Origin of the sequence: Streptomyces sp. SCSIO ZS0520 (assembly GCF_025643355.1) — a bacterium.
Taxonomy (GTDB): Bacteria; Actinomycetota; Actinomycetes; order Streptomycetales; family Streptomycetaceae; genus Streptomyces; species Streptomyces physcomitrii.
The window spans coordinates 1948232-2063574 of the sequence record NZ_CP092644.1 but is presented as its reverse complement, the minus strand read 5'-3'; the positions used below and the strand labels follow the sequence as shown (position 1 = coordinate 2063574).

Annotated in this window: 88 protein-coding genes, 1 pseudogene and 1 riboswitch (1 of these 90 cut by a window edge); of the genes and pseudogenes, 44 read left to right on the top strand and 45 right to left on the bottom strand. The window is 72.9% G+C overall.

Going from position 1 to position 115343, the window contains the following annotated elements:
- Window positions 1–1286, top strand: the 3' portion of a protein-coding gene (locus MID12_RS07370; RefSeq protein WP_263165534.1) for an AMP-binding protein. The gene continues 589 nt to the left of window position 1, outside the view; only the last 1286 of its 1875 coding nucleotides appear in the window; its start codon lies beyond the left edge, outside the window; its stop codon occupies window positions 1284–1286.
- On the opposite strand, the gene MID12_RS07365 is transcribed toward MID12_RS07370, so the two are convergent.
- The 6 genes from MID12_RS07365 to MID12_RS07340 form a co-directional block, all read right to left on the bottom strand.
- Entirely contained in the window at window positions 1273–3057 is a 1785-nt protein-coding gene (locus MID12_RS07365; protein ID WP_263165533.1) for a GNAT family N-acetyltransferase, read from the bottom strand. The genes MID12_RS07370 and MID12_RS07365 overlap by 14 nt on opposite strands.
- 38 nt (window positions 3058–3095) lie before the next feature.
- Window positions 3096–3878 carry a carbohydrate ABC transporter permease gene (locus MID12_RS07360; protein WP_263172948.1) on the bottom strand — a complete coding sequence of 261 codons (783 nt, stop codon included), beginning with the start codon at window positions 3876–3878 and terminating at the stop codon, window positions 3096–3098.
- Between the two features lie 146 nt (window positions 3879–4024).
- On the bottom strand, window positions 4025–4948 hold the full coding sequence (locus MID12_RS07355) for a carbohydrate ABC transporter permease (RefSeq protein WP_263165532.1): 924 nt from the start codon (window positions 4946–4948) through the stop codon (window positions 4025–4027).
- Window positions 4949–4960: 12 nt separating this feature from the next.
- Window positions 4961–6313, bottom strand: a complete 1353-nt coding sequence (locus MID12_RS07350) for an extracellular solute-binding protein (protein ID WP_040248151.1) — start codon at window positions 6311–6313, stop codon at window positions 4961–4963.
- A gap of 171 nt (window positions 6314–6484) precedes the next feature.
- Complete coding sequence (locus MID12_RS07345) at window positions 6485–7174, bottom strand: response regulator (RefSeq protein ID WP_263165530.1); 690 nt, start codon at window positions 7172–7174, stop codon at window positions 6485–6487.
- Window positions 7171–8787, bottom strand: coding sequence for a sensor histidine kinase (locus tag MID12_RS07340; protein WP_263165529.1), 1617 nt, complete (start codon window positions 8785–8787; stop codon window positions 7171–7173). Before MID12_RS07340 ends, MID12_RS07345 begins: the two co-directional genes overlap by 4 nt.
- Before the next feature lie 325 nt (window positions 8788–9112).
- On the opposite strand from MID12_RS07340, the gene MID12_RS07335 reads away from it, so the two are divergent.
- The 3 genes from MID12_RS07335 (at window position 9113) to MID12_RS07325 (ending at window position 14002) form a co-directional block, all read left to right on the top strand.
- Window positions 9113–10552, top strand: coding sequence for a cation:dicarboxylate symporter family transporter (locus MID12_RS07335; RefSeq protein WP_411576917.1), 1440 nt, complete (start codon window positions 9113–9115; stop codon window positions 10550–10552).
- 198 nt (window positions 10553–10750) lie between these two features.
- A complete protein-coding gene (locus tag MID12_RS07330; RefSeq protein WP_263165528.1) occupies window positions 10751–11536 on the top strand; it encodes a VOC family protein in 786 nt (261 codons plus the stop codon).
- 210 nt (window positions 11537–11746) lie between these two features.
- Window positions 11747–14002: a HelD family protein gene (locus MID12_RS07325; protein WP_263172942.1), complete on the top strand. Its 2256-nt coding sequence runs from the start codon at window positions 11747–11749 to the stop codon at window positions 14000–14002.
- On the opposite strand, the gene MID12_RS07320 is transcribed toward MID12_RS07325, so the two are convergent.
- Window positions 13986–15200: an FAD-dependent monooxygenase gene (locus tag MID12_RS07320; protein WP_040248137.1), complete on the bottom strand. Its 1215-nt coding sequence runs from the start codon at window positions 15198–15200 to the stop codon at window positions 13986–13988. The two genes, MID12_RS07325 and MID12_RS07320, sit on opposite strands and share 17 nt — an antisense overlap.
- The gene (locus tag MID12_RS07315; RefSeq protein ID WP_263165526.1) at window positions 15197–16594 is read right to left on the bottom strand and encodes an MFS transporter; all 1398 of its coding nucleotides are present in this window, start codon (window positions 16592–16594) and stop codon (window positions 15197–15199) included. The genes MID12_RS07320 and MID12_RS07315 overlap by 4 nt, the downstream gene beginning before the upstream one ends.
- Before the next feature lie 183 nt (window positions 16595–16777).
- On the opposite strand from MID12_RS07315, the gene MID12_RS07310 reads away from it, so the two are divergent.
- Window positions 16778–17425, top strand: coding sequence for a TetR/AcrR family transcriptional regulator (locus MID12_RS07310; RefSeq protein ID WP_263165525.1), 648 nt, complete (start codon window positions 16778–16780; stop codon window positions 17423–17425).
- Window positions 17426–17583: 158 nt separating this feature from the next.
- On the opposite strand, the gene glgB is transcribed toward MID12_RS07310, so the two are convergent.
- From glgB to MID12_RS07290, 4 genes are all read right to left on the bottom strand, one after another.
- On the bottom strand, window positions 17584–20226 hold the full coding sequence (gene glgB / locus MID12_RS07305; protein WP_263165524.1) for a 1,4-alpha-glucan branching enzyme: 2643 nt from the start codon (window positions 20224–20226) through the stop codon (window positions 17584–17586).
- A gap of 29 nt (window positions 20227–20255) precedes the next feature.
- Window positions 20256–21782: a maltokinase N-terminal cap-like domain-containing protein gene (locus MID12_RS07300; RefSeq protein WP_040248131.1), complete on the bottom strand. Its 1527-nt coding sequence runs from the start codon at window positions 21780–21782 to the stop codon at window positions 20256–20258.
- Between the two features lie 335 nt (window positions 21783–22117).
- On the bottom strand, window positions 22118–23839 hold the full coding sequence (gene treS, locus MID12_RS07295) for a maltose alpha-D-glucosyltransferase (RefSeq protein ID WP_040248129.1): 1722 nt from the start codon (window positions 23837–23839) through the stop codon (window positions 22118–22120).
- Window positions 23836–25890: an alpha-1,4-glucan--maltose-1-phosphate maltosyltransferase gene (locus tag MID12_RS07290; protein WP_263165522.1), complete on the bottom strand. Its 2055-nt coding sequence runs from the start codon at window positions 25888–25890 to the stop codon at window positions 23836–23838. The genes treS and MID12_RS07290 overlap by 4 nt, the downstream gene beginning before the upstream one ends.
- Window positions 25891–26358: 468 nt before the next feature.
- On the opposite strand from MID12_RS07290, the gene glgP reads away from it, so the two are divergent.
- On the top strand, window positions 26359–28989 hold the full coding sequence (glgP, locus tag MID12_RS07285) for an alpha-glucan family phosphorylase (protein WP_263165520.1): 2631 nt from the start codon (window positions 26359–26361) through the stop codon (window positions 28987–28989).
- 76 nt (window positions 28990–29065) lie between these two features.
- Here glgP and MID12_RS07280 read toward each other — a convergent pair whose 3' ends face one another.
- The 13 genes from MID12_RS07280 to glgX all read right to left on the bottom strand — a co-directional run bounded on the left by MID12_RS07280 (window position 29066) and on the right by glgX (window position 52667).
- Window positions 29066–29731, bottom strand: a complete 666-nt coding sequence (locus MID12_RS07280; RefSeq protein WP_263165518.1) for an N-acetylmuramoyl-L-alanine amidase — start codon at window positions 29729–29731, stop codon at window positions 29066–29068.
- 220 nt (window positions 29732–29951) lie between these two features.
- A complete protein-coding gene (locus MID12_RS07275; RefSeq protein ID WP_411576916.1) occupies window positions 29952–31550 on the bottom strand; it encodes a M4 family metallopeptidase in 1599 nt (532 codons plus the stop codon).
- A gap of 296 nt (window positions 31551–31846) precedes the next feature.
- Window positions 31847–33886, bottom strand: a complete 2040-nt coding sequence (locus MID12_RS07270) for a M4 family metallopeptidase (RefSeq protein ID WP_263165517.1) — start codon at window positions 33884–33886, stop codon at window positions 31847–31849.
- Between the two features lie 918 nt (window positions 33887–34804).
- Window positions 34805–36604 (bottom strand): allophanate hydrolase, encoded by a 1800-nt coding sequence (gene atzF / locus MID12_RS07265; RefSeq protein ID WP_263165515.1) that lies wholly within the window; start codon window positions 36602–36604, stop codon window positions 34805–34807.
- Window positions 36601–40197: an urea carboxylase gene (gene uca / locus MID12_RS07260; protein WP_263165514.1), complete on the bottom strand. Its 3597-nt coding sequence runs from the start codon at window positions 40195–40197 to the stop codon at window positions 36601–36603. The genes atzF and uca overlap by 4 nt, the downstream gene beginning before the upstream one ends.
- A 140-nt stretch (window positions 40198–40337) precedes the next feature.
- The gene (locus MID12_RS07255; protein ID WP_263165513.1) at window positions 40338–42041 is read right to left on the bottom strand and encodes a purine-cytosine permease family protein; all 1704 of its coding nucleotides are present in this window, start codon (window positions 42039–42041) and stop codon (window positions 40338–40340) included.
- Between the two features lie 247 nt (window positions 42042–42288).
- Window positions 42289–43035: a GntR family transcriptional regulator gene (locus MID12_RS07250; protein WP_040248114.1), complete on the bottom strand. Its 747-nt coding sequence runs from the start codon at window positions 43033–43035 to the stop codon at window positions 42289–42291.
- A 112-nt stretch (window positions 43036–43147) separates the two neighbouring features.
- Window positions 43148–43282: a hypothetical protein gene (locus tag MID12_RS07245; RefSeq protein WP_257786917.1), complete on the bottom strand. Its 135-nt coding sequence runs from the start codon at window positions 43280–43282 to the stop codon at window positions 43148–43150.
- Between the two features lie 52 nt (window positions 43283–43334).
- Window positions 43335–43892 carry a GNAT family N-acetyltransferase gene (locus tag MID12_RS07240; protein WP_263165512.1) on the bottom strand — a complete coding sequence of 186 codons (558 nt, stop codon included), beginning with the start codon at window positions 43890–43892 and terminating at the stop codon, window positions 43335–43337.
- 150 nt (window positions 43893–44042) lie between these two features.
- Complete coding sequence (locus tag MID12_RS07235; RefSeq protein WP_263165510.1) at window positions 44043–46061, bottom strand: ABC transporter ATP-binding protein; 2019 nt, start codon at window positions 46059–46061, stop codon at window positions 44043–44045.
- Complete coding sequence (locus MID12_RS07230) at window positions 46058–48100, bottom strand: ABC transporter ATP-binding protein (protein ID WP_263165509.1); 2043 nt, start codon at window positions 48098–48100, stop codon at window positions 46058–46060. Before MID12_RS07230 ends, MID12_RS07235 begins: the two co-directional genes overlap by 4 nt.
- Before the next feature lie 461 nt (window positions 48101–48561).
- On the bottom strand, window positions 48562–49980 hold the full coding sequence (locus MID12_RS07225; protein ID WP_263165508.1) for a hypothetical protein: 1419 nt from the start codon (window positions 49978–49980) through the stop codon (window positions 48562–48564).
- A 416-nt stretch (window positions 49981–50396) separates the two neighbouring features.
- On the bottom strand, window positions 50397–52667 hold the full coding sequence (gene glgX, locus MID12_RS07220; protein ID WP_263165506.1) for a glycogen debranching protein GlgX: 2271 nt from the start codon (window positions 52665–52667) through the stop codon (window positions 50397–50399).
- Window positions 52668–53024: 357 nt separating this feature from the next.
- On the opposite strand from glgX, the gene MID12_RS07215 reads away from it, so the two are divergent.
- The 7 genes from MID12_RS07215 (at window position 53025) to MID12_RS07185 (ending at window position 59670) form a co-directional block, all read left to right on the top strand.
- Entirely contained in the window at window positions 53025–54272 is a 1248-nt protein-coding gene (locus MID12_RS07215; protein ID WP_397915674.1) for an Ig-like domain-containing protein, read from the top strand.
- Window positions 54273–54457: 185 nt separating this feature from the next.
- Window positions 54458–55225, top strand: coding sequence for an enoyl-CoA hydratase/isomerase family protein (locus MID12_RS07210; protein ID WP_040248104.1), 768 nt, complete (start codon window positions 54458–54460; stop codon window positions 55223–55225).
- A gap of 349 nt (window positions 55226–55574) precedes the next feature.
- Entirely contained in the window at window positions 55575–56066 is a 492-nt protein-coding gene (locus MID12_RS07205; protein ID WP_040248102.1) for an ATP-binding protein, read from the top strand.
- A 423-nt stretch (window positions 56067–56489) separates the two neighbouring features.
- Entirely contained in the window at window positions 56490–57317 is an 828-nt protein-coding gene (locus MID12_RS07200; protein ID WP_263165505.1) for a polysaccharide deacetylase family protein, read from the top strand.
- Window positions 57317–58525, top strand: coding sequence for a YncE family protein (locus tag MID12_RS07195; RefSeq protein WP_263165504.1), 1209 nt, complete (start codon window positions 57317–57319; stop codon window positions 58523–58525). The genes MID12_RS07200 and MID12_RS07195 overlap by 1 nt, the downstream gene beginning before the upstream one ends.
- A 183-nt stretch (window positions 58526–58708) precedes the next feature.
- Window positions 58709–59302, top strand: a complete 594-nt coding sequence (locus MID12_RS07190) for an ADP-ribosyltransferase (protein WP_263165503.1) — start codon at window positions 58709–58711, stop codon at window positions 59300–59302.
- A gap of 152 nt (window positions 59303–59454) precedes the next feature.
- Window positions 59455–59670 carry an EF-hand domain-containing protein gene (locus MID12_RS07185; protein WP_107071284.1) on the top strand — a complete coding sequence of 72 codons (216 nt, stop codon included), beginning with the start codon at window positions 59455–59457 and terminating at the stop codon, window positions 59668–59670.
- Between the two features lie 129 nt (window positions 59671–59799).
- Here the strand turns inward: MID12_RS07185 and MID12_RS07180 are convergent, their stop codons facing one another.
- Window positions 59800–60354 carry a GH25 family lysozyme gene (locus tag MID12_RS07180; protein WP_040248094.1) on the bottom strand — a complete coding sequence of 185 codons (555 nt, stop codon included), beginning with the start codon at window positions 60352–60354 and terminating at the stop codon, window positions 59800–59802.
- A 327-nt stretch (window positions 60355–60681) separates the two neighbouring features.
- Here MID12_RS07180 and MID12_RS07175 point away from each other — a divergent pair, with 327 nt between their 5' ends.
- A complete protein-coding gene (locus MID12_RS07175) occupies window positions 60682–60984 on the top strand; it encodes a hypothetical protein (protein ID WP_263165501.1) in 303 nt (100 codons plus the stop codon).
- Window positions 60985–61224: 240 nt separating this feature from the next.
- On the top strand, window positions 61225–62700 hold the full coding sequence (locus MID12_RS07170; protein WP_263165500.1) for an aminopeptidase P family protein: 1476 nt from the start codon (window positions 61225–61227) through the stop codon (window positions 62698–62700).
- Between the two features lie 55 nt (window positions 62701–62755).
- Here MID12_RS07170 and MID12_RS07165 read toward each other — a convergent pair whose 3' ends face one another.
- The 4 genes from MID12_RS07165 to MID12_RS07150 all read right to left on the bottom strand — a co-directional run bounded on the left by MID12_RS07165 (window position 62756) and on the right by MID12_RS07150 (window position 69562).
- The gene (locus tag MID12_RS07165; RefSeq protein ID WP_040248085.1) at window positions 62756–63448 is read right to left on the bottom strand and encodes a GntR family transcriptional regulator; all 693 of its coding nucleotides are present in this window, start codon (window positions 63446–63448) and stop codon (window positions 62756–62758) included.
- Between the two features lie 303 nt (window positions 63449–63751).
- The gene (locus tag MID12_RS07160) at window positions 63752–66001 is read right to left on the bottom strand and encodes an RICIN domain-containing protein (RefSeq protein ID WP_263165499.1); all 2250 of its coding nucleotides are present in this window, start codon (window positions 65999–66001) and stop codon (window positions 63752–63754) included.
- Window positions 66002–66273: 272 nt separating this feature from the next.
- On the bottom strand, window positions 66274–67560 hold the full coding sequence (locus tag MID12_RS07155; RefSeq protein ID WP_263165498.1) for a low temperature requirement protein A: 1287 nt from the start codon (window positions 67558–67560) through the stop codon (window positions 66274–66276).
- Window positions 67561–67660: 100 nt separating this feature from the next.
- Window positions 67661–69562: a serine/threonine-protein kinase gene (locus MID12_RS07150; protein ID WP_263165497.1), complete on the bottom strand. Its 1902-nt coding sequence runs from the start codon at window positions 69560–69562 to the stop codon at window positions 67661–67663.
- A 345-nt stretch (window positions 69563–69907) separates the two neighbouring features.
- Between MID12_RS07150 and MID12_RS07145 the strand changes: the two genes are divergently transcribed.
- The 3 genes from MID12_RS07145 (at window position 69908) to MID12_RS07135 (ending at window position 73039) form a co-directional block, all read left to right on the top strand.
- The gene (locus MID12_RS07145; RefSeq protein WP_040248080.1) at window positions 69908–70693 is read left to right on the top strand and encodes an FHA domain-containing protein; all 786 of its coding nucleotides are present in this window, start codon (window positions 69908–69910) and stop codon (window positions 70691–70693) included.
- Window positions 70694–70839: 146 nt separating this feature from the next.
- A complete protein-coding gene (locus MID12_RS07140; RefSeq protein ID WP_237282685.1) occupies window positions 70840–71655 on the top strand; it encodes a polysaccharide lyase family 7 protein in 816 nt (271 codons plus the stop codon).
- A 319-nt stretch (window positions 71656–71974) separates the two neighbouring features.
- On the top strand, window positions 71975–73039 hold the full coding sequence (locus tag MID12_RS07135; protein WP_078844797.1) for a YihY/virulence factor BrkB family protein: 1065 nt from the start codon (window positions 71975–71977) through the stop codon (window positions 73037–73039).
- A 519-nt stretch (window positions 73040–73558) separates the two neighbouring features.
- On the opposite strand, the gene MID12_RS07130 is transcribed toward MID12_RS07135, so the two are convergent.
- A complete protein-coding gene (locus MID12_RS07130; RefSeq protein WP_263165495.1) occupies window positions 73559–74524 on the bottom strand; it encodes a zinc-binding dehydrogenase in 966 nt (321 codons plus the stop codon).
- A 144-nt stretch (window positions 74525–74668) separates the two neighbouring features.
- Here MID12_RS07130 and MID12_RS07125 point away from each other — a divergent pair, with 144 nt between their 5' ends.
- Window positions 74669–75301 carry a TetR/AcrR family transcriptional regulator gene (locus MID12_RS07125; protein ID WP_263165493.1) on the top strand — a complete coding sequence of 211 codons (633 nt, stop codon included), beginning with the start codon at window positions 74669–74671 and terminating at the stop codon, window positions 75299–75301.
- Between the two features lie 51 nt (window positions 75302–75352).
- On the opposite strand, the gene MID12_RS07120 is transcribed toward MID12_RS07125, so the two are convergent.
- Window positions 75353–76768, bottom strand: coding sequence for an FG-GAP repeat domain-containing protein (locus MID12_RS07120; RefSeq protein ID WP_263165491.1), 1416 nt, complete (start codon window positions 76766–76768; stop codon window positions 75353–75355).
- A 300-nt stretch (window positions 76769–77068) separates the two neighbouring features.
- Here MID12_RS07120 and MID12_RS07115 point away from each other — a divergent pair, with 300 nt between their 5' ends.
- Complete coding sequence (locus MID12_RS07115) at window positions 77069–77545, top strand: molybdopterin-dependent oxidoreductase (protein WP_263165490.1); 477 nt, start codon at window positions 77069–77071, stop codon at window positions 77543–77545.
- Between the two features lie 70 nt (window positions 77546–77615).
- Here the strand turns inward: MID12_RS07115 and eno are convergent, their stop codons facing one another.
- The gene (eno, locus tag MID12_RS07110) at window positions 77616–78899 is read right to left on the bottom strand and encodes a phosphopyruvate hydratase (protein WP_263165488.1); all 1284 of its coding nucleotides are present in this window, start codon (window positions 78897–78899) and stop codon (window positions 77616–77618) included.
- A 93-nt stretch (window positions 78900–78992) separates the two neighbouring features.
- Between eno and MID12_RS07105 the strand changes: the two genes are divergently transcribed.
- On the top strand, window positions 78993–79862 hold the full coding sequence (locus MID12_RS07105; RefSeq protein WP_263165487.1) for a winged helix-turn-helix transcriptional regulator: 870 nt from the start codon (window positions 78993–78995) through the stop codon (window positions 79860–79862).
- A 95-nt stretch (window positions 79863–79957) separates the two neighbouring features.
- Window positions 79958–80686 carry a pyridoxal 5'-phosphate synthase gene (locus tag MID12_RS07100; RefSeq protein WP_263165486.1) on the top strand — a complete coding sequence of 243 codons (729 nt, stop codon included), beginning with the start codon at window positions 79958–79960 and terminating at the stop codon, window positions 80684–80686.
- A gap of 41 nt (window positions 80687–80727) precedes the next feature.
- Here MID12_RS07100 and MID12_RS07095 read toward each other — a convergent pair whose 3' ends face one another.
- The 7 genes from MID12_RS07095 to gcvT all read right to left on the bottom strand — a co-directional run bounded on the left by MID12_RS07095 (window position 80728) and on the right by gcvT (window position 87992).
- Entirely contained in the window at window positions 80728–82221 is a 1494-nt protein-coding gene (locus tag MID12_RS07095; protein ID WP_263165485.1) for a carboxylesterase/lipase family protein, read from the bottom strand.
- Window positions 82218–82580 carry a hypothetical protein gene (locus MID12_RS07090; protein WP_263165484.1) on the bottom strand — a complete coding sequence of 121 codons (363 nt, stop codon included), beginning with the start codon at window positions 82578–82580 and terminating at the stop codon, window positions 82218–82220. Before MID12_RS07090 ends, MID12_RS07095 begins: the two co-directional genes overlap by 4 nt.
- A complete protein-coding gene (locus MID12_RS07085) occupies window positions 82580–83194 on the bottom strand; it encodes a hypothetical protein (RefSeq protein ID WP_263165483.1) in 615 nt (204 codons plus the stop codon). The genes MID12_RS07090 and MID12_RS07085 overlap by 1 nt, the downstream gene beginning before the upstream one ends.
- Before the next feature lie 252 nt (window positions 83195–83446).
- On the bottom strand, window positions 83447–84814 hold the full coding sequence (locus MID12_RS07080; RefSeq protein ID WP_263165482.1) for an L-serine ammonia-lyase: 1368 nt from the start codon (window positions 84812–84814) through the stop codon (window positions 83447–83449).
- A 221-nt stretch (window positions 84815–85035) separates the two neighbouring features.
- On the bottom strand, window positions 85036–86298 hold the full coding sequence (gene glyA, locus MID12_RS07075) for a serine hydroxymethyltransferase (protein ID WP_168543086.1): 1263 nt from the start codon (window positions 86296–86298) through the stop codon (window positions 85036–85038).
- Window positions 86299–86320: 22 nt separating this feature from the next.
- Window positions 86321–86707, bottom strand: coding sequence for a glycine cleavage system protein GcvH (gene gcvH / locus MID12_RS07070; protein ID WP_040248050.1), 387 nt, complete (start codon window positions 86705–86707; stop codon window positions 86321–86323).
- A gap of 148 nt (window positions 86708–86855) precedes the next feature.
- Window positions 86856–87992: a glycine cleavage system aminomethyltransferase GcvT gene (gene gcvT / locus MID12_RS07065; protein ID WP_263165479.1), complete on the bottom strand. Its 1137-nt coding sequence runs from the start codon at window positions 87990–87992 to the stop codon at window positions 86856–86858.
- Between the two features lie 163 nt (window positions 87993–88155).
- Window positions 88156–88252: riboswitch (glycine riboswitch) on the bottom strand.
- Between the two features lie 162 nt (window positions 88253–88414).
- On the opposite strand from gcvT, the gene MID12_RS07060 reads away from it, so the two are divergent.
- The 13 genes from MID12_RS07060 (at window position 88415) to MID12_RS07000 (ending at window position 102757) form a co-directional block, all read left to right on the top strand.
- Window positions 88415–89098 carry a TGBp1 family protein gene (locus MID12_RS07060; RefSeq protein ID WP_263165478.1) on the top strand — a complete coding sequence of 228 codons (684 nt, stop codon included), beginning with the start codon at window positions 88415–88417 and terminating at the stop codon, window positions 89096–89098.
- 186 nt (window positions 89099–89284) lie between these two features.
- A complete protein-coding gene (locus tag MID12_RS07055) occupies window positions 89285–90052 on the top strand; it encodes an enhanced serine sensitivity protein SseB (protein WP_040248043.1) in 768 nt (255 codons plus the stop codon).
- A gap of 121 nt (window positions 90053–90173) precedes the next feature.
- Window positions 90174–90974: an enhanced serine sensitivity protein SseB C-terminal domain-containing protein gene (locus tag MID12_RS07050; protein WP_040248040.1), complete on the top strand. Its 801-nt coding sequence runs from the start codon at window positions 90174–90176 to the stop codon at window positions 90972–90974.
- Window positions 90975–91427: 453 nt separating this feature from the next.
- Window positions 91428–92432, top strand: a complete 1005-nt coding sequence (locus MID12_RS07045) for an ABC transporter permease (RefSeq protein ID WP_040248038.1) — start codon at window positions 91428–91430, stop codon at window positions 92430–92432.
- 94 nt (window positions 92433–92526) lie between these two features.
- Window positions 92527–94290 carry an ABC transporter substrate-binding protein gene (locus MID12_RS07040; protein ID WP_040248035.1) on the top strand — a complete coding sequence of 588 codons (1764 nt, stop codon included), beginning with the start codon at window positions 92527–92529 and terminating at the stop codon, window positions 94288–94290.
- A 112-nt stretch (window positions 94291–94402) separates the two neighbouring features.
- Window positions 94403–95404, top strand: a complete 1002-nt coding sequence (locus MID12_RS07035) for an ABC transporter permease (protein WP_040256500.1) — start codon at window positions 94403–94405, stop codon at window positions 95402–95404.
- Window positions 95401–96501: an ABC transporter ATP-binding protein gene (locus MID12_RS07030; RefSeq protein WP_263165476.1), complete on the top strand. Its 1101-nt coding sequence runs from the start codon at window positions 95401–95403 to the stop codon at window positions 96499–96501. The genes MID12_RS07035 and MID12_RS07030 overlap by 4 nt, the downstream gene beginning before the upstream one ends.
- A 14-nt stretch (window positions 96502–96515) precedes the next feature.
- The gene (locus MID12_RS07025; protein ID WP_263165475.1) at window positions 96516–97868 is read left to right on the top strand and encodes an ABC transporter ATP-binding protein; all 1353 of its coding nucleotides are present in this window, start codon (window positions 96516–96518) and stop codon (window positions 97866–97868) included.
- A gap of 163 nt (window positions 97869–98031) precedes the next feature.
- Window positions 98032–98697 (top strand): trimeric intracellular cation channel family protein, encoded by a 666-nt coding sequence (locus tag MID12_RS07020; protein WP_040248029.1) that lies wholly within the window; start codon window positions 98032–98034, stop codon window positions 98695–98697.
- A gap of 75 nt (window positions 98698–98772) precedes the next feature.
- The gene (locus MID12_RS07015) at window positions 98773–99636 is read left to right on the top strand and encodes a thioesterase family protein (RefSeq protein WP_263165473.1); all 864 of its coding nucleotides are present in this window, start codon (window positions 98773–98775) and stop codon (window positions 99634–99636) included.
- A 50-nt stretch (window positions 99637–99686) separates the two neighbouring features.
- Window positions 99687–100643: a helix-turn-helix transcriptional regulator gene (locus MID12_RS07010; RefSeq protein ID WP_263165472.1), complete on the top strand. Its 957-nt coding sequence runs from the start codon at window positions 99687–99689 to the stop codon at window positions 100641–100643.
- Between the two features lie 244 nt (window positions 100644–100887).
- Window positions 100888–101547 carry a TOPRIM nucleotidyl transferase/hydrolase domain-containing protein gene (locus MID12_RS07005; protein ID WP_397915659.1) on the top strand — a complete coding sequence of 220 codons (660 nt, stop codon included), beginning with the start codon at window positions 100888–100890 and terminating at the stop codon, window positions 101545–101547.
- Window positions 101548–101851: 304 nt separating this feature from the next.
- Entirely contained in the window at window positions 101852–102757 is a 906-nt protein-coding gene (locus tag MID12_RS07000; RefSeq protein ID WP_263165471.1) for a glycoside hydrolase family 16 protein, read from the top strand.
- Between the two features lie 129 nt (window positions 102758–102886).
- Here the strand turns inward: MID12_RS07000 and MID12_RS06995 are convergent, their stop codons facing one another.
- Window positions 102887–103750 (bottom strand): alpha/beta fold hydrolase, encoded by an 864-nt coding sequence (locus tag MID12_RS06995; RefSeq protein ID WP_263165469.1) that lies wholly within the window; start codon window positions 103748–103750, stop codon window positions 102887–102889.
- Between the two features lie 76 nt (window positions 103751–103826).
- Window positions 103827–104453 carry a TetR family transcriptional regulator gene (locus MID12_RS06990; RefSeq protein ID WP_263165468.1) on the bottom strand — a complete coding sequence of 209 codons (627 nt, stop codon included), beginning with the start codon at window positions 104451–104453 and terminating at the stop codon, window positions 103827–103829.
- Window positions 104454–104570: 117 nt separating this feature from the next.
- Between MID12_RS06990 and MID12_RS06985 the strand changes: the two genes are divergently transcribed.
- From MID12_RS06985 to MID12_RS06965, 5 genes are all read left to right on the top strand, one after another.
- Entirely contained in the window at window positions 104571–104771 is a 201-nt protein-coding gene (locus MID12_RS06985; protein WP_263165467.1) for a hypothetical protein, read from the top strand.
- Window positions 104772–104856: 85 nt separating this feature from the next.
- Window positions 104857–105132 carry a hypothetical protein gene (locus MID12_RS06980; RefSeq protein WP_040256494.1) on the top strand — a complete coding sequence of 92 codons (276 nt, stop codon included), beginning with the start codon at window positions 104857–104859 and terminating at the stop codon, window positions 105130–105132.
- 110 nt (window positions 105133–105242) lie between these two features.
- On the top strand, window positions 105243–106406 hold the full coding sequence (locus tag MID12_RS06975) for a cysteine desulfurase family protein (protein WP_040248013.1): 1164 nt from the start codon (window positions 105243–105245) through the stop codon (window positions 106404–106406).
- A gap of 107 nt (window positions 106407–106513) precedes the next feature.
- Entirely contained in the window at window positions 106514–107323 is an 810-nt protein-coding gene (locus MID12_RS06970; RefSeq protein WP_263165466.1) for an alpha/beta fold hydrolase, read from the top strand.
- Between the two features lie 273 nt (window positions 107324–107596).
- Window positions 107597–108388 carry a hypothetical protein gene (locus tag MID12_RS06965; RefSeq protein WP_040248010.1) on the top strand — a complete coding sequence of 264 codons (792 nt, stop codon included), beginning with the start codon at window positions 107597–107599 and terminating at the stop codon, window positions 108386–108388.
- A gap of 254 nt (window positions 108389–108642) precedes the next feature.
- Here MID12_RS06965 and MID12_RS06960 read toward each other — a convergent pair whose 3' ends face one another.
- The gene (locus MID12_RS06960) at window positions 108643–109392 is read right to left on the bottom strand and encodes an N-acetylmuramoyl-L-alanine amidase (RefSeq protein WP_263165465.1); all 750 of its coding nucleotides are present in this window, start codon (window positions 109390–109392) and stop codon (window positions 108643–108645) included.
- 116 nt (window positions 109393–109508) lie between these two features.
- Here MID12_RS06960 and mnmA point away from each other — a divergent pair, with 116 nt between their 5' ends.
- Complete coding sequence (mnmA, locus tag MID12_RS06955; RefSeq protein WP_040248008.1) at window positions 109509–110636, top strand: tRNA 2-thiouridine(34) synthase MnmA; 1128 nt, start codon at window positions 109509–109511, stop codon at window positions 110634–110636.
- Between the two features lie 204 nt (window positions 110637–110840).
- Window positions 110841–111737: an arginase family protein gene (locus tag MID12_RS06950; protein ID WP_040256491.1), complete on the top strand. Its 897-nt coding sequence runs from the start codon at window positions 110841–110843 to the stop codon at window positions 111735–111737.
- Between the two features lie 127 nt (window positions 111738–111864).
- On the opposite strand, the gene MID12_RS06945 is transcribed toward MID12_RS06950, so the two are convergent.
- Window positions 111865–113454 (bottom strand): M4 family metallopeptidase, encoded by a 1590-nt coding sequence (locus tag MID12_RS06945; RefSeq protein ID WP_263165463.1) that lies wholly within the window; start codon window positions 113452–113454, stop codon window positions 111865–111867.
- 625 nt (window positions 113455–114079) lie between these two features.
- Window positions 114080–114577 (bottom strand): helix-turn-helix transcriptional regulator, encoded by a 498-nt coding sequence (locus tag MID12_RS06940; protein ID WP_263165462.1) that lies wholly within the window; start codon window positions 114575–114577, stop codon window positions 114080–114082.
- A gap of 215 nt (window positions 114578–114792) precedes the next feature.
- On the opposite strand from MID12_RS06940, the pseudogene MID12_RS32385 reads away from it, so the two are divergent.
- Window positions 114793–114966 (top strand): annotated as a pseudogene (locus tag MID12_RS32385) (helix-turn-helix domain-containing protein); the annotation flags it as partial.
- A 30-nt stretch (window positions 114967–114996) separates the two neighbouring features.
- Window positions 114997–115251 (top strand): hypothetical protein, encoded by a 255-nt coding sequence (locus tag MID12_RS06935; protein WP_263165461.1) that lies wholly within the window; start codon window positions 114997–114999, stop codon window positions 115249–115251.
- Window positions 115252–115343: the final 92 nt, after the last annotated feature.

Below are 115343 nucleotides of genomic sequence, written 5' to 3'. Positions count from 1 at the left end.
CGCCGCCGCAGAGCACCGAGTTCAGCGGCGGCTGGATCCGGGCCCTCGGCACCGGCGCGGTGCTCCAGCTGTCGCGGCGCTGGGAGGCCGCGGCCGAGGCGACGGTCGCGGAGTGCGATCCGGCCGCCGCCCGGCTGCTGCTCGCCGAGGAGCGGCCCCGGCTGCGGCTCGTCCTGGTCGCCGGGGAACCCCTCTCCCTGGCGGAGCACCGGCGCCTGGGGGAGCGGCTGAGCGCACCGGGGGCGCGGCTGCTGAGCGTGTACGGGCCCGCCCAAGTCGCCGGATGCGGCACCTGGTTCGAGCCGGAGCAGCTGACGGTGCCGGTGGCGCGGCCCGAGGGCACCGTCTACCTCGGCAGACCCTTCCCCGGTTGCGCGGCGGAGCTGGCGTACGGGCACATCCGGCTCACCGGACCGGGCGGCGGCGTGCCCGTACGCACCGGCGACCTCGGGCGCCGGGACCGGGACGGCCTGCTGGAGTTCCAGGGGCGGGCCGCGGACCGGGTCAGCGTCCTCGGCCGGATGGTCGACACCTACCGCATCGAATCGCACCTCGCCGCCGACCAGGACATCAAGGAGGTCGTGGTCACCGGGGACGGCGGCGCCAAGGGCACCGGGCTGCTCGCCTTCGTGGTGCTGCACCCGGGAGGCCTGGTGGACACCGACATCCTGCGGGTACGGCTCCAGGGCCTGGTCCCCGGCAAGGACATCCCCCGGGCCGTGGTCCCGCTCACCGCCCTGCCGAGGACCGCCGCCGGGAAGGTGGACCGGCGCGCGCTGCCGCTGCCGCCGGTCCGGGGCGCGGTGAGCAGCGGCGGGAAGGGCTGGGGCACCCTGAGCGAGGGCTCGGAGGCGGGCGCGATCGGGGGCGCGGTCGGCTTCTGCGCCGCGGTCCTCTCGCTCTCCCTCACCGGCGTCGTCTTCCCGGGTGCCACCGATCTGACCGGGGTGCCCGGCCCCTGGAGCGGCCTCTTCGTCCTGCTCTACCTGTGCGAGAGCCTGGCCTTCGGAGTGGGCATGGCCTTCCTCGCGGTGGGCCGGGGGCCGATGGCGCGGCGCAGCGAGCGCCCGGTGCTCACCACCTTCGCGCATCTGGCGCTGGTCTGGCTGCTGGTCTCCTGGTGGCCGCAGGACAACCTCTACCGCCTCGCCGCCAAGACCGACTGGGCACGGCAGGCCACCCTCGTCTACGTCTTCAATGTGCCCCTGATGATCGCCGCCCTGGTGGTCGCGGTCTGGGCGGCGACCAGTTCGTCCACCATCAGCAAGTCGGTCAGGGGGAGTTGAACAGCTCCCCGAGATCCCGCGCCGCCTCCCGCAGCAGGGCCTCCGCCGCGTCGAGGAGGTCCACGTCGCGGGCGGCGATCAGCACGCCGAGGTACGGGGCCGCCGCATAGGCCGCCGTCGGCACCGAGGGCAGGAGCACGGCGCCGACGCGTGCGCAGCGGGCGGTCAACTGCGTGAGCCAGGGCAGGAGTTGGGCGTCCGGCAGCCGGGCGCCGAGTGGGAGGTGGTCCAGGGCGCGTACGCAGTGCCGGCCGCCGCGGACCTCGTCGAGCCGGGCGGCGGTGACGAAGGCCGCCGAGGGGCCGGTGAGCCGCTGGTTGATCTCGGTCGGCGCCAGGCGTCCGCCCGGGGCGCGTACGAAGTCCACGTCGAACCAGCCGCGGTGGCCGGTCGCCGCCAGTTCGCGGCCCACGGCGAGGCCGAAGCGGACCGCGATCCGGTCCAGTTCCGCGGGGACCACGCCCGGGCCCACGGTGACGCCCTGGTAGGCGGTGCCCCGCACCGCCATCACCCCGGTGCCCACGGCGTGCACCGCGCCCTCGGCGTCCACGACCCCGTCGAAGGTGAGATCGCGCGGACCGCCCGCCCCGCCCCTCACGTACTCCTCCACCAGGAGCGGGCCGCGCGGTACGGAGCGCAGGGCGGGCAGCAGCCCCCGGTAGGAGGTGAGCAGGTGGGTGCCGTAACCGCCCACGCCCTGCTCGGACTTGAGGACGGCGCCGGGCCCCGTGCGCAGGCTCGCGGCGAGCAGCCGGGCGGCCTCGCGGCGGGTGGCGGCGATCCGCTGCCGCGGCACGAGGATGCCGGGGCAGTGCGGGGCGAGCCGGTGGAAGAGGGCGTTGGCCGCCCGCTTGGACTCGTGCCGCAGCGCACCCGGCGCCAGCGGCTCCCCGGTCAGCTCGGCGGTGGCGGGGGTGCGGCCCCAGGGGAGTACGGGAAGGTCCAGGGTGCGCAGGCGGGCGGTGAGCGCGGGGCGGGCCAGGACCTCGGCGGTCAGGCCCCGGACGGTCGGGCTCGGGGCCGTCCGGCCCGATGCGGTCCGGCTCCCGGTGGTCGGGTCCCCGGCGCCGCCGCCGGAGCCGAGGCCGTCGTAGAGCTCCGGGTCGCTCCAGCCCAGTGCCCGGGCGAGCAGCGCGGTCCAGCCCGGGGGCACGGTCGCGGGCAGGACGAGGGCGGCCGGGCTCGGGCTGGTCAGCGCCGCCAGGCAGGAGTAGTGGGCGCTCGCCTCCCGGGCGGCGGCCGTCAGCGGGCTGAACTGCCCCTGGAATTCGGCCACATTGCCCAGCTGCACGGTGCGGCGGGCCCGGGTCCAGGCCCGCGCCCAGGGGGCCCGCGCGGGGACGGCCACCGTCAGCCGGGGCAGCGGTCCGGGGCCGGGGACGGGCTGTGCGCCCAGCCGCCGGTAGAAGTCCACCGCGTGCGGATCGGCGTCCACGGTCAGTGAGGCGAAGCCCAACTCCCGTGCCCGGTCCAGGACATGGGCGTACAGGGTGCGGCCGACGCCGGTGCGGACCCGCTCCGGCTCGACGAAGAGCAGCCCCAGCGCGCCCCGGGGCGCGGTGCCCTCCAGGGAGGCGAGGCCGAGCAGTTCCCCGGTGCGCTCCTCCTCGGCCACCACCACCCGGCGCTTCGCCAACTCGGCCGCGTCGAGGGTGAGTTCCTCCGCGATCGCGTCCAGGAAGGCCGCCTCGTAGCCCCAGTGCGCCTTGGAGCGCCGCAGCAGGGCGCTCAGCTCGGGTGCTTCTGCGGGGCGGGCGTCACGTATGCGCACGGGGTGACTGTAGCCGCGGGCCGGGACCGCCCCCGCGCTCAGCCCTTGACCGCCGCCCCCAGCGCGAAGCCGCCGCCGAGGCGCCGGGCGACCAGGATGTAGAGCAGCACCACGGGGGTGGAGTACAGCATCGAGAAGGCCGCCAACTGCCCGTAGACGACGGTCCCGTAGTTGCCGAAGAGGCCGTAGACCGAGACGGAGGCGGGGAGTTGGTCGGGGGAGAGGAGGAGCATGAAGGGGACGAAGAAATTGCCCCACATCATGACGAAGGAGTAGACCGTCACCACGGCTACGCCGGGGCCCATCAGTGGCAGCACGATCCGGATCAGGGATTGGAGACCGGAGGCGCCGTCGGTCCAGGCGGCCTCCTCCAGGACGACCGGGACGCCGTCCATGAAGTTCTTCATCAGCCAGATGGCGAAGGGGAGTTGGGTCGCCGCGAGGAAGAGCGCGGTGCCGTACATGGTGTCGACCAGGTTGACCTGGACGAAGAGTCCGTAGACCGGGACCATGATCGCGGTGATCGGCAGGCTGGTGCTGAAGATGATGGTGAGCAGGTAGGGGCGGGTCAGCCGGGAGCGCAGGCGGGAGAGCGGATAGGCCGCGAGCGCCGCGCAGGCCACGGTGAGCAGGGTGGCGCTCCCGCACAGCAGCAGGCTGTTGAGCATCGGGGTGAAGGTGATCTCCTCGTTCCACACCGCCGAGAAGTTCTCGCCCGTCACCGAGTCCGGGACCCGGGTGCGCAGGGTGGCGCCGCGGTCCACCGAGGAGAGCACCAGCCAGGCGAGCGGCAGCGCGAAGGCGGCGGCGAGGACGAGCAGCGCGGCGTTGGCGGCGAGCTTCTGGCGTGCGGGGCGGCCGAGTCGACGGCGGGCGCGGCGTGGCGGATCCGCGCCCGGCGGCCCCGCGGTCTTCTCCGTGCCCTGCCCGGCGGCTTCCTGGGGGGCTTCGCGTAGCGACACGCTCCTCACACCTCATCCCGGATCAGACGCAGATACACGGCCGAGAACAGCGCGCCGACCAGCAGGAGCAGCAGGGCGACCGCGGTGCCGTAGCCGATCAGCGTCTTGGTGAAGGCCTGGTCGTACATGAAGATCGGCAGGGTGGTGGAGCGGTCGCCCGGGCCGCCCTTGGTCATCGCCCAGATGAGGCCGAAGACGGAGAGGGTCTGGAGGGTGTTGAGCATCAGATTGGTGGCGATGGAGCGGCGGATCAGCGGCAGCGTCACGTACACCAGGCGCCGCCAGCCGCGTGCCCCGTCCATCTCGGCGGCCTCGGTCAGCTCCTTGGGGATCTCGGCGAGCGCGGCGGAGTAGACCAGCATCGAGAAGGCGGTGCCGCGCCAGACGTTGGCGAAGGAGACCGCGAGGATCGGCAGCGTGAACAGCCAGTTCTGGCCGGGGAGATGGAGCAGGTCGAGGACCGCGTTGAGGGTGCCCTCGCGGCGGAAGAAGGCGTAGAGCAGGAAGGCGGCCACGATCTCCGGGAGCACCCAGGCGCCGATGACCACCGCCCCGGTCAGGGTGCGCACCGGGCGGGAGGCGCGGCGCATCAGCGCGGCGAGCGCGAGGCCCAGGGTGTTCTGGCCGACCAGCGAGGACAGGAAGGTGAACACCAGCGTCAGCCATACGGCGTTGCGGAAGTGCTCGTCCTCGAAGGCGCGGCGGAAGTTGTCCAGACCGACGAAGTGGGTCTCGGCGGCGCCGCTCAACTGCATGTCGGTGAAGGCGATCCAGACGCAGTAGGCGATCGGCCCGGCGAGGAAGAGGAGCAGCAGGACGGTCGCGGGCGCCAGCGGCAGCCAGCGCAGCGGCCGGGGCCCGCGCCGGGCCGAACGGGCGCCCGGCGCAGGCGACTTGAGAGTGCCCGCCGTCGACTTGAGGGTGCTCATCGGCCGCCCCCGCTACCTGTTCACCACCGCGCCGCCGACGAGGTCCCCGAGCCCGCCGTCGTACTCCTTCGCCGCTCCGGCCGGTGAGGCGTCGCCGGTGGTCACCGCCTCCATCGCCTCACCGATGGCGGTGGAGACCTGCGGGTAGACCGGGAGCGCGGGGCGGTAGTGGGTGCGGTCGACCAGCGAGGTGAAGAACTTGATGCCCGGCATCGAGTTCAGGTACTTCGGATCGGCGGCGACGTCCTCGCGGACGGCGATCTGGGCGTCGGCGACGTCCCAGCGCACCGCGTTCTCCTTCTTCTGCAGGGTCTTGACGAACTCGAAGGCCAGTTCCGGATTGCCGGCCTTCCGCGGGATCGACCAGGCCCAGCCGCCGGACATGGAGACCGCCCCGGGTGCCTGGCCGTGCTGGGTGGGCATCGGCGCCTGGCCGAGGTCCTTCGACCAACTCGGCCATTCCCGGGGGCCCTTGTTGATCCAGTTCTGCCCGAGCCAGGAGCCGTCCAGGCCGATCGCGAGCTTGCCCTCGGGGAACCACTGGGTGCCCACGCTGGTGGCGACATTGGCGTCCAGGGCGTCCGAGACATCGGGGCCGAGCTTCTCGCGGTAGACGGTGTCGATGAAGCCGAGCGCGTCCTGGAAGCCCTTGCCGCCGGTGACCCACTTCTTCGCCGCCGGGTCGTAGAGCGGGTCCTTGCCGGTGCCGTAGAGCAGCATCTCGAAGCCCTGCATCACGGCGGTCTCGCCCGGGGCCTTGCCGGTGTAGACGTTCAGCGGGGTGACGCCGGGGACCTTCTTCTTGACGGTGCGGGCGGCGGTCAGGATCTCGTTCCAGTTCTTCGGCTTCCAGTCCTCGGGGAGCCCGGCCTTGGCGAAGATCTTCTTGTTGAACCACAGGCCCCGGGTGTCGGTGCCGACCGGTATGCCGTACGTCTTGCCGTCCTCGGCCTTCGCCGCCGCCTTCGCGGAGTCCGCGAACCGCTCCCACTCCGGCCAGCCGGTCAACTCCTTGTCCAGCGGCCGCAGATACCCCGCCTTGATGTCGGCGTTGATCCGGAAGGTGTCCTCGTAGACCAGGTCCGGGGCGGTGCGCGGGGAGCGCATCATCTGCTGGGCCTTGGTGGCGTAGTCGTTGTCCGGTGCCTGGATCGGCACCAACTCCACCTTCTTGCCCGGGTGTTCCTTCTCGAACTGCTTCTTCATGTCCGCCAGGTACTCGTCCTTGTACCGGGTCTTGTTGTCGGTGCTCCGGTTGTACGCGACCTTCACGGTGTCCGGATCGCTGCCCGAACCCCCGCCGCAGGCGGTGAGGGTGGCGGCGGCGACCACCAGGCTGAGGAGTACGGGGGCGGTGGGGCGCACGGCACGACCTCCAGAGTGACCGACAGTGGTCGGATCGGTGCGCCATGTGAAGCGGCGCGCTCTGACGGGTGAACCTACGGGGCACCTCCGTACAGGGTCAATGGTCGTGCAGCGGTGCGATGTCCGGTGCCGACAACGTTGTTGCGCCCGGCCTGCGTGCGTGACTCTGCGTCACTCCGCGCGACCCCACTGGTAGGTCAGCTCCGGGCGGCCCACCTGTCCGTAGACGGGGCTGCGCCGGGCGCGCCCCGCGCTCACCAGGTGCTCCAGATAGCGGCGCGCGGTGATCCGCGAGATACCGGCGCGGGCGGCGGCCTCGGTGGCGGTGACGCCCTCGGCGGAGGAGCGCAGGATGCCGGTGACCCGCTCCAGGGTCGGGGCGCTGAGCCCCTTCGGCAGCTGCGCCGGACCGGGGGCGCGCAGCGCCGCCAGGGTGCGGTCCACCTCGTCCTGGCCGCTCGCCTCCCCGGCCGCCGACCTGAACTGGGCGTATCTGTCGAGGCGTTCGCGCAGGGTGGCGAAGGTGAAGGGCTTGAGGACGTACTGCACCACCCCGAGCGAGACCCCCTCGCGCACCACCGCGAGATCCCGCGCCGAGGTCACCGCGATCACATCCGCCTGGTGCCCGGCGGCCCGCAGCGCCCGCACCAGCTGGAGCCCGTGCCCGTCCGGCAGATGCAGGTCGAGCAGGACCAGGTCGGCGGGCTCGCGGTCCAGGGCGCGCCGGGCCTCGGCCGCCGAGTGCGCCGTGCCGGTCACCGAGAAGCCGGGCACCCGGCTCACGTACAGCACATGCGCGTCGGCGGCGACCGGGTCGTCCTCCACCACCAGGACGCGGATCTCGGGGCGCTGGCCGGTCATGAGCCGCCCGCCTCCCGCCCGCTCAGCGGGATCCGGGCGGTGAACTCGGCGCCGCCGTCCGGGGACCGGTCCACTGCGAGGTCCCCGCCGTGCCGGGTGACGACCTGCTGGACCAGGGCCAGGCCGAGGCCGCGCCCGCCGGGGCCGCCCTGCTTGGTGGACCAGCCGCGCCGGAACAGGGCCTCGCGGTGCGCCGGGTCGACGCCGGGCCCGGTGTCGGCGACCCGCAGCAGCAGGGCGCCGTCCTCGGTGCGGGCGGTGACCGTGACCCGGGCCTGCGGGATCGCGCCCTGGGCGGCGTCCACGGCGTTGTCGATCAGATTGCCGAGGACGGTGACCAGGTCCCGGGCGGGCAGCGAGTCCGGCAGGAGTCCGTCGTCGAGTCGGCTGTCGGGGGAGACCAGGAGCTCCACGCCGCGCTCGTTGGCCTGGGCCGCCTTGCCGAGCAGCAGCGCCGCGAGCACCGGCTCGCCGACCGCGCCCACCACCTGGTCGGTGAGCGCCTGGGCCAGCTCCAGCTCGGAGGTGGCGAAGTCGACGGCGTCCTCGGCCCGGTCCAGCTCGATCAGCGAGACCACCGTGTGCAGCCGGTTCGCCGCCTCGTGCGCCTGCGAGCGCAGCGCCTGGGTGAAACCGCGCTCGGAGTCCAACTCGCCCATCAGGGACTGGAGTTCGGTGTGATCGCGGAGGGTGACCACGGTGCCGCGCCGCTCGCCGCCGAGGACCGGCGAGGTGTTGACCACCAGGACCCGGTCCTCGGTCAGGTGCAGCTCGTCCATCCGGGGCTCGGAGGCGAGCAGCGCGCCGGTCAGCGGGGCGGGCAGGCCCAGGTCGGCGACGGAGGCGCCCACCGCGGAGGAGGGGACGCCGAGCAGCTCCCGGGCCCCGTCGTTGATCAGCGCGATCCGGCGCTGCCCGTCCAGCATCAGCAGGCCCTCCCGTACCGCGTGCAGAGTCGCCTGATGGTAGTCGTGCATCCGGCTCAGCTCGGTGGCGTTCATGCCGTGCGTATGGCGGCGCAGCCGGGCGTTGACCCAGTAGGTGCCGAGCCCGCCGAGGGCCAGCGCGCCCGCGGCGACCGCGAGCAGCACGGTGACCTGCTCGCGCACCTGGGCGGTGATCGACTCCACCGTGATGCCCGCGCTGACCAGGCCGGTGATCCGCCCGCCGTCCCGGATCGGGGTGACCACCCGCACCGAGGGGCCGAGGGTGCCGGTGTAGGTCTCGGACAGGGTCTCGCCGCGCAGCGCCGGGGCGATGTGCCCGAGGAAGCGCTCGCCGATGCGCCGCTCGTCCGGGTGGGTCCAGCGGATGCCCCGGGTGTCCATGATCGTCACGAAGTCGATGCCGGTGCCCCGCCGCACCCGCTCCGCGTACGGCTGGAGGGTGGCCGAGGGGTCGCTGCCGCGGGCCGCCTCCCGGACCGAGGGGGAGTCCGCGATCGCCCGGGCCGCCGCGGCGGCCTCGCGGCGGGCGGCCTGCTCCGCCTCCCGGACGTCGCTGAAGTACGCGAAGAGCGCGCAGCCCGCGACCACCAGGGCCACCAGGACGACCTGCATCGCGAACAGCTGCCCGGCGAGACTGCGCGGCCGGGGCGGGGGACGGAGGGACATGGGGTCAGTGTGCGCCGCGCCCACTGTGTGAACGAAATGCCGAAGCGTGTGAACGAAATGAACGCAAGGGTGACGCAGCTCACGGGCAGGGGGGATAGTCACCGGGATCGCGCACCGCCGAGCCGCTGTGCGCCACCGCGGCCGACACCCGCGTACACCGCCCGCAGCGGGGGTACGCACCGGCCGTACCGCACCGCGATCCCCGCCGGTCGGGCCGATCGCACCAACCGATCAGGACGATCGAGCCGATCACGACAGCCGGACCGCCCGGTCCGGCCGGACCGATCGGACCGTACGCCGATGAAGCCGAACCAGGAGGCACCCCATGGCCGAGCCGCCCATGGCCGACGCGAAGAAAGCCGCGCCCGGTGCGGGACGCGCCCGTACTCATCTGTTGTATCTGGCGGTGATCGTCGCGGTGGCGGCGGGTATCGCGGTGGGATTCATCTGGCCTGATGCGGCGGTGGAGTTGAAGCCGATCGGTACCGGGTTTGTGAATCTGATCAAGATGATGATCTCGCCGATCATCTTCTGCACGATCGTGCTCGGGGTGGGTTCGGTCCGCAAGGCGGCGAAGGTCGGTGCGGTCGGCGGTCTCGCGCTGCTGTATTTCATGGCGATGTCGACGGTGGCGCTGGCGATCGGTCTGGTGGTCGGCAATCTGCTGGAGCCGGGCAGTGGGCTGCACATCACCGAGGCGGTACGCGGGGCGGGCGAGGCCCAGGCCGAGGGTGCGAGTGAGTCCACGACCGATTTCCTGCTGGGGATCATTCCGACGTCGCTGGTGTCGGCGCTGACGGCGGGTGAGGTGTTGCAGACGCTTCTGGTGGCGCTGCTGGTGGGCTTCGGGTTGCAGGCCCTGGGTGATGCGGGGCGTCCGGTGCTGCGGGGGATCGAGCACATTCAGCGTCTGGTGTTCCGGATCTTGTCGATAGTGATGTGGGTGGCGCCGATCGGTGCGTTCGGGGCGATCGCGGCGGTGGTCGGGGAGACGGGTACGGACGCGCTGACCTCGCTCGCGGTGATCATGATCGGGTTCTACACGACGTGTGTGCTGTTCGTGGTCGTGGTCCTGGGGACGTTGTTGAAGCTGGTGACGGGGGTGAACATCTTCCGGTTGCTGGCGTATCTGGGGCGGGAGTTCTTGTTGATCCTGTCGACGTCGTCGTCGGAGTCGGCGTTGCCGCAGTTGATCGCGAAGATGGAGCATCTGGGGGTGTCCAGGCCGGTGGTGGGGATCACCGTGCCGACGGGGTACTCGTTCAATCTGGACGGGACGGCGATCTATCTGACGATGGCGTCGTTGTTCGTGGCGAACGCGATGGATGATCCGCTGAGTGCGGGTGAGCAGATCTCGCTGCTGGTGTTCATGATCATCGCGTCGAAGGGTGCGGCGGGTGTGACGGGTGCGGGGCTCGCGACGCTGGCGGGCGGTCTGCAGTCGCATCGGCCCGAACTCCTGGACGGGGTGGGGTTGATCGTGGGGATCGACCGGTTCATGAGTGAGGCGCGGGCGTTGACGAACTTCGCGGGCAACGCGGTGGCGACGCTGCTGATCGGGACGTGGACCAAGGAGATCGACAAGGTCCGGGTCCGTGAGGTCCTGGCGGGCAAGGCGCCCTTCGACTACAGCAGGCTCGACAAGGCCGCCGCGGACGGCGCGGGCGGACACGAGGCCACGGCACCGGGGGACGGCACGGAACCCCAGGACACCGCCAAGGTCCCCGCGGCGCGTGAGGGACAGCAGGGCGCGGCCACGAGCTGAACCGGGGCCGCCCGCCGAGGCTCCTCGGCGCACCGGGCACCCGAGACTGATCCGCGCCGGCAGAGTGCCGGCGCGGATCAGTCTCGTTTCCCGGAGGAAAGGGGAGCTGTCCGGCATACGGCGCACCTCGTGGGGAACCGTGCCAGAGTGGTGGTGAGGCGCCGGCGCCGCTCAGTCCCGTACGGGAGGCCGTTTCCCATGCCCGAGATCCATGAGCCCTTCACTCCCGGAACCCCCTGCTGGGTCGATCTCATGGCCGAGGACCAGCGGGCGGCGATGGACTTCTACCGCGAACTCTTCGGCTGGACCGGCGAGTTCGGGCCGCCCGCGACCGGCGGCTACGCGACCCTGCGCAAGGACGGCCGCGCGGTCTGCGGCATCGGCGCCCGGCAGGCCGCCCGGGGCGCCGAGGATCCGCCGCACGTCTGGACCACGTATCTCGCCACCGAGGACGCGGACGAGACCCTGCGCCGGGCGCGGGAGGCGGGCGGGGTGCCCTTCACCGAGGTGTTCGACATCGGGGACCTCGGGCGGATGGCGATGCTCGCCGATCCGACGGGTGCCGCTTTCGGGATCTGGCAGTCGCGGGAATACCGCGGAGCGGAGCTGGTGAACGAACCGGGCTCGCTGCTCTGGAACAACTGCGAGACCCGGGACCCCGCCGGAGCCGCCGAATTCTACGCACGGGTCTTCGCACTCGACTCCCGCCCCATTCCCCGGATCGAGGGCGCCCTCGGCCTCTTCCCGCCGGGCGCCGAGCGGCCGGTCGGCGGTATCGGCGACATGGCCGCCTATCCGCCCGAGACGCCGCCGTTCTGGCTGGTCGCCTTCTCCTGCGCGGACGTGGACAAGTTCGCCCGGGCGGCGACCGGACTCGGCGGCGAGGTGCTGAACCCGCCTGCCCAGACGCCCTTCGGGCGCGCGGCCGGGGTGCGGGACCCCTGGGGCGGGGTCTTCGGCGTGCTGGCGAACATCGGCGGCTGAGGCCTCGTGGAACCGGGCCGAACGGGCCGGACACGGGAAATCCCCCGGGGCGAATTGCCGCCGGAGGATTTCCTTGCGTATATTGAATCTTTCGCGACTGCGCGGAAAGTAAGACGTGCGTGGAGTCGCGGTATGAATTCGCGTGAAGACTGAGGTCAGTATATGCGGGCGGGAGCGAAATTGTCAAACAGTGAATACCCGGATCCGGAATTGCGGGAGGAACAGCAATTCGTGGACCGGCTCTACGCACGGGTGGACGCGCTGCGCGGCCACGCCGAGGAGGCCGTGACCGACGCGCTGACCGAGGTCGGCAAGGGGCTCCAGGCGCGGCTCGAACGCGATGTGCTGGTCGCCGAGCGCTCCGGACTGCTCGCCGCCCTCAACGCGGTCGACGGCTCGCTCTGCTTCGGCCGGATCGACCTCGCGGCCCAGGAGGACGGCACCGCGCCCGGGCCCACCCACCACATCGGCCGGATCGGCATCCGCGAGGACGACGCCGAGCACACCCCGCTGCTCATCGACTGGCGCGCCCCCGTCGCCCGCCCCTTCTACCTGGCCACCGGGCACACCCCGATGGGCCTGCGCCGGCGCCGCCACCTCACCAGCGAGGGCCGCACCGTCACCGCCCTGCACGACGAGATCCTCGACCTCGGGGACCCCACCCGCACCGGGCACGAGGACCCGACCGGCGACGCCGTGCTGCTCGCCGCCCTGGACTCCGCGCGCACCGGACGGATGGGCGACATCGTGCGCACCATCCAGGCCGACCAGGACCGCATCATCCGCGCCCCGCACCGCGGCGTCCTCGTCGTGGAGGGCGGCCCCGGCACCGGCAAGACCGCCGTCGCCCTGCACCGCGCCGCCTACCTGCTCTACGAGCACCGCGAACTCCTCGCCCGCCGCGCCGTCCTCATCGTCGGCCCCAACCCGGCCTTCCTCGGCTACATCGGCGAGGTGCTGCCCGCGCTCGGCGAGACCGGCGTGCTGCTCGCCAGCGTCGGCGAGCTGTACCCGGGGGTGCGCGCCACCGGCACCGACACCCCGCGGGCGGCGGCCGTCAAGGGCCGCGCCGAGATGGCCGAGGCGCTCGCCCTCGCCGTACGCGACCGGCAGCGGCTGCCCGAGCCCGGTGAGCCGCTGGTGCTCACGCACGAGGACGGTGACCTGGTCGTCGACTGGGAGATCGCCTACGAGGCCCGGCAGGCGGCCCGGGACACCCTGCTGCCGCACAACCTGGCCCGCCCGCACTTCGCCTTCCGGCTGATCGACGCGCTCACCGCCCAACTCGCCGACCGGCTCGGCACCGACCCGTACGGCGGCCCCAACTTCCTCGGCCCCGACGACCTCGCCCAGCTCGGCAAGGGCGTCGCGGCCAGCGCCGAAGTGCACGCCGCCGTCGAGGAGTTGTGGCCCGCGCTGACCCCGGAGGGCTTCCTCACCGACTTCCTGGCCGCGCCCTCGGGCCTGCCCGAGGCGGACGCGGCGGCGCTGCGCCGGGACCCCGGCGCCGCATGGACCCCGGCCGATGTGCCCCTGCTCGACGAGGCCGCCGAACTGCTCGGCCACGACGACACCGCCGAGCGGGCGGCGGCCAGGGCCGAGGAGCAGGAGCGCGTCTCCTACGCGCAGGGCGTGCTCGAACTCTCCCGCGGCTCGGAGACCTTCGAGTTCGAGGACGAGGAGTCCGAGGTGCTGTCCGCGCACGACATCATCGACGCGGAGCGGATGGCCGAGCGGCACGAGGAGGCCGACCACCGCAGCGCCGCGGAGCGCGCCGCCGCCGACCGCACCTGGGCCTTCGGCCACATCATCGTCGACGAGGCGCAGGAACTCACCCCGATGGCCTGGCGGTTGCTGATGCGCCGCAGCCCGACCCGCTCGATGACCCTGGTCGGCGACCCGGCGCAGACCTCCCAGGAGGCGGCCACCGGCTCCTGGGAGAAGATCCTCGCGCCCTACGTCGGCGACCGCTGGGAGCACACCCGGCTGAGCGTCAACTACCGCACCCCCGCCGAGATCATGGACCTCGCCACCGCGGTCCTGCACGCCGCGAACCCCGGTGCCGAGGCGCCTCGCTCGGTGCGGGCGACCGGCACCCGGCCCTGGGCGCGCTCGGCGGCGGACCTGCCCGCCGCCGTCGCCGAGGCGGCCGCCGCCGAGACCCCCGAGGAGGGCCGCCTCGCGGTGATCGCCCCGCGCGCCCTGCACCCCGAACTCGCCGCGGTCCTGCCCGGGGTCCGGGCGGGCGAGGAGCCGGACCTCACCCGCCACCTGGTCCTGCTCGACCCGCGGGCCGCCAAGGGCCTGGAGTTCGACCGGGTCATCGTGGTCGAACCGCAGCAGTACCCGGCCGGCGACCTGTACGTGGCGCTGACCCGGGCCACGCGGTCGCTGGGCCTGGTGCACACGGGGGAGCTGCCCCCGGCGCTGCGGTCGGCGCTCCCGGAGCTCACCCCGCGGCCGTGAACTCCGGCAGGGCGAGGGCCGAATGGGCCGGCCGGCCTTCCGCGGCGGGCAGGGTGCTGAGCCCGCGCAGCATCGCGTTGCGCTGCTCCAGGGCGAGGGCGGTGGTCGGGAAGAGCGCGGCACCGCCCTCGCCCACCTGGTCCTGGTTGACGGTCACGAACGCGCGGGTGCCGTCCTCGTAGGCGGCGAAGCCCGCGGCGTGGTCCCGCCCGGCGAGCGAACCGGCGAGCATGTACGCGCCGACGAGGGCGAGGCTGGTGCCCTGCCCGGTGAGGAAGGAGGGCGCGTACGCGGCGTCGCCCACCAGCGCGACCCGGCCGCGGGACCAGCGGGGCATCCGGATCTGGCTGACCGTGTCGAAGAAGAGGTCGTCCGCCTCGTGCAGGGCGGCGAGCATGCCCGGGACCTCCCAGCGCGCGTCGGCGAACACCCCGGCGACCAGGGCGCGTTGGGCCCCCGGATCCCGGAAGGCGTGGAACGGCGGGTCCGGGTGGGCGAAGTTCAGGAAGGCGTGCACCTCCTCGCCGTCCCCGGTGGCGTAGAGGACCGCGGCCCGGCCCGGGGTGTTCCACAGCACCGCCTCGTGGGAGAGCCCGAAGGTGTTGGGCACGGTGAACCCGGCGAAGCAGTAGCCGAGATACCGGTGGAACCGCTCCTCGGGGCCGAACACGGACTCCCGGGTGCGCGAGTGCATCCCGTCCGCGCCGACGACCAGGTCGAAGGTACGGCTCAGGCCGCTGCGGAAGGTGACCTCGACTCCGTGGCCGCACTCGTCGAGGGCGGCCACGGAGTCGTCGAAGAGGAACTCCACGTCGTCCCGGACCGCCGCGTGCAGCACGCCGGTCAGATCCCCGCGCCGCACCTCCAGGTCCCGTCCCCCGACCCCGCCGGTGACGGCGTGCGGGGCGACCGAGGCCACCTCGCCGCCGTCGCCGTCCAGGAAGGTCAGCCGCCGCAGGTCGACATGGGCCTCCCGCAGCCGCGGCAGGATCCCCATCCGCCGGACCACCTCCAGGGCGGTGCCGCGCACATCGATCGGGTACCCGCCGCTGCGCGGGGCGGCCGCCTTCTCGACCACCGTGACCGCGCAACCGCGGCGGTTCAGCCAGAAGGCGAGGGCGGGGCCCGCGATTCCGGCCCCGGAGACCAGGACCGTGCGCGGCGGCCTCGTACGACTCTTCCTCGGGGTGCGGGTCATTCCTCTACTCCTTTGCTGAGGGTGCGGACGACGAGCAGGGACAGCGCGGTGACGGCCCCGGCGAGGAAGAAGCCGGTGGCGAAGGCCGATTCGGCCGGGACATCCGAGCCGGAGGGGGTCCAGGCGGTGAGCAGCGCGCCGCTGAGCTGCGCGCCGACCGCGAAGCCGAGTACGCGGGTCACCAGGACCAGGCTGGTGGCGATGCCGGTCTCGCTCTGCTCGACACCGGTGGCGGTGCGGGTCACCAGGGCCGTCACGCAGAGGCCGTTGGCGAGCGCGATCAGGGCCTTGCCGGTGACCAGGTGCCAGATCTCGGTGTGCACGGCGGCCAGCGCGAGCAGGGCGGTGATCATCAGGAAGGTGCCGGTGGTGACCACGGCACGGGAGCCGAAGCGCCGGGCGCCGATCCCGCTGAGCGGCCCGGCGAGCGCGGCGGTCAGGGCGCCGGGCAGCAGGATGAAGCCGATCTCGGTGGCGCCCGCCCCGAAGCCGTACTCCCTCTCCGGGACCGCGAGCAGCTGCGGGACGAGGTAGACGGCCACCGAGGTGCCCAGGCAGATCACGAAGGTCAGGGCGCACGACTTCCACACCGCGGGCCGGGCGAGCAGGCCGAGGTCGACCATCGGCGCGGGGGCGCGGCGCTCCACGGCGATCCAGCCGGTCGTGAAGGCGGCCAGGACCACCAGCAGGGCGCCGAGCGCGAGCGGCTGCGCGGCGGCCTCGGGGGCGAGCGCGAGGACCAGCATGAGCGTGACCAGGGTCCCGCTCAGCAGGACCAGGCCCGGCCAGTCCACCCCGGCCCGGTCCGAGCGGCCCGGCGGGTCCCCGGGCAGCAGGCCGTTCACCAGGAGGGTGGCCCCGATGACCGCGAGGGTCGGCAGCGCGAACATCCAGTGCCGGGACAGCCCTTCGGCCACCGGCCCGGCGGACAGCGTGCCCGCCATCCCGCCGCCGACGAACAGGCCGCTCACCACCCCGATGGCGACCTTCGACTCGCCCGCGGGCAGGTGCGCGCGCACCAGGATGAACGACAGGGGCAGCGCGCCCACCATCGCTCCCTGCAGTATCTGGCCGACTAACAGCACGGGCAGATTCGGCGCCAGGGCGGAGACCAGACCACCGGCCGAGACCACCGCCATCAGCCGGATCAGGACCTTCTTTCCGCCGTAGCGGTCGCCGAACCGGCCCGCGACCGGGGTGACCAGCGCCCCGGTGATGAGCAGCACGATGCTGAGCAGCGCGCCTTCGGCGGGGGTCATGCCCAGCTCGCGCTGGAGCAGCGGGAGGGTCGGCGTCACCACCGACTCCAGGGCACCGGTGGCGACCGCCAGCAGCCCGAGGGCCCCGACAGCGGACCTCCCGATGCGGACCGGGGCAGCCAGAGTTGCGGTCATGGACGTCCTTCTTCCGTCGTGGCCGGATGAGTCGAGGGCGAACGGGTGGGGGCGGTGCGGACGTACGCGGAGTGCCTGCCGCCCGCGCGGCCGTGCCGGTCGGAGCGGGTGGACACGTACGGTCCGCGCCCCGGCTCCAGAACTACACTACACCGTGCAGTGTAGAAGTATTAGGATGTGCCCATGCCGACCACGAAGACACCGGGTGAGAAGACGCTGCGCGAGGGGTCCGCCCAGAAGCGGGCCGCGATCCTCGCGGCGGCCCGGGAACTGTTCCTCGCCGAGGGGTTCGACCGGTCCAGCGTCGACGCCGTCGCCGCCCGGGCGAAGGTGTCCAAGCGGACGGTCTACGACTACTTCGGCGACAAGCGGACGCTGCTCCAGGCGGTCGTCGACGGCGTCGGCCAGTCGCTGATCACCACGATCCGGCGCACCCTGGACGACACCCTGACCGCCCTGCCCGGGACCGCCGACCTGGAGGACGCCCTGATCACCTTCTCGATGCGGATCGCGACCGACATGCTCGGCTCGGCGGAGTACGCCACCCTGCAGCGGCTGGTCCGTGCCGAGTCCGGCCATCTGCCGCACCGGGGCTACAACTCCATGGCCGACACCCCCGACGAGGCACTGGCCGAGCGGTTCGCCGCCTTCGCCGAGGCCGGGCTGCTCGACGTCCCCGACCCCCGGCTCGCGGCCGACCAGTTCATCGCGCTGACCTTCGGCGTCCCCCTGGACCGGCTCGGTTCCGCGAACGCCGTGGAGGACCCCCGCGTCCGGCCGCTCGTCACCGAGGGGGTGCGGACCTTCCTGCGGGCCTACCGGACCACGTAGGGCGGGCGGTTGCGCGGAGGCCGTGCGGTACGCGAGCGCTGTGCGGTACGCGGGGTCCGTACGCAGGGAAACACCGCGGCCCGGACGGGAGTTGCCTCCGTCCGGGCCGCGCAGGTGTGTTCTTCAGGAACCTCAGGACTACTGCTCCCCGGGGCTCCTCAGGCCGGGCGCAACCACACCGTGGCCAGCGGCGGCAGGGTGAGGCCGATGCTCGCCGGGCGGCCGTGGGCCGGGTGCGGTTCGGGTTTCGCCGGGCCCCGGGTGCTGGGGATTCCGCTGCCGCCGAAGCGCTCCTCGTCGGTGTTGAGGATCTCCTGCCAGGCCGGGATCTCCTCGGGGACGCCGAGGCGGTAGTCCTCGCGCACCACCGGCGAGAAGTTGGACACCGCGAGGAGCGGGGAGCCGGCGGCGTCGTGGCGGAAGAAGGCGAAGACGTTGTCCTCCGCCGCGTCCCCGGCGATCCAGGAGAACCCGGCGGGGTCGGTGTCCCGCTGCCACAGCGGGAGTTCGCGCCGGTAGACGGTGTTCAGCTCGCGCACCAGATCGCGTACGCCCCGGTGGTCGGGCTCCGCGCCGTAGGCCGGGTCGAGCAGCCACCAGTCCGGTCCGTGCCCCTCCGACCACTCGGCGCCCTGGGCGAACTCCTGCCCCATGAACAGGAGTTGCTTGCCCGGGTGGGCCCACATGAAGCCCAGGTAGGCGCGGTCGCCCGCCCGCTGCTGCCACCAGTCGCCGGGCATCTTGGAGACCAGGGAGCGCTTGCCGTGCACCACCTCGTCGTGCGAGATGGGCAGGACGTAGTTCTCGCTGTACGCGTACACCATCGAGAAGGTCATCTCGTGGTGGTGGAACTTGCGGTGCACGGGCTCGTGTTGCATATAGCCGAGCGAGTCGTGCATCCAGCCCATGTTCCACTTCAGGCCGAAGCCGAGTCCGCCGAAGCCGCCGGGTCCGGTGTGGTGGGTGGCGCGGGTGACGCCGTCCCAGGCGGTGGACTCCTCGGCGACGGTGACCACTCCGGGCACCCGGCGGTAGACGGTCGCGTTCATCTCCTGGAGGAAGGCGACCGCGTCCAGGTTCTCCCGGCCGCCGTGCTCGTTCGGGCTCCACTCGCCCTCCTCGCGGGAGTAGTCGAGGTAGAGCATCGAGGCCACCGCGTCCACCCGCAGGCCGTCGATGTGGAACTCCTGGCACCAGTAGACCGCGTTGGCGACGAGGAAGTTGCGCACCTCCTTGCGGCCGTAGTCGAACTCCAGGGTGCCCCAGTCCGGATGGGCGGCGCGGGCCGGGTCCTCGTGCTCGTACAGCGGGCGGCCGTCGAATTCGGCCAGGGCCCAGTCGTCGCGCGGGAAGTGCGCCGGGACCCAGTCCATCAGGACCCCGATACCGGCCCGGTGCAGCGCGTCCACCAGGAACTTGAAGTCGTCCGGGGTGCCCATCCGGGAGGTCGGCGCGTAGAAGCCGGTGACCTGGTAGCCCCAGGAGCCGCCGAAGGGGTGCTCGGCGACCGGCATCAGCTCCACATGCGTGAAGCCGAGGTCCTTGACGTACGCGGGCAGCTGCTCGGCGAGTTGACGGTACGTCAGGCCCGGGCGCCAGGAGGCGAGATGGAGCTCGTAGACGGAGAACGGGGCCTCGTGCACCGGGATGGTGCCGCGCCTGCCGAGCCAGTCCGCGTCCTGCCACTCGTGGCGGGAGACGTCGACGATCGAGGCGGTGGCGGGCGGCACCTCGGTGCGGCGGGCCATCGGGTCGGCGCGCAGGGTCTTCGAGCCGTCCGGGCGGGTGATCTCGAACTTGTACAGCTCGCCCTCGCGCACCCCCGGCACGAAGAGCTCCCACACCCCGGTCGAGCCCAGCGAACGCATCGGAAAGCCGGTGCCGTCCCAGTAGTTGAAGGAGCCGGTGACCCGGATCCCGCGCGCGTGGGGCGCCCAGACGGTGAACCGGGTCCCGGCCACCTGCTGGTGCACCATCGGCTCGGCGCCGAGCGCCTTCCACAGCTCCTCGTGGCGGCCCTCGCCGATCAGATGCAGGTCGAACTCGCCGAGTGCGGGCAGGAATCCGTAGGCGTCGTGGACCTCGTGCGCGCCGTCCGGATAGTCGATCCGCAAGCGGTACCCGGGTACCGAACGCAGCGGCAGCAGCCCGGAGAAGAAGCCTTCGCCGTCGTCGTCCAAGGGGTACTCGGCACCCTCGGCGCCCTCGGTGAGTACCGTCACCGCGCGCGCGAAGGGCCGCAGCGCCCGGAAGCAGAGGCCCTCGGCGACCGGGTGCGCCCCGAGCACGGCGTGCGGCTCGTGGTGCGTCCCGTCGAGCAGGCGCCGCCGGTCCTCGGCGGAGAGGGCGGCGGGGCCGGGCTCGGGGGCGGGCGGTGCGGCCGGGTCCGGGGCGGGCGGTGCGGGCGTGGGCGGCTCGGCCGCGCCGGGGGCCTCGGCGGGCGGTGCCGCGTCCCCCGGGGCGGCGGGCGGTGCCGCGTCCTCGGCCGGGGCGGTGGGTGCCGGGGACTTCGCCGGGCGGCTGGGCTTCGCCGCCTTCGGCCGGGGGCGGGCGGGCTCCGCCGGGGCCGGGCGGCGGCTGCGCTTCTCGGCCGCGTCGCCGTGCTCGGCGGGGGCGCGCCGCTCGGGGCCGCCGGTGGCCGCGGCCGGGGCGGTGCCCGGGGCGGCGGACTCGCCGGGGGCGGGGTCGGTGTAGGCGAGGGTGCCCAGCTTGCGGGCGCCGCGCCGCGGGGCGGCCGGGGGCGGGGAGCCGGGCTGCTCGGCGGGGCGGGCGCGGCGGCCGGGGGACGGGCTCGGGGTCACGGGAGGTGCCTTCCTCGGGGCGGGGCAGGTCAGCGGGGCCCGGCCGCGGCGGCGAGGCGGCGGACGGCGGCCATGGGCACGGAGACCCAGTCGGGGCGGTTGCGGGATTCGTAGACGACTTCGTAGACGGCCTTGTCGGTCTCGTAGGCGCGGAGGAGCACCGGGTCGGCGCGCGGGTCGCGGCCCGCCACCTCGGCGTACCCGGCGCAGTAGGCGGCCCGGCAGTCCTCGGCCCACTGGGCGTACCAGGAGGAGCCGGGCCCGCCCGCCGCGGGGTCCTCGCCCGCCGAGCCGGAGCCCACGTCGGAGACGGAGCCGCCGGGCCCTGCGGCGTGCTCCTGGGCGGCGGTGCGCGGCAGGGTGCGGGCGGCGTAGTCGAAGGAGCGCAGCATCCCGGCGACATCGCGCACCGGGGGCTGCGGCAGCCGGCGTTCGGCGAGCGGGCGGGCCGGTTCGCCCTCGAAGTCGATCACCGACCACTCGCCGGAGCGCTGGCGCAGGCACTGGCCGAGGTGCAGGTCGCCGTGGACCCGCTGGGCGCTCCAGGCCAGCTCGGCGGGGTCGAGGGCGCCGAGCGCGGTGAAGGCGGTGCGCAGCCGGGGCGTGAACTCCCGCAGGGCGGGCACCACTTCGGCGGCGCCGTCGAGCCGGTCGGTCATGGCGCGGGCGAGCACCGCGAGCTGGGCGCGGCCGAGGGTGACGGTGGGCAGCGCCCGGCCGAGCGAGGCGTGCACGGCGCCGGTGGCCCGGCCGAGGCCGTGCGCCTCCTCGGTGAAGGGGCGGCGGGCGGCGAGCGCGTCGAGGGCCAGCTCCCAGGCGCCCTCGGCGCCGCTGAGGAAGGGCGTCATCACGCCGAGCACCGAGGTCTCGGTGGCGTGGCCCTGGCCCGCGGACCCGTCGGCGAGGAACCAGGCGGCGGGGGCGGGCACCTGGCGGCAGCCGTCCCGGGCGAGGACCAGGGGCAGCTCCAGGTCCGGGTTGACGCCCTCGACCACCCGGCGCAGCAGCTTGAGGATGTAGGAATCCCCGTAGATCAGCGAGGAGTTGGACTGCTCGGCGCCGAGTACCCGGGGCGGCAGCTTGGCCGGGAGCGCGGTCCCGCTGTCGTGCTCGAAGCAGAGGTTGCCGATCCGGGCCCGGGAGCGCAGCGCCTCCAGGAGCACTTCCGCGAGCCGGGGGTCGTGCAGCGCCTCGTAGAGGGTCTGGCCGCGCAGCGGGCCGGTGCGGGCGTGGCCGATCAGGGCGGGGGCGAGGTGCCGGGGCAGGGCCTGGTGGACGCCGAGCAGGAGCTGGTAGCAGTCCGAGGAGCGGGGGGCGGGCGGCTCCGCGGAGGCGGGCGGCTGCTTGACGCGGACCAGGAGGTGGATCAGGCCCTGCGGGGATCCGGGCGGCAGCAGATCGGTGGCGGAGACCAGCTCGAAGCCGGTGATCGGGCGGCCCTTGCCCGCGAACCAGCGCTGCCGGGGCAGCCATTCGCGCAGCAGGGGGCCGAGCGAGTCGAGCAGCTGGCGGCGTGCGAGGGGGACCGTTCCTGGACGGGCTACGGCTTCCGGCATGGCTCGCGTCCTTTCCCCGGGCACACCATAGGACTATCTGGGCAAATCCCCCTCAGTCTCGCGGAAGGGGCGGAGAAGTACCTGCCGACGCGGTGGGGGTACCCCCGGACGGAGTCCGCGGGTCGCGCGGGGACGGGCCGGGACCGCGACCGGGAGATCTCCTCGTCCGCCCGCGGGGCGGGTGGGATTTTCCGGATACGGCCCCGGTGGACCGACAGGGGAGAAGGTGCCCGGTGCCGGTGCGGACAAGCGTGTACTTCCCGCCCCGTAACGGACCTTGGTCCGGTGCGGCGGGGCGGGCGCCGGGGGCCCGCGCGGGGCCCCCGGCCGCTCCCTTACGCAGCGAGGGTCTCCCGGCGCAGCCGGAACCAGTAGAAGCCGTGCCCGGCCAGGGTGAGCAGATAGGGCAGTTCACCGATGGCCGGAAAGCGCACTCCGCCGATCAGCTCGACCGGATGGCGGCCGTTGAACTCGCGCAGGTCCAGCTCGGTCGGCTGCGGGAAGCGGGAGAAGTTGTGCACGCACAGCACCAGGTCGTCCTCGCCCTCCGAGGAGGGGGCCTCGCGCAGGAAGGCGAGCACCGCCGGGTTGGAGGAGGACAGCTCGGTGTAGCTGCCGAGGCCGAAGGCCGGGTTCTGCTTGCGGATCTCGATCATCCGGCGCGTCCAGTGCAGCAGCGAGGACGGCGAGGACATCGAGGCCTCGACATTGGTGACCTGGTAGCCGTAGACCGGGTCCATGATCGTCGGCAGGAAGAGGCGGCCGGGATCGCTGGAGGAGAAGCCCGCGTTGCGGTCCGGGGTCCACTGCATCGGGGTGCGCACCGCGTCCCGGTCGCCCAGCCAGATGTTGTCGCCCATCCCGATCTCGTCCCCGTAGTAGAGGATCGGCGAGCCGGGCAGCGAGAGCAGCAGGGCGGTGAACAGCTCGATCTGGTTGCGGTCGTTGTCCAGGAGTGGGGCGAGGCGCCGGCGGATGCCGATATTGGCCCGCATCCGCGGGTCCTTGGCGTACTCCGCGTACATGTAGTCGCGCTCCTCGTCGGTGACCATCTCCAGGGTCAGCTCGTCGTGGTTGCGCAGGAAGATGCCCCACTGGCAGCCGGAGGGGATCGCGGGGGTCTTGGCGAGGATCTCCGAGACCGGGTAGCGCGACTCGCGGCGCACCGCCATGAAGATGCGCGGCATCACCGGGAAGTGGAAGGCCATATGGCACTCGTCGCCGCCCTTGGAGAAGTCGCCGAAGTAGTCGACGACGTCCTCGGGCCACTGGTTGGCCTCGGCGAGCAGCACCACGTCCGGGTAGTGCTCGTCGATCTCGGCGCGCACCTTGCGCAGCATCTCGTGGGTGGCGGGCAGGTTCTCGCAGTTGGTGCCCTCCTCCGCGTAGAGGTAGGGCACCGCGTCCAGGCGGAAGCCGTCGATGCCGAGGTCGAGCCAGAACTTCAGGGCGGCGAGGATCTCCTCCTGGACGGCCGGGTTCTCGTAGTTGAGGTCCGGCTGGTGGGAGAAGAAGCGGTGCCAGTAGTACTGCTGGCGGACCGGGTCGAAGGTCCAGTTGGAGGCCTCGGTGTCGACGAAGATGATCCGCGCGTCCTGGTACTGCTTGTCGTCGTCGGCCCAGACGTAGTAGTCGCCGTACGGGCCGTCCGGGTCGCGGCGGGACTCCTGGAACCAGTGGTGCTGGTCGCTGGTGTGGTTCATGACGAAGTCGATGATCACGCGCATGCCCCGCTGGTGGGCGCCGTCCACGAACTCCACGAAGTCCGCGAGGTCGCCGAACTCCGGGAGCACCGCGGTGTAGTCGGCGACGTCGTAACCGCCGTCCCGCAGCGGGGACTTGAAGAAGGGCGGCAGCCACAGGCAGTCCACGCCGAGCCACTGGAGGTAGTCCAGCTTGGCGGTGATGCCCTTGAGGTCGCCGATGCCGTCGCCGTTGCTGTCCTGGAAGGAGCGGACCAGGACCTCGTAGAAGACGGCGCGTTTGAACCAGTCCGGGTCGCGGTCCCTGGCCGGTGTGTCCTCGAACTTGTCCGGTACGGGCTCGTTGACGATCATGATGCGGGTGACCCTCCTGACCTGGTCTGCGAGGACGCGGGAGCGCGCCGCCCGGCGGACGGCGTCCCGTTCTCGGCCGCCTGCTGCCCGGCCGGGCGGCAGACGAGGACATGCGCGGGCGCGGTGCCGGGATCGAGGCGCACGTAGTTGGCGCGGCCCCACTGGTAGCTCTCGCCGGTGAGTTCGTCGCGCACGGCGAGCGGCTCGTCCCGGTCGAGGCCGAGCCGGGGGAGGTCGAGCGTGACCGTCGCCTCCTGGACGTGGTGCGGATCGAGGTTGACCACCACGAGCACGGTGCTGGAGCCGCTGCGCTTGGAGTAGGCGAGCACCGCCTCCTGGTCCGTCTCGTGGAAGTGCAGATCGCGCAGCTGCTGCAGGGCCGGATGGTGGCGCCGGATCCGGTTCAGCGCGGTGATCAGACCCGCGATGCTGCGGCCCTCCCGCTCGGCCGCCTCCCAGTCGCGCGGGCGCAGCTCGTACTTCTCGGAGTGCAGGTACTCCTCGCTGCCCGGCCGCAGCGGCTGGTTCTCGCACAGCTCGTAGCCGCTGTAGACGCCCCAGGTGGGGGAGAGGGTCGCGGCGAGCACCGCGCGGACCTCGAAGGCGGGGCGGCCGCCGTCCTGGAGGTAGGCGTGCAGGATGTCGGGGGTGTTCACGAAGAGGTTCGGCCGCATCACCGCGGCGCTCTCGCCGCTCAGCTCGGTGAGGTAGTCGGTCAGCTCCCGCTTGGAGTTGCGCCAGGTGAAGTACGTGTACGACTGCTGGAAGCCGATGGCGCCGAGGGTGCGCATCATCGCGGGCCGGGTGAAGGCCTCGGCGAGGAAGAGGACGTCCGGGTCGGCGGAGTTGATCTCGGCGATCACCCGCTCCCAGAAGACCACCGGCTTGGTGTGCGGATTGTCGACCCGGAAGATGCGCACCCCGCGGTCCATCCAGAAGCGCAGCAGCCGCACCGTCTCCCGCACGAGCCCGGGCATGTCGGTGTCGAAGTCCAGGGGGTAGATGTCCTGGTACTTCTTCGGCGGGTTCTCGGCGTAGGCGATGGTGCCGTCCGGGCGGTGCCGGAACCACTCGGGGTGCTCGCTCACCCAGGGGTGGTCCGGGGAGCACTGGAGCGCGAAGTCGAGGGCGACCTCCAGGCGCAGGTCCCGGGCCCGGCGGACGAAGGCGTCGAAGTCGTCGAGGGTGCCGAGGTCCGGGTGGACCGCGTCGTGGCCGCCCGCCGGGGAGCCGATCGCCCAGGGCACGCCCACGTCGTGCGGGCCCGCGGTCAGGGCGTTGTCCGGGCCCTTGCGGAAGGTGGTGCCGATCGGGTGGACCGGCGGCAGGTACACCACGTCGAAGCCCATCGCGGCGATCGCGGGCAGCCGCTCGGCCGCGGTCCGGAAGGTCCCGCTGACCGGCGGCCTCCCCTCCTCGACGCGGGCGCCCTCCGAGCGCGGGAAGAACTCGTACCAGGAGCCGAAGAGGGCCCGCCGCCGCTCGACCCGCAGCGGGTACTCGCCGGAGGAGCTGAGCAGTTCGCGCAGCGGATGCCGGTCGAGGACCTCGGTGACCTGGGGCGCGAGGGCCGCCTCCAGGCGCGCGGCGGGGGTGCGGGCCCTGTCGCGCAGGGCGTCGGCGGCGGTCAGCACCAGCTCGCGGCGGCCCTCGCTCTTCGGTACGCCCTCGGCGGCGCGCTCGTGCAGCAGCGCGCCCTCCGCGAGGACCAGTTCGGTGTCGATGCCCGCCGGGACCTTGATCCCCGCGGTGTGCCGCCAGGTGTTCAGCGGGTCGCTCCAGGCCTGCACCTCGAAGGTCCAGCGGCCCTCCTCGGAGGGCGCGACCCGGGCGCCGAAGCGGTCGGTGCCGGGGGCCAGCTCGCGCATCGGCACCGGGGGGCCCGGGCGCCCCTCGGGATCGCGCAGCACGACCTCGGCCGCGACCGCCTCATGGCCCTCGCGGAAGACGGTGGCGCTGACCTCGAACTCCTCGCCCGCCACCGACTTCGCGGGGCGCTGCCCGCACTCGATGACGGGGTGTACGTCAAGGACCGGGATGCGGCCGATCATGTGATCACCTGAGGGTGTGCGCGGCGGGCGGTTGACGGCTGGGCTTGCGCCCTTTCTAGCGCTGACAGGGGCGTTCCACGACTTACCGGCATGACCACCAGGGCCCGAGCCGCCCGCGGATTCACCCCTTCGGAGCCCGGCGCGCGACCCCCGTACGAGTGAGGGTGCGCCCCGCGGCCCGGGTCGAGCGGGCGGCTGCGAGGTCGTCGGGTACGTGCCGGAAAGATCGGGAGAAAGCTGCCCCGAGGTGGATTCGCGGGCCGTACCGCAGGAGCCTTCCCCCGCTACGCGGGTGGGCAATCCGCCTCTTTGTTAACTACTCACGCGTAACGCGACACGCGCGACCCGCCCGCCCCCGGCGCGCCCTGCCCGCGCCCGCCGCCCGCTCGCTACGGTTCGGCAGCACCACAAGGCGACGCACCGGGCCATCTCCCCGTCGCCGCCCGCTTCGCCCGCGAAGGTGGAAACGTGAAGGCAATCCGTCGGTTCACCGTCCGTCCCGTCCTCCCCGAACCCCTCGCCCCCCTGAACGAACTCGCCCGCAATCTGCGCTGGTCCTGGCATCCGCCCACCCGCGCGCTCTTCCGCTCCGTCGACCCGGACCGCTTCGAGGAGACCGGCGGCGACCCGCTGCGGCTGCTCGGCTGCGTACCGCCCGCGCGCCTCGCGGAACTGGCCGCCGAGGACGGTTTCCTCGCCCGCCTCGCCGAGGCGCACCAGGAGCTCCGCGGCTATCTGGAGGGCGCCCGCTGGTACCAGGAGCAGGGCGCGGGACAGCCCGCCGCGATCGCCTACTTCTCGCCGGAGTTCGGGATCACCGCGGCGCTTCCGCAGTACTCGGGCGGCCTCGGCATCCTCGCCGGGGACCATCTGAAATCGGCCAGCGACCTCGGCGTCCCGCTGATCGGGGTCGGGCTGCTCTACCGGCACGGCTACTTCCGCCAGTCGCTCTCCCGCGAGGGCTGGCAGCAGGAGCACTACCCCGTCCTCGACCCCCACGAGCTGCCGCTCCACCTGCTCCGCGAGGCCGACGGGGGCCCCGCCCTGACCGTCCTCGCCCTGCCCGGCGGCCGCCTGCTGCGCGCCCGGATCTGGCAGGCGCAGGTCGGGCGGGTGCCCCTGCTGCTGCTCGACTCCGCGGTCGAGGAGAACGACCGCGCGGCCCGCGAGGTCACCGACCGGCTCTACGGCGGCGGCAGCGAGCACCGGCTGCTCCAGGAGATGCTGCTCGGCATCGGCGGGGTCCGCGCGGTGCGCGCCTACTGCCGGCTGACCGGCCACCCGGCTCCCGAGGTCTTCCACACCAACGAGGGCCACGCCGGCTTCCTCGGCCTGGAGCGCCTGCACGAGTTCACGGCCGCCCGCGGCGGGCGGCCGGGCGCGGACTTCGGCTCGGCCCTGGAGCGGGTCGCCGCCGGGACCGTCTTCACCACCCACACCCCCGTCCCCGCGGGCATCGACCGCTTCGACGCGGCCCTGGTGGCACGGCACTTCGGACCCGAGGCCGAACTGCCCGGCATCGAGACCGAGCGCATCCTGCGCCTCGGCACCGAGACCGGCGAGGGCGCCGACCCCGGGGTCTTCAACATGGCGGTGATGGGCCTCAGGCTCGCCCGCCGCGCCAACGGCGTCTCGCTGCTGCACGGCCGGGTCAGCCGGGAGATGTTCGCCGGGCTCTGGCCGGGATTCGATGCCGAGGAGGTGCCGATCACCTCGATCACCAACGGGGTGCACGCCCCCACCTGGACCGCCCCCGAGGTCCGCGCCCTCGGCGCCCGGGGGATCGGCGAGGAGCGCGTCGAGGAGGCCATGACCCTCGGCGGCCCCGAGCGCGCGGCGGCGGTCGGCGCCGTCCCGGGCGCGGAACTCTGGGAGCTGCGCCGCACCCTGCGCACCCAGCTCGTCGGCGAGGTCCGCCGGCGCCTGTGGGACTCCTGGCGCGAGCGCGGTGCCTCGGCGGCCGAACTCGGCTGGATCGAGCGGGTCTTCGACCCCGGGATCCTCACCATCGGCTTCGCCCGCCGGGTGCCCTCGTACAAGCGGTTGACGCTGATGCTGCGCGACCCTGACCGGCTGCGGGCGCTGCTGCTGCACCCCGAGCGGCCGGTGCAGATCGTGGTCGCGGGCAAGGCGCACCCCGCGGACGACGGCGGCAAGCGGCTGGTGCAGGCGCTGGTCCGCTTCACCGACGACCCCCGGGTGCGCGAACGCATCGTCTTCCTGCCCGACTACGGCATGGCGATGGCCGAGAAGCTCTACCCGGGCTGCGACGTCTGGCTGAACAACCCGCTGCGCCCGCTGGAGGCCTGCGGCACCTCCGGGATGAAGGCCGCCCTCAACGGCTGCCTCAACCTCTCGGTCCTGGACGGCTGGTGGGACGAGTGGTACGAACCCGACTTCGGCTGGGCGGTGCCCACCGCGGACGGGGACGCGGCCGACGAGGACCGGCGCGACGACCTGGAGGCCCGCGCCCTGTACGAACTCCTGGAGCGCCGGGTGGCCCCGCGCTTCTACGAGCGCGGTCCCGAGGGACTGCCCGACCGCTGGATCGAGATGGTCCGCCGCACCCTGACCCAGCTGGGCCCGAAGGTGCTCGCCGGGCGCATGGTCCGCGAGTACGTGACCCGGCTCTACGCCCCGGCCGCCCGGGCCGCGCGCGCCATGGACGAGGACGCCTCCCGTGAACTCGCCTGGTTCAAGGGGCGGTTGCGCGCCGCCTGGCCGCAGGTGGCGGTCGAGCACGTGGAGGCCTCGGCCACCTCCGCGACCGCCGAGGTCGGCAGCACGCTCGCGCTGCGCGTCGGGGTCCGGCTCGGCGAACTCGGCCCCGACGACGTCCAGGTGCAGGCGGTCACCGGGCGCGTCGACTCCGCCGACCGCATCTCCTCGCCCACCACCGTCTCCCTGAAACCGCTGGGCGGCCCCGACCTGGACGGCCGCCTGCTCTACGAGGGCCCGCTCACCCTGGACCGCACCGGGCCCATCGGCTACACGGTCCGGGTCCTGCCCGCCCACCGGCTGCTCGGCGGCCCCGCCGAACTCGGCCTGGTGGCCTGGCCCTCGGAGGGCGCGGGGGAGTCCGGGGTGCTCCTGCGCTGAGGGGGTCCGGCGGCCGGGGCGCGCGAACTCGGCGGCAGCGACCGCCGGTTCACGCGCCCCGGCCGCCGCAGCCGCGTCACCCGTCGAGGACCCCGGTCTCGTCCTCTGCGGTCTCGTCCTCGGCGGGGGCGACCGGGTCCCAGCCCGCGTCGTGGGAGAGGCGGTCGGCGACCTTGGCGCGGAAGGAGTTCATGCTGAACGAGGGGTCGATCTTCCCCTCGATCGAGGTCTCCTTGTGGCCGACGACGGAGTGCTGGGTCCAGCCGTGCGCCCGGCAGATGGCGGCGGCCCAGCGCACCGCCTTGTCGTACTGGGCGCCCGGGTAGGGGTCGTCGCCGTCGCCGAGGTTCTCGATCTCGATGCCGTAGAAGTGCTGGTTGCCGTCGACCGTCCCGCTGGCCGCGGAGGGCGCGGGGTGGGTGGAGGACTCGGCGACCACCGCGTCGAAGGCGTTGCGGGCGGCCCGGCCCGCGTGGTTGGCGCGGCCGTTGCCGGTCATCGTGGCGGTGCCGTTCTTGGCCAGGTGGGTGTGGGCGAGCGGGCCCGGCAGGTCGGAGCGCCCGTCCCAGACCAGGTCGAGGCTGTCGCGCCCGGCGGTGTGGTGGATGAGGACGCCGTTCACCCCGCCCCAGGGCCCGGCCTCGTTGCGGTTGTGGGTGCGCCAGCCCTCGCGCTCGACGGGGGCGACGCCCTCGGCGCGCAGGGCGGCGATCATCTTGTCCGCGGACAGCGGAGTTGCCATGGACTTCTCCCGTTCACCGTGCTTCCAGGGCTTGGCAGTTGCCCGGCCCGGCAGTGCGGCCCGGCGTACGCGGGGAGCGCGCCGCGCGGGCGGGTCCCGGGCGCCGGTGGTACGGGTCCCCAAGCTGGACATGGTGCGGGCGGCGCCCGGGGATTCGTGATCCCCGTGGCGCCGCCCGGTCAAACGCCGGTGCCGGACCTCAGGTCCGGGCCGGAGGGTGTCAGCCCTTGACGTCCACGCCGGTCCACGCGGCCTCGACGCCCTTGACCTCGGCGCCGTCGGCGCCGTAGAGGTCGGTGGCGGCCTTGACGGTCGCCTCGCGGGCACCCGCGTAGTCGGTGGTGGAGGTCATGTACTCGGTCAGGGCCTTGAACCAGATCTTCTCGGCCTTGTCCCGGCCGATGCCCTCGACCTTGGAGCCGTCCTTGGTGGGCGAGTTGTACGTCACGCCGTCGATCTCCTTCTCACCGCTGCCCTCGGACAGGATGTAGAAGAAGTGGTTGGCGATGCCCGAGGAGTAGTGGACGTCGACGTTGCCAGCGTCGGCGCTCCAGTAGTCCAGCGAGGAGCCGTCCTTGCTCGGCTCGTCCATGTAGCGCAGCGGGCTGCCGTCACCGTTGATGTCGATCTCTTCACCGATGAGGTAGTCGCCCTTGTCCTCGGCGTTCTCGGCGCTGAACTCCACCGCCGTGCCGAAGATGTCCGAGGTGGCCTCGTTCAGACCGCCGGACTCGCCCATGTAGTTCAGGTTGGCGGTGGCCGAGGTGACGCCGTGGCTCATCTCGTGCGCGGCCACGTCGATCGAGGTCAGCGGGTGCTCGTTGCCCTCGCCGTCGCCGTAGGTCATGCAGAAGCAGCTGTCGTCCCAGAAGGCGTTGACGTAGTTGTCGCCGTAGTGGACGCGGGAGGTGGCACCCTGGCCGTCGCCCTTGATGCCCTCGCGGCCGTGGACGCTCTTGTAGTAGTCCCAGGTGACCTGGGCGCCGTAGGCGGCGTCGGCGGCGGCGGTGTTCTTGTCCGCCGGGGTGCCGTCGCCCCACTTGTCGTCGTCGTCGGTGGCGAGGACGCCCTCGCCCTCGCCGTTGTCGAGGGTGAAGGTCGAGTGGCCGCCGCGGGAGTCGTCGGTCAGCTCGAAGCCGCCGGAGCCCTCCTTGGAGCCGATCTCCACGCTGCCGCTGTAGGTGGTCTCACCGGTGCCGGTGTGGATGTCGTCCCACTGCGCGAGCTTCTTGCCGCTCTCGGCGTCGGTGACGATGTGCAGCTTGGTGGGCGTGCCGTCCTTGGCCTTGCCGGTCTTGACCGTCTCGAAGGCGAGGGTCGGGGTGCCGGTGGCGGCCCAGACGACCTTGCGGGCGTCCTTGGGGGCCTTGGCCGCGGAGAGCGCCTTGGTGGAGACCGCGATCTTCTTCTCGGTCGCCTTGGTGGTCTCGGTCTTGCCCGCCTCGGTCTTGTGGACGATCAGGTCGCCGCCGAGGACCGGCATGCCCGCGAAGGTGCGCTCGTAGCGGGTGTGGACGGTGCCCTTGTTGTCCTTGATGACGTCCTTGACGACCAGCTTCTCCTGGGAGCCGAGCTTCAGCTCCTCGGCGACCGCGGCGGTCTTCTTCTCCGCGGCCTTGATCATGGAGACGCGCGCCGCCTGGGCGGCCGAGACGGAGGCGCCCTTCTCGGACTTGGCCGGGGCCGGGGCGGCGGTGGCGCCACCGGCGAGCCCGGTGGCCAGAAGCGCGGAGCCGGCGGCCAGTGCCGTGGCGATGGCCAGCGTCGAGCGCTTGTGGGTGGCTATGTAGCCCTTGCTCTGTGACATGTGGGGGGTCACGCAAAGCTCCTTCGTGGGGTTCGGACAGCAGGGATCGCTGTCCGAAAGGTGCGGTGCGGGTGGTTCTTGAGAGGGAACAGTGCCATGCGGGGCGCGAACATGTCAGGAGTGTGGACGGTTCTTGACCAGAACTTGTCCGTCCACTGCACGCGTACGACCGCAATGTGAACAGCCCCGCCCACGCGGTGCGTTCGGGAGGAACAGGGCGCACACGGCGGCGCCGCCCCGGTGTCGACCACCGGGACGGCGCCTGTCGGTTCACCGCGCGGCCCGGTCCTGCCGGGCCGTCCGCGGCCTTACGGGAAGGTCACCTTGACGCTGTTGATCTTGCCGGTGTCCTGCCGCGCGACGTCCTGGACCTTGAGCTTCCAGGTGCCGTTGGCCTCCTCCGAGGAGGCGTTGACCGAGTACGTCTCCTTGACGTTGTCGGCCGAGTCGGAGGAGCTGGAGTTCTTCAGGCGGTAGGCCGAACCGTCCGGGGCCACCAGGTCGATGACCAGGTCACCGCGGTAGGTGTGGGTGATGTCCACCGCCACCTGGAGGTTGGCCGGGGCCCGGCCGGTGATGCCGGTGACGCTGACCGAGGAGGTCACCGCCGCCCCGGCGTCCGGGATGGCGACCGCGGTGGTGTTCTCGAAGGTCTTGCCGCCGGGCGTGCCGCCCCGGCTGCCGACCGCGACACCGGCCCAGGCGTCCTGCACGGCCTTGTACTCGGCGCTGGTGGTGCCGTACAGCTCGCCGGCCACCGCGAGGGTGCCGGTACGGGCGGCCGCGTAGTTGGTGGTGGAGGTGAACTTGGTGGTGAGCGCCTTGTACCAGATGAGGGCGGCCTTGTCACGACCGATTCCGGTCACGGGCTGGCCGTCCGCGGTGGGCGAGTTGTAGGTGACGCCGTTGATGACCTTCTGCCCGCTGCCCTCGGAGAGCAGGTAGAAGAAGTGGTTCGCCGGGCCCGAGGAGTAGTGGACGTCGACATTGCCGATGCCCGAGTACCAGGAGTCCTTGGAGGCGCCGTCCTTGCTCGGCTTGTCCATGTAGCGCAGCGGGGTGCCGTCGCCGTTGATGTCGATCTTCTCGCCGATGAGGTAGTCGCCGACGTCGTTGGAGTTGTTGGCGTAGAACTCCACGGCGGTGCCGAAGATGTCCGAGGTGGCCTCGTTGAGGCCGCCGGACTCGCCGCTGTAGATCAGGCCCGCGGTGTTGGAGGTGACGCCGTGCGTCATCTCGTGGCCCGCCACGTCGATGGCGGTGAGCGGGCTGTTGTTGCCCGCACCGTCGCCGTAGGTCATGCAGAAGCAGCTGTCCGACCAGAAGGCGTTGACGTAGTTGTTGCCGTAGTGGACGCGGGAGTACGCGCCGACCCCGTCACCGCGGATGCCGCTGCGGCCGTAGACGTTCTTGTAGTAGTCCCAGGTGAGCTGGGCGCCGTAGGCCGCGTCCGCGCCCGCGGTCTCGACGTTGCTCGGGCTGCCGTTGCCCCAGACGTCGTCCGGACCGGAGAAGAGGGTCCCGGTGCCGGAGGTGGCGTGGTTCAGGTTGTACGTCTTGTGGCCGCCCCGGCCGCCGTCGGTCAGGTTGAAGGTGGAGCCCGACTGGGTCGAGCCGAGGGTCACCTGGCCGCTGTGCTGGGTGTTGCCGGTGCCGTTCTCGATGCCCTGCCACTCGTAGAGCTTCTTGCCGGTGGCGGCGTCCGTCACCACGTGCAGCTCGTTCGGGGTGCCGTCCTCCTGGAGGCCGCCGACCACGGTCTCGTAGGCGAGGACGGGCTTGCCGTCGGCGCTCCAGACCACCTTGCGCGGGGCGCGGGAGGCGTCGCTCGCCTTGGAGCCCGCGGCCTTCGCGGCGCCGAGCGCCTGCTTCTCGGCGGCGGCCGGCTTGACCGCGGCCTTGGTGGCGATGCCCTTCAGCTCCGCCTTGCTGGCCCGCGTCACGCCCTCGGTGGCACCCGACTTCGCGGTCTTGACGACGAGGTCGCCGCCGAGCACCGGCAGCCCGTCGTAGGTGCGCTCGTAGCGGGTGTGCAGGGTGCCGTCGCGGTCCTTGACCACGTCGCGGACGACCAGCTTCTCCTTGGCGCCGAGGCCGAGGGAGCGGGCGGCGTCCGCGGTGCCGGTGGAGGCCTCGCGTATCAGCTCGGCGCGCTGGGCCGGGCTGAGGTTGGTGATCAGCGAGCCCTTGTCGACCTTGCCGAGGGCGGGCTGGGCGCTCGCGCTGTCCTCGGCGGTGGCGGCACCGGACTGGACGGCGACGGCGAGCAGGGCCGCCACGGCGACCAGGGCGCCGGCCGCGGCTTTGCGCTGGGTGTGGGAGGTGCGTCTGTGGGAGGTGCTCAACACTGACTCCTTCTGCGTGGCCGCGGGGTGGCGGCCGGGAGACCCGGAGGGTGGGTTGCCGTCCGGGGCACAGCGATGGAACGAGAACGCAGAACGCAGAAAATCCAGAAGATCCGGAAATCTGGAGCAAGCACCACTCGTGGACCCGTGCGGGAAGCACACAAGTGGGACCTTCACGTGACCGGTTGGTGAAGCTCGGGGCGGCTGTGTGATGGCCGAGGGAAGAGTGACAGGAATCCGGGGCCGCTGTCAGGATCCCCTCAAGAGGTTGGCCGGAAAAAGTTCGTTGCCCGGTGGACGGTGTTCGCAATGCGGATCCGATGTGGCGGGCAACCGTTCACACCGCCGCAATGTTGATCCGTCATCAACCCTCTGTACTGGGCTTTTCTCGCGAGCTTCCGGCGGCCGCGCCATGAAATCCGTTATCACGCCAGCCTGTTGATGGATCACGTGTACATGGCTATTCGGCCAGTCGGCCGTCCGCCCCGGGTGGCGGGGCCGGCGCTCCCGGCCGCTTCGCCGACCGGTGCGAACGCGGGCCGGATGCAGGGGAGTTGATGCGGTGGGAAGCATTCCGCTTGTGACCTGGCCGGAGTGGGAAGTCTTCGCGTGCGCACACGAACAGTCGGTATTTCTGCCCGTGCGTCCGGGCTTTGGGGCATGAACGGGTACTTGCCGTGCGTTGTCCCCCGGTGTCCGGAGGTGAGATGCGAAGTCGCGGTCCCGGGGCCGCGGTTGAGGCCCGGAAGCGGTACGCCGGGTGCGTCGCGGTGCCTTGAGCCCCGCGCCGGACCCCGCCCGCACAGCGGCGCGCGGGCGGGCGCGGGCCCCCGCCCGCACCGCCCGCCACACCTCAACAGGCCCGCCCCGCCCGCCCGTTCACCTCTCCAGGGCGGCTCGCCTTAGCAAACCCGGCGGTTGCTACCGGGCGGCCGCCTCCGGCGCGGAACCGGGCGCCTGCCCGGCCGGGGCGCCCGCGAGGCCGCCGTCCGCCGCCCCAGCTGCCCCGGCCGCCTGATACGCGAGCCAGCCCCCGTACGCGGTGATGTCCTGCCCGGCGGCGGCGGAGTGCGGATCGCACTGGAAGCCGAGCACCCAGCTGCCGTCGTCGAGCCGGATCCGGCCCAGCGACATGGGTGGGGGCAGCTCGGCGAGGAAGCGGCCGAGGGCGGCGGGCGAGAGGGTCCAGCGCTCCCCGGCGAGCGCGGCGCCCGCCCCGGGGGCCACCCGGACCAGGCCCGGCTTCGGGGGCACGGTGCCGAGGGCGAACAGGCGGTAGTCCGGCGCGGTGCGCAGCTCGCCCGCGAACCGGGCGCCGAGCGCGGTGAGTTGGGGATGCAGGGGCTGCCCGCGCAGATGCGCGCCGAAGACCGCGAGGTCGGTGCCGGTGCCGGGGTAGGGCGGCGCGGACCGCTCCCCGGTGAGCAGGGCGGCGATGTCCAGGGCGGCCTGGTCCTCGAAGGCGCGGGTGATCACGCTCACCCCGAAGGGGGTCCCGTCGGCCTCGCCCGCCGGGACGGCGACGGCCGCCATGTCCAGGAGGTTCACGAAGTTGGTGTAGGTGCCCAGGCGGGAGTTGACGCCCACCGGGTCCGCCGCGACCTCCGCCAGGCTGGGGTGCCCGGTCGTGGTCGGCAGCACCAGCGCGTCGAAGCCGTCCAGGAGGCGCCCGGCCTCGGCCCGGAAGATGTCGAGCCGCTCCTGGTCGGCGGCGAGCGCCGCGGCGGGGATCCCGGCGGCGGCCAGCACGATCCTGGCCACCGTGGGGTCCGCGTCCGCGGGGCGCCCTTCGAGGAACTCGCCCACGGCGGCGTACCGTTCGGCCACCAGCGCCCCTTCGTAGAGCAGCCGCGCGGCCTCCAGGAGCGGGCTCACGTCGAGGACCTCGGTCCGCGCCCCGGCGGCCGCCAGGCGGTCGAGCGCGGTGGCGAAGGCGGCGCGGGCGCCGGGGCCGAGCGGGGCGAGGTCGGCCGCCCGGGGGACCGCGAGGCGGGGGCGCGCGGGCGCGGCGAGCCGTACCCCGGCGGGCCAGTCGCGGCTGCGCGGGTCGCCCTCGTCCGGACCGGTCATCACGGTGAGGGCGCGCTGCGCGGTGGTCAGCGTGGCGGCGAAGACGGTGACGCAGTCGTAGGGCCGGGCCGCCGGGACCACCCCGGTGGCGGGCACCAGGCCCAGGGTGGGCTTGATCCCGACCAGGCCGCCGAGCGCGGCGGGCACCCGCCCGGAGCCCGCGGTGTCGGTGCCCAGCGCGAAGTCCGCGATGCCGAGGGCGACCGCCACCGCCGAACCCGAACTGGAGCCGCCGGAGATCAGTTCCGGGTCGGCCGCCCCGCGCACCGCGCCGTAGGGGCTGCGGGTGCCGACGAGCCCGGTGGCGAACTGGTCCATATTGGTCTTGCCGAGCACCAGGGCGCCCGCGTCCGTCAGCCGCTGCACGGCCGTCGCGGAGGCGGCGGGCCGGTAGGCGTAGGAGGGGCAGGCCGCCGTGGTGGGCAGGCCGACCACGTCGATGTTGTCCTTGACCGCCATCAGCAGTCCGGCGAGCGGCAGTTGCTCCCCGGCGGCGAGCCGGGCGTCCAGGGTCCGCGCCTCGGCCCGTACCCCCTCCTGGGGGCGCAGGGTGATCCAGACCTCGGGGCGCGCGGCCTCCTCGATCCGGCGGTAGGCGGCCTCGACGCGCGCCTCGACGGTGGGGTGGGGGGTGGGGGACGAGGGCTTCATGCGGCTTCCTCCCGTGCGAGGACGGTCAGCGGGGTCCCGGCGTCGATCTGCTGGCCCGGGGTGACGAGCACATCGGCGACGACGCCGTCGGCGGGCGCCCGCACCACCACCTCCATCTTCATGGCTTCGAGGACGACCAGCGGGGCACCGGCCGCCACCCGGGTGCCCGCGGGCGCCGCCACCTTCCAGACGCTCGAACTCAGCGGCGCGTCCACCAGCGTTCCCCCGGGCGGCACCTGGTACGCGGGCGCGGCCGGGGCGGCGGCGGGCACCTCCTCGGTGGCGAACTCGCCCGCGGCTTCCCAGGCCTGCCGCTCCGCCTCGAAGGCGGCCGACTGGCGCTGCCGGAAGGCGGCGATGTCCGCGGCGTGCTCGGCGAGGAAGCGCTCGTGCGCGGCGAGCGAGAAGTCCCCGGGGCGGATGTCGACCTCGCTGCGCCCGACCGCCAAGTCGGCCCGCAGATCGAGGAGTTCGGCCGGTTCGACCGGGTGCCAGACGATCCGGTCGAAGAAGCGCAGCAGCCAGGGCACCCCGTCCTCGAAAGAGCGCCCGGGGCGCAGCCCGCCCCAGATCGGCACCGTCCGCCCGATCAGCTGGTAGCCGCCGGGGCTCTCCATCCCGTAGACGCACAGATACGAGCCGCCGATGCCGACGCCCGCCTCGGCGGTCCAGGTGCGCGCCGGGTTGTACTTGGTGGTGACCAGGCGGTGCCGCGGGTCGAGCGGGGTGGCGGCGGGCGCGCCGAGGTAGACGTCGCCGAGCCCGAGGACCAGGTAGCGGGCGTCGAAGACCGTCCGGCGCACCGCCTCCGCGCTCTCCAGTCCGTTGATGCGGCGGATGAACTCGATATTGGACGGATTCCAGGGCGCCCCGGACCGCACCGAGGCCTCGTAGCGCGCGATCGCCTCGTCCACGGTCGGGTCGTCCCAGGCGAGCGGCAGATGGACCTCCCTGCTGGGCACGGTCAGTCCACCGGTCGCGGGCAGCGCCTCCTCCGCCTCGCGCAGCAGTCCGAGCAGGGTGCGCAGCGGCAGGGCGTCCGGGTCGGTGTGCAGATGCAGGGAGCGCACCCCCGGGGTCATGTCGACCAGTCCCGCGGGGCGGTGCGCGGACAGGTGCGCGGCCAGGGCGTGCACCCGCATCCGCAGGCCGAGGTCGAGCGCCATCGGACCGTACTCGACCAGGATGTTGTCGTCGGCGCCGCGCCGGTAGACCACCTCCGGGTCGCCGCCGGTGGCGGGGCGGCGGGCGAGCACACCGTCGTCGCCGTCCCGGGCGCCCTGCTCCCCGGCGCTGCTGAGCAGGGCGGGCGCCTGCCGCAGCGCGTCCGCGTGCGCCTCGGGGACCGGTACGAAGCGCACCGTGTCGCCCGGCCGCAGCTGCCCGGTCTTCCAGCGCTCGGCGCTGACGACGGTGACCGGACAGGCGAAGCCGCCGAGGCTCGGGCCGTCGGGGCCGAGGATCGCGGGGGTGTCCCCGGTGAAGTTGACCGCGCCGACCGAGTAGGCGGTGTCGTGCACATTGGAGGGGTGCAGCCCGGCCTCGCCGCCGTCCGGGCGGGCCCACTCGGGCTTCGGCCCGATCAGCCGCACGCCGGTGCGCGCGGACTGCGCGGAGACCTTCCACTCGGCGGCGAGGACCGTGTCGAGTCCGGCCCGGGTGAGGAAGTCCGGTGCCGGGTGCGGTCCTTCGGCGACCGCGATCCGCCAGTGCGCGGTGAAGCGGGGCCGCTCGGCCGCGGGTACCGGCGCGGGTGCGGGGGCGTCGGCGGCCTCCTCCGCCGGGCGGAGCACATCGCCGGTGCGCAGCGCCCGCCCGCCGTGCCCGCCGAAGCGGCCGAGGGTGAAGGTCGCGGTGCTGCCGAGGTAGCCGGGCAGATCGAGGCCGCCGCGGACCAGGACGTAGGTGCGCATCCCGGGGCCCTCGGGCGTGCCCACGTCCAGTACGGCACCGGCGGGCACCTCCACCGGCTCCCACTGGCGCACCCGGCGGCCGTCCACGGTGACCTCGGCCGGGGCGCCGGTGACGCAGACCGCGGTGGGCAGCTTGAAGCGCAGGGCGGGGCCCTCCAGGGTGCACTCCAGGCCGGGGGCGCCCGCCGGATTGCCGAGCGCGGTGTTGCCGAGCCGGAAGGAGAGGTCGTCCATCGGCCCGCTCGGCGGGATGCCGACCTCCCAGTAGCCGGTACGGCCCGGCCAGTCCTGCACGGTGGTCAGGGTGCCGCCGCGCACCACGTCGATCCGGGGCCGGGGGTCGCCGAGCCGGGCCAGGGTGCCGGTGGTGTGGGCGGCCCGCAGCACCTCCGGCTCGCGGCAACTCGCCGCAAGGAGGCCGAGGTTGGTCTCCACCCCGTCGAAGCGGGTCCGCTCCAGGGCCTTCGCGAGCCGGGCGAATGCCTCGGCGCGGTCGGCGCCGGTGGCGACGATCTTGGCCAGCAGCGGATCGTAGACCGGGGAGATCTCCTGGCCGGTCTCCGCCCAGCCGTCCACCCGGACCCCCTCCGGCAGGGCGACCCGGGTGAGCAGACCGGAGCTCGGCCGGTACTCCTGCTCCGGGTCCTCGGCGTAGACCCGGGCCTCGACCGCGTGCCCGGTGCGCGGCGGGCCGTCCTCGGGCACCTGGTCGAGGAGGTCCCGTTCGCCGCGGGCCAGCCGCAGCATCCAGCCGACCAGGTCGACGCCGGTGATCTCCTCGGTGACCGGATGCTCCACCTGGAGCCGGGTGTTGACCTCCAGGAAGGCGGCCTCCGCGCGGTCCGGGTCGTAGACGAACTCCACGGTGCCCGCGGACCGGTAGTCCACCGAGGCGCACAACTCCCGTGCGCTGCGGTGCAGTCGCTCGCGCACCGCGGGGGGCAGCGCGGGCGCCGGGGCCTCCTCGACCACCTTCTGGTTGCGGCGCTGGAGGCTGCAGTCGCGGTCGCCGAGGCTGACCACCCGGCCGCCGCCGTCGCCGAAGACCTGCACCTCGACATGGCGGGCCCGGGGCACGTACCGCTCCAGGAAGACCCCGGCGTCGCCGAAGCCGCTCTGCGCGAGCCGGACCACCCGCGGGAAGGCGGCGGCCAGTTCCTCGGGCGAGTGGCAGGGCTGCATGCCGATGCCGCCGCCCCCGCCGGTCGACTTCAGCATCACCGGGTAGCCGATCTCCGCGGCCCGCTCCAGGGCCTCGGCCTGCCCGCCGAGCAGTCCGGTGCCGGCGAGCAGCGGCACCCCGGCCCGCTCGGCGGCGGCGCGGGCGGTGTGCTTGGCGCCGAAGACCTCCAGCTGGCGCGGGGTCGGCCCGGCGAAGACCAGGCCCGCCGCCTCCACCGCGGCGGCGAACTCCGCGTTCTCGGACAGGAATCCGTACCCCGGGTGGACGGCCCCGGCGCCGGTGTCGAGGGCCGCCGCGAGCACGGCCTCGGCGCGCAGATAGCTCTCGGCGGGCGGCGCCGGACCGAGCCGTACCGCCTCGTCCGCCATCCGCACATGCGGGGCGGCGCTGTCGGCGTCGGAGTACACCGCGACGGTGGCGAGGCCCAGCATCCGCGCGCTGCGGATGATCCGGCAGGCAATCTCACCGCGGTTGGCGACGAGCAGGGTGTCGAACACGGGGCATCTCCTCCGGGAGCGCTACGGGAAGCGGGGGTGCGGGGCGTGCTGCGGATGGATGGACGGAGGGGTGGATGGGGGTGCGGTACGGGGTGGGGGCGCCCGGCGTGCGCGGTGCACGCCGGGCGCGGGTGCCGGGGCTACGCGGGCGTGGGCGGCAGTACGTGGGCGCCGGTGCGGTCGGTGCTCAGGCACAGCGAGCAGACGACGTCCTGGTGCGCCTGGCAGGCCGCGAGGTCGGGGCGCTCGTACTCCCGCCGGCAGACATGGCAGGTGTACGGGGTGCCGCTCGGGTTGCCCTCCGCGTCGAGCAGCGGTTCCTCGATGCCGTCCGTGGTGCGCCGCAGGTAGTAACGGCCCTTGGTGGCAAGGGCCATGACGGGGGTGAGCACGAAGGCGAGGACGACGGCGGCCACCGGCGAGTACGGCTGGAGCGTGTCGCCGAGCAGATGGAAGTACATCGCGATGGACAGGCCGGAGGCGGCGGTGAAGGCGACCACGCCGACCGGGTTGACCGCGTAGAGCATGCCCCGGCGGAACTCGGGGGCGTGCGGGGACAGCTTCAACAGGTACTTGTTGACCATGATGTCGGTGGCCACGGTGACCACCCAGGCGATCGCGCAGTTCGCGTAGAAGCTGAGGATGTCGCCCAGGAAGCTGAACATGTCGGCCTCCATCAGCGTGAGCGCGATGCCCAGGTTGACCAGGACGAAGACCAGGCGGCCCGGGTAGCGCCTGGTGACCCGGGTGAAGGAGTTGGTCCAGGCCAGCGAGCCGGAGTAGGCGTTGGTGACATTGATCTTGATCTGGCTGATCACCACCAGGACCACCGCGAGCGGCAGCACCAGCCAGGACGGCATCATGGTGTCGAAGGCGCCCTTGAACTGCTGGATCGGTTCGGTCGCCGCCGCCGGGCCCACCTCGGCCAGTACGTACACCGCCAGGAAGACCCCGATGGCCTGCTTGAGCGCGCCGAGCACCACCCAGCCGGGGCCGGCCATCACCACGGCCGCCCACCAACTCCGCCTGTTCTCCTCGGTCTTCGGCGGCATGAAGCGCAGATAGTCGATCTGCTCGCCGATCTGTGCGATCAGCGAGAGGCAGACGCCCGCGCCGAGCAGCACCGAGGCGGTGCTGATCCCGCCGCCCTCCGCGCCGGTGCCCGGGTAGCCGAGGAAGCGGTCCACGGTTCCCGGGTCCTCGGCGATCAGATAGACCAGCGGGCCGACCATGAGCAGCAGCCAGATCGGCGTGGTCCACACCTGGAGCGTGCTCAGCGCCTTCATCCCGTAGATCACCAGCGGGATCACCAGGCAGGTGGAGAGCAGATAGCCCAGCCACAGCGGCAGATCGAGGCCGAGCTTGAGGCCCTGCGCCATGATCGAGCCTTCGAGCGCGAAGAAGATGAAGGTGAAGCTGGCGAAGATCACGCTGGTCAGGACCGAGCCGTAGTAGCCGAATCCGGAGCCGCGGGTGATCAGGTCCAGGTCGATGTTGTAGCGCGCCGCGTAGTAGGCGAGCGGGAAGCCGGTCACGAAGATGACGACGGCGGCGAGCGCGATCGCGTACAGCGCGTTGCCGGTGCCGTGCGAGAAGGCGATGCCCGCGCCGATGGAGAAGTCGGCCATATAGGCGATGCCGCCGAGCGCGGTGGTGGCCACCACCATCGGTGACCAGCGGCGGTAACGGCGCGGCGCGAAGCGGAGGGTGTAGTCCTCCAGGGTCTCCTGGACCGCCTGACCGGCCGCCGTCTCCTCGGTGGCCCGCGGTGCGGTGCCGGGGTCCGCGGGCTCCGGCGGGGCGGCCGGTCCGGCGGAATCCTTCAGTCGTGGCTCGACGCTCATGCCACGCCTCCTTGCTGCTGGGGGAGTGCAGGGGCTCACTCACGGCACGGGGCCGTGTCCCGGTGCGACGTCCTCGGCGCTGCGGGAGTACGGGTGCGGATGCGGGTGCGCGGGTGGCCCGGGGAGCGGATGGAGGGGCCGGTGGTGCCCGGGGGCGGGGGTGACCGCGCCGAGCGGGTGGAGAGGGGGGCGCCGAGTGGAGAGGGCGCATGGGGGGGGGAGGGAGGGGCTGAGAGGGCGCTCAGGCTCAGGCGTGGCCGGTGTGCAGGGCCATCTGCGTCAGGGCCCGGCGGGCGTGCTCCAGGACCACGTCCATCGAGGCGCCGACGTGCTCGTGCAGGGCGCGGTGGCCCTCGTCGAGGCGTCCCTCGCGGACGAGTTCCATGATCTCGATGTGTTCGGTGATGGTGGTGTCCACCCGCTCCTGGGTCAGGAAGTCGTACATCCTCACCCGGCGGATCTTCCGGTTCACCGCGGCCAGCGCCTCGGTCAGCGCCGGATTCCCCGAGGCCCGGGAGAGCGCGGTGTGGAACTCCTCGTCCAGGACGACGAACTGCGGATCGGGCCGCGGCGGGGCGGCCCGCAGCGCGTACCAGCGCTCCAGTTCCGCCCCGAGGAGCACGGGGTCGTGCCGCACCGAGGGGTCCTCGAGCGCGCGGGCCACCCCGCGCAGCTCCAGGGTCACCCGCAGTTCGTACAGGTCGCGCAGCTGCGCCAGATTCGGTACGACCGGGAAGTAGCCCCCGTCGCCGCGTTCGATCAGACCGTCCGCCCGCAACCAGGCGAGCGCCTCGCGCACCGGCGTACGGGACACCCCGTACCGCCCCGCGAGCCGCACCTCCCCGAGCCGCTCCCGCGGCCCGATCCGCCCGCCGAGCAGCTCCTCGCGCAGCAGCGCGTAGACCCGGTCACGGTGCGGCAGCAGCGGCTCGCGGGGCGCGGGTCCCGGGGGATCGCGGTCCGTGTCCCCCTGCGTATACAGCCCTGTGTCCATGTCCCAGGACGGTAGGAGGGGGGTGTTTCCCGGGGAGTGCCCGTGTGTGAAGCGGGGGTTTCTCCGAGGGGCGCCGGCTTGCTTCCGGGTTACGGGCTCCGCTCGGGGCCGCTCAGGACTCCGGCAGCAGCGCCGGCGCGGGGTGCCTACGGGAGACGCGGGCGCGCAGCAGGGCGTAGGCGAGGACGAGCCGCCGGTCGAGCCAGTCCGCCCGGAGCAGGAAGGCGCGGTTCGCCTCGGAGGCCATCACCAGCTCGCCGTCCGCGCGCCACTCGCGGGCTCTGCGCGCCGGGGGCTCCTCAGCCGCCGCCCGCCGTATCGATCACCGCGAACTCCCTTGCCGGCAAGCCCATCATGACGAGGTCCTGGTGCCGACCGGCGAGGTACACATGCTCGCGCAGGCGGCCCTCCTCGGTGAAGCCGAGCCGGTGGTGCAGCGTCAGCGAGGGCTCGTTCGAGGCGAAGACCCGGGCCGCGCACTTGTGGTAGCGCTGCTCGGTGAACATGAAGCGCAGCAGCAGGGTCACGGCCTCGGCCGCGTACCCCTTGCGGCGGTGCGCGGCCCCGATGGTGACGCCGTACTCGAAGCAGCCCGCCCGGCGATCGGCATGGTGCGAACCGAGGGCGCCGACCATCTCCCCGGTGCCGAGGTCCTCGACCGCCAGGGAGAAGCGGTCGTCGTCCGGGGCGGCGCCGGACTGCTCCTGCGCGCGGGCCCGGTGGCCCTCGGCGGAACGGGGCGGGTGCAGTACGTCCCCGAGCCGCTCCTCGTCCTCGGCGAAGCGCCGCAGCGCCGTCCAGTCCTCCGGCTCGATCGCGCGCAGTCGCACCCGCTCACCGGTCCAGAAGGAGGTCATCGGGCGGCCGCCCCTGTGCTCACGCCCTGATCCGTCTCCGTGTCCCTGTCCGTGCTCGTGCTCACGTCTCTCCCCGGCTTTCGTGCCTGCCGTTCCTGCGCGTCGTTCGTGCCCGCCGTTCGCGCGTGTTGTCCGTGGCGTTCCTCGGGCTCACCCCGCCAGGCTCTCCCGCCAAGCCCGGTGCAGGTCACCGAAGGCGCCCTCGGCGGCGATCAGTTCGGCCGGGGTGCCGTCCTCGATGATGCGGCCGTGGTGCATCACCAGGACCCGGTCGGCGATCTCCACAGTGGAGAGGCGGTGGGCGATGACCACGGCGGTGCGGCCGTGCAGGACGGTGTGCATGGCGTGCTGGACGGCGCGTTCGCCGGGGATGTCCAGGGAGCTGGTGGCCTCGTCGAGGATGAGGACCGCCGGGTCGGCGAGCAGCGCCCGGGCGAAGGCCACCAACTGGCGTTGCCCGGCGGAGATACGGCCGCCGCGTTTGCGGACGTCGGTGTCGTAGCCGTCGGGCAGGGCGGTGATGAAGTCGTGCGCCCCGATGGTCTTGGCGGCGTGCTCGATCTCCTCGCGGCTCGCGTCCGGGCGGCCGAGGGCGATGTTCTCGGCGACGGTGCCGGAGAAGAGGAAGGACTCCTGGGTGACCATCACCACCCCGCGCCGCAGCTCCGGTACGGACAGCTCGCGCAGATCCGTGCCGTCGAGGAGGACCCGGCCCTCGGTCGGGTCGTAGAAGCGGGCCAGCAGCTTGGCGAGGGTGGACTTGCCCGCGCCGGTGGAGCCGACCACGGCGACGGTCTGCCCGGCGGGCAGGGTCAGTGCGAAGCGCGGCAGGACCTCGCCGCCGGTGCGGTAGGCGAAGCGCACCCCGTCGAAGACGACCTCGCGGCCCGGTCGTCCCGCGCGGCGCTCCGGCAGCGGCTTCGGATCCGCGGTCTCGGGTACGGAAGGAACCTGGGCGAGGAGTCCGGCCAGCTTCTCCAGGGAGGCGGCCGCGGACTGGTAGGAGTTCAGGAACATGCCGAGCCGGTCGATCGGGTCGTACAGCCGCCGCAGATACAGCACCGAGGCGGCGAGCACCCCGAGCGCGAGGCCTCCCTCGGCGACCCGGTAGGCGCCCCACAGGACGATGCCCGCCACCGCGGTGTTGGCGACGAGCCGGGAGCCGACCACATAGCGGGCCATCTCCAGGAGGGCGTCGCCGTTGCTGCGCTCGTGGCGGTGGTTGAGCCCCTGGAAGTCCCGGTCGTTGGCGTGCTCGCGGCGGAAGGCGCGGACCGGGCGGATGCCGTTCATGGTCTCGGCGAACTTCACGATGACGGAGGCGATCGCGGTGGAGCGCCGCGCGAAGACCTGGTCCGCCCGCCGCCGGTAGCGGCGCACGAGGAGGTAGAGCGGGACGAAGGAGGCCACCGCCACCGAGCCGAGCCCGAGGTCCAGCCAGAGCAGCAGCGCCGAGATGTAGGCGAAGGACAGGACGACGGTGACGAGTTCCTGGAGGCCCTCGTCGAGCAGTTCGCGCAGGGACTCCACATCGGTGGTCGCCCGGGAGATCAGCCGGCCGGAGGTGTAGCGCTCGTGGAAGTCGATGCTCAGCTCCTGCGCATGGCGGAAGATGCGGCCGCGCAGGTCGAGCAGGACGTTCTGGTTGACATGGGCCGCGGCGTCGATGAAGCCGTACTGGAGCACCCCGGAGGCGAGCGCGCACAGCAGATAGCCCGCGCCGACCGCGTAGAGCGGGCCGTGCTCGCCCTCGCGCAGCGCGGGCACGGCGCGGTCGATGGCGTAGGCGACGAGCAGCGGACCGGCCTGGACGGCGGCCTGCTGGAGCAGCAGCAGGAAGGCGGTCCAGGCGACCCGGGCGCGCAGCGGCGCAAGCAGCGAACGCAGCAGCAGGCCCCGGGCGTTCGCGGGGGCGGGCAGCGCGTCGAGGTCGAAGGCGTCGGCCTCGGGGTCGGTGTCCGCAGCCGGTGCCTCTTCGGGGCGGGTGCCGGGGGGAGCCGCTTCTTCGGGGGGCGCCGCCGCGGGGTGGCTCGCGTGGGGGCGGTCCGCCGGTGGCCGGGGCGCGGCCGGGGCGGCGCCCGGTTGCTGCTCCGCTAGGCCCGGTGCCGCCTCCCCCGCCCCCGGTTTCGGTTCGGGGGAGGCGGTTCCGGTGCTGGTCTCGGTGCTCAACGGGGGCCTCCGCCCTGGGTGCTGTGGGGGTGCGGGGCGGCGTCGGAGGGGCTGCCCGCGGCGGCCTTCCCCGCGGGCTCCGGTCCCGCCGGGGTCGTGGTGCCGGACATCAGCCAGGCGTACTCGGCGCTCTCCCGCAGGAGTTCCTGGTGGGTGCCGACCGCGGTGATCCTGCCCTCGGAGAGCAGGGCCACCCGGTCCGCGAGCAGCACCGTGGAGGGGCGGTGGGCGACGACGAGGGCGGTGGTCTCGGCGAGCACCCGGCGCAGGGCGGCCTCGACCAGCGCCTCGGTGTGCACGTCGAGGGCGGAGAGCGGGTCGTCCAGGACCAGGTACCGGGGGCGGCCCACGACCGCACGGGCCAGGGCGAGGCGCTGGCGCTGGCCGCCGGACAGGCTCAGGCCCTGTTCGCCGACCTGGGTCCCGGCACCCTGGGGGAGCCGGTGCACGAACTCGGCCTGGGCGACGGCGAGGGCCCGCCGCAGCGCCTCCTCGTCGTCGTGCTCGTCTTCGGTTCTGGCCGCCTCTTCGGCCGTGTCCGCAGCCGCGTTCTCGGTCGCGTTCTCGGGCGGGGCCGTGCCGGGGCGGGCGCCCATCAGGACGTTCTCGCCGACGCTCGCGGAGAAGAGGGTCGGCTCCTCGAAGGCGACCGAGACCAGGGTGCGCAACTCCGCGCGGGGCAGTGCGGTGATATCGCGGCCGTCCACGGTGATGCGGCCCGCGGTCGGTTCGTGCAGCCGGGGCACCAGGGCGGTGAGGGTGGTCTTCCCGCTGCCGGTGCCGCCGACCAGGGCCATCGTCTCGCCGGGGCGGATGTGCAGGTCGACCCCGTCGAGTACGGGCCGGGAGTCCTCGGCGGCGTCCGGGTAGCGGAAGACCACGTTCTCGAAGCACAGCCCGCCGCGGGAGCGGTCGGTGCCGCCGGTGCCGCCGGGGCTGTCGCGGTCCTCGGCGCGGACCGGCGGCCCACCCGCGGACTTCCGCTCCGGGGCAGTCTTCTGCTCCGGGACGGTCTCCTGCTCCGGGGCGGTGTCCATGACCTCGAAGTAGCGCTGGGTGGCGGTCGCCGCCTCCTGGCTCATGGCGAGCAGGAAGCCGATGGAGTCGATGGGCCAGCGCAGGGCGAGGGCCGTGGAGAGGAAGGCGACCAGGGCGCCCGCGGAGAGATCGCCCTCGGAGACCTGCACGGTGCCGAGCACCAGGGCGGCGCCGATCGCCAGCTCGGGCAGGGTGACGATGACGCCCCAGATGGCGGCGAGCAGCCTCGCCTTGGCGAGTTCGGTGCCGCGCAGCCGCAGGGCGAGGTCGCGGAAGACCTCGGCCTGGCGCCGGTGGCGGCCGAAGCCCTTGATGATGCGGATGCCGAGCACGCTCTCCTCGACCACGGTGGTCAGATCGCCCACCTGGTCCTGGGCCGTGCGCGCCACCGCCGCGTATCTGGTCTCGAAGAGCCAGCACACCGCCATCACCGGCACCGCCGGGACGAGGAGCACCAGGCCGAGGGTCCACTCCTGGAGGAGCAGGATGACCATGCCGACGAGGATGGTGACGCCGTTGACCAGGAGGAAGGTGAGCGGGAAGGCCAGGAACATCCGCAGCAGCATCAGGTCGGTGGTCGCCCGGGAGAGCAACTGGCCCGAGGGCCAGCGGTCGTGGAAGGCCATCGGCAGCCGTTGCAGCCGGCCGAAGAGGTCGGCCCGCATCGCCGCCTCCACGCTCGCCAGCGGCCGGGCCACCAGCCAGCGCCGGAAGCCGAAGAGCGCCGCCTCGCCGATGCCGAGCAGCAGCAGGTACAGGGCGCCCAGCCACACCCCGCCCGAGTCGCCCTCGGCGACCGGACCGTCCACGATCCACTTGAGGACGAGCGGGATCACCAGGCCCACACAGGAGGCGACGATCGCCACGAAGGCGGCGCTGAACAGCCGTACCCGCACCGGTCGCACCCAGGGCCACAGGCGCAGCAGCGTCCGCACGGCGGACCGGTCCCCGCCGGTCGGCCGTGCCTGGAGTTCCTTGGTTCCCGCACTCGTCTCAGACATCAGTGGCGAGACTACGTTTGACGACTGACATCCCTCACCGGCTTTTCCACAGGCGGCCCTCGCAGTCGGATCATCTGCGTCCGCTTTCTCTCGGCGAGCGACTTCTCCACAGGCCGGACCGGACCGGCGGGCAGCGTCCGGCCCGCGCTGCCACACTGGCCGGCGGTCCGGGAGGCGGGCGGGGCACGGGGCCAGAGGATCGCGCCGCAGAAGGGCCGCAGGGGACCACCGGGGGGAGGTGAGAAGATCGTCGACGCGAACACCGCCCGGCTGGGCACACCGCGGAGGGGGCGCCGTCGAGGACGACGCGGTCGGCCGCCGAGGCGCCTCGGGCTGCCGGACTCCCCGCCCCGGCAGGGCGCGCGGGGCACCGTGCCCGCCGGTGGCGCCCCGCTCGCCCGCGCGGTGCTCGCCCTGCGGGCGCATATCGAGCGCTGAACTCCCGCCGGGGCCCCGGCCGTTCAGCGCCGGTCGGTTCCGGTCAGGTCGTACGGGCGCGGGAAGGCGGCGGGCCGGTGCTCGGTGTAGCCGAGGTCGGTGGTGGCGCCGTGCTCCTGGCCCGCCCGGTTCATGCCGCGGGCGCTGGTGTCGCCCCATCTCCCGGTGGCCACCCGGGAGTCGAGGGTCCGTACCGCGGTGAGCGCCTCGTCCTCGGTGAAGTTGCAGTGCCCGGCCCGGTCCACGTACGTCTGCCGGAGGAGTGCGGAGGTCCCGGCGGCGCGGACGGTCTCCCGGTAGGCCTGCTCGTTCTGGACGGGCACCAGTCCGTCGTGGACGTTGTGCACGTTGAGCTGCGGTCTGCTCAAGGCCCCGGAGAAGGAGGCGGTCTCGGCCATGAAGCGGACGGCCGGGGCCTTCGCCGGGACGCGGGCCGCACCGGCGAGGGCGTCGAGGTCGGCGCCGAGCGAGAGCCCGGCCGCCTTGTACAGCGCCTTCGCCTCGGCCGCATACGGCGAACGGGCCAGCAGCGCCGCGTAGTCGACGCCGGTGTTCCAGGACATGGAGCCGCCCGCGTGGGACTCGGCGTTCTGCCGCCACTGGGTGGTCGAGGCGAGCAGGGTGCCCGAGATCGCCTCGAACTGGTTGGCCTCGGACAGCTCCCAGTCCCGCGGGCCCGGCCGCTCCTGGTCGGCGGCGTTGTAGGCGGCGACCCCGGTGAGCGCCGCCGCCAGCGCGATCCGCGCGCGGCCGGTGGGAGTGCGCTGGGCCTCCCGGGTCGCCGTGCCGAGGGCCGCGGCGGAGGCGTCGGCGGCGGCGCGGTCCGGGAAGCCGGTCAGCCGGGTGCCGCTGCCCGGGGTGAGCAGGGTGCGCAGGGTGAAGGAGAGGTCGAGCTGGTTGTTCCAGCGGCCGACCCCGCCCGCCTGGGTCCCGCACAGGGACAGGGAGCCGTCGATGAGCGCGCCGTGCGTCTCGGCGAGCTTGGTGGTGACCATGCCGCCGAGCGACTCGCCCCAGGCCAGCGCGCGGCGGGCGGGGCCGAAGCGCTCCTGGAAGAGCCGCAGCGTCGCCGCCTGGTCGCCGACCGCGGTGTCGACGACCCAGCCGGGCGAGACGTACGAGGAGCCGATCAGGGCGTAGCCCTCCGCGAGCAGCCGCTCCCGGGTGTGCCCCCAACCGGGCGCGTTCCGGGCCGGGTTGGGCCCCTGGCCGCCCGGCTCCACGACGACGAGTCCATGGCTGAAGAGCAGCACGGTGCCGTTCCACCCGGCCGGGACCTCCATCAGGTACGCGGCCCCGTCCGGCAGCGTGCCGGTCTCCGAGCGGAGGTCCTCGCCCGGATCGGCGGCCCCGGTCGCGGCGCCGTCGGTGAAGGCCACCAGCAGGGTGCCGCCCACGGCGACGGCGAGCAGGGTGCGAAGACTGCGCCGGAATCCGCCCATCGGGATCCTCCGAATCACGCGGGATGGGGGGAGTTGGCCCCCCACGAGGCAGACGAGAGAGCTGTGACCCTCGTCACCTTTGCGGTACCCCGTCCCGGCGGTCGATTCCACCTTGTGAAGGGATGGGGCAGCGGAAACCGGACAGAGGTGCAGGGGATGTCACATGCCGGTTATGGGTACGCGAACAGGCGCAATACCGCGGATGGGGTGCCTGGGATCCAGGAGGCGGTACGCCGACTCCCGCGGGCGGCGGCGGAGTTGGCCGGTTAGCGGGAGCGGGCGGGGCCGACCGGCGGCGGGCGCGGCGGCGGGCGCGGCGGTCCCGGGCCTACCGGTGCCGCCCGTCAGCCGAGGGCCCTCGGACGGCCGACCTTCTCTCAGCAGCCCTCGGACCGCAGCCCTCGATCAGCAGCCCCTCAGGACGCCACCTTCAGGAGGAGTACGGACCGGGGCCGCACCGTCACCATCGCGTTCCCCTTGTGTACGGTGCCCGGCGCCGCCGACTGCTCCTCGCGGGAGGTGTCCACCACGACCTCGTAGCGCCGGGCCCAGGGTGCCCCGGGCAGCACGAAGTCGAGTGGGCCCGCGCCCGCGTGCAGGACGACCAGGAAGCTCTCGTCGGTGACCCGCTCGCCGCGCTCGTCGCGGCCGGGGATCTCGCCGCCGGAGAGGTACATGCCGAGGCTGCCGGTCGGGGCGTACCAGTCCTGTTCGGTCATCTCGGTGCCGCGGGCGGTGAACCAGGCCAGGTCGCGCAGCCCGTCCGCGTCCTGGGCGCGGCCGGAGAAGAAGGCGCGGCGGCGCAGCACCGGATGCCGGTGGCGCAGTGCGATCAGACGGGCGGTGAGCGCGAACAGCTCGCGCCAGTGCGGGTCTTCGAGGACCGTCCAGTCCACCCAGCCGGTCTCGTTGTCCTGGCAGTAGGCGTTGTTGTTGCCGTGCTGGGTGCGGCCCATCTCGTCGCCCGCGACCAGCATCGGCACCCCGGTGGACAGCAGCAGGGTGGTCAGCAGATTGCGCAGCTGGCGCCGGCGCAGCGCGGTGATCTCCGGGTCCGCGCTCTCGCCCTCGGTGCCGCAGTTCCAGGAGCGGTTGTCGTCGGTGCCGTCGCGGTTGCCCTCGCCGTTGGCCTCGTTGTGCTTGGACTCGTAGGAGACCAGGTCGCGCAGGGTGAAACCGTCGTGCGCGGTGACGAAGTTGACCGAGGCCTGCGGGCGGCGCCCGCTCCAGGCGTAGAGGTCGCTGGAGCCGGAGAGCCGGTACCCGAGGTCCCGTACGTCCGGCAGCGCGCCCCGCCAGAAGTCGCGCACCGCGTCCCGGTAGCGGTCGTTCCACTCGGTCCACAGCGGCGGGAAGGCGCCGACCTGGTAGCCGCCCGCGCCGATGTCCCAGGGCTCGGCGATGAGTTTGACCCGGCGCAGCACCGGGTCCTGGGCGATCACCGCGAGGAAGGGCGAGAGCATGTCGACGTCGTGGAAGGAGCGGGCGAGCGCCGCTGCGAGGTCGAAGCGGAAGCCGTCCACGCCCATCTCGGTGACCCAGTAGCGCAGCGAGTCGGTGAGCAGCCGCAGCACCTGCGGCTGGACCACGTGCAGGGTGTTGCCGCAGCCGGTGTAGTCGGCGTAGCGGCGCGGGTCGCCCTCCAGGCGGTAGTAGCCGCGGTTGTCGATGCCCTTGAGGGAGAGCGTCGGGCCGAACTCGCCCGCCTCCGCGGTGTGGTTGTAGACCACGTCGAGGATCACCTCGATGCCCGCCTCGTGCAGCGCGTGCACCATCCGCCGGAACTCGCCGACCTGCTGGCCCGCGGTGCCGGTGGCCGCGTAGCCCGCGTGCGGGGCGAAGTAGCCGATCGAGTTGTAGCCCCAGTGGTTGCGCAGCCCGCGCCGCAGCAGATGGTCCTCGTGCGCGAACTGGTGTACCGGCAGCAGCTCCACCGCCGTCACCCCGAGCCGCCGCAGATGGTCCAGGGCGGCCGGGTGGGCGAGCCCGGCGTAGGTGCCGCGCAGCTCCGCGGGCACCCCCGGGTGCCGCTGGGTGAAGCCGCGCACGTGCAGCTCGTACAGGACGGTGTCCGCCCAGGGCGTCTTGGGGCGGCGGTCGTCCAGCCACTCGTCGTGCTCGGCGGCGCCCGCCTCGTCGTGCACCACCACGCCCTTGGGGACGTACGGGGCCGAGTCCCGGTCGTCGCGCACGGTGTCGGCGACCTGCTGCTGCGGCCAGTCGCGGACGTGGCCGTAGACCTCCGGGGGCCGCCCGAAATCGGCGAAGTCGCCGTCCACCGCCCGCGCGTAGGGGTCGAGCAGCAGCTTCGCCGGGTTCCAGCGGGCCCCGGTCCAGGGGTCCCAGCGGCCGTGCACCCGGTAGCCGTAGCGGCGGCCCGGCAGCACCCCGGGCAGGAAGCCGTGCCAGATCTCGTGGGTCTGCTCGGTCAGCGGGCAGCGGGTCTCGGTGCCGTCCTCCTCGAAGAGGCACAGCTCGACGGCTTCGGCGCCGCCCGCCCACAGCGCGAAGTTGGTGCCGGACCGCCCGTCGGGGCCGGTACGGAAGCGGGCGCCGAGCGGGTTGGGCGCGCCCGGCCACACGGGCGGCGGGGCGATCCGCTCGCGGCGTCCGGGGGCGGCCCCCGGCTCGGGGCGCGCGACCCGGCGGAAGGCGCCCGCCGTCTCCTGCTCTGCTGCGCTCGACACTGGCTGGCCTCCCGCGGCTCGGTGCGCGCGGCGCCGGGCGGGTGACCCGGCCCGCCCGGCGCCCAGGGGCCCGTCCCGCCGCCGGATCGCGGCGAAAGACCCTCTTCCTCCCCACAGTTCTGCCCCGCGCGGGGCCTCCGCTCACGTGCGGGCGAACCCCGGGGCCGGGCGGCCCCGGCAGCGGAGGGGCATCTTCCCCCCGGCCTGCGCGGCATCCCGTGGAGGTTGGGACGGAACGGTGACAAACGCGGGGAGTTCTCGGGATCCGGGCTGTGGTTAATTAACAGCGGCGCGGCGGGGAACGCGCCAGGAAAGAGGGCGGTCCGGCCAGGCCGCTGGCGAGGGGAGGGTGGCATCGTGGAAGCCACAACGGCAGCGGTCGGTGCTCCGGTTGCGCGGGGGCGCGCGCGAGGGCGGCGTACGAAGGCGCTCGGGGCCCTGTTCGCGGGAGCCGCGCTGGTGCTCGTGACGGCCTGCGGCGGAGGCGACTCGGGCGGCAGCGGCGACGGCAAGGGCGGCGGATCCGACAAGGCGGACAACGCGCCCTCGCAGGCGGTGGTGACCATATCGCCGAAGGACGGCGCCGGGGACGTGGCCACGGACGGCGCCCTCAAGGTCAGCGCCGAGCAGGGCAAGCTGACCGAGGTCGTGGTCGAGGACGGCAAGGGCAACGAGGTCGAGGGCAAGATCGCCGGGGACGGGGCCAACTGGACGCCCGTACGGCATCTCGCGGCCTCGACCAAGTACCGGGTGCACGCCGTCGCCAAGGACTCCTCGGGCCGCGAGTCCGCGAAGGAGGCCACCTTCACCACGCTCAGCCCCGAGAACACCTTCGTCGGCATCTTCACCCCCGAGGACGGATCCAAGGTCGGCGTCGGCATGCCCTTCTCGGTGCACTTCACCCGGGGCATCACCGACCCGGCGGCCGTGGAGAAGGCCATCGAGATCAAGACCGAGCCCGAAGTGCCCGTGGAGGGCCACTGGTTCGGCAACGACCGCCTCGACTTCCGGCCCGAGAAGTACTGGGAGGCCGGTACCAAGGTCAGCGTGAAGCTCAACCTCGACGGCGTCGAGGGCCGCCCGGGCGTCTACGGCGAGCAGGTCAAGACGGTCAACTTCGAGATCGGCCGCAGCCAGGTCTCGGTCGTCGACGCCAAGACCCACAAGATGAAGGTCGAGCGGGACGGCAAGCTGATCCGGACCATCCCGATCACCGCCGGTGCCCCGGCCACCACCACGTACAACGGGCAGATGGTCATCAGCGAGAAGCTCAAGGTGACCCGGATGAACGGCGACACGGTCGGCTTCGGCGGCGAGTACGACATCAAGGACGTGCCGCACGCCATGCGCCTGTCCACCTCGGGCACCTTCATCCACGGCAACTACTGGGCGCCGAACGCCCCGGGCAACGAGAACGTCAGCCACGGCTGCGTCGGCCTGAAGGACGTCCGCGGCGCGGGCGACAAGAAGCAGCCCGCCGCCTGGTTCTTCGACAACTCCCTCCTCGGTGACGTGGTCGTGGTGAAGAACTCCAAGGACAAGCAGATCCAGCCGGACAACGGCCTCAACGGCTGGAACATGTCCTGGGAGAAGTGGAAGGCCTGACCGGGTCGCGCCGGGCGTCCGGGGTGCCGGGCGTCCGGACGCCGGGGAGTGGTGGTCCCTGGGACCGGTCATCCCTGGGACTGGTGGTCCCTGGATGAGCGGTCCCGGGGACCCGCGAGTCCAGGACCGGCAGTGCCAAGGCTCCGCCGGTCCGCCGGTTCGGGCCGGGCAGTAACGTGCCCCGTATGACTGTGCATCTTGAGGTTGCCGAGGGCGTCGGCACCATCCGTCTGGACCGTCCGCCGATGAACGCGCTGGACATCGCCACCCAGGACCGGCTCAAGGAACTCGCCGAGGAGGCCACCCGCCGCGACGACGTGCGCGCGGTGGTCCTCTACGGCGGGGAGAAGGTGTTCGCGGCGGGCGCGGACATCAAGGAGATGCAGAACATGGACCACCCGGCCATGGTCGAGCGCTCCCGTGCCCTGCAGGACTCCTTCACCGCCGTCGCGCGCATCCCCAAGCCGGTCGTCGCCGCGGTCACCGGATACGCGCTGGGCGGCGGCTGCGAGCTGGCCCTCTGCGCCGACTACCGCATCGCGGGGGAGCGGGCCAAGCTCGGCCAGCCCGAGATCCTGCTCGGCCTCATCCCCGGCGCGGGCGGCACCCAGCGGCTCTCCCGCCTGATCGGCCCCTCCAAGGCCAAGGACCTGATCTTCACCGGCCGCCAGGTGAAGGCCGAGGAGGCCCTCACCCTCGGCCTGGTCGACCGCGTCGTCCCGGACGCCGAGGTCTACGAGCAGGCGCACGCCTGGGCCGCCCGGCTCGCCCAGGGTCCGGCGCTGGCGCTGCGGGCCGCGAAGGAGTCCGTGGACGTGGGCCTGGAGAGCGACATCGACACCGGGCTCGCCGTCGAACGCACCTGGTTCGCCGGTCTGTTCGCCACCGAGGACCGCGAGCGCGGCATGCGCAGCTTCGTCGAGGAGGGCCCCGGCAAGGCCAAGTTCCGCTGAGGCGTCGGGGGTTCGGCCGCCGCCGCCCGCGGACGGCGGCCGGGCTGCCCGGGCACGGAGACCGGGGTCGGCGCGAGGGGCCGGAAAGCGCCCTCGCGCGGCTCGTTCGATGCGCTCGCGGGAGTTCCCCCCTGGGGGCGGATTGAACTCTTTGAGGAGGGTTCACGTTCTTGGTCCCTGACTCCTGTTCAACTTCCCGTCTGCTCGTCCTTGCAGCTCAGAGGGGTTGTGCGCCGGTGATTACTGCCAGAGGCATATGACTCAGGGAAAGCCGCCGATCGCGGAGGGTGGCGGAGTGAATACCGGATAACGCCTCCGGGCGGCCTTTGTGGCGGCCATGATGGGCTCCATGGCGGGCCTGGAGGGTGTCGAGCAGCCGCGGGGGACCGCGGCGCGATGGTCGCCTGCCGTCGAGGACGAACGCGCGCTGAAAGCCCTGGAAACCTACGGGAATCCGGCCGAGGCGGAGGTCTCGCTGCCCTCGCGCCCGGAGTCCGCCGCTGTCGCCCGCCGCCTCGCCCAACTCGTCGTCCTGCGGCAGTGGGCGCTCACCCCCCGGCATGCCGAGGACACCGTGCACCTCGTCTCGGAACTCGTCGGCAACGCCGTCCGCCACACCGGCGCCCGCGGCTTCGGGCTGCGCATGGTGCGCCGCCGGGGCTGGCTCCGCGTCGAGGTCCGCGACCCCTCGCGCGGGCTGCCCTGCCTGATGCCGGTGCAGAGCCTCGACCTCTCCGGCCGCGGCCTCTTCCTCGTCGACCGGCTCTCGGACCGCTGGGGCGTCGACCTGCTGCCCCGCGGCAAGACCACCTGGTTCGAGATCCGCGTCCTCGAACGCTGAACCCCGTACTCCCACCCGCCCGGCCGACGGCAAGAACGCCCGCCCGGCGGCAAGAACACAGAGGCCCCCGGTGCCGAGCGAATCGGCTCACGGGGGCTTCTGCGGAGCGCCGGGGATCCTCGGGGGCTGAGATCCTCGGCGGCTGTCGACGACCTGGCCCGGGTCAATGGGGGTCGTTGGCTACGACTATGGCAGGGGTCGCCGCACAATTCAAAGCCGCGAAAGCGGCATAGCGTGCCAAATGCGGCATACGGAAGGTGAATCCATGGTGATGTGAGCCACGGTCCTGTAATAGGGTGGGTGAATTTGAGCTTCCGCAGAGCTTTGGCAGGCGTCGTCTCGGTGTCCGGATGGGTCGGCGATGGCGACCCGGCAGGCAGTCAACCGGGCAAATCATCGGCTTCTGCGCACAACCCCCCTTAAATGGGGCGAGTGACCACGATCGATCGCCGTACCACCCTGCGGATGAGCGCCGCGGGCGCCCTCGCCCCGCTCGCCGCCGGATGCGGGAGCACCGGAGCGGACGGCCCCGGCGCGTCCGCCCGTACGGCCCCGCCCGGAACCGGCGGCGCCTCCGCGACCCCCTCGCCCGGTGCCTTTGCGCGGGCCCGGCACCACGCCCCGGCGCCGGGGCCCCGCCGCTTCCCCGGGCTCCCCGAGCAGATCGAGCGCGGCCCCGCCGGGCGTCCGCGGATCGCGCTCACCTTCCACGGGCAGGGGGCACCCGCGACGGCCCGCGCCCTGCTCGCCGAGGCCGAGCGCGCCGGCGCCCGGATCACCGTCCTGGCCGTCGGGACCTGGCTGGACGAGTACCCCGCGCTCGCCCGCCGCGTCCTCGACGGCGGCCACGAGCTGGGCAACCACACCCAGCGCCATCTCGACATCAACGCCCTGCCCCGAACCGAGGCCCGCGCCGAGATCGCGGACTGCGCCCGGCGGCTGCGGCGGCTCACCGGCGCGCCCGGCACCTGGTTCCGCCCCTCCCGCACCCGCCGCGCCTCGCCCCTGGTGGCCGCGCTCGCCCGCGCCGAGGGGTACCCGCACGTCCTGTCCTACGGCGTGGACTCGCTCGACCACACCTCGCCGGGCCCGGCCGCGGTGGTCCGCACCGTCGCCGCCCGGGCGGCCCCCGGCGCGGTGGTGAGCCTGCACTTCGGCCACCCCGGCACGGTCGCCGCCCTGCCCGCCCTCCTCGACGAACTCGCCCGCCGCGGCCTCAAGGCCGTGACCACCACGGAGCTGCTGAGCTGATGCCCCCTCGCCCCGCCGTCACCCGGCGCCCCCTGACCCGGCGCACCGGCGCCCTGCTCGCCTGTGCCGCCCTCGCCGTCCTCGCCGGATGCGGCGGCGGCTCCGGCGGCGGTGAGCCCGCGAAGAAGGGCTCCGGCAGCCCCGGCGCCGCCCGGGCGGCGACGTCGCGGGCCGAGCGCGCGCTGCCCGGCATGCCGCCGGTGACCGACCCGCGGGACCTGTACGCCGCCGACCGCCCCGGCAGACTCTCGCCGGTGGTCAAGGACTTCCCCTCCCGGGTGTACGTCCCCAACACCAACTCCGACACGGTCTCCGTGATCGATCCGAAGACGTACAAGGTGATCAGGACCATCCGGGTCGGCGCGCAGCCCCAGCACGTGGTGCCCTCCTGGGACCTCAAGACACTCTGGGTCAACAACGACAAGGGCAACAGCCTGACCCCGATCGACCCCCGCACCGGCAAGGCGGGCAAGCCGGTGGACGTGCACGACCCGTACAACCTGTACTTCACCCCGGACGGCAAGTACGCCATCGTGATGGCCTCGCTCGACCGGGAACTCGTCTTCCGCGACGCGCACACCATGGAGCGCAAGCGGACCGAGCCGGTCAGCTGCTACGGCGTCAACCACGCCGACTTCTCCCGCGACGGCCGCTACTTCATCGTCTCCTGCGAGTTCTCCGGCGAACTCCTCAAGGTCGACACCGCCCGGATGAAGGTGGTCGCCCGGCAGAAGCTCCCCTTCGAGGGCGCCATGCCGCAGGACGTGAAGATCTCGCCGGACGGCAAGACCTTCTACATCGCCGACATGATGGCCGACGGGGTGTGGGTGCTCGACGGCGCGAAGTTCAGCCAGCCCGAGCTGCTCAAGACCGGCAAGGGCGCACACGGGCTGTACGTCAGCAGGGACTCGCGGCAGATGTACGTCTCCAACCGCGGCGAGGGCACCATCTCCGTCTTCGAGTTCGCCAAGGGCGAGGTGGCCACCAAGTGGCGCCTGCCGGACGGCGGCAGCCCCGACATGGGCGGCGTCTCGGCCGACGGCAAGGTCCTCTGGCTCTCCGGCCGCTACGACGAGGAGGTGTACGCGATCGACACCCGCACCGGCAAGCAGCTCGCCCGCATCCCGGTCGGCAGCGGCCCGCACGGACTCGCCGTCTACCCGCAGCCGGGCCGCTACTCGCTCGGCCACACCGGCGTCTTCCGCTGACGGCCGGCGGCTGAGGTCACGGGCGGGCCCACCGCGGCCGGAGCGGACCGCGCAGGTCCGCTCGTCGTCTCATCTCCTCATCTCCCCGGCGTCAACCGGCGTCCGGGGGGCGGAACTTGGGGACACGCCGACCGGAGGGTGAAGGTCCCGCCTCCGGCGCCCGCGCGCCCCGATCCTTCCGGCATGATCACACCTCGTATCCGGCGGCGCGCAGCCGCCGTCGTGTTCGCCTTCGCCGCGCTCCTCGCGGGACCGGCGATCGCCACCTCGACCTCCCCCGCGGCCGCCGCCGCCCCGGCCTGCCCCCAGGTCTACGACCCGCTGACCCCGGCCGCCGACCGCAGCGTGGACGTCGGGCGCATCACCCCCGAGCCCACCTGGCGCACCAGCTGCGAGACCCTCTACCGCGCCGACGGCCGCGCCCCGGAGATCGTCTTCGAGGAGGGCTTCCGGCCCAAGGCGCCGCTGGACGGCCAGTACGACGTCGAGAAGTACGTCCTCGTCAACCAGCCCTCGCCGTACGTCTCCACGACCTACGACCACGACCTGTACAAGCAGTGGAAGAGCGGCTTCCACTACTACATCGACGCCCCCGGCGGCATCGACGTCAACAAGACCATCGGCGACACCCACCGCTGGGCGGACCAGCGCGAGGTGGCCTTCCCCGGCGGCATCGCCCGCGAGTACATCCTCGGTGTCTGCCCGGTCGACCGGCAGACCAAGACCGAGATCATGGACGAGTGCCGCAGCAACCCGCACTACGCCTCCTGGCGCTGAGCGCCCCGCACCGGTGAATCCGGCGGATCCGCCGGGCACCCGCCGCGCCCCGGGTACCACTTGGGACACAGCCGCGGCGGGCGCCCGGCGGGCTCCGTTCGCGTACGGATAATCTGACCCCGTCATTTATGCAGCAAGAAGGGGCGGATTCGGTGACGAGCATCGAGGAAGCACGCAAGGCGTTCGAGCGCTACGACGCGGACGGCGACGGCTACATCACCGCGGCCGAGTACAAGAGCGCCATGGCGCAGCTCGGGGACTTCCGCGTCACCGAGTCCGTGGCGGAGAGCATCATCGCCTCCAAGGACGCCAACGGGGACAAGGTGCTGTCCTTCGACGAGTTCTGGGCGAGCCTCAACAAGGCCTGACCCGCCGTCCGCCCAGTGGCCCGGCCGCCCGCGAGGGCGCCGGGCCGCTCGGCGTTCCGGGGCCGCGTCCGGCCCCCGGCGGGCGGGCAAGCGCCCCCGGGCCCGGCGCCCCGGGCGGACGCCCCCGGCTCAGCGCTGGGCCCACTCCCGCAGCGTCTCCTTGCTGCGGAAGTCGCCGGCGTTCTTGTCGAGCGGGGTGTCCGTGTACTGGTGGAAGGCCCAGTCGGCCTTGATCCGCGGCTTGCCGGCCGTCACGTAGTCGGCGATCCACAGCCCGTCGCCCGCGTACGAGGTGGTGTCCCGGTTGAGCCAGAACTCCCGGTTGCAGTACAGGAGCACCTTGTTGTGCGGGCGCAGCCGGCGGACCTCCTTGATGAACTGGTCCTTCTCCGCGTTGCTGGCGTAGGTCCCGCTGCCGGTCATCTCCCAGTCGCAGGCGAGGAAGTCACCCGCCTTCTCCGGGGTCTTGCCGACGAAGTACTCGGCCTGCGCCTTGATGTTGCCGGGCCACAGGAAGTGGTAGAAGCCGAGGAGGCAGCCCGCGTCCCGGGCGGTCTTCGTCTGTCCGGCCAGCCTGGGATTGATGTAGGAACGGCCCTCGGTCGACTTGATGAAGACGAACGAGAGTCCCTTGGTGCTGTAGTCGGTCGGCTGATGGCTGCTGACATCGACCCCGTAGATCATCCTGCCCTCCGCGAACTCGGCTTCTTTCCCCGTTACTTGGGGTGTTCCCAGCGACGCGCGAGCCCACCCCCGGCGAGCCGTAACCGTGCCGTCACAGGGGCACCGCGGGTCACGGGACCCCGCGCGGACCATGGCGGACCGGGGGAGCGGGCACGCCTTCCGGTCACGTACCGAACACACCTCGCAATCCCCGGGCCGCTGCGCCGCCCCCGTACGGCCGCCCTCCGGCGCGGCGACCGGGCCTTGCTTTGCCGGTGCGGGCCGCCTGTGCCAGCCTCGACAAGGGGCGACAAACCAGAACTTTCGGACCCATGGAGTTGACCCACGGTGACCACAGCAGCGGAACACCCGACCCACCCCGGGCACGAGCACACCCACGGCGAGGGCTGCGGCCATGTCGCCGTGCCGCACGACGGCCATGTCGACTACGCCCACGACGGGCACCTGCACCGCGGCCACGACGGCCATGTGGACGAGTGCGAGCGCGGCGCCCACCAGGAGCACCGCGGTCACGACCACGCGCACGGCGAGGGCTGCGGCCATGTCGCGGTCCCGCACGGCGACCACGTGGACTATGTGCACGACGGCCACCGGCACGCCGCCCACGACGGCCACTGGGACGACCACTAGGGCCCGTCCGGGATCGCCCCGGCTCCGTCCGGGATCGGCCCGGCCCCGTCCGGGGCCGCGGGGCGAGCCCTTCCGTACGTTCGCAGGCGGCCCGGTGCCGAGGAGCAGCAGCGCTCCTCGGCACCGGGCCGCCTGTCCCTTTCCCGCCTCCGTGGCGGTCTATAGCATGTGACATTGCACTGTGACTGCTGTTCCGCCGCGCCCCCCACCGGGAGCGGCGGCCATGCGAGGAGGCATGACGTGACGGACGAGCGCACCCCCGCCGGATCCGCGACCGCGGCGGCCGGCCGGGCTCCGGTCGCCGGAAACCGCAAGAACCGGATCTACCCGGAGGTCTCACCGGAGTTGGCCGAGCTGATGGCCTCCGGCTGGGCCGACACCGAACTGCGCGACGTCGCCCCGCTGCCGCAGGCCGGGCACACCGCCCGCCGCCGCGCGGCGCTGTCCGCCCGCTACCCCGGCGAGCGCCTCGTCGTCCCGGCCGGAAACCTCAAGGTCCGCTCCAACGACTGCGATTACCCCTTCCGGGCCGCCAGCGAGTACGTGCACCTGACCGGCGACCAGACCTTCGACGGCGTCCTCGTACTGAAGCCCGCCGAGGACGGCGGCCACCGGGCCCACCTCTACCTGCCGCCCCGCTCCAGCCGCGAGAACGGCGAGTTCTGGCTCGACTCCGCCCGGGGCGAACTCTGGACCGGCCGCCGGCACAGCCTGGACGAGGCCGCCATGCTGTACGAACTGCCCTGCCGGGACATCGGCACCCTCGGCGAGGACCTCGCCCGCGGGGAGGAGCCGGTGCGCGTGGTCCGCGGCTACGACGCCGGGGTGGAGGCGGCCCTCGGCGGCCGGACCACCGCCGAACGGGACGAGGAGCTGCGGGAGTTCCTCTCCGAACTGCGCCTGGTCAAGGACGACTTCGAGATCGGCGAGCTCCAGAAGGCCTGCGACTCCACCGTCCGCGGCTTCGAGGACGTGGTGCGGGTGCTCGACAAGGCGCAGGCCACCTCGGAGCGCTACCTCGAAGGCACCTTCTTCCTGCGTGCCCGGGTCGAGGGCAACGACGTCGGCTACGGCTCCATCTGCGCCGCCGGACCGCACGCCACGATCATGCACTGGGTCCGCAACGACGGCCCGGTCCGCGAGGGCGAGCTGCTGCTCCTCGACGCCGGGGTGGAGACCCGCACCCTCTACACCGCCGACGTCACCCGCACCCTCCCGGTCAGCGGCCGCTTCACCCCGCTCCAGCGCACCCTCTACGAGGCGGTGTACGAGGCGCAGCAGGCCGGTATCGACGCCGTCAGGCCCGGTGCCGCCTACCGCGACTTCCACGAGGCGGCGCAGCGCTTCCTCGCCGGGAAGCTGGTGGAGTGGGGGATCGTCGAGGGCCCCGTGGAGCGGGTGTACCGGCTCGGGCTGCAGCGCCGCTGGACGCTCGCCGGCACCGGCCACATGCTCGGCCTCGACGTCCACGACTGCGCCGAGGCGCGGACCGAGGCCTATGTGGACTGCACCCTGGAGCCCGGCATGGTGCTCACCGTGGAGCCCGGCCTCTACTTCCAGGCGGACGACCTGACGGTGCCCGAGGAGTACCGGGGCATCGGGATCCGTATCGAGGACGACATCCTGGTCACCGAGGACGGCAACCGGAACCTCTCGGGCGCCCTGCCCCGCCGCGCCGAGGAGGTCGAGGCCTGGATGGCGGCGCTCAAGGGCTGAAGTGCCGTGCCCGCGACGGGGGTTGCGGCAGGAGTACCGGTACGGGCGGGGCGGCTCAGACGCCCGCCCGGTCCCGGGGGCCCTGCTCGTCCGCCCACAGCGAGCGCACATGGCCGAGGTGGCGGGTCATGCACTCCCGGGTGCCGTCGAGGTCGCGGGCCAGCATCAGGTCGAGGAGTTCGCGGTGCTCCTCGGCCGAGGGGAGCAGTTCGCCGCGCTCGTCGAGCACGCGGAGCCCGTACAGGCGGGAGCGCTTGCGCAGTTCGCCGACGGTCTCCACCAGGCGGTCGTTGCCGCCGAGGGCGAGCAGCGAGAGATGGAAGCGGCGGTCCGCCTCCAGGTACCGGATCAGGTCGTGGTCGCGGGCCGCCGCCACGATCTCCTCGGCGACCGGTCGCAGCGCCTCCAGTTGCTCGCGGGCGGCGGAGGCGGCGATCGCGCAGACCGTGGGGATCTCGATCAGGGCGCGGATCTCGGTGTACTGGTCGAGGTCGCGCTCGTCGACCTCGGTGACCCGGAAGCCCTTGTTGCGCACCGGTTCGACCAGGCCCTCGCGCGCCAGGTCGAGCATGGCCTCGCGGACCGGGGTGGCGGAGATCCCGAAGTCCTCGGCGAGCACCGGCGCGGAGTACACCTGGCCGGGCCGCAGTTCGCCGGAGATCAGCGCGGCCCGGAGCGCGTGGGCGACCTGGTCGCGCAGCCGCTCCCTGCCGGAGCCGAGGTCGTGCTGCTGCTTCAGGTGGCCCATCGCCGTGGCGTTCCCTTCGTGCCCGTCCGCGGGTGCCCCAGGATATCGCCCGGGCTCCGGCGTCCGGCCTCCCGCGCCCGGCCTCCCGCGCTCGCTCGTCCCACCGGTGCCCGGCCGGTGGACCGGAGCGGCCGGACGCCCGGCCGCCGGACCGGAGGAGGACGGACCGGAGGACGCCGGACCGGAGGACGGCGGACCGGTACGCCCCGGTCCCGCCCCACCCCGCGGAAGCGCCGGACCCCCGGGACCTCCGCCCGGCGGCCCGGCGCTCGGCCGGAGGGATGAACTCCCGTGCTCGGCAGCTCAGTCGAGCTTCCACCGCTGGAGTGCGGAGGTGCTGCCGGCCCGCTGGGTCACCAGGGCGCCGTCCGCCCCGGAGGCCGTGGTGAGCAGCAGCCCGCTGTGCACCGAGGTCAGCGTGTAGCCGCCGTCCGCCTGGCGCGCGGCACGCCAGCGCTGGTTGGCGCCGCCGGTGCAGGTCCACTGGATCACCTTGGCGCCCGCGGCGGCGGAACCGCCGTCCACATCGGCGCAGAGCCCGGACTCGGCGCCGGTGAGCGTGTACGCGCCGTCGGACTGCCGGGCGAACTTCCACTTCTGGTTCTCGCCGCCGCCCGCCGCGTAGGTGGTGAGCTGGGTGCCGGGCGACTTGCTGTGCCCGGGGACGTCCAGGGCCTTGCCGCCGACGGCCAGGGTGCGGGTGCCGTTCAGCGAGCCGGACCCCGGCACCGGGCTCAGCTCCAGGGTCTGCTCGGCGGCCGTACGCGCCCCGCCGACGCCGCTGCCCGAGGTGTCGGTCCAGGTGCGTACCGGGGTGGTCTCGGCGAGCCGCCCCGCCTCGCCGGAGAGGCCGAGGACCAGCCCGCTGTAGCGGTTCACCAGGCGGTACGTCCCGGTGCCGCCGCCCTCGGCGGAGGTCCCGGGGAGCACGAACCACTGCTGGCCGACGGCGGGACCGCCCGACCCGGCCGCCGTGGCGGTGGGCTCGGTGCCCCAGGCCCGGGTGCCCGGCGAGGCGGAGGCGACGCCGAGCAGCTTCCCGGTCGAGGAGTTGGCGATGCGGTACGAGCCGTCGCCGTTGGCGGTGAACTCCCAGGCGTCCAGGCCGGATCCGGTAGCCGCGGCCAGCGAGGTGGTGGCGCTCCCGCCGGACTCCTGGGCGAGGACCCGGCCGCCGCCGCCCGCGATGCGGTAGGTGCCGCCGGACTCCACCGGCGAAGCGGTCTCCGCGGAGTCGACACGGAGGTCGACGTACTCGCCGGAGGAGTCGCCCGAGCAGCCGAAGGAGCAGTACGAGCGGAAGTCCCGGCCGACGATCGAGGAGCTCGTCCGGTTCGCCCCGTCGAGGAACCACCGGTACCAGGAGGCGTTGGTGTGGCTCCCGGTGTCGCCGATCAGCTCCCACTTCTGGGTGGCGAGGTCCCGGGTGGCGTAGAGCTGCTGCGGCGCCTTGCCGCTCTGGTCGACGGCCTGCGGCTCACCGAGGTACAGGCCCAGATGCGCGTTGTACGTGATGTCCATGACGAACAGCGGAGAGGTGCCCGGCATCTTGCCCGCCGCGACCTGCTCGTCGACCGTGCCCTCGGTCGCCGGGTCGTACTCGCCGGACGGGGGCGTGTACCCGGTGCCGCTCCCGGAGCCGACCGGCACCATATTGCTCTCCCGGCCGCCCACTCCGGGCTCCTGCCAGGCCCCGTCGTACCACTTCTGCCAGGAGTCGGGCCGCATCTTCTGCGCGATGGGGGCGCGGGCCACATGGGCGTGGAAGGCCTTCCAGCCGCCGCCCTTCTCCACGATCCGGGAGCCGTAGTAGACGTAGAAGTAGCCGGAGGCGGCGTCCACGTACAGCCGCGGGTCGCCGTCGCCGTAGTGGTAGGTCTGCTCGGGGAAGGCCGCCTCGTCGCCGCGCTCGGTGCTGTACGGCGAGGTCAGCACGTGGTCCTCGATCTTCCAGGTCCTGCCCTGGTCCTTCGAGACGGCGTAGTCGATCGCGTCGTAGTGCAGTCCGTCGCCGAAGGGCTGCGGGGTGAACTCGTTGTGCACCAGGCCGTACCAGTCCCCGGTGTCCGGGTCCACCCACACCCCGGCCAGGTCGCAGTAGTTGCGCTGGGAGTAGTTCGAGCCGGAGGGGGCCTTGGTGGACTCCTTGCCGGTCGGGCTGTTGTCGCAGCGCCAGGTGGTGTCGTTGTTGCGGTCCGCGGAGTTGGCGGGATTCACCGCGTCGCTGATCGCGGCGGAGCGGGTGGCGCTGTCGAAGTCGGTGCCGGTGAAGAAGTCCCACGTGCGGGAGTCCGAGGCCGAGTAGAGCGCGTGGGCCTGCTGGTAGTAGAAGGTGCCGTCCTTGTCGATATAGGTACCGGCCGGGGTGTCGTCGGGATGGGTCCAGGAGCCCTTCGCCCCGACGGACACGGTGTACGAGGCCTTGGCCGCGGCGGGTTCGGCGGGCGCGGGCGGTGCCGCGGCGGCCGGGGCCGTCACCGCGGCGCCGCCCGCGGTCACCGCGAGGGCCGCGGCGGCGAACGCGCCGGCCCATCTTCTTCGGGGAGCTGACACGGGGGACTCCTCGTCTTCGGGGGGCTTCGGGGGCTTCGGGGCCCGCGCGCCGCTGCCGCGGGCGGACGGACCCCGGCAAGGCCGGGCCGGTCCGGGCGGACCCGCGGGCGGTCCGGATCCCACGGCCCGCTGTCCGGATCCTTACGGCAGAGTGCACCCGCCGCCCGGCCGCGGACATGGACGCAGCGGCGGCAACACTTGGACTTTGGGTGACGCGGGGGTGCCCGGGCGGTGCGGGGAGCGGGGGCGGACGAGGAGGTGTCCCGTCGCGGTCAGCGGGCCCCCGACGCCAGGTCGTCGAGCATCTGCCGCTGGTGCCGGTGGCCGATCGTCTCGTAGCCGATCACGGTGGCGAACGGGGCGAGCATCACCACGAGCAGGCAGACCGCGAGCGCCACCCCGGCGGCGGCGAGGAGCACCGCCGCGGCGAGGACCGCGAGGGTGAGCGAGATGAGGAGCAGGTGGAAGCGGTCCGCCGCGGAGAGCAGCAGGGTGTGCAGGAGGTAGATCATCAGCAGATAGAGGCCGACCGGGAGGGCGAGCGAGAGGACGACTGCGGTCTCGCCGATCTCCGTGTGGTGCTCCAGGTACAGGCCGGCCACGTGCAGTCCCGCCCCGGCGCCGGCCACCCCGATGAACAGCGGGATGTGCCCGTACCCGAAGAGGTAGCCGCGGGCGCGGCGGTGGACCAGGATGTCGCCGAAGGGGGTGCTGAAGTACACCCACCACATGCCGAAGGTCAGCCCGACCCCGGCGACGACGACCGCGACGGCGTTCCGCGTCCAGTGCGTCCCGTCGCCGCCGCCGAGCAGATCGCCGGAGGAGGCGACGGTGCCGACCACGCCCTCGCCGAGGGTGATGAGGGCGAACAGGCCGTACCGCTCGGCGACATGGTGCGGATGCCAGGGCGTCCCGCCCGCGCCGCCCTGGGTGAGCACCGGCAGCCCCAGCTCCAGGAGCCCGAGCGCGCCGATGGCGGCGAACACGGCGGCCGAGGGCAGGTCCACGAAGCCGACCACCACCCACCCGGCCTGGGCGAGCACGGTCCAGCGGATCCCGGCCATCCCCACGTCGTGGAAGGGCGGCGACTCCCGGGCCGCCCGCCACCACTGGAGCACCATCGCGATCCGCATCACGACATAGCCGATCACCATGGCCCGCAGTTCGAGGTGCTCGCCCTCGGCCACCGAGTGGAACATCGCCGGGATGCCGAGCGAGAAGACGACGACGCCGATCATCTGCAGCATCGTCAGGGCGCGGTAGAGCCAGTCGTCGGTGGCGAAGGCGGAGGAGAACCAGCTGAAGCTGATCCACGCCACACTGATCGCGAACATCGCGAGCACGAAGGCGGCGATCGCCTCCCCGGTGTGCTTCTCGGCCACCAGGTCCGCGAATTGCGCCGCCGCGGTGCCGACCGCGACCACGAAGGTCAGGTCGAAGAGCAGTTCCAGGGGCGAGGCGGAGCGCCCGGGTTCGTCCGGGTCCCGCCCGGTCATCGGCACCAGCCGGTGCGACAGCTTGCCCCGGTGCCCGGCACCGGCATGTTCCCTATGGCTCATGCGGAGCATGATGCCGGATGGAAGCGGAGGCTCCGCTCGGCGGCGCGGGGCCTTTCGGGAAGGCGGGATGCGGAGGAAGGCGGAACGCGCCCGGACCGCCTCAGGCGGAGGAGAGCGACTCGGCGGCCGACTTCGCCAGGTCCTTGCCGACCTTGCAGGGGTCGACCTTCTCGGGGGCCCGCTGGACGGTGAACGCCACCCGCTCGGTGCCGCGTCTCTGGCCCTCGCCCAGATAGGTGCGGTGGACCAGCTCGACGTGGCAGGACCGGGGGCCCTCGCGGTCCGGTTCGACGAAGGCCGTGTGTCCGCGGTACCTGACCTCGTCGATGCCTGGGCGCCGCGGCGACTTGCCCTGGTCGAACTGGAGGTCCACCTCCATGTCGCTGGTGGACTTCCACTGGCAGGCCCAGTCCCCGAACCCGGCCTCCGGCTCCCCGACGCTGACCCCGGGGTCCTTCTCCAGCACCTGCTGGTCGAGCAGCACGCAGGCGTCCATGAGGGCCAGCGAGCGGTCGTCGAAGTCCGCCTTCCGCCGCGGGACCCCGCCGTCGTCGAGCACCCCGGCCGCGAAGTCGGTGGCGATACCGGCGGTCTCGCACAGCTCCTGCCTGAGCTTCTCGGGCTCTCGCGCCACCGCGGTGATCCGCACGCTGCCCTCCTCGGACGACTCGGTCACCTTCAGGACCCGCTCGCACTCGCTGCTGGTCTCGGCGAGTTCCACCACGGTGACCCCGCCCTCGGTCCGCCGCCGCTCCTGCTCCGGCAGCCCCTCCTCGTCGAACTCCACCCGGATGTCCACCACATCCTCCCCGTGCGTCTGGAGCCGGAGGTCGCAGCGGTTGAAGTTGCCCTGGTCGCGGTCCGGGAGAGCCTCCTCGTACGCGTCGAAGCCCCGCACCTCCAACAGCCCGCAGGGGTCGGCCGTCCGGTGGTCCCCGAGGAAGGCGGCGGCGCCGGGCGGCCTGCCGGTGGTCGGGGCGGCCCCGTCCTCCTGCGCCTCCTTGCCGTCACCGTTCAGCATCAGCAGCAGCGGTACGGCGACGGCGAGCGCCGCGGCCACGGCGGTACCGGCGGCGAGGAGCGGCCGCCGCCGGAGGGGCGCGGTCCGGCTCCACGCCCCGGTCGGCCGCGCCGGGCCCGCTGACGCGGTCGTGGTGAACGGCCGTGTGGCCGGGGCGAGTTGCAGGGTGTCGAGCTCGCGCCGGTGGTCCTCGGCGAGTGCCCGGGGCCCGCCCGTGAGCTCCGTGAGCGAGCCCTGTGCCGCGGCCGCGGAGGGCCGGGCCCCCGGGTCGCGCTGCAGCATCGCGGTGAGCACCCCCGTGAGCGGCCCGAGTTGGGGGCTGAGCGTCTCCAGGCGCACCGCGTGCCCGGGGCCGCGCAGCGGCGGGGTCCCGGTGATCAGCTGGTACAGGGTGACGCCGAGCGAGAACACGTCGGAGGCGCGCTCCGGGGCGCCGCGTATCGCCTCGGGGGCGGCGAAGGCGGGGGTGAGGCTGAGCGGCCCGTTGGGGGTGATCGTGGTGTGCGAGTCCACCCGGAGCGCGGCGCCGAAGTCCGCCAGCTTCGCCGTACGGTCCTCGGTGATCACGATGTTGCCGGGCTTGACGTCGCAGTGCACCAGGCCCTTGGCGTGCAGGGCGGCCAGCGCGCCCGCGATCTGCGCGCCGATGCCCCCGGCGAGCCGCGGGGTCAGCTTCAGCGGGACGTCCAGACTGCCGCCCTGCACATGCTCCAGGACCAGCCAGAAGGCGGCCCGCTCGTCCTTGCCGGTGCGGACCGCGTCGTAGAGCGTCACCACGTGCGGATGGCTGAACTTCGCCAGTGCGCGGGCCTCGGCGAGCATCTGGTCGAAGCTGCCGGGACCGGTGTCCCCCAGCCGGGCGCGCTTGAGGACGACGGGGCGGCCGAGCTCCGTGTCGACGGCGAACCAGACGGCTCCCTGGCCGCCTTCGACCGGCCCGCTCGTGAGCCGGTACTTGCCGACCCTCTCCCCCCGACGCACAGCCGCACTCCCCTCGACGAAAGACCGGAACCCGCCTCGGCACCCCCGGAACGCGGACCGAATGTACTGCGTACCGCCGAGCGCACTCCCCGTATCCGGCCCATTTGCTGCCGTCCTCGGCGGCGGCTCCCGGGACAACGTCTCAATCCGTCGAGTACCTGGCCGAAACCGTGGGGAAGCCTGTCCGGAAGCGGTGGCATGATCCTGCGCCGGACCCGGCGGAGGCGGCCCGGAGACCGGCGCCCCCGGGGCCCTGCACCCGGACCTCCGGGAGGGGTCACGCGACCCGGGACGGACCATGGCCCAAGCGCCCCCGGGCGGTACGACGAGCGCGAGGAGACGGCGATGAGCAGCTCGGACAGCCTGGCGCGCGGGGTCCCGCCGGGGGAGCCCGGCACCCTGCACGCCCGCACGCTCAGCGGCGATCTCACCGCCCCGCCCACCCCCGGTCTGACCGTCCGCTTCGGGCGCGGTGAGAAACCGGACACCGACCTCGGCGTCGGCGTGGACGACCGGTGGGTGAGCCGGCAGCACGGCGAACTGACGTACCGCGCCGGGAGCTGGTGGCTGCGCAACACCGGGCAGCAGCTCGTACGGCTGCCGCGCGGGCGCATGATGCACGGCAGCTCCGCGCCGATCCCGCTCGCCACCGGCTACACCCCCCTGTTCGTGAAGGGCTCGGGCCACCGGGAGCACCTCGTCGAGCTGTACGTGGCCGACCACGACGACCGGGGACCGGTGGCCAGCCGCCGCGCCGAGACCGTGCAACCGCAGCGCTGGGCGCTGGGCGAGGACGAGCGGCTCCTCCTCGTCGTCCTCGGCCGCCACTACCTGGAGTACGAGCCCGACCCGCGGCCCCTGACCTACGGCCGCGCCGCCGAGCAACTCGCCTATCTGCGCCCGGAGTCGGGCTGGACCGTCCGCCGGATCGAGTACCGGGTGGAGGCCGTGCGCCGCCGGTTGCACGGCACCGGCTTCAGGTACCCCCTGATCCACGACCGGCCCGAGGAGCGCCCCTCCGACAACAGCCTCCTGCACAACCTGCTCAAGGGCCTGGTGGAGTCGACCACGCTGGTGCCGCCGGACCTGAGCCTCCTCGACGACGACCTCGACTGGCCGGAGACCCGCTAGCCCCCTTCCGCGGCCCCCTAGCCCCCACCCGGCGGGACCCTCCCCGTCGCACCCCCTCTACGGTCACCCGCGACATGCCGCAGGTACCGGCGGGGGCTCCCGGCGGTACCGGTGAACTCGCCCTTCCCCTACGGAGGTTCACTCCCGTGACAGAGATCCGTTCGTCCCGTACCGGCGCCCGCGCCCGGCGCTCCCTGGCGGCCGCCGTCCCGCTCGCCGTGGTCGTGGCGGCGCTCCTCGCGCCGGGCTCCGCCCAGGCCACCGGTACGCAGTCCGGCGCCGGGGGCCAGCGGGCCGCGCTGCCGTCCGAGGTGCTGGAGCTCGGCAACTGGAAGCTGACGCTGCCCATCGGCGAGGAGGAGGACCCGACCGAGATCTTCCAGCCCGAGCTCGACGACTACGTCAAGGACCCCTACTTCAAGGTCGCCGACTCCGGGGACGCGGTCCGCTTCCGCGCCCCGGTCAACGGGGTCACCACCGGGGGTTCGAGCAACCCCCGTACGGAACTGCGCGAGATGGAGAGCGACGGCGAGGACGAGATCGAGTGGTCCTCGACCTCCGGCAGGCACACCCTGACGGTCCGGGAGGCCTTCACCCACCTGCCGGAGGACAAGCCGCACGTGGTCGGCGCCCAGATCCACGGCGGCGACGACGATGTCACCGCCCTGCGCCTGGAGGGCTCCAAGCTCTACGTCACCGAGGGGGACACCACCCACCACCACCTGATCACCGACGACTACGAGCTGGGCACGGTCTTCGAGTTCGGCTACGTCGTGGAGGACGGTGAGATCGAGGTGTACTTCAACGGTGAGCTGGAGACCACCCTCGAATCCTCCGACTCCAGCAACTACTTCAAGGCGGGCGCCTACACCCAGGCCCGCTGCGAGAACTCCTCCCCGTGCAGCGAGGACAACTACGGCGAGGTCGAGATGCACGAGGTGAGCGTCACCCACGAGGACTGACGGTCCGGGACACCGGCTCGCCTTCCGTCTCCACCCGACTCCGCCCGCGGATTTCCCGCGGGCGGAGTTCTCGCTGTCCGTCACCCGTACGCGGGCGCGCGGCGGCTCAGCGCAGGCGCCGCTCGCGGTCCCGTAGGACAGTGGGGTGACGGTTCCGCCGTCCACGTCGCCTGCCGCCGAGGGGCGCTCGGCCCTCCGGGCAGCGGGCCGCCCCCGGCTTCTCGCTTTCCGGGGATTGGCCGTGCCGCTCCCGGGCACCCGGGGCAGCGATGCCCTGCGGGCCGGACCCGGCACGCGGAGGCCGAAGAGAGAGGTGCTCATGTCTCCTGCACACGCCGAGGGCGAGGGGCCGCGGGAGCGCGCTCGCGAGGAACGGGTGCGCGCTCGCGAGGAGGCCGACGGGCCCGGCGCGGACGAGCAGAAGCGCAGCGGCCGGAGCCCGCAGGGACCGCCGCACAAGCGCCGCGGGGGACTCGGCGCGACCCTCAAGCGGACCCTGGCCGAGTTCAAGGAGGACAACCTCGCGGATTCCGCGGCCGCCCTGACCTACTACGCGGTCCTCTCCATCTTTCCGGCGCTGATCGCCCTGGTGGCTCTGGTCAGCGTGGTCATGGACCCGAAGACCCTGGTCGAGAAGGCCACCGACCTGATCAGCAAGGTCGGCCCGGACTCCGCGGTGAACACCTTCAAGGGGCCGATCGACCAGCTCGCGAACGGCGGGAGCACCGGCCCCGTCCTCCTGATCGTCGGTCTGGTCTCCGCGCTGTGGACCGCCTCCGGCTACATCGGTGCCTTCATGCGCGCCGCCAACCGCATCTACGAGGTCGAGGAGGGCCGGCCCTTCCTCAAGCTGCGCCCCCTCCAGATGCTGGTGACGCTGGTCCTCGTCCTGCTCCAGGCCCTGGTGCTCGTCGCCCTGGTGGTCAGCGGGCCGCTCGCCGAGGAGGTCGGCTCGACCGTCGGCGCGGGCGACGCCGCGGTGACGGCGTGGAACTGGGCGAAGTGGCCGGTGCTGCTCCTGGTCGTCGTGCTCATGTTCGCCCTGCTCTACTACGCCGCGCCCAACGCCCGCCTGCGCGGCCTGAAGTCCGTGGTGCCGGGCGCCGTCCTCGCCCTCGTCCTCTGGCTGATCGCCTCGGTCGGCTTCGCCTTCTACGCCGCCCACTTCGGCTCGTACAACAAGACCTACGGGGCGCTCGGCGGCGTCATCGTCTTCCTGGTCTGGCTGTGGATCACGAACCTCGCCGTCCTGCTCGGCGCCGAGTTCAACGCCGAGCGGGAGCGCAGCCGGGAGCTGGCCGAGGGCACCCCCGGCGCCGAACGCGAGATCCAGGTACCGGAACGCACCGCACCCAAGCGCGAGAAGCGCTCCCGTACCGCCTGAGGCGGCTGCCGCGTCCGGGCCCGGGGCCCGCAGGGCAGGCACCGGCCCGCGCGTGCGCCGACCCGGCCCCGAGCGGACGCCCCGACCCCTCGGACGGTGCGCGAGGCCCCTCGATTCCGCGGCCCGGCCCCGGTTCCCTTCGCCCTGAACAGCTGCTTCTGGGGTGGTCCCTCACGAATACAGGAGCTTGTCCCGAACCGGATCGGACGCCGCCCACCCGGTCTTGACCACGGTGTCCGACACCCCCAAGATCTGCATGTGACCAGTGCGACGGAATCCCCCACTCCCTCCGGGGAGTTACCCGCGAACGACCGGCGGCCCGGCGGCCGGCCCCCGGCGCGGATCGCCAGCGGAACCTTCGGACCGGCGCCGCGCACCTCCCGAGGGGTGTCCCGCTACGCCGAGGCGCTGATCCCCCGGCAGCGGTCCCCCGAGACGGAGTCCGAGCCCTCGGGCTGAGGCGGCGCGCCCGGCGCTGGACGACTCCGCGGCTCGTCCGCAGACGTCCCGCCCCCGTCCTCAGGGGACGAGCACCACCCGGCCGAAGACCTCGCCCGCGTCCATCATCCGGTGGGCCGCGGCCGCCCCATCCAGCGGCAGCACCTCGTGGACGACCGTGCGCAGGCTCCCCCGTGCGGCGTCGGCGAACTGGGAGGACCGTACGGCGCCCCGGTCCGCGCCGGGGACGGTGTCGGAGCTGAAGGTGGCGAAGGAGAGCGAGCTGCGGAAGCGGTCCCTCAGCCGCAGGCCGAAGTCCGCCGGGGGCTGCCCGCCGACCACGCCGACCGCCAGGAACCGCCCGTTGGGGTTCAACTTGTCCAGGAACAGGGGCAGTTGAGGGCCCGCCACCATATCGATCACCACGTCGAAGCCGGTGGGCGCCTGCGGCCCGCCGCCTGCGCCGGAGCGGTCCAGGACATGGCTCGCGCCCAGCTCACGCAGGCGGGCGCCGCGCTCCGCGGAGGAGGTGGTGACGGCCACCGCGCCCGCCCCGGCCTTGGCGGCGAGCTGGACCGCCGCGATGCCGATGCTGCCCGCCGCACCGCGTACGAGCACGCTCTCGCCGGGCGCCAGAAGGGCGCGCTCCAGGGCGAAGTGGGCCACCACTCCGGAGCCGCCCAGGGTCACCGCCGCGGCGCCGGTCAGGCCGTCCGGGAGGGCGGTGACGTCCTCGACCGCGGCGAGTGCCCGCTCGGCGTACCCGCCGGAGAGCCCGGTGAAGGCCCACACCCGGCGGCCGATCCAGGAGGCGTCCACCCCGGCTCCCACCGCGGTGACCCTTCCCGCGACCTCGCTGCCGAGGAGATGGCCCTCCCGGAAGCCGTAGGCGCCGAGCGTCCCCCGGCGGATCACGGCGTCCACGCCGCCCACCCCGATGGCCTCCGGCGCGATCAGCAGCTGCCCCGGCGCCGGTTCGGGCACCGGCCGGTCGACGACCTCCAGACCGTCCGGGTCCCCGAACCTGCTGATCACAACGGCTTTCATCGCGGCTCCTCGGCCTCTCACGGGCACGGACGTGATGGGGCCGCCGGCTCCCACAGGCGCCCTGTCGCAGGCGGGCGGCGGCGGGGCGGCCCCGTCGTCGGACCGTAACGGACGCCCCCGTCCGCCTGGTTAAAGTGAGAGGCGATGACCGGCCGATTGCCTCACTCCCCGCGCTCCGACGCCCGCGAGAACCGGGCCCGCGTCCTGGAAGCCGCCCGCGCGGTCTTCGGGGCGGAGGGCCTGGACGCGCCCCTCCGCGAGGTCGCCCGGCACGCCGGGGTCGGCCCCGCCACGCTGTACCGGCACTTCCCGACCAAGCGGGAGCTGATCACGGCGGCCTTCGCCGAGCAGCGGCGGGCCTGCCGGACCGTCGTCCACGAGGCCCTGGCGGACACCGATCCCTGGCGGGGCTTCTGCGCTCTGATCGAGCGGATCTGCGAACTCCACGCCCGCAGCCGGGGGTTCGCCGACGCCTTCCTGTCGGCCTTCCCCGAGGCGCGGGACTTCGCCGCCGACCGGGAGCGGACGGTGCGCGCCATCGCCGAACTGGCCCGCCGCGCCCAGGAGTCCGGCCGGCTGCGCCCCGGCTTCGTCGTCGACGACCTGGTCCTGATGCTCCTGGCCCACCGGGGCCTCCAGGACACCCCGGCCGCCGAACGGCTCGCGGCCTCCCGCCGGTTCGCCGCCTACGTGATCGAGGCCTTCCGCGCCGCCCCCGAGCCGCAGGCCCCGCTGCCCCCGGCCCCGCACCTCACGCCCGCGCCCCCTGCCCGGTGACCGCGTGAACGGGCCGCAGGGCGGGGGCGGACGCGCCGTACGGCGAGCCGGTCAGGAACCGTGCGTGCTCGTCGGCATGGACCGGCCGAAGTAGGTGTACGGCTCCTTCGAGATCCCCGCGGTGGCCGCCGAGAAGCTGACCGCGCCCGAGGTCCCCACGCCCTGCGCGGAGCCCCGCAGGCTCCACAGCGCCCCGTTGCTCGTGTTCTCCATGGGTGCGGCGGCGGCCAGGTCGGCGCGGCCGTCCCGGTCGGTGTCGGTCAGCCGCACGGCGGAACCGAAGCGGTCGTAGGCCTCGTTGGCGCCCGGGACGCCCCCGGTGTCCTGGTGCACGACCTGCGCCCCGGTGCCGGTGAGGCCCTGGGCCGAGCCGCGCAGCAGCACGACCTCGCCGGTGTTGGGTACCGCGCCGACGGTCTCGAACTCCGCGCCGACGGCCGCGTCGTCGTAGCCGTCGCCGTCCACGTCGCCCGCCGCGACCGCCTCGCCGAAGGCGTCCTCGGGCTCGGTGGCACCGGGGACCCCGGGGCTGTCCTGGGTGAGGGCCCGGCCCCGGGTGGGCCTCAGGCCCCCGGGGCCGCCCGCGTAGGCGGTCACCTTGTTGCCGTCGGGGGAGCCGAGGAGCAGGTCGTCCCGCCCGTCCCCGTCGAAGTCGCCCGTGACGGCCGCGTGCGCCTCGTCCGGCAGGGCGGTGTACGCACCGGAGGCGCCGGGGTAGACCAGCGACGCCCCGTCGTAGGTGCCGTCCTTGTCGTAGCGGCCGCCCACCACGAGATCGTCCCGGCCGTCCGCGTCGAAGTCCCCGACCGCGAGCGAGCGGTAGTACTCCGCACTGTCCGGTGCGATATCGGTCGTGAGCTCCCGGCGCCCCTCGGCTCCCGCCGCGGTGACGCCGTCGAAGATCCACACATCGCCACCGGCGGAGCCGACCGCGAGCTCGGGCCGCCCGTCGCCGTCGAAGTCGCCGAGGGCCACGCGGCTGCCGTAGCGGTCGTGCGCCTCGGGAGCCGGGTCGGGCAGCGTCGTACCGCCGGTGATCCCGGACCTGGACCCCCACAGCACGGCGACGGTGCCGCCGTCCACGTCCTCGCCGACCTTCTCGTGCGGGGTCCCGGCGACGACATCGGTGAAGCCGTCCCCGTTCAGATCCCCGGTGGCGAGCGCCGAGCCGAACTGGTCGTTCTCCTCCGGGGCGCCGGGGACCCCGGGCGAGTCCTGGGTGACGATCTGTCTTCTGCCGGACGCGATCCCGCCGGAGCCACCGGTGTGCACGACGACCGCCCCGGCCGCCGGGGCCCCGGCCACCGCGGCTTCGGAGGCGGTCACGAGGTCGCCGTAGCCGTCCCCGTTCACATCGCTCTGGCCGCGGGGAGCGGGCGCGGGCGCGGCGTGCGCGGGCAGCGCGGCGAGCAGTCCCGCGGCGAGGGTGACGGCGAGGACGGGGGCGGCGTGGTGGCGGTGGCGCATGGTTCCTTCTCTGTCGGGGGCAGGCGGTCGCGGAGACCGGATCCGCGGCTCTGCGAGGGGCGGGTTCCGCACCCCCGCGGGGATGCGGAAGCGGGGAAGGATCTTCGTCCCGCAGGGGCAAGACCCCTGTCCGGCCCGGGGGGTTGTACGAGGTGGGGGGCCGATTCGGGTGAACTGTCGCACCTGCCGGGGAGAAGGCCCCTCCGCCCTCGCAGGAGCGGGACGAGAGCGGGTTGTGCCCGGCATGTGCGTTTTCGCGGGGTCTCTGCCCGGGTACCTACACCGGGGAGTTGATGGCCAGTGAGTGAGTCCCTCGCGGAACGCGCTTCTCATCCGGTCGCGGAACTCGCGCTGACCGGCGACCTCGCGCACCCGGCCCGGCTGACCGTGCGCCACCTGCGCGCCTGGCCGCAGCACCGGGCGCGGGTCAGCTTCGAGTGCGCCACCAGCGGCGTACGCCACCACCGCTTCGAGGGGCCGCTGCTGCACGAGGTCCTGTCGGGCGCCGCACCCGCCTTCGACCCCGTCCGCCGCAAGGACCGCCTGCGCTTCCTGATCGCCGTCTCCGGCACGGACGGCCACCACGCGCTGCTGTCCTGGGCGGAGATCGACCCGGACTTCGCCGGTGCTCCCGTCCTGCTCGCGCTCAGCATCGACAGCAGCCCGCTCGACCGGTGGGGCCCGCAGCTCGTCCTGCCCCAGGACCGGTGCGGGGCCCGGCATGTCAGCGGTGTCGACGCCATCCGGGTGGACGGGGGCTATGCCGCCTGGGCCTGACCGGGCGGGCGGAAGGGCCGGTGCCGGTGGGGGAGTTGGGGGAGGTGCCGGTTCGGCGGAGCTGCCGGTGTCAGCGGCGCAGGCCGAGGGCCGCGCGGCCCGCGTAACGCGCCTGGGAGCCCAACTCCTCCTCGATGCGCACGAGTTGGTTGTACTTGGCGGTGCGGTCGGAGCGGGAGAGCGAGCCGGTCTTGATCTGGCCGCAGCCGGTGGCGACGGCCAGGTCGGCGATGGTGGTGTCCTCGGTCTCGCCGGAGCGGTGGGACATGACGACGGTGTAGCCGGCGCGGTGGGCGGTGGACACGGTGGCCAGGGTCTCCGTCAGGGTGCCGATCTGATTCACCTTCACCAGCACGGAGTTGGCGACACCGTCGCGGATGCCCGCGCGCAGCAGGGTCTCGCTGGTGCAGAAGACGTCGTCGCCGGTGAGCTGGCAGCGCTCGCCCAGCCGGGCGGTGAGGGCCTGCCAGCCCGCGTGGTCGTCCTCGGCCATCGGGTCCTCCAGGGAGGCGACGGGGTAGCGGTCGACCAGCCCGGCGAGGTAGTCGGCGTGCTCGGCGGGGGTGCGGCGGACGCCCTCGCCCCGGTAGTCGTAGACGCCGTCGCGGAAGAACTCCGAGCTCGCCGGGTCCATGACGAGGGTGAGGTCGGTGCCGGGCTGGTAGCCGGAGCGCTCGACGGCGCGCACCACGAGGTCCAAGGCCTCGTCGGCGGTGCGCAGTTCGGGTGCGAAGCCGCCCTCGTCGCCGACGTTGACGTGGTGGCCCGCGTCGAGCAGGTCCCGGCGCAGGGTGTGGAAGACCTCCGAGCCCATGCGGACCGCCTCGGCGAAGCTCGCCGCGCCGATCGGGGCGATCATGAACTCCTGGAAGTCCAGCGGATTGTCGGCGTGGGCGCCGCCGTTGACGATGTTCATCATCGGCACCGGAAGCAGCCGGGCGTCGACCCCGCCGAGGTAGCGGTAGAGCGGCAGCCGGTGGGCGGCCGCGGCCGCCTTGGCGGTGGCCAGGGAGACGCCGAGCAGGGCGTTGGCGCCGAGCCGCGCCTTGGTGTCCGTACCGTCCAGCTCGATCATGGTGTGGTCGACGGCGGCCTGGCCCTCGGCGTCGAGTCCGACGACGGCGTCCGCGATGCTCTCGTTCACCGCGTCCACAGCCTGCCGTACGCCCTTGCCGTGGAAGCGTGCCGCGTCGCCGTCGCGGAGTTCGACGGCCTCCCGCGCGCCGGTGGACGCGCCCGAGGGCACGGCCGCGCGGCCGAGTGAGCCGTCCCTCAGCTCCACGTCGACCTCCACCGTCGGGTTGCCCCGGCTGTCGATGATCTCCCGGGCGATGACGCGGCTGATGGCGGTCACGGTGCAACTCCCCACGCTGGGCCCGCCCGAGGGCAGGCGATAAGTTTCAGTGAGAAACATAGTGAGTCCCGAAAAGGAACTTACTATGGGGGCATGAGGATGCACAACGCCGACGAGAACTGCGGCATCGCCCAGGCCGCCCTGGTCCTGGGGGACTGGTGGAACGTCCTGGTGCTGCGGGAGATCGCCCGCGGGCGGGTCCGCTTCGACGCGCTGGCCGCCGAGCTCGGCCTGTCCCGCAAGGTGCTCACCGAGCGGCTCGGACGGCTCGTCGCCCAGGGGGTGCTGCGGCGGGGCCTCTACCAGCGGCGCCCGGTCCGCTACGAGTACCTGCTCACCGACGCCGGAGCCGCGCTGCTGCCGGTGCTGGCCGCGATGCAGGACTGGGGCGACCGGTGGGTGCTCGGCGACGGCGGGCTCACCGCGACCGCGGCCGAGGACGGCGCCGAGCGGGCGCGCGTGCACGCCCTGGTCGGCACCCGCCTGCCCGAGGGACTCCACCTGCCCGGCAGCCGGGGCCCGGAGCTGCCCCTGCTCGCCCCGGACGCCGCCGCCACCGTGCTGTTCACCTACCCCGGCACGGGCGTCGACTGGGGTGAGCCGCCGATACCCGGCGCCGTCGGCTGCACGGCGCAGACCCGGCTCTTCCGTGACGCCTGGCCCGACTTCCGGCGGGCGGGCCTGGCCCTGCGCGGCATCAGCACCCAACTCGCCCACGAACAGGCGGAGTTCGCCCGCACCGAGCAGATCCCGTACCCGCTGCTCTCCGACGCCGGCCACCGCTGTGCGACGGCGCTGCGGCTGCCGATGTTCCAGGGCGCGGGCCGCCTGCGCCACAAGCGCCTGGCCCTGGTCGCCGACGCCGAACGCACCGTACGCCACGTCCTGTTCCCGGTCGACGACATCCCCCACGCGGTCGGCGAGAGCCTGCGCCTGGCCGCGCACTGCGCCCGGACGGAGTGAGGGACCCCGCGGCGCCCACCCGAAGACGACCCGAGGAAGAGCCACCGCAGCGCGATCGCCGCTCCGGTGAACCCCAGTGAAGGAGACCGTGCCCCATGGAAGACAACCCGACCGCCCCCGCGCGGACCGGCCACCGCCCCGCCGCGCAGGACGGCGCCGACGAGCCCCCCTCGGTACGTGACTGGCTGCGCGGCCTGCCGGTGTTCGCGGGGCCGCCGGCCGACTTCGACCCCTCCCGCGCCCCGGAAGATCCCGTCGAGCTGTTCCTCGGGTGGCTGCGGGAGGCGGTCGCCGCGGGTGTGCCGGAGGCGCACGCGATGACGCTGTCGACGGTCGGCGAGGACGGCGGCCCGGACGCCCGGGTGCTCATCCTCAAGAACGTGGACGCCGAGGGCTGGCAGTTCGCCGTGCACGCCCACAGCCCCAAGGGCCGCCAGCTGACCGAGCGTCCTCGCGCCGCGCTCACCTTCTACTGGCCGCGGCAGGCCCGCCAGGTACGGGTGCGCGGCACGGTCGCACCCGCCTCCGCCGGGCAGAGCGCCGCCGATCTGCTCGCCCGCGCGCCCTCGGCCCGCGCCGAGGTGCTCCTGGGCCGCCAGAGCGAGCACCTGGAGAGCGCCGGGGAACGCGACCGCGCCTTCCGTGCGGCGCTGGCCCGCATCGCGGCGGACCCCGCCCTGGTCAGCCCGGAGTGGACGCTGCACACCCTCGTCCCGGCCCGGATCGAGTTCTGGCAGGCGGCCGAGGACCGCCTCCACAAGCGCCTGCGCTACGAGCGCCCGGACCGCCACCACCCCTGGGAGCGCCACCTGCTGTGGCCGTAGCCCGCGGGTGAACTGGCCTTCCGCCAGGCGCGGTTGTCCGTTCAGCGGCGGCCCTCCCACAGGGCGCGCTCCGCGCCGCGCGGGTCGTGGACGAGCTCCGGCGCGGTGTCGAAGCGCATCACCGGGCGGGTGGTGGTGTCGTAGGGCGCCCAGCCGGGATCGCCGGTGGTGGCGAAGGAGACCCAGGCGCGGTGCATGGCCTCGGCGAGCTGCCCCGGCGGCTCGGTGCCGAGGAGCCCGGCGAAGGAGCCCTCGTGGAGGTTGTCGAAGACGAAGGGGATCTCGGCGGCGTGGCAGGCGCCCAGGCGGCCGCCGTAGGTCGGGGGCTGCCAGGCGAACTCGTACAGGTGGGTCGAGGCGGCCCGCTGCGCGGTGTGGGCCTCGGCGAGGCGGACGGCGGGGATCCGGTAGAACCAGTCGGTGGCGACCGCGGCCAGCAGTTCGCCGGGGGCGGCACCGGGGCGGGCGGCGCGGTAGACCGTCAGGGCCTCTTCGGGGTCCAGGCCGTAGGCGGCGGTGGCGCGGTGCAGGGCGGCGTCGGTGACCTGGTCGAGGGCGCCGCTCGGGGTGAGGAAGAGGCGGAACTCGTCGCTGTTGGAGCCGAGCAGGAGGTCGACCCCGGCACCGGCGCCCGCGGCGATCGCGGCATGGGGCGCGGTGGGGAGCAGTTCGCCGTCGACGACCGGTTCGAAGGGCATGAGGTGGAGCGCCGCCTCGCCCCAGCGGTCCGGGTCGGCGAGGGTCACGCCCCGCAACTCCCGCTGTGCCAGCACGAGTTCGCCGGTCGGTACGGCCGCGAGCGCCCGCCGGGTGGGCTCCACCCCGAGGAGTTCGGCCAGGTGCCGGCCGAGGCGCTGGGCGGTGGCCGGGGTGAGCACATGGTGGGCGGCGCCGCTCTGCAGGACCGCCCGGTGGAAGAGTCCGGCGGCGCGGTCCGCCGCGAGCAGGGCGCCGATGCTCATGGCACCGGCGGACTCCCCGAAGACGGTGACCCTGTCCGGGTCCCCGCCGAAGGCGGCGATGTTCCCGGCCACCCACTCCAGGGCGGCGATCTGGTCCAGGAGCCCGAGATTGGGACTCGCCCCGTCCCCGAGATACAGGAAACCGTCCGCGCCCAGACGGTAGTTGAGGGTGACCAGGACGACCCCGTGACGCGCGAAGCGGGTGCCGTCGTAGACGGGTGCCGACCCGGAGCCGTTGACGAAGCCGCCGCCGTGCACCCACACCATCACCGGCAGCCGCCCACCGGTGTCCGGGGTCCAGACATTGAGGTTCAGGCAGTCGTCACCCGGGATGTCCACCTCGGGCAGCAGCGCGTCCAGGGGCGGCGCGTACGGGGCCTTCGGCGCGGTCGGCCCGTACGCCTCGGCCTCCCGCACACCGCCCCACCGAGCGGGCGGCCGCGGCGGCCGGAAGCGGAGGGCGCCGACCGGGGGCGCCGCGAAGGGGATCCCCTTGAAGGCGGCGACCTCCCCCTCGGCCAGGGTCCCGCGCACGGATCCGTACGCGGTGCTGACGACCGGCTGCTGCGTCATCGCGTCCCGTTCCTCCCTCTCGTCTGGTGGTGCTTCTCGCCGGGCTTCAGGCGGTGCCTCCGGTGTGCTTCGGCGGTGGCCGCGATGCTGTGGATGGTCTCTGTTCCTGTGCCTGGGAAAGATCGACCGAGGATGCCGAGGTCCCGGGTCATTCGGCGTGCGCCGAACTGGGCGGGCAGCAGGCCACCTTCGAGGACGAAGTGCTCCCGGCCCGGGGGCGACGAGACCAGGCGGTAGCGGAACCGTTCGAGGACGTACCCGACCATGACCGCGTCCGTGGACCGGCTGGTGCGGCGTGCCGGGTTGCACAGGTCGTTGCAGACGCGGCCGGCGGTGGTGTCGCGGGTGGGCTCGGCCATCAGGCGAGCACCGCCTCTACGGCGGGGCGGACGACGGAGAGGGCGTCCAACTCACGTGCGAGGTGCTGGAGTTCGCCGACCCCGCCGCGTCCGCTCCGGCGCAGGTGGCGGCCGAGCGCGGACAGGGCGAGGGTCTCGCCGAGGCGGCCGCGGTGGCGCATCGCGTCGACGACGCTGCGGGCCGCGCCGTACAGGGGGACGGTCTCCCCCGGAGCTGCTTCGAACCGTTCGACACCGAGGGCGAAGGTCCTGGCGGCGTACTGCGCCACCACGGTCGGCGGGCAGGAGATCGTCGGGCGGCGTGAACCGCGCGGCACGGCGATGTGTACTGCTGCGGGGATGTCGTCGATCAGCTCATGCAGGGCCAGGGCGCTCTCACCGCACACGACGGCGCGCGGGGCCCGTGCGCACACGGCCAGCACATCCGCGTGCGCCGTCTCCGGGGCGCCTGCCCGCCGGTACACCCCACGGGACAGTTCGCCCATCTCCCCCTCCGTGACCACGTGCGCCAGATCGCGCGGGGAGAGCAGGGCCTGTCGTGCCTGCGCCGCTGTGAAGGCGGGGGAGAGGCCGGCCAGCCGCTGCTCCAAGCGCGGGTTTCCCGCGGCGTTCATGTATCGAAAGCTACCCCTTGAGTGGGAGCAGGGGATCGAATTGATACATCAGCCCGTGGGTGAGCGGCACATCCGGCGTTGACCACATGCCGCGACCCCGCAGGTCGAAAGCCCCTTCCAGGGAGATGTCCCAGGGACTTCTCAGGGACTCCCACGTCTGCCCCAGGGAGGTTCCAGGGACCTTCCGCCGCGTGGGCAGAGAAGGCCCGGACAGCGCCGACAGGTACGAACGCGCCGGTCGGGGCCCCTCGCCTAGCACTCGATGATGTTCACCGCGAGCCCGCCCCGCGCCGTCTCCTTGTACTTGACGCTCATGTCGGCGCCGGTGTCCTTCATGGTCTTGATCACCTTGTCGAGGGAGACGAGGTGGCTGCCGTCGCCGCGCATGGACATCTTGGCGGCGGTGACCGCCTTCACCGCGGCCATGCCGTTGCGCTCGATGCAGGGGATCTGGACCAGGCCGCCCACGGGGTCGCAGGTCAGGCCGAGGTTGTGCTCCATGCCGATCTCGGCGGCGTTCTCCACCTGGCTGGGGCTGCCGCCGAGGACCTCGGCGAGGGCGCCCGCGGCCATCGAGCAGGCGGAGCCGACCTCGCCCTGGCAGCCGACCTCGGCGCCGGAGATGGAGGCGTTCTCCTTGAAGAGCATGCCGATGGCGCCCGCGGCGAGCAGGAAGCGCACCACGCCGTCCTCGTCGGCGTTGGGCACGAAGTTCACGTAGTAGTGCAGGACCGCGGGGATGATCCCGGCGGCGCCGTTGGTGGGGGCGGTCACCACCCGGCCCCCGGCGGCGTTCTCCTCGTTGACGGCCATCGCGTAGAGGGTGATCCACTCCATGGCGTGCGCCAGCGGGTCGCCCTCGGCGCGCAGCTGGCGGGCCGAGGTGGCGGCGCGGCGGCGGACCTTGAGGCCGCCCGGGAGCAGGCCCTCCTGGGACATGCCGCGCGCGACGCAGGCGCGCATGACCTCCCAGATCTCCAGGAGCCCGGCCCGGATCTCGTCCTCACTGCGCCAGGCCTTCTCGTTCTCCAGCATCAGCGAGGAGATGGACAGACCGGTCTCGCGGGAGAGCCGCAGGAGTTCGTCGCCGGTGCGGAAGGGGTACGTCAGCGGGGTGTCGTCGAGCTTGATGCGGTCGGCGCCGACGGCCTCCTCGTCCACGACGAAGCCGCCGCCGACCGAGTAGTACGTCTTCTCCAGGAGGACGGCGCCCTCGGTGTCGCGGGCCCACAGCGTCATGCCGTTGGCGTGGAAGGGCAGGGCTTTGCGGCGGTGCAGTTTCAGGTCGCCGTCGAAGCTGAAGTCGATCTCGTGGGCGCCGAGCAGGTTGATCCGCCCGGTGGACTTGATCGACTCCACCCGGGCGTCCGCCTTCTCGACGTCCACGGTGCGCGGGGACTCGCCCTCCAGGCCGAGGAGTACGGCCTTGGGGGTGCCGTGGCCGTGGCCGGTGGCGCCGAGGGAGCCGTACAGCTCCGCGCGGACCGCGGTGGTGTGGGCGAGCAGGCCCTCGTTCTTCAGGCGGGCGGCGAACATCCGCGCCGCGCGCATCGGGCCGACCGTGTGGGAGCTGGACGGGCCGATGCCGATCGAGAACAGGTCGAAGACCGAGATGGCCACGGGGGACTCCTCCTGGGTGGCGGACGCCGTTGTCCGTCGCGTGGGGTGCGTGCAGAGGTGGTGCGTGCGGGTCGTGCGGGCCCGGGCCCGTCGGGTGGAATGGGCCGACCGGGGCGTCCGGGTGCCGCCGGGTGGGCGGCACCCGGACAATCGTACGTTCCGTACGTACTACGTCAGAACGGACTGCTTGTCCTGCCGGGGCGGGGCCCCGGGCGGGCAGGCTACTTCAGGCCCGGGTAGAGCGGGTGCTTCGCGGCCAGGGCGGTGACCCGGGCGGCGAGGGCGTCCTTGTCGAAGGTGGGCTTGAGCACCTCGGCGATGATGTCGGCGACCTCGGCGAAGTCCTCCTCGGCGAAGCCGCGGGTGGCCAGGGCCGGGGTGCCGATGCGCAGGCCGGAGGTGACCATCGGCGGGCGCGGGTCGTTCGGGACGGCGTTGCGGTTGACCGTGATGCCGACCTCGTGGAGGCGGTCCTCGGCCTGCTGGCCGTCCAGCTCGCTGTCGCGCAGGTCGACCAGGACCAGGTGGACGTCGGTGCCGCCGGACAGCACCGAGACACCGGCCTCGCGGACGTCCTCGGCGACCAGGCGCTCGGCGATGATCCGGGAACCGGCCAGGGTGCGCTCCTGGCGCTCCTTGAAGTCCGCCGAGGCCGCGACCTTGAAGGAGACCGCCTTGGCGGCGATCACATGCTCCAGGGGGCCGCCCTGCTGACCCGGGAAGACCGCCGAGTTGATCTTCTTGGCCAGCTCGGCCGTGGAGAGGATCACCCCGCCGCGGGGGCCGCCGAGGGTCTTGTGCGTGGTGGTGGTCACGATGTGGGCGTGCGGCACCGGGTTGGGGTGCAGCCCGGCCGCCACCAGGCCCGCGAAGTGGGCCATGTCGACCATCAGATAGGCGCCGACCTCGTCCGCGATCCGGCGGAAGGCGGCGAAGTCCAGCTGCCGCGGGTACGCGGACCAGCCCGCCACGATCAGCTTCGGCTTGGACTCCTTGGCCAGCCGCTCGACCTCGGCCATGTCGACCTGGCCGGTCTTGTCGTCCACGTGGTAGGCGACGACGTTGTAGAGCTTGCCGGAGAAGTTGATCTTCATGCCGTGGGTCAGGTGACCGCCGTGGGCCAGGTTCAGGCCCATGATCGTGTCGCCCGGCTTCAGCAGTGCGAACATCGCGGCGGCGTTGGCCTGCGCGCCCGAGTGGGGCTGCACATTGGCGTGCTCGGCGCCGAACAGCTCCTTGACGCGGTCGATCGCGATCTGCTCGACCACGTCGACGTGCTCACAGCCGCCGTAGTAGCGGCGGCCGGGGTAGCCCTCGGCGTACTTGTTGGTGAGGACCGAGCCCTGCGCCTCCATGACGGCGACGGGGGCGAAGTTCTCCGAGGCGATCATCTCCAGGGTGGACTGCTGGCGGTCCAGCTCGGCGTCGACGGCGGCGGCGACATCCGGGTCGAGTTCGTGCAGAGGGGTGTTGAGAAGCGACATCACGGCTCCCTGTCGGACGGGCTCAGTTATCGGACGACCCGGAGAAGGCGGCGTACTCGTCGGCGGAGAGCAGGTCGCCCGGCTCCTCGCCGACGCGCACCTTGAACAGCCAGCCGCCCTCGAAGGGCTGGGTGTTGACGAGGCCCGGGTCGTTGACGACGTCCTCGTTGATCTCGGTCACCTCGCCCGTCACGGGGGAGTAGAGGTCGCTGACCGACTTGGTGGACTCCAGCTCACCACAGGTCTCACCGGCCGTGACGCTGTCGCCGACCTCCGGGAGCTGGGCGTAGACGACGTCGCCGAGCGCGTTCGCCGCGAACTCGGTGATACCGATCGTCGAGACGCCGTCCTCGGCCGCCGAGAGCCACTCGTGCTCCTTGCTGTAACGCAGCTGCTGGGGGTTGCTCATGACCTGAATTCTCCTGTACGCGGGGCGGTGCTGAGGAACGGATGGTCTTGCGATGCGAGACGGGGGCAGGGACGTACGTCACGTCCGCGCGCCCGGGCGGACCCGCCGTGGCCGAAAACGCGCGGCACGCGGGCCTGCTGCCAGGGAACTACTTCTGCCGCTTGTAGAAGGGGAGCGCCACGACCTCGTACGGTTCGTGGCTGCCCCGGATGTCCACGCCCACACCGGAGGTGCCCGGCTCGGCGTGCGCGGCGTCGACGTAGGCCATGGCGATCGGCTTGCCCAGCGTCGGGGAGGGTGCGCCGGAGGTGACCTCGCCGATCACCTTGCCGTCCGCGACCACGGGGTATCCGGCGCGCGGGACCCGGCGGCCCTCGGCGATCAGGCCGACCAGGCGGCGCGGCGGGTCCTGCTCGGCGCGATCGGCGGCGGCGAGCAGGGACTCGCGGCCGACGAAGGGCACCTCGCCGGACTTCTTCTCGAACTTCACGACCCGGCCGAGACCGGCGTCGAAGGGGGTGAGCGCGGTGCTCAGCTCGTGCCCGTACAGCGGCATGCCCGCCTCCAGGCGCAGGGTGTCCCGGCAGGAGAGGCCGCAGGGGATGAGGCCCTGGTCCGCGCCCGCCTCGGTCAGCGCCTGCCAGAGCTTCTCGGCGTGCTGCGGCTCGACGAACAGCTCGAAGCCGTCCTCGCCGGTGTAGCCGGTGCGGGCGATCAGGGCGGGGACCCCGGCGACGGTGCCCGGCAGGCCCGCGTAGTACTTGAGGCCGTCCAGGTCGGCGTCGGTCAGCGAGGCGAGGATGCCGGGGGACTCGGGGCCCTGCACGGCGAGCAGGGCGTAGGCCTCGCGGTCGTCGCGGACCTCGGCGTCGAAGCCGGCGGCGCGCTCGGTGAGGGCGTCCAGGACGGTCTGAGCGTTGGAGGCGTTGGCGACGACCATGTACTCGCGCGGGCCCTCGCCGGAGTCCAGGCGGTAGACGATCAGGTCGTCGAGGATGCCGCCGTCCTCCCGGCAGATCATCGTGTAGCGGGCGCGGCCGGCGCCGATGCTGGAGATGTTGCCGACCAGGGCGAAGTCGAGCAGCTCGACGGCCTGGGGTCCGGTGACCGTGATCTCGCCCATGTGCGAGAGGTCGAAGAGTCCGGCCCGGGTCCGTACGGCCTGGTGCTCGTCGCGCTCGCTGGCGTACCGCAGCGGCATGTCCCAGCCCGCGAAGTCGGTCATCGTCGCGCCGAGCGCGCGGTGCACGGCGTCGAGGGCGGTGCGGCGGATGGTGGTGCTCATGCAGGCTCCAAGTCCGGGGACAGGTCGGCGAGGTATGTCCTCCCCATCTGTCATCGGAACCTGAGAGGTTCGCCGGTAGCGGATCCCCGGGGGAATCCGGTCCGGCTTGCACCTTGGGTGGGGCGCGGCGCCCGAGGCTGCCGTGCCCGCTTTTCAGATGTGCCTCGCCCGCGCGGTATCTGGGCCTGAGAGATTCAAGGGAGGGACTTGCTCCTTCGGCGCCCCAGCTCAGCGGCTGAGGGCTCTCCCGCGCGGATTCAAGCGGCCTGTATGGAGTTGGCCGAGTCATCATTGCATGCCCCGCCCCCTGAGCGGCAGGTCCCCGGCTCCGCCCGATCCCTGTCCGAATCCCCTGGTCGTCCCATTACCTCCTCTTTACACTCCAGGGGAAGGAGTCCGTCTCGGGCTCAGGGAGGGCGGTCATGAGGGACAGGACCAGGGCATACGCGGCGGCACCCGCCATCCCGCTGCCCGCACGCGCCGGGGCACCGGCCGGGGAGCGGGACGGGCGGCGGGCGCGGGCCGGGGCCAGGCCCGAATCCGTGGTGCGCGATCTGCGCGGCCGGGCCGGGCGCACCCCCCGGGAGCTGGGCTTCGCCGAGGGGGACCTGGTCGTCGTCTCCGGGCTGCCCGGCAGCGGCAAGTCCACGCTGATGCGGCGGGTGGTGCCCGGGCCGCGGGCCGACTCCCAGGAGACCCGCGAGCACTGGGCGGCCCGGCTGCCCGGGGTGCCGTACGTCCTCTACCGGCCGCTGGCCCGCCTCGACCACTACCGGGGGCTGCGCCGCGCGCTGCGCACCGGCCGGGGCCTGGTGGTGCACGACTGCGGCACCCAGGCCTGGGTGCGGCGCTGGCTCGCCCGGGAGGCCGCCCGCCGGGGCCGCGGGCTGCACCTGCTGCTGCTCGACGTCGACCCCGAGCGGGCGCTCGCCGGTCAGCGCACCCGCGGGCGGCGGGTCTCCCGGTACGCCTTCGCCCGGCACCGCAGGGCGGCCGCCCGGCTGCTCTCCTCGGCCGCCGCGGGCGCCCTGCCGCACGGCTGCACCTCGGCCGTGCTCCTCGACCGCGAGGCGGCGGACCGGCTCACGGTGATCCGGCTGGGGTGAGCCCGGGCGGGCCGAACCCCCTTCGCCGGTACGGGAGTTGGGCACCCGGGCCGTCGGCCGCGGCAGCGGCGCCGCGGTGACGGGCGCCGGTGCACCGCACAGGGCGGTGGACAGGAACCCCCGCCCGCGGCGCAGGCGTTAAGGTGCGAACCGAGACAAGCGGCTTTGATCATCAGGACGGAACAGATGGAGATACCGGCGGGTCCCCAGCCCCACCCGCACAGCGGCTGGCCGGGCAACGAGCTGGAGGAGGTGCTCGCCGCCTCCCTCGGCGTGCCCACCGCGGGCGGCCGGATCGTCGAGGTGCTCGGCCGCAGCCACCTGTGGGTGCCGCTGCCCTCCGGCGGCGGCCCCGGCAGCACCAGCCTCGACCTGCCCGCCCTGGAGATCGAGGGCCAGGCCTACGTACCGGTCTTCAGCTCCGAGCAGCAGCTGCGCGCGGTGGCGGGGGCGCACATGTCGTTCACCATCGCCCCGGCGGTGGAGTTCGCGCGCGGGCTGCCGCCGCAGATGGGCATCGCGGTGAACCCGGACGGCACGGTCGGCGTCCCGCTGCCGCCCGCCGCGGTGGCCGAGCTGTGCCGGGCCGGGCGCACCGAGCTGGACGGCCCCGCGCACGGCGGCCGGGTGCAGCTCTTCCAGCCGGACTGGCAGGAGGACCCGGTGGACTTCCTGTCCGCCGCGGCCACCGAGTTCGCGGCCACCGGCCTGGTGCGCAGCGCGCGCCGCTGCCTGGCCCGGGTCGAGGACGGCGAGCCGGTGCTCTTCGTCGGGGTCGAGGTGGACGGGCACCCGGAGCCGGCCCGGGACGTGCCGATGGACGCCCTCGGCCGGGCGCTCGGCCTGCACCCGGTGCCCTGGCCGGTGAACCTGGTGCTGCTCGACATCGCCCAGGACCCGGTGGCGGACTGGATGCGGGAGTCGGTGCGGCCCTTCTACCAGCGGGACGCTTAGCGACCGGCCGCCCCGGGCGGTGGGCGGCCGAGACCTAAGCTGGTTACATGACCGGGGCAGGCGCGGCGGACAGACTCCGCGCCACCGGTTACTCAACGGGTCACGAAGGGGCGGGTCAGGAGTGAGTGCGTCGGGCACGGCTGCGGTCGGGCAGGTCGAGCACGTGCTGCGCCAGGTGACACCGGGGCGCTACGAGGCGTACGAATCGCTGCTGCGCGCCCTCGCCGACCCGGCGGGCCAGGTGTGGATGCTGCTCTGGCACGGCCAGGCCGGTTCCCCCGACGCGCAGTACGGCAGCATGACGGTCGAGGGCTCCGAGTACGCGCCCTGCGTCACCTCGGGGCAGGAACTCACCGCGAGCGGCTGGAACCGGGCGTACGAGATCGTCGGCGGCGCCGAGATCGCCCGCGCGCTCTTCCCCGACCGGCACGGGATCTGGCTCAACCCGCACGCCCCCGGCGGCGGGGTCGGCATCCCCTGGGCCGATCTGCGCCGGATCGCGGCCGGGCTCGACCGGCACCCGGCGGGACCGCTGCGGCTGAGCGAACCCGCCATCGACATCCCGCAGTTCTACGCCCTGCTCGGCCAGCACGCGCACCGCACCCCGGTGGTCCGCTCGCTGCGCCGGGCCTGGGTGCAGCCCGCGCTCGGCGCGCCCTATCTGGCCATCGGGCTCGACGTCTACGAGTCCTCGCCCACCGCGGTCGAGGCGGTGCGCGCGATGATGCGCCAGTGCATCGGCGCGGTGCCCGAGGGGCTGCCGGTCTCCACGGTCGCGCTCGCGGACCCGCACGACCCGGTGGCGATGTGGCTGCGCGCCCACGCCCGCCCCTTCTTCGACCGCGAGCCGCAGGGCCCGGGCCCCCTCCAGGCACCCCCGGCCACCGGCTACGGCTACCCGCCGCCGCACGCGGCGTTCTGACCGGGGGCGTCCGCGGCTCCCCGGGCGGAACCGGGCGGGCGGGCCGGAACACCTGGCCCGGGGTCCGGAGCGGCCGGCCGCGCGCGCCGGGGCGGATGGCCGGGAACGCGCGCCCCCTTCACCCCTTGTTCACCCTTTCTTCCGCTTGTCCGCCGCTTCTTCCCCACCGGTCACCTCTGGTCCGCATAACAGCGCTCTTCGGCGGCTTGGAAACCGCTTGCCCCCAACTGCACCGCGTCCGAGGGTCGTTCCGCTCTGTTCGGATAACGGAAATCCCCAGACAGCATCACGGTTAGGCATCCATTCACCGTGAAGCCTGGCACGTGATCCGGGGCACGCTGAAGACTCCCGCTCCAGGGGCTTTGCACCCTGAATGCGTACGACGGACTGATCACGCCGCCACCGCGGCAAGTGTGCGCCGGCCACCGCCGGTTGAGAGGGGTCCCTGCCACTATGACGGCGCCATTGCACGACACGACGGCGGAAATGGAACCGGCCGCGCCTGTCGACCCGGCAGCCGCCGCCGACGCGAAGAAGGTGGAGGGCAGATCCCTCAAACAGATCGCCTGGCGCCGCCTCAAACAGGACAGGGTCGCCCTCGCGGGCGGTCTCACCATCGTCTTCCTCGTCCTGGTCGCGATATTCGCCCCGGTGATCGTCAGCCTCCTCGGCCACCCGCCGACCGAGTTCCACCAGGACCAGCTGGAAGAGCTGACCAACCTGCCCAAGGGCGATCTCGGCGGCGTCAGCGGGGACTTCCTCTTCGGCGTGGAGCCCAACACCGGCCGCGACATCTTCAGCCGCGTGGTCTACGGGGCCCGTATCTCGCTCCTCGTCGCGGTGCTCGCGGCCGTGGTCGCCGTCGTGCTCGGCACCCTCTTCGGCATCATCGCCGGCTACTTCGGCGGCTGGGTGGACTCGGTCATCAGCCGCGCGATGGACCTGCTGCTCTCCTTCCCGCAGCTGCTCTTCATCATCTCGCTGGTCTCGGTGCTCCCCGACGACCTGCTCGGGCTGAGCGGTTCCGGGGTGCGCGTCGCCGTGCTCATCGGGGTCATCGGCTTCTTCGGCTGGCCCTACGTCGGCCGTATCGTGCGCGGCCAGACCCTCTCGCTGCGCGAGCGCGAGTACGTCGAGGCCGCGCGCAGCCTCGGCGGCGGCCGCCGCCACATCCTCTTCCGCGAGCTGCTGCCGAACCTCGTGGCCCCGATCACCGTCTACGCGACCCTGATGATCCCCACGAACATCCTCACCGAGGCCGCCCTGAGCTTCCTCGGCGCGGGCGTGCGGCCGCCCACCGCCTCCTGGGGCGGCATGATGCGCGACGCGCTCGGGATGTACGAGCACGACCCGATGTTCATGGTCTTCCCCGGCCTCGCGATCTTCGTGACGGTACTGGCCTTCAACCTCTTCGGCGACGGGCTGCGCGACGCCCTGGATCCCAAGGGCTCCCGCTGACCCGCCCAACCCCCCTGCCACAGCAGTCAGGTGGTCCCCCATGGTTCTCAGGCAGCCCGGCCTCAGACCGCGAATCTCGGAGGATGCGAGAAAGATGTCCCACGGTTTCTCCAAGCGAAGGCTGACCGCAGGTGCGGCCCTCGTCGCAGCCGCGCTCGTCGGCACCGCCGCCTGCAGTGGCTCCAGTGACGACGACGAGCCCTCGGGCGGCAAGTACAACGCCGGCATCGGCAAGGTCGCCAACCCCTCGAAGGCCAAGGGCGGCACGCTCCGCTTCATCGGCAAGCAGGACTTCGACTCGACCGACCCGCAGCGTGCCTACTACGGCATGACCTGGGACTTCATGCGGTTCTACACGCGTACCCTGGTCACCTACGACACCAAGCCGGGCGCCGCCTCGAACAACCTCGTCCCGGACCTGGCCACCGAGAAGGCCAAGATCACGGACGGCGGCAAGACCTACTCGTACAAGCTGCGGGATGGTCTGACCTGGGAGGACGGCTCCAAGCTGACCTCCAAGGACATCAAGTACGGCATCTCCCGGGTCTGGGCCACCGATGTCATCACCGGCGGTCCGCAGTACCTGAAGAACGTGCTCGACCCCAAGGGCGAGTACAAGGGCCCGTACAAGGACAAGACCGCGGGCGGGCTCGGCCTGAAGGCGATCGAGACGCCGGACGACCAGACCATCGTCTTCAAGCTGCCCAAGCCCAACGGCGACTTCGAGCAGATGCTCGCGATGCCCTCCGGCGCCCCGGTGAAGGCGTCCAAGGACACCAAGTCGAAGTACACCCAGAAGCCCTTCTCCTCGGGCCCGTACAAGTTCGCCTCGTACGACTCCGGCAAGAACGCCACGCTGGTGCGCAACGAGAACTGGAAGAAGGAGTCCGACCCGGTCCGTCCCGCGCTGCCGGACAAGATCACGGTCACCATCAACAAGAACGCCGAGGAGAACGACAAGCGCCTCATCGAGGGCGACTACGACATCGACCTCAACGGCACCGGCATGTCGGCCTCCGGCCGCACCACGGCGATCACGGACCACAAGTCCAGCGTCGACAACATGCCGACGGACTTCGTCCGCTACGTCGCGATCATCACGAAGGCCAAGCCCTTCGACAACCTGCACTGCCGCAAGGCCGTCTTCTACGCCACGGACTTCGAGAGCCTGCAGAAGACCCGCGGCGGCCCGCTCGCGGCCGGCGACATCGCCAACAGCATCTGGCCCAAGGCGATCAAGGGCCACTCCGACTACGACCCGTACGGCGTCGTCGCCCGCAAGGGCAAGCCGGACACCGCCAAGGCCAAGTCCGAGCTGAAGGAGTGCGGCAAGCCCGGCGGCTTCTCCACCAAGGTCACCGCGCGCACCAACCAGCCCGGTGAGGTCGAGGCGGCCACCGCCCTGCAGGAGCAGCTGAAGGCCGTCGGCATCAAGCTCTCCGTCGACCCGCTGGACGGCGCCGAGGCCAGCAGCATCACCGGCTCGCCCACCGTCGTGAAGAAGCGCGGCTACGGCCTGACGATGAGCGGCTGGGGCCCGGACTTCCCGACCGGCCAGGGCTTCGGCCAGCCGCTGTGGGACAGCCGCTTCATCTCGGAGAACGGCAACTATAACGAGGCCCAGCTGAGCGACCCGAAGGTCGACAAGGCCTTCGACGACGCCATCGCCGAGACCGACCCGGTCAAGGCCGGCGAGATCTACAAGCAGATGAACAAGGAGATCCTCGACCAGGCGGTGTGGATGCCGTTCCTGTACGAGAAGAACATCTCCTGGCGCGGGGCGAACGCGACCAACGTGTACTCCTCCGCCGCGTACAGCGGCCGCTACGACTACGTCGCCCTCGGCGTGAAGAAGTAGCGGAACCCGTTCCCCCACCGTCGCCGTAACCGCCAGTCCGAAGGGCAGGTGATGGCCCGGGTGGCGGCCGGGATCCGTGATCCGGGTCCCGGCCGCCACCAGGCCGCGCACAGTGCTTGCATATCTCATCCGGCGCCTGGGCGCCGTCCTCCTGATGGTGCTGGTCGTGCTCCTGACGACCTTCTCCATCTTCTTCCTGTTGCCGAAATGGGCCGGGCAGGACACCGCTGTGCTCTTCGCGGGCAAGGCGACCGGCGCCGAGCAGCTGGAGGGGATCCGCCAGAAGCTCGGCCTCGACGAGCCGGTCCTGGTCCAGTTCTGGGACTTCGTCAAGGGCATCCCGATGGGCCGGGACTACGCCAACGGCGGCGATGTGACGCGCTGCGACGCGCCCTGCTTCGGCTACTCCTTCCGTACCGAGGAGCCGGTCTGGGACACCCTCAAGGACGCCCTGCCGGTCACCGGCGCGCTTGCGGCCGGTGCCTGTGTGATGTGGCTGGTCGGCGGCGTCGCCATCGGTGTGCTCTCCGCGCTCCGCCGGGGCAGCGTCTGGGACCGCAGCGCCATGGTCGGCGCCCTGTCCGGCGTCTCGATGCCGATCTTCTTCACCGGCATGGTGATGATGGGGATCTTCGTGCACAGCCTCGGCTGGCTCAAGATCGACGACGACCTCTCCGGGGCCGACGGGATCGACATCTGGCTGCAGTCGCTGATCCTGCCCTGGATCGCCCTCGCCTTCCTCTACGCGGCCATGTACGCGCGGCTCACCCGAGCGACCATGCTCGAAGTGCTCGGCGAGGACTACATCCGCACCGCCCGGGCCAAGGGACTCGGCGAGCCCAGCGTGATCAGGAAGCACGCGCTGCGCTCCGCCATGACCCCGATCCTCACCGTCTTCGGCCTCGACCTCGGCGCCCTGCTCGGCGGCGCCGTCCTCACCGAGCAGACCTTCGGACTGAAGGGACTCGGCTTCGAGGCCGTGGACGCCATCAGCAACAAGGACCTGCCGGTGATCCTCGGCGTCACGCTCATCGCCGCACTCGCGATCGCGGTGGCGAACCTCGTCGTGGACATCATGTACGCCGTGATCGACCCCCGCGTGAGGCTGTCATGACCCAACTCAGCAAGAGCGGCGCGGCAGTCGGCGAGCCGGGGACCCCGGTCTCCCACACGCCCACCGCCTTCCTCGAAGTACGCGACCTCAAGGTGCACTTCCCGACCGACGACGGCCTGGTGAAGTCCGTCGACGGGCTCAGCTTCACGCTGGAGAAGGGCAAGACCCTCGGCATCGTCGGCGAGTCCGGCTCCGGCAAGTCGGTGACCTCGCTCGGCATCATGGGGCTGCACACCACCGGGCAGTACGGGAAGCGAAAAGCCAGGCTGTCCGGCGAGATCTGGCTGGACGGCAAGGAACTGCTCACCGCGCGCCCCGAAGAGGTGCGCAAGCTGCGCGGCCGCGAGATGTCCATGATCTTCCAGGACCCGCTGTCCGCGCTGCACCCGTACTACTCGATCGGCAAGCAGATCGTGGAGGCCTACCGGGTCCACCACGACGTCGACAAGAAGACGGCCCGCCGCCGCGCGATCGAGATGCTCGACCGGGTCGGCATCCCGCAGCCCGACAAGCGCGTCGACAGCTACCCGCACGAGTTCTCCGGCGGGATGCGCCAGCGCGCGATGATCGCCATGTCGCTGGTGAACAACCCCGAACTGCTCATCGCCGACGAGCCGACGACCGCCCTCGACGTGACCGTCCAGGCGCAGATCCTCGACCTCATCCGCGATCTGCAGAAGGAGTTCGGCTCCGCCGTCATCGTCATCACCCACGACCTCGGCGTCGTCGCCGAGCTGGCCGACGACCTCCTGGTGATGTACGGCGGCCGGTGCGTGGAGCGCGGCCCCGCCGAGAAGGTCTTCTACGAGCCCCGCCACCCCTACACCTGGGGTCTGCTCGGCTCGATGCCGCGCCTGGACCGGGACCAGACCGACCGGCTCATCCCGGTCAAGGGATCGCCGCCGTCGCTCATCAACATCCCCTCCGGCTGCGCCTTCAACCCGCGCTGCCCGTACGCGGATCTGCCCAAGGACAACCTGACCCGCACCGTCCGCCCCGAGCTGACCGAGGTCGGCAGCGCGCACTGGGCCGCCTGCCATCTCTCGCCGGAGCAGCGGGAACAGATCTGGACCGAAGAGATTGCGCCCAAGCTGTGAGCGAGGACACGCCCGTGACGCGCGAGGAGAAACCCACCGCCGGCGCCCCGGAGCCCGAGGCCGCGGGCGGCACCGCCACCCTGACGAAGGACCCCGCGCCGGGTGAGACGCTGCTGAGGGTCAGGGGCCTGCAGAAGCACTTCCCGATCCGCAAGGGGCTGCTCCAGCGCCAGGTCGCCGCCGTGAAGGCGGTGGACGGAATCGACTTCGAGGTCCGCGCGGGGGAGACCCTGGGCGTGGTCGGCGAGTCCGGCTGCGGCAAGTCGACGATGGGCCGCCTGATCACCCGGCTGCTCGAACCGACCGCGGGCAGCGTCGAGTTCCAGGGCAAGGACATCACGCACCTGAACGTGCGCGGCATGCGCCCGCTGCGCCGCGATGTGCAGATGATCTTCCAGGACCCGTACTCCTCCCTCAACCCGCGCCACACCATCGGCACCATCGTGGGCGCGCCCTTCAAGCTCCAGGGCGTGAAGCCCGAGGGCGGGGTCAAGGCGGAGGTCCAGCGGCTGCTCTCGGTGGTGGGCCTCAACCCCGAGCACTACAACCGCTATCCGCACGAGTTCTCCGGCGGCCAGCGCCAGCGCATCGGCATCGCCCGCGCGCTCGCCCTGAACCCGAAGCTGGTGGTCGCCGACGAGCCGGTCTCCGCGCTCGACGTCTCCATCCAGGCCCAGGTCGTCAACCTCCTCGACGACCTGCAGAGCGAACTCGGCCTGACCTACGTGATCATCGCGCACGACCTCTCGGTGGTACGCCATGTCTCGGACCGGATCGCGGTGATGTACCTCGGCAAGATCGTCGAACTCGCCGACCGGCAGGCCCTGTACACGCAGCCGATGCACCCGTACACCAAGGCCCTGCTCTCCGCGGTCCCGATCCCGGACCCCAAGCGGCGCAACACCAAGAGCGAGCGCATCCTGCTCACCGGTGACGTGCCCTCGCCGATGTCCCCGCCCAGCGGCTGCCGCTTCCACACCCGCTGCTGGAAGGCCACGAAGATCTGCACCACCCAGGAGCCGCCGCTGCTCCAGCTCGGCCCGGGCCAGCAGGTCGCCTGCCACCACCCGGAGAACGCCGAGGACCAGGCACCCCAGGACACCGAACTGCTGCGCGCCGCCGTGGACGCCATCAGCGTGGTGACCGTGGGCGGCGGGCCGGTCGAGGAGGAGCCCGCGGGGGCCGTATCCGCGGATCCCGTATCCGCGGACGCCGTGTCCAAGGACGCCGTGTCCACGGATCGCGGATCCCTGGACGCCGAGTCCGAGGCCCCGGTGTCCGAGGCTCCCGTGTCCAAGGACCCTGCGGCCGAGGACTCCCAGTCCGAGGACGCCGGAACCGAGTCCCGGCCCGGCACCGACAAGTAGCCCCCCGGGAGTTGTCGCCGGGGCGAGCCGGACGGAGGAGGGCGGCCCGCGGGTTCCCGCGCGCGGGACCGGTCCCACGCGGGCACCGCCCCCTCCGTCCGGCTTCGTCGTGCCCGCCTTGATCCGGCTTTGCCGTATCCGGCCGTCCAGGTATGAATAGCGCGTGGTCCAGGATCTGTACGCGCCCTCCCTCCAGCACGCGCTCGACGTCGCCGGAATCTTCGTCTTCGCCATCTCCGGCGCGCTGCTCGCGGTGCGCAAGAACTTCGACGTCTTCGGCATCGCCGTGCTCGCCGAGGTCACCGCGCTCGGCGGCGGCATCTTCCGCGATCTGATGATCGGCGCCGTCCCGCCCGCCGCCTTCACCGACCTCGGCTACTTCCTGACCCCGCTGGTCGTCACGGTCCTGGTCTTCTTCCTCCACCCGGAGGTGGAGCGGCTCCAGCTCGGCGTGAACATCTTCGACGCGGCCGGCCTCGGCCTGTTCTGTGTGACGGGCGCGGTGAAGGCGTACGCGTACGGGCTCGGTCTGACCTCCTCCGCGGTGCTCGGCCTGGCCACCGCGGTGGGCGGCGGTGTGCTGCGCGATGTGCTCGCCAACGAGGTGCCCTCGCTGCTGCGCTGGGACCGGGACCTGTACGCGGTGCCCGCCGTGGTCGGCGCCACCCTGGTCGTCCTCTTCATCGACCACGGGATGCTCAACGGGGCCACCGCCACCCTCGCCGTGGTCACCGTCTTCATCCTCCGGCTGCTCGCCATGCGCTACCACTGGCGCGCCCCGCGGGCCTGGAACCGGCGCTCCGAGGTGGCCGAGCGGGAAGAGGGCTGAGCCCCCGGGGGCGGCGGCGGGCGCCCGGCCAGAGGAAAGCTACCGCTCAGTAATGATCTGTTGTACCGTGCCGCCATGACAGAAGCAGCCCCCGCCGCCGCGATCGGCGCCAGCGAGTTCGACCGCGACACCGCGGTCACCCGGCGCGAACCCGGCGTCTACGACACCGAACTCTCCGCGGGCTGGACCATCATCGCCGCGGTCAACGGCGGCTATCTGCTGGCCGTGCTCGGCCGGGCGCTCGCCGACGCGCTGCCGCACCCGGACCCGTTCACGATCACCGCCCACTACCTCACCGCCTCCGTGCCGGGCCCGGCGGTCATCCGCACCGAGGTGGTGCGCACCGGCCGCACCCTGTCGACCGGTCAGGCCTCCCTCTTCCAGCGGGACGCGAACGGCGAGGAGGTCGAGCGGCTGCGGGTGCTCGCCTCCTACGGGGACCTGGACGCGCTGCCGGACGACGTCCGCACCTCCGCCGAGCCGCCCTCCTTCCCGCCGCCCGAGCAGTGCTTCGGTCCCGAGGACGCGCCCGACAACGGCCGCGGGACGGTCTCCGGCAGCTCCGCGATCACCGACCGGCTCTGGCTCAAACTCGACCCCGCCACCCTGGGCTGGGCGCTCGGTTCGCCCTCCGGCAAGGGCGAGATGCGCGGCTGGTTCGGGTTCGCCGACGGCCGGGACGCCGACCCGCTCTCGCTGCTCATGACGGTCGACGGACTGCCGCCCACCAGCTTCGAACTCGGCATCAAGGGCTGGGTGCCGACCATCGAGCTGACCGCGCACGTCCGCTGCCGCCCCGCCCCCGGACCGCTGCGGGTGGCGATCACCACCCGCAACCTCGCGGGCGGCTTCCTGGAGGAGGACGTCGAGGTCTGGGATTCCGCCGACCGGCTGGTCTGCCAGTCCCGGCAGCTCGCCCGGGTCCGCCTCACCGGCTGACCGGCCGGGGCGGACCGCGCGCCGCCGGAGGCCCGGGGGATGCTTGAGCCGTGAAATCCGACCGGCTCCTGTCGATCCTGCTGCTGCTCCAGACCCGGGACCGGGTGCCCGCCCAGGACCTCGCCGCCCGCCTGGAGGTCTCCGTACGCACCATCTACCGCGATATCGAGGCGCTCTCGGCGGCCGGGGTGCCGGTGTACGCGGAGCGCGGGCGGCATGGCGGGATCTCGCTGCTGCCCGGCTACCGCACCGATGTCACGGGGCTGACCGCCGAGGAATCCCGGGCGCTGTTCGTGCTCGCCGGTCCCGGGGCGCACGCGGCGCTCGGCCTGGACGAGGCGCTCGGTTCCGCGCTGCGCAAGGTGATGGCCGCGCTGCCCGCCCCGCACCGGCCCGCGGCCGAACTCACCAGCCGCCGCATCCTGGTGGACGCCTCCCGCTGGAAGGGCGGCCCGCAGCAGCCGGTCGACCTGGAGGCGCTGCAGGACGCGGTCTTCGCCGACCGGCGGCTGCGGCTGCGCTACCGGCACAGCGGGGACGCCGAGGCGCGTACGTACACGGTCGATCCCTACGGGCTGGTCGCCAAGGCGGGCGTCTGGTACCTGGTCGCGGACCGGCGGGGCAGGCCCCGGCTCTTCCGCGCCGACCGGATGCAGGAGGCCCGGCTCACCGCCGAGCCGGTCAGGCGCCGTCCGGGGGTCGAACTCCCCGAGGTCTGGGAGCAGTTGAGGAGGCAGGTGGAGGAGCGGGAGGCTCCGCTGACGGTCACCGTGCGGGTGCGCAGGGAGCGCCTGGACATGTTCCTGCGGATGAACGGCTCGGCGCTGAGGGAGCTGCCGCGGGAGGAGGGCACCGGCGAGTGGGTCACCGCGCGGCTGGCCTACGGCGTCGTCCAGGAGGTGCGCTCCCTGCTCGCCTTCACCGACCGCCTGGAGATCCTCTCCCCGCCCGAGGCCCGCGAGGAGTTGGCCCGCGCGGCGGCCGCGGTCGCGGCGCTGTACCGGTAGCGGGTCGGCGGCGAGCAGGGGTCCGGCGCACCGGGCGGTGCGGCGATCTCGGGGCCCGGTCCCGGTGGCCGGTCGTCGGCGCCCGGAGATCCGGGGCTCTCGCGGCCCGGCCCCCCGGTGGCCGGTTCGCGGCCCCTCGCGGGTGGCCCATCGCGGTCAGCCGCTGGCGTCTTCCGGCCTGGCGCGGGCGGCCGCGGCGAAAAAGCCTTGCCGGAACGGAGTCCTGTGCTGGAAGACTGAGCGGGTGAACGAGATGCGGCGCTTCACCGAGGCGGTGGTGCGCTGGGCCGCAGGCGGTGCCGGGAGCGAGCCGGCGGCCGGGGAAGCGCGCGAGCTGCTGCCCGTCACGGGGGTACGGACAGCGGTGCTGGTGGAAGGCGTCAGCGACCGGACGGCGATCGAGACACTGGCCGTCCGCAGCGGCCGGAACCTGGCGGCGGAGGGCGTCTGCCTGGTGCCGCTCGGCGGAGCCACCAGCATCGGGCGCTTCCTCGGCCACCTCGGCCCGCAGGGACTCGGCCTCCGCCTCGCGGGACTGTGCGACGCTGCCGAAGAGCCGTACTTCCGCCGGAGTCTGGAACGCGCCGGGCTGGCGGCCGAAGGCGGCCCGAGGAGCCTCGCGGAGCTCGGTTTCCAGGTCTGCGTCGCGGATCTGGAGGACGAGCTGATCCGGGCGCTCGGCGCCGAGGCCGTTCAGCAAGTGGTGGCGTACGAGGGGGAGTTGCGCCCCTTCCGCACCTTCCAGAAGCAGCCCGCGCAGCGCGGCCGGAGCGTCGAGCGGCAGCTGCGGCGCTTCCTCGGCACCCACAGCGGCCGCAAGGCGCAGTACGCCCGGGCGCTGGTGGAGCACCTGGACCCCGCCCGGGTTCCGGCGCCGCTCGCGCGTCTGCTCGCCGCGGTCTGAGCCCGCTGCCCGTTCGGGCCCCGAACGCCCGCCCGGACGGTCCGGATGTCCGGCTGCTCCCCACTCCTCCCGCCCGTCCGGAGCGCCCGGGAGCCGTCTGCCGCCCGTTCGGAACCGTCGGCCCCGGCGCCGCGGGCCCCCGCCCGCGGGCTTCCGTTTTCTGCTCCGGTCCAGCTTCTTGACGGCACTCCGGGGGCTCTCTTAAATCAAGAACTGAACCAACGGCCCCCGAGTCCGGCGCTCCTGCGTTCACCTCTCGGAGTCATTTGTCATGCACATGCCCCCCACTCGCCCAGGAGATGTGATGACTGTGCACAAGCCAAGGCACCTCTCGAAGCGGAGCCGCCTCGCGCTCTGCGCCACCTCGCTGCTCTGCGTCGCGGGCGCCATGACCGCCGTCCCCGCCTCGGCGGCCCCCGCCCCGGAACGCTCCGGGGGCGCCCTCGCCGCGGACACCTTCACCGACAACTTCGACGGGCCCGCGGGCTCGGGGGTCGACGGCGGCAAGTGGCAGATCGAGACCGGCGACAACGGCGGCAACAACCACGAGCGCCAGTACTACACGGCGGGCAACAGCAACGCGGCCCTCGACGGCCAGGGCAACCTGGTCATCACCGCCCGCAAGGAGAACCCGAACAACTACCAGTGCTGGTACGGCACCTGCGAGTACACCTCGGCCCGCCTGAACACCTCCGGCAAGTTCAGCTCCACCTACGGCCACGTGGAGACCCGGCTGAAGATGCCGCGCGGCCAGGGCATCTGGCCCGCCTTCTGGATGCTCGGCGACGACATCGGCAACGTGGGCTGGCCGAACTCCGGGGAAATCGATGTCATGGAGAACGTCGGCTTCGAACCCAGCACCGTCCACGGCACGATCCACGGCCCCGGCTACTCGGGCGGCGGCGGCATCGGCGCGGGCTACACCCTCCCCGACGGCAAGGTCTTCGCCGACGACTTCCACACCTTCGCGATCGACTGGTCGCCGGAGAAGATCAGCTGGTCCGTGGACGGCAACGTCTACCAGACCCGCACCCCCGCCGATCTGAACGGCAACCAGTGGGTCTTCAACAAGCCCTTCTTCCTCATCCTCAACCTCGCGGTGGGCGGCGACTGGCCCGGCAACCCGGACGGCAGCACCCAGTTCCCGCAGGAGCTGGTCGTCGACTACGTCCGCGTCTCCACCGCCGACAAGGCGCTCCCGGCGAAGTGACGTACCCGGTGAGGTGACGTACCCGGTGCGGCGGGGCTCTCCGGTCGGGCCCCGCCGCATCCGCCCGGACCGCGTCCGAACCCCACCGGGTTCCGGACGCGGTCCGTCGCCGTGCCCGGGGGAGTGCGCTCAGGAAGCGGTACGCAGGAAGGCGCCCAGGGCCGCGGTGAGTTCGGCCGGCGCGTCCTCCTGGACCAGGTGCCCGGCCTCCTCGATCGGCAGCAGAGTGCAGCCCGGGATCAGCGCGGCCAGCTCCCGGCCCTTCTCCGGCGGGATCCAGGTGTCCTCGGCGCCCCAGCACAGCAGCACCGGCAGCGCCAACTCCCCGTACCGGCCCTGGATCTCGTCGGTGAAGCGCTGGTCGTTCTGCTCGATCTGGCGGTAGAAGGCGGCGCGGCCCTCCTCGGTGCACCAGGGGGCGGCGAGGCGGTCCAGGGTGTGCGCGGGCAGCCCGTGGTGGCTGGCCGAGGAGAGGTAGGCGCGCACCAGGGCCTCGTGCAGGGCGGGCGGCAGCTCCCCGAAGACCTCGGCGTGCGCCCCGAGCAGCCGGTACGTGGCGGAGCCCCAGGGGGCGAGGGCCACCGGGTCGACCAGGGCGAGGCGGGAGTAGCGGGCGCCGTGCAGCAGATGGGCGCGCAGGGCCACGCAGCCGCCGAAGTCGTGGGCGGCGACGGCCGGTTCGGCCAGGCCCCAGTGGTCGAGGAGTTCGGTGAAGACCCGGGCCTGGGAGGCGAGCGTGACGTCCTGCCCGGTGCGCATCTCGGAGGCCCCGTACCCCGGCATGTCCCAGAGGTGCACCCGGAACTCCTGCGCGAGGGCGGCCGCGGGCCCGCGCCAGACGTAGGAGGAGAAGGGGGTGCCGTGCAGCAGGACGACCGGGGGCGCGTCCTCGGGGCCGAGGCGGGCCCAGCGCACCGTGCCGCCCGAGGTGAGCACCTCGCGGTCGAGTTCCCCGTCGTGTGTGCCGCTGGTGGTCCAGGCGCCGTCGGTCATGATCCCGAGCGTAGGGGGTGGGCGGCGGTCGCGGCAGGCTCCGGTGCGGGATCGGTCCCGGTGGCCGAGCCCGGGGTCAGCTCCGGTGGTCGAGCCAGTGGGCGCGGCCGAGGTGTATCACCAGCATCTGGCGGCGGGCCGTGTCCTTGAGCGCCTCCTCGGTGCCCGGCTCGGCCTCCACCAGCTCCGAGGCCGTCATCACCATGTGGTCCACGTACAGGCGGGAGAGCATCAGCAGATCGTCCTCGCCCCAGCCGCGGGACTCGGCCTGGGTGGCGAGTCCGACCCGTACCTCCTCGGCGAAGCGCTGGAGCTGGGTGGCCATCGCGGCGCGTACCGGCTGGACCCCGCCGTGGCGCTCGCGGGCCAGGAAGCGCACGTGCGAGGGGTGGTCCTGCACATGCGCGCTGATGAGGTCGACCATGTGGGCGATGAGCTGCTCGCTGTCGTCGTGCTCGGCGAGCAGCGACTCGATCAGCGGGTGGAGGCTGCCGAGCGCCTCCTCGACCAGGGCGATACCGAGGTCCGCGGTGCTGCGGAAGTGCCGGTAGAAGGCCGTCGGTGCCACTCCCACGGCGCGGGTGACCTCGCGGATGCCCAGGCTGCTGAGGCTCTGCTCCTCCAGGAGGACCAGGGCCGCGTCGAGCAGTGCCTGCCGCGTCTTCTGCTTCTGCGCCTGCCGGACGCCGACGGTGTGACTCATGACATCAGTTAACGATTGTTCTCTGGAATTGACAACCCGGTGGGCGGGGTAGAACACTGAAGTCAGTGAACAGTTGTAACCACAAGCGTTCACCGAATCTTCCACGAGAGGTGCCCCATGTTGTTCCTCGTCGCCGCGCTGATGCTGCTCGGCATCGTCCTGGGGGCGGTGGTCCACGCCCCGTTGACCGTCTCGCTGGTGGCCGCCGCCGTCATCGGCGTCTGGCTCGCCGTCTTCACGGCCCGCGAGTACCACGGCCGCCGGACGCGTACGGACCGGACGGCCGGTGCCCGCACCCCGCAGGGCGGCCACTCCTGAGCCGCCGCCTCCCGCGGGGCGCCCGCACCCGGGCCCTGCCCCGCGCACCCCGTCCCGTCACGACCTGACCAGGGAGCCCACCATGCTGGAACTCACCGCCGCCACCGACACCCCGCAGCGCCGCCCCGGCGTCCGCGACGCCGACGGCATGGCCGTCGCCTCGTTCGTGCTCGGCCTGCTCGGGCTGCTCGTCCTCAACATCGTGCTCGGCCCGATCGCCATCGCGCTGGCCGGAGCCGCCCTGTGGCGCGGGACTCAGCGCCGCGGCCGCGCGCTCCTCGGCCTCGGCCTCGGCGTCGCCGACCTGATCGTGCTCGCCACGCTCGTCCAGTCCGGCGGGGTCTGGAGCTTCGGCGGCTGACACCGCCCGGCTCCGGCCGCCCCGCCCGCCCCGGGCGCACGCCCCGCGGTCCTCGCGCCCCCCCCGCGCGGGACACGGCCCCCCGAGGGCCTCGTAGAATCGTGCGCACCATGGCCTATCTCGACCACGCCGCGACCACTCCGATGCTTCCGGAGGCGATCGAGGCGCTGACCGCCCACCTCGCCGTCACCGGCAACGCCTCCTCGCTCCACGCGGCGGGGCGCACCGCCCGGCGCACCGTCGAGGAGGCCCGCGAGACCCTCGCCGCCTCCCTGGGCGCCCGGCCGAGCGAGGTCGTCCTGACCTCCGGCGGCACCGAGGCCGACAACCTCGCGGTGAAGGGCCTGTACTGGTCCCGCAAGGCCGAAGACCCGGCCCGCACCCGGGTCCTGGCCAGCCCCGTCGAGCACCACGCGGTCCTGGACGCCGTCGACTGGCTCGCCACCCACGAGGGCGCCCGCGTCGAGTACCTGCCCGTCGACTCCTACGGCCGCGTCCACCCCGAGGCGCTGCGCGAGGCCCTCGCCCGCGAGCCCTCCGATGTCGCCCTGGCCACCGTCATGTGGGCCAACAACGAGATCGGCACCGTCCAGCCGGTCCGCGAACTCGCCGCGGTGGCCGCGGAGTTCGGCGTCCCGCTGCACGCCGACGCGGTCCAGGCCTTCGGCCAGCTCCCGGTCGACTTCGCCGCCTCCGGGCTCGCCGCGATGACCGTCTCCGCCCACAAGATCGGCGGCCCCTACGGCATCGGCGCCCTGCTGCTCGGCCGCGACCACAGCCCGGTACCCGTACTGCACGGCGGCGGCCAGGAGCGCCAGGTCCGCTCCGGCACCCTCGACGTCCCCGCCACCGCGGCCTTCGCGGTCGCCGCCCGCCTCGCCGCCGAGCGGCGCGAGGAGTTCGCCCGCGAGATCGGCGCCCTGCGCGACCGGCTGATCGAGGCGGTACGGGAGGCCGTACCGGACGCGGTCCTCGGCGGCGACCCGGTCGGCCGGCTGCCCGCCAACGCCCACTTCAGCTTCCCCGGCTGCGAGGGCGACTCCCTGCTGCTGCTCCTGGACGCCCAGGGCATCGCCTGCTCCACCGGCTCCGCCTGCACCGCGGGTATCGCCCAGCCCAGCCACGTCCTGCTCGCCACCGGCAGCGACCCCCAACTCGCCCGCGGCACCCTGCGGTTCTCCCTCGGCCACACCTCCGGCCAGGCCGATGTCGACGCCCTCGCCAAGGCGATCGGACCCGTCGTCGAACGCGCCCGTACGGCCGGGCTCTCCTGAGCGCACACCGCCAGGGCGGCGTCCGCGCCCCGGAGGCCGCTCGGGCACACTGAGGAGCCCGAACCGAAGGGCGCGCCGAGGCGCCCGAGCCGAGGAGGGCGAGCGGTGTGACGCGTGTACATGTGACGGTCTGGGAACCGGCCGGGTCCGCGGCGGGCGCGCCGCCCGCGGTCTTCGCGCACGGCATCTTCACCTGGGGGACCGACGAGGCGTACGGCTTCGGGGCGCAGCGCCCGCTCGCGACCGACCGCCCGCTCCTCCTCGTCGACCGGCGCGGCTACGGCGACTCCCCGGACACCCGGCGCAGCGACTTCGAGACCGACGCCGCGGACCTGGCCGAGGTCCTCGCCGAACTCCCCGCGGGCGCCCACCTGGTGGGCCACGCCAACGGAGGTCTCGCCGCGCTGCTGGCCGCCGCCCGGCACCCCGGTCTGGTCCGCTCCCTGGCGCTGATCCAGCCCGCCGCCTTCTGGCCGGCCACCGAGGAACCGGCCGTCGCCGCCCTCCTGGAGCGCACCGCGGACGCCGTCTCCGTACCCGAGGACACTCCGGCCGAGGACTATCTGCGCGCCTCCACCGAGGGCCTCGGCATGACGATGCCGGAGCCGACGCCGCGCAGGCTGCGTGCGGTACGGACCTCGATGCGGGAGCGGCCGGTCTGGGAGGCGGCGGGCGACCTCGCGCCGCTCGCCGCGGCGCCCTGGCCGAAGCTGGTGATCGCGGGGGACTGGGAGGACGCGCCGCCGCTCTACCGCAAGTACGCGGGCGAGGCCCTGCGGGCGGCGGCCCGCGCGGTGGCCCGCGAGATCGGCGGCGACCATCTCACCGTCCCCGGCTACTACCCGCACACCCAGCAGCCGGAGCGGGTGAACGCGGCGCTGCGGGCGCTGTGGGAGCGGGCCGACGAGCGGGGTTGAGGGTCGGGGGTCGGGGGCCGAGGGTCGGGCTGAGGGTCAACTGCCGGGTGTACGGGGTCTGTTCGGCGACCGCGGAGGGTTGGTGCGGGTGCGGGTGCGGGTGCGGGTGCGGGTGCGGGTGCGGGTGCGGGTACCGGTGCCGGTACCGGTGCCGGGCCCGGAGCCGGGGGTGAGGGGTCGCTCCTCTAGGGTGTGCTGACCGCGGCCGGGGCCCGCATCGAGGTCCTCGGGTACCGGGCACCTGCCGGATCAGGCACACACAGGAGGAACGTCGTGGACACCACCTCGCGCGCACTGCGCCGTACCGCTGCGGGCACCGCGACCGCTCTGGCGCTCGTGCTGCTCGCCGCCTGCGGAAGTTCGGACGGTACGGAGGCGTCCGGATCCGAGGGGGACAAGGAGAAGGGCGGTGCGTCCACACCCGCCGCCTCGGCCCCCGCGGAGGCGAAGGGCAAGGTGCTGAGCGCGGCCGCGCTGGAGAAGGCGGCGGTCGCGGACGGCGACGTGCCGGGGCACCGGATCGACAAGCGTGCCGAGGCCGACCGCACCGAGGAGTCGGAGGTCGAGACCTCCCGGGACGCGTGCGGACCGCTCGCTCTCGCGGCGCTCGGCACCACCACCGGCGGCCCCGCGGCGACCGCGGAGCGTCAGGCGCTCTCCCAGCCCGCCGGGAAGGACGTCAAGGACCTCGAATCGGCCTTCGACACCACCAAGTCCATGATCACCGTGGCCTCCTACGAGGGGAACGGCGCCCCCTCCGCGATGGCCGCCCTCCGCAAGGGCGTGGACTCCTGCAAGGGGGGCTTCACCACCCGCGCGCACGGCGAGGAGATGAAGATCGTCTCGGTGGCGGCCGACAAGGCCCCGGCCCTCGGCGAGGAGGCGACCGCCTTCACGGTGGTCAGCCAGGAGGGCCACGACAAGGCCTCCTTCAAGGTCGTCGTGGTGCGCAAGGGCCGGACGCTCGCCTACTTCAGCGCGCTGAACCTCGGCGCGATCGTCTCGGGGAAGGGGTTCGCCTTTCCGGTGCCGCTGGCGGAGGCTCAGGCGGGGAAGTTGCCGTAGGGCGGGGGTGGGGGTGCGGGGCAGTGGGGGTGCGTGGGGCAACCGGCGGGTGACGGGTGACGAGTGACATGTGACAGATGACGGATGACAGATAGTGATATCCGTCATCTGTTATCCGTCAGTTGTCAGCTGTCAGCCCTCAGTTATCAGCCCCCGCCGCCACTCCCGGCCCCGGGCTCCCGGGTCTTCTCAGCCACCCCGGCCTCCCCGGTCCCCGGCCTTCCCGGCCCTCGGCCTCCCCCGTCCCCAGCCCCCTACCGCTCCGGGCGCGCCGCTTTCTCGCTCCCCTTCTCCGCCCCGGCCTTACCGGCCTTCCCGGCCTTCCTCTCCTCCCCGGCCTCCCGGACCAGGCGCAGATACTTCCCCCAGTCCCAGAACCTGCCGGGGTCGGTGTGGTCGGTGCCCGGCACCTCCACATGCCCGATGAGGTGCTTCCGGTCGACGGGGATGTCGTACCGCGCGCAGATCCCGGCGGTCAGCCGGGCCGAGGCCCGGTACATCTCCTCGGTGAAGGACTCGGGGCGGTCCACCCAGCCGACGTGCTCGATGCCGACGCTGCGCTCGTTGTACGCGCGGTTCCCGGCGTGGAAGGCGACGTCCAGCTCGCGGATCATCTGGGTCACCTCGCCGTCGCCGCGGACGACGTAGTGGGTGGCGGCCTGGTGCGCCGGGTCGCGGAAGACCTTCAGGGTGGAGCGGTAGCTGCCCTGGGTGACGTGCACGACCACCATGTCGATGGCGTAGTCGTCGGGGCGGTCCGCGCGCCGCCAGTTCGCCGGGGAGGCGCCGATCCACTCGGCCCCGGCGAAGTCGACCTCGCCGGGCTTGCGGGGCTTCTCCACGCCGGGCAGCCGCCACCAGGTGCGGCCGAGCTGGTCGCGCGCGAGCAGCCCGGTGCCGACGGCCGCGGCGGTCCCGCCGATCAGCAGGGTCCGTCTGCTGATCCGCCGGTCGCCGTCGCTTCCCGCCTTCGCCTCGTCGCCACCGCCGGGCTCGCGCCCCACGTCCCTCCTCCGTCCCGCCCGCTCGGATACCCCTCGCGCACTCTTCGTCCCGTTTGCGATCGTCCAACGGATACGCGCGCGAATTTAGTTCCCCGGGCCCGTACCCTGGACGGGTTATGACTGAGATCCCCGCGCGCACCCGCCCCCTTCGCGTACTGGCCGCCATGTCCGGCGGCGTGGACTCCGCCGTCGCCGCCGCCCGCGCCGCCGAGGCCGGCCACGAGGTGACCGGAGTCCATCTCGCCCTCTCCGCGAACCCGCAGTCCTTCCGTACCGGAGCCCGCGGCTGCTGCACCCTCGAGGACTCCCGCGACGCCCGCCGGGCCGCGGACGTGATCGGCATCCCCTTCTACGTCTGGGACCTCGCCGAGCGCTTCCGCGAGGACGTGGTCGAGGACTTCGTCGCCGAGTACGAGGCGGGGCGCACCCCCAACCCCTGCCTGCGCTGCAACGAGAAGATCAAGTTCGCCGCGCTCCTCGACAAGGCGCTGGCCCTCGGCTTCGACGCGGTGTGCACGGGGCACTACGCGCAGATCGTCACGCTGCCCGACGGCTCCCGCGAGCTGCACCGCGCCTCGGACATGGCCAAGGACCAGTCGTACGTCCTCGGGGTGCTCGACGAGCGCCAGCTCGCGCACGCGCTCTTCCCCCTCGGTGACACCCTCACCACCAAGGAGGAGATCCGCGCGGAGGCCGAGCGGCGCGGGCTCGCGGTCGCCAAGAAGCCCGACAGCCACGACATCTGCTTCATCGCCGACGGGGACACCCAGGGCTTCCTCTCCCGCCGCCTCGGCCGCGCCGAGGGCGACATCGTCGACGAGTCCGGGACCAAGGTCGGCAGCCACCAGGGCGCCTACGGCTTCACCATCGGCCAGCGCAAGGGCCTGCGGATCGGCACCCCGGCCCCGGACGGCAAGCCGCGCTACGTCCTGGACATCTCGCCGGTGGACAACACCGTCACGGTCGGCCCCGCCGCCGCCCTCGACGTCGGCGGGCTGACCGCCGTCAAGCCCCGCTGGTGCGGCACGGCGCCCGCCGGGCCCGCCACCTACACCGCCCAGCTGCGCGCGCACGGCGGCGAGTGCGAGGTGCGGGCCGAACTCGTCGACGGCGAGCTGCGGGTGGACTTCACCGAGCCCGCCCGCGGCGTCGCCCCCGGCCAGGCCATCGTCCTCTACGACGGCAACCGTGTCGTCGGCTCGGCCACCATCGCCTCGACGGTACGGGCGACTTCGGCGGCGTAGCCGACGGCGGGAGCGGCCGGGCGGCCCGGTTCGCGAGGGCGGGACGGCCGACGCCTGGCGGCCGGCCCGAGCGGGGCCCGCCTCGGTGCCGCGTGACCGGCGCAGGAGCCGTGACCGGCGGTCCGCCCCGGGCCCCCGGGACCTCCCGCCACCCTCCCGGAAAGCCAGTTGATCGGCACCCACGCGGCACGCAGGATGGTCCGCATGCGCGACCTCGTGGTGCTCGACGCCCCCTCCAACCTCGGCCTGCGGCCCCCGGCCCCGGGCACCGTGCCCGGCTGCTACAAGCTCGCCGGGGCGCTGCGCGAGCAGCGGATCCTCGACCGGCTCGGGGCGGCCGAGGGCGGGGTCGTGGTGCCGCCCCGCTACGACCGCGGCGACTGGCAGGAGGGGGACGGGGTCTTCCACGCCGCCCAGCTCGCCGCCTATACGCCGCGCCTGGCCGACCGGATCGAACGGCACGTACGCGCCGGTGAGTTCCCCCTGGTGCTCGGCGGCGACTGCTCCATCCAGCTCGGCGCCTCGCTCGCGCTGCGCCGGATCGGCCGCTACGGGATCGCCGCGATCGACGGCTCCGCCGACTTCCGCCACCCCGGCAACTCCGCCGCGGTCGGCGCGGCGGGCGGCGAGGAGCTGGCCCTCGCCACCGGCCGCGGCCAGCGCGACCTCAGCGATCTGGAGGGCCGCGCGCCGTACGTACGGGACGAGGACGTACGGCTCTTCGGCATCCGGGACTACGACGAGGACCGGGCGGAGCTCGCGGACCTCGGGATCGCGGCGGTCACGGTCGGCGAGCTGCGCGCCCGCGGTGGCGCGCGGACCGCCGAGGAGGCGCTCGCCGCCCTGGAGTCGCCCGCCCTGGACGGCTTCTGGGTGCACCTCGACGCGGATGTCCTCGACCCCGAGGTGATGCCCGCGGTCGACAGCCCCGACCCCGGCGGCCTGCTCCCGGGCGAACTGCGCGCCCTGCTCGGCCCCTTGGTCCGCTCCGGCCGCTGCGCCGGGCTCAACGTCACCATCTACGACCCCGACCTGGACCCGGAGGGCACCGCGGGCGCCCTGCTCGCGGACCTGGTGGTGGGCGCCTTCACCGGACAGTGAGCCGAACTCCCCTGCCGGGGGCGGCTGTTCGGGTGCGCTGGGCACCGAACGCGATGGGGCGGTGCCCGGCACCGCCGGACACCGCCCCGCCGAACCCCCACTCAAGGAACGGCGCTCATCGCAAGGGTCAGCCCTTGACGTTCACCCCCGCCCAGGCGGCGGCCACGGCCTCGGTCTCCGGGCTGCCCTCGCCGTAGAGGTCGGCGGCGGCCTTCAGCGTGCCCTCACGGGCGCCCGCGTAGTCGGTGGTGGAGGTGAAGTACGAGGTCAGCGCCTTGTACCAGATCTGCACCGCCTTGTCCCTGCCGATGCCCTCGACCGTGCTGCCGTCGGCGGTCGGGCTGTCGTACTCGACGCCGTTGATCTCCTTGGCGCCGCTGCCCTCGGAGAGCAGGTAGAAGAAGTGGTTGGCGACACCGGAGGAGTAGTGCACGTCGAGGTCGCCGACGCTCTCGTCCCAGAAGTCCGCGGAGCCGCCGTCCTTGCTGGGCTTGTCCTGGTAGCGCAGCGGGGTGCCGTCGCCGTTGATGTCGATCTTCTCGCCGAGCAGGTAGTCGCCCGGGTCCTCGGCGTTGTCCGCGTGGAACTCGATCGCGGTGCCGAAGATGTCGGAGGTGGCCTCGTTCAGGCCGCCGGACTCCCCGCTGTACTCCAGGCCCGCGGTCGCCTCGGTCACGCCGTGGCTGAACTCGTGTCCGGCCACGTCCAGCTGGTTCAGGGGCTTCTTGCCGCCCTCGCCGTCGCCGTAGTAGATGGAGAAGGTCTGCGGGTCCCAGAAGGCGTTGACGTAGTCCGTGCCGAAGTGGACGTGCGAGGTGGGCGCCTTGCCGTCGTCGCGGATGCCGTCGCGGCCGAGGACGTCCTTGTAGAAGTCCGAGGTCTGGGCGAAGCCGTAGGCGGCGTCCACCCCGGTGGTCTGCTTGTTCTCGGGCGTGCCGTCGCCCCAGTTGTCGTCCTCGTCGGTGAGGATCGTGCCCTCGCCGCTCTCGGCGTTGTCCAGGTCGCGGGTCTCGTGGCCGCCGCGCTCGCCGTCCACCAGCTCGAAGCCCTTGTCGGACTTCGTGCTGCCGACCTCGACCTTGCCGCTGTACTGGCTGGTGCCGCTGCCGTTCTTGATGTCCTGGAACTCGTACAGCTTCTTGCCGGTGTTGGCGTCGGTGATGACGTGCAGACGGCTGGGGGTGCCGTCCTCCTGGACGCCGCCGACGACCGTCTCGTAGGCGAGGACGGGCTTGCCGGAGGCGGCCCAGACGACCTTGCGCGGGGCCTGCTCGGTGGCGGGCTTCTTCGCCTCGGCGGCCGCGGCCGCCTTGAGCGCCGCCGAACGCGCGGTGTGCGGGGCGAGCTTCGGGCTCAGCGAGGCGAGCTTGACGGTCGCCTCGGCCGCCTTGGTGACGCCTTCGACCTTGCCGCCCTTCGCGCGGTGCACGACCAGGTCGCCGCCGAGGACGGGCAGCCCGGCGTAGGTGCGCTCGTAGCGGGTGTGGACGGTGCCGTCCTTGTCCTTGACGACGTCCTTGACGACCAGCTTCTCCTTGGCGCCGAGGCCGAGCGAGCGGGCGGTGCCGGTGAGCGAGGTGTCGGTGCTCTGCTCGGGGGCGGCACCGGCGGTGGAGGCGGCGCCGACCGCGATGAGCGCCGCGGCGACGGTGGCCGCACCGCCCGCGAGGGCCAGCCGCCGGTTTCTGCGTCCGGGGATCCGGGGGAGCGAAGACATGGGGGAATCTCCTGAAGGGTGTGGGGAGTTGGGCGGCCGGGCCGCCCGCCTGGCAAGGTGTCGTGCCTTGCTTGCCGAGGACGCTCGCACTCCGCCGCGCACATGTCACGCCCCATTTGCCCGCTCTCGTATCTCCTGTCCCCTTGGCCCCGTGCTTGTTCATATGACGGACAACATCGCTCAACACGGCGACACGGGACGCACGGACCGCTGTAACAGAAGAGGCGGTACGGGGCCCGGGTGCACCGGAGCCGGGGGAGACGCAAGTGCCGGGCGCCCGCGAGGAGTTCGCGGACGCCCGGCACCAGGATCCGGGGCGGTGGTCAGACCACCTCGACCTCGTAGAAGCAGTAGTGCCTGGCTGGCTGAGGCGTTGGGCGTCTTCGTGAGCAGCGCGGAGGTTCCGGTTCTCGCAGGTCGTGTGGGTATCAGGGGCTGTCTCGGCCTTGCAGCTCGCATGTTGAGCACCTTCTGAAAACCTGCTGAACACCACCTCAGTACAAGGTGGCATCCCCTAAATCTCTCCTAAACGATCATCGCTGCGGCGCAGGTCAGCGCGTTGATTCCCCTGAACGCCGAGAGGCCCACCCCCAAGCGGGGGTGGGCCTCTTCGTGCTGTCCGGGCTCAGGCTCCGGCAGGCTCCTCGTCGTCGTCCAGCGATTGCAGCTGCGGCTCCGCCCGCCGCCATGCTTCCAGCGCCGCGAGGAGCTGCTCGCGGGTCGCGGTCTGCCGGCCTTTCACCACGACGACCATGTCCGCGTCGTCGGTGAGCGGGATGACGGCGGTGTCGACGAGTTCGCCCGGCCGCTCCAGCTCGTGCACGATCCGCAGCGGCAGCCCGGTCTCTGGGACGGCGCCGATGGCCGCGGCAGCGTCGGAGGTGTAGCTCGGTTCGCCGCCTTCGAGCACGGCCTCGATGGAGCCTGGCGTCCAGCCGAGGAGCTGAGCGTAGGCGCGCATGGTTGGAGTGACCTTCGTGGTGCCCTTGCCGCGCTCCATGTTCTGCACGGTGGCTCGACTGACACCGAGTGCCTGAGCTGCGTCGTCTTGCGTCAGCTTCGGGTCGCGTGCTGCGCGCGCGTGCTGGAACGCGTCGCCGAGCCGTGCCCATGTCTGCTCCATGGGTCCTCATCATGCACCATCCGCAGACGCACCGAAAGCTCAACCGTTGCCTTTGACCTGCAAAGAGATGAGCAAACGAGGCGTAAGGGGGCGCATTGCGTGGCGCACAGTGTCGGCTCAATCTCTACGCACTCACCCCATTGGGGGCATACGCGGGCTCAAAAAGTAGGCATCAGGGATTGCGGTGGTAGGCATGCAGGGCGTAAGTTCTGAGCGTGACACCGAATGGATCTGCACTCCGAGGCATTCGTGAGGCTCAGAATTTGAGCCTGCGCGCACTCTCTGCTGCTACTGGCATCGACCGCCGGTACCTCCGCCGCCTTGAGCGGGGCGAGGTCCGGGAGGCCGAGGAGGGGCGGATCCGCGTGATCGCCCATGCCCTGGGCGTTCCCCAAGACGCCCTCACTCAAGGAGAACCCGTGACCATCGAGGCCCCCGCTCAGGTCGCCGAGCCGGACGACGAGCTGAAGCGCTACACCCCGGAAGAGGTGTACGCGAACGGCTGGTTGCCCTGGACCGCGCGCAAGATCCGCGAGAAGGCCTACGCGCGGCAGATCTACGCCCACACGGATGGCGGTCGGATCACCCTCACCCGCGAGGACATCCGCCGCACCAGCGCCCTCGGCGCCATCGAGCCCGTGAGCACCCGCAGCCCGCGGAAGACCGCGGCCTGACGACAGCGGGGCCGCTCCCGGACGGCCATCCGGATGCGACCCCTCGGAGCACTTGCTCCACCCGCAACCCAACTGCGAGAGAGAAGAGGACC

Coding starts and splice junctions, on each gene's coding strand:
- MID12_RS07345 (WP_263165530.1), bottom strand. CDS start 7,174: ATGACCGGCCAGCGCCCCGAGATCCGCGTCCTGGTGGTGGAGGACGAC.
- mnmA (WP_040248008.1), top strand. CDS start 109,509: ATGACTGAGATCCCCGCGCGCACCCGCCCCCTTCGCGTACTGGCCGCC.
- MID12_RS06990 (WP_263165468.1), bottom strand. CDS start 104,453: ATGAGTCACACCGTCGGCGTCCGGCAGGCGCAGAAGCAGAAGACGCGG.
- MID12_RS07190 (WP_263165503.1), top strand. CDS start 58,709: ATGATCACACCTCGTATCCGGCGGCGCGCAGCCGCCGTCGTGTTCGCC.
- MID12_RS07155 (WP_263165498.1), bottom strand. CDS start 67,560: ATGAGCCATAGGGAACATGCCGGTGCCGGGCACCGGGGCAAGCTGTCG.
- MID12_RS07055 (WP_040248043.1), top strand. CDS start 89,285: ATGGAGATACCGGCGGGTCCCCAGCCCCACCCGCACAGCGGCTGGCCG.
- MID12_RS07195 (WP_263165504.1), top strand. CDS start 57,317: ATGCCCCCTCGCCCCGCCGTCACCCGGCGCCCCCTGACCCGGCGCACC.
- MID12_RS07120 (WP_263165491.1), bottom strand. CDS start 76,768: ATGCGCCACCGCCACCACGCCGCCCCCGTCCTCGCCGTCACCCTCGCC.
- MID12_RS07230 (WP_263165509.1), bottom strand. CDS start 48,100: ATGTCTGAGACGAGTGCGGGAACCAAGGAACTCCAGGCACGGCCGACC.
- MID12_RS07320 (WP_040248137.1), bottom strand. CDS start 15,200: ATGACCCGCACCCCGAGGAAGAGTCGTACGAGGCCGCCGCGCACGGTC.
- MID12_RS06940 (WP_263165462.1), bottom strand. CDS start 114,577: ATGGAGCAGACATGGGCACGGCTCGGCGACGCGTTCCAGCACGCGCGC.
- MID12_RS07280 (WP_263165518.1), bottom strand. CDS start 29,731: ATGGCAACTCCGCTGTCCGCGGACAAGATGATCGCCGCCCTGCGCGCC.
- MID12_RS07000 (WP_263165471.1), top strand. CDS start 101,852: ATGACTGTGCACAAGCCAAGGCACCTCTCGAAGCGGAGCCGCCTCGCG.
- treS (WP_040248129.1), bottom strand. CDS start 23,839: ATGATCGTCAACGAGCCCGTACCGGACAAGTTCGAGGACACACCGGCC.
- MID12_RS07015 (WP_263165473.1), top strand. CDS start 98,773: ATGACAGAAGCAGCCCCCGCCGCCGCGATCGGCGCCAGCGAGTTCGAC.
- MID12_RS07090 (WP_263165484.1), bottom strand. CDS start 82,580: ATGGCCGAGCCCACCCGCGACACCACCGCCGGCCGCGTCTGCAACGAC.
- MID12_RS07205 (WP_040248102.1), top strand. CDS start 55,575: ATGGCGGGCCTGGAGGGTGTCGAGCAGCCGCGGGGGACCGCGGCGCGA.
- MID12_RS07165 (WP_040248085.1), bottom strand. CDS start 63,448: ATGGGCCACCTGAAGCAGCAGCACGACCTCGGCTCCGGCAGGGAGCGG.
- gcvT (WP_263165479.1), bottom strand. CDS start 87,992: ATGAGCACCACCATCCGCCGCACCGCCCTCGACGCCGTGCACCGCGCG.
- MID12_RS07135 (WP_078844797.1), top strand. CDS start 71,975: ATGTCTCCTGCACACGCCGAGGGCGAGGGGCCGCGGGAGCGCGCTCGC.
- MID12_RS07335 (WP_411576917.1), top strand. CDS start 9,113: ATGGCCGAGCCGCCCATGGCCGACGCGAAGAAAGCCGCGCCCGGTGCG.
- MID12_RS07310 (WP_263165525.1), top strand. CDS start 16,778: ATGCCGACCACGAAGACACCGGGTGAGAAGACGCTGCGCGAGGGGTCC.
- MID12_RS07355 (WP_263165532.1), bottom strand. CDS start 4,948: ATGAGCACCCTCAAGTCGACGGCGGGCACTCTCAAGTCGCCTGCGCCG.
- gcvH (WP_040248050.1), bottom strand. CDS start 86,707: ATGAGCAACCCCCAGCAGCTGCGTTACAGCAAGGAGCACGAGTGGCTC.
- MID12_RS07125 (WP_263165493.1), top strand. CDS start 74,669: ATGACCGGCCGATTGCCTCACTCCCCGCGCTCCGACGCCCGCGAGAAC.
- MID12_RS07225 (WP_263165508.1), bottom strand. CDS start 49,980: ATGGGCGGATTCCGGCGCAGTCTTCGCACCCTGCTCGCCGTCGCCGTG.
- MID12_RS07040 (WP_040248035.1), top strand. CDS start 92,527: ATGTCCCACGGTTTCTCCAAGCGAAGGCTGACCGCAGGTGCGGCCCTC.
- MID12_RS07245 (WP_257786917.1), bottom strand. CDS start 43,282: ATGGCCTCCGAGGCGAACCGCGCCTTCCTGCTCCGGGCGGACTGGCTC.
- MID12_RS07180 (WP_040248094.1), bottom strand. CDS start 60,354: ATGATCTACGGGGTCGATGTCAGCAGCCATCAGCCGACCGACTACAGC.
- atzF (WP_263165515.1), bottom strand. CDS start 36,604: ATGAAGCCCTCGTCCCCCACCCCCCACCCCACCGTCGAGGCGCGCGTC.
- MID12_RS07330 (WP_263165528.1), top strand. CDS start 10,751: ATGCCCGAGATCCATGAGCCCTTCACTCCCGGAACCCCCTGCTGGGTC.
- MID12_RS07340 (WP_263165529.1), bottom strand. CDS start 8,787: ATGTCCCTCCGTCCCCCGCCCCGGCCGCGCAGTCTCGCCGGGCAGCTG.
- MID12_RS07290 (WP_263165522.1), bottom strand. CDS start 25,890: ATGATCGGCCGCATCCCGGTCCTTGACGTACACCCCGTCATCGAGTGC.
- MID12_RS07200 (WP_263165505.1), top strand. CDS start 56,490: ATGGGGCGAGTGACCACGATCGATCGCCGTACCACCCTGCGGATGAGC.
- MID12_RS07210 (WP_040248104.1), top strand. CDS start 54,458: ATGACTGTGCATCTTGAGGTTGCCGAGGGCGTCGGCACCATCCGTCTG.
- MID12_RS06975 (WP_040248013.1), top strand. CDS start 105,243: ATGGCCTATCTCGACCACGCCGCGACCACTCCGATGCTTCCGGAGGCG.
- MID12_RS07315 (WP_263165526.1), bottom strand. CDS start 16,594: ATGACCGCAACTCTGGCTGCCCCGGTCCGCATCGGGAGGTCCGCTGTC.
- MID12_RS07105 (WP_263165487.1), top strand. CDS start 78,993: ATGAGGATGCACAACGCCGACGAGAACTGCGGCATCGCCCAGGCCGCC.
- MID12_RS07145 (WP_040248080.1), top strand. CDS start 69,908: ATGAGCAGCTCGGACAGCCTGGCGCGCGGGGTCCCGCCGGGGGAGCCC.
- MID12_RS07030 (WP_263165476.1), top strand. CDS start 95,401: ATGACCCAACTCAGCAAGAGCGGCGCGGCAGTCGGCGAGCCGGGGACC.
- MID12_RS07130 (WP_263165495.1), bottom strand. CDS start 74,524: ATGAAAGCCGTTGTGATCAGCAGGTTCGGGGACCCGGACGGTCTGGAG.
- MID12_RS06995 (WP_263165469.1), bottom strand. CDS start 103,750: ATGACCGACGGCGCCTGGACCACCAGCGGCACACACGACGGGGAACTC.
- MID12_RS07060 (WP_263165478.1), top strand. CDS start 88,415: ATGAGGGACAGGACCAGGGCATACGCGGCGGCACCCGCCATCCCGCTG.
- MID12_RS07045 (WP_040248038.1), top strand. CDS start 91,428: ATGACGGCGCCATTGCACGACACGACGGCGGAAATGGAACCGGCCGCG.
- MID12_RS07250 (WP_040248114.1), bottom strand. CDS start 43,035: ATGGACACAGGGCTGTATACGCAGGGGGACACGGACCGCGATCCCCCG.
- MID12_RS06985 (WP_263165467.1), top strand. CDS start 104,571: ATGTTGTTCCTCGTCGCCGCGCTGATGCTGCTCGGCATCGTCCTGGGG.
- MID12_RS07255 (WP_263165513.1), bottom strand. CDS start 42,041: ATGAGCGTCGAGCCACGACTGAAGGATTCCGCCGGACCGGCCGCCCCG.
- MID12_RS07085 (WP_263165483.1), bottom strand. CDS start 83,194: ATGAACGCCGCGGGAAACCCGCGCTTGGAGCAGCGGCTGGCCGGCCTC.
- MID12_RS07300 (WP_040248131.1), bottom strand. CDS start 21,782: ATGCCGGAAGCCGTAGCCCGTCCAGGAACGGTCCCCCTCGCACGCCGC.
- MID12_RS07240 (WP_263165512.1), bottom strand. CDS start 43,892: ATGACCTCCTTCTGGACCGGTGAGCGGGTGCGACTGCGCGCGATCGAG.
- MID12_RS06945 (WP_263165463.1), bottom strand. CDS start 113,454: ATGTCTTCGCTCCCCCGGATCCCCGGACGCAGAAACCGGCGGCTGGCC.
- glyA (WP_168543086.1), bottom strand. CDS start 86,298: ATGTCGCTTCTCAACACCCCTCTGCACGAACTCGACCCGGATGTCGCC.
- MID12_RS07095 (WP_263165485.1), bottom strand. CDS start 82,221: ATGACGCAGCAGCCGGTCGTCAGCACCGCGTACGGATCCGTGCGCGGG.
- MID12_RS07100 (WP_263165486.1), top strand. CDS start 79,958: ATGGAAGACAACCCGACCGCCCCCGCGCGGACCGGCCACCGCCCCGCC.
- MID12_RS06950 (WP_040256491.1), top strand. CDS start 110,841: ATGCGCGACCTCGTGGTGCTCGACGCCCCCTCCAACCTCGGCCTGCGG.